Below are 115,343 nucleotides of genomic sequence, written 5' to 3'. Positions count from 1 at the left end.
TCTTTTTCGTTAATGCAGAATCTATAGTGAAGCCAGGACAAGTTGTTACTTGGAGACCTTCAGAAGATGGTGTTGCTGACTTAGATTTACAGCTTTCACGTACTAGTATTGCAGATATGGAAAGAGTAAAACAACATTTAATTACTAACTATGGTTACGATCCTGGTTCTTATAGTGATTATCCTGCTGATGAAACTAACAAAAAACTTCTTGTTCGTGTTGATTGGAATATCAATGATGCTAATAAGTTAAGTGTGCGTTATAACCATACTAAAAACCAAGGATGGAATCCTACAAACGGTAACTCAACAGATGCTGGTTTCCGTAATAGAACAATGGATCGTATTTCACAATACTCTATGGCCTTCTCTAATTCTATTTATTCAATGGATAATATAGTAAATTCATTTTCATTGGATTTAAATAGTAGAATTTCAGATAAGTTCTCAAATCAGTTTCTTGTTACCTATTCAGAAATTCAAGATGCTCGTGGTACCAATTCTTCTCCATTTCCTTTTATAGATATTATGAACGGTGTAACAGGAACAGGAGCGCAGGTTCTTGAACCTTATATATCTGCGGGTTATGAACTGTTTACTTGGAACAATGCTGTTAATAACAACACATTTACTGCCATAGATAATTTAACTTATTATTTAGATAATCATACAATTACGGGTGGGTTAAGTTTTGAACATCAGTTAGCGAACAATTCCTATATGAGAAATGGAACTGGTTATTATCGTTATGCTAGTATTGATGATTTCCTTAACCAAGCGGCTCCAAGAGATTTTGCTTTAACTTATGGTTACGATGGTGAAAAAAATCCGAATGCTGAAGTTGCTTTTAATCAGTTCGGAATTTATCTTCAGGATGAATGGAACATTAATCCTAACTTTAAATTATCTTATGGAATTCGTGCCGATTATTTAAAGTATGAAGACAATTTAATTAGAAACAATGCAATTTATGACCTAGATTTTGGTGGTAGAAACATTGATACTGGAAAATGGCCAGATGCAAATGTTCAAGTATCTCCAAGAGTTGGTTTCACATGGGATGTTAAAGGTGATCAATCAATGAAACTTCGTGGAGGAACAGGTATTTTTTCAGGAAGATTACCATTGGTATTCTTCACAAATATGCCAACCAACTCAGGTATGGTACAAGGAAGTTATGCAGCTACTACCACATATAATTCAGATGGTACAGTAAATGTAGTTAATCCAGCCTTGGCTAGTTTAGCAGGACCAATGATTACAGATGTTGATGAAATGATTGATAGATTGGGCTTGCCAAATACAATTACTCCTGAGGATGGGGTTTTACCACGTGATGTAAATGGTGTAGATCCTAATTTTAAAATGCCACAAGTATGGAAAACTTCTTTGGCTTTTGATTATGAAGTTCCAGTTTCTTTCCCATTATCTGTTACCTTGGAAAGCATATATACTAAAACCATGAATGGTGTGATGCTTAAAAATTATAACTTAGAACAACCAGATGCTACATGGCAACGTTTTTCTGGTGCTGATAACAGATATATTTACCCAGCTAGTGCTGATATTACTTATACTTCAAATAATGCATACGTTTTGTCGAACACTAGTAAAGGTTGGGGATCTATAACTAACATTACTGTTAATGCTGAACCAATAAATGATTTGAAGTTAATGGCAGCTTATACCTATACAGAATCACAAGAAATTTCAGGAATGCCAGGTAGTAATGCTGCTTCAGCATATACAGGGTTAGTTACAGTTAACGGTCCTCATTTACCAGAACTTCAACGTTCTCAATATGTGGTGCCAAGTAAAGTAATGGAAAGAGTAAAACAACATTTAATTACTAACTATGGTTACGATCCTGGTTCTTATAGTGATTATCCTGCTGATGAAACTAACAAAAAACTTCTTGTTCGTGTTGATTGGAATATCAATGATGCTAATAAGTTAAGTGTGCGTTATAACCATACTAAAAACCAAGGATGGAATCCTACAAACGGTAACTCAACAGATGCTGGTTTCCGTAATAGAACAATGGATCGTATTTCACAATACTCTATGGCCTTCTCTAATTCTATTTATTCAATGGATAATATAGTAAATTCATTTTCATTGGATTTAAATAGTAGAATTTCAGATAAGTTCTCAAATCAGTTTCTTGTTACCTATTCAGAAATTCAAGATGCTCGTGGTACCAATTCTTCTCCATTTCCTTTTATAGATATTATGAACGGTGTAACAGGAACAGGAGCGCAGGTTCTTGAACCTTATATATCTGCGGGTTATGAACTGTTTACTTGGAACAATGCTGTTAATAACAACACATTTACTGCCATAGATAATTTAACTTATTATTTAGATAATCATACAATTACGGGTGGGTTAAGTTTTGAACATCAGTTAGCGAACAATTCCTATATGAGAAATGGAACTGGTTATTATCGTTATGCTAGTATTGATGATTTCCTTAACCAAGCGGCTCCAAGAGATTTTGCTTTAACTTATGGTTACGATGGTGAAAAAAATCCGAATGCTGAAGTTGCTTTTAATCAGTTCGGAATTTATCTTCAGGATGAATGGAACATTAATCCTAACTTTAAATTATCTTATGGAATTCGTGCCGATTATTTAAAGTATGAAGACAATTTAATTAGAAACAATGCAATTTATGACCTAGATTTTGGTGGTAGAAACATTGATACTGGAAAATGGCCAGATGCAAATGTTCAAGTATCTCCAAGAGTTGGTTTCACATGGGATGTTAAAGGTGATCAATCAATGAAACTTCGTGGAGGAACAGGTATTTTTTCAGGAAGATTACCATTGGTATTCTTCACAAATATGCCAACCAACTCAGGTATGGTACAAGGAAGTTATGCAGCTACTACCACATATAATTCAGATGGTACAGTAAATGTAGTTAATCCAGCCTTGGCTAGTTTAGCAGGACCAATGATTACAGATGTTGATGAAATGATTGATAGATTGGGCTTGCCAAATACAATTACTCCTGAGGATGGGGTTTTACCACGTGATGTAAATGGTGTAGATCCTAATTTTAAAATGCCACAAGTATGGAAAACTTCTTTGGCTTTTGATTATGAAGTTCCAGTTTCTTTCCCATTATCTGTTACCTTGGAAAGCATATATACTAAAACCATGAATGGTGTGATGCTTAAAAATTATAACTTAGAACAACCAGATGCTACATGGCAACGTTTTTCTGGTGCTGATAACAGATATATTTACCCAGCTAGTGCTGATATTACTTATACTTCAAATAATGCATACGTTTTGTCGAACACTAGTAAAGGTTGGGGATCTATAACTAACATTACTGTTAATGCTGAACCAATAAATGATTTGAAGTTAATGGCAGCTTATACCTATACAGAATCACAAGAAATTTCAGGAATGCCAGGTAGTAATGCTGCTTCAGCATATACAGGGTTAGTTACAGTTAACGGTCCTCATTTACCAGAACTTCAACGTTCTCAATATGTGGTGCCAAGTAAAGTAATTGGATCTGCTTCATATAAAATCCCTTGGTGGAATGATGCAGTTAAATCTTCTACATTTGTTAACTTATTCTATTCTGGTTACTCTCCTAATGGATATAGCTTTACCTATTCAAATGATATGAATGGTGATGGTATTGCAGCCGATTTAATTTACATACCTAAAGAAAGGGGTGATATCAATTTTATCAGTACTGCTGAAGAAGATGCATTCTTTAACTTTATGGAACAAGATAGTTACCTAAAAGCAAATAAAGGTAAATATGCTGAAGCTAATGCAGCACGTAGTCCTTGGGTTCACAGCTTTGATCTTAGATTATTACGTGAGTATTATATTAACGTAGGTGAAACTAAAAATACTTTACAATTTAGTTTGGATTTTATAAATGTAGGTAACATTTTAAATTCAGAGTGGGGTGTTGAAAAAAACAATAACATATCAAACAATGGTAAGGTTTTAAGATATGAGGGTAGAGATGCTAATAATGTTCCTTCTTACTCGTTCGCACCAACTGATGGTGTAAAAACTTATGATTATAACTACTATTTTGGACAAACTTGGAAGCTTCAAGTAGGTGTTAAATATTCTTTCTAAGTCTATTTATTTTATTAATAAAACGAACCGTTACTTTTTAGTAGCGGTTTTTTTATACTTTTAATTATTACATTTGCAATTATAAATTTTAAAACCTTTTTTCATGTACGAAACTATATTAAATCTTCATTCTTATTGGGCATACCTTGTGCTTTTAATTTTAATTATTGCGGTTATAAATGCTTTAGTAAAAGTATTTGGAGATAAAGAATATGAAGCTAAAGATTTTAGAATATCGCTGTTTACCTTAATCGTATCACATATTCAATTATTAATTGGTTTGATATTGTATTTTGTGTCTCCTCGATTTGAATTGTGGGCAGAAATGGGCGGTGAAGTTATGAAAAACGCTATGGCACGTTTGTATTTAGTTGAGCATCCATTAGTTAACATTATAGCAATTGCATTAATTACTATTGGCTATTCAAAACATAAGAAGAAATTAACATCAAAAGCAAAACTAAAACCAATAGCTATTTTTTATAGCCTTGCTTTGGTATTGTTTTTATCAAGAATTCCTTGGAGTACTTGGTTGGCTTAGAAATTAAAATAAAAAAAGAGGCTGTCTAAAAAGTGTTTTTATATTTGTTTTGTCAGGTTGAGCCTGTCGAAACCATTATTAATCGTTAGTAAGTTAAAATATTTCGACAAGCTCAATATGACACAGAACTACACTTTTTAGACAGCTTCTTTTTTTTTTAAATCTTATTAAGATAGTATATTAATTGAGAACCTCTTTTATAATATACACATAAACAGGAAAATGATCGCTAAAACCATTTGTAAAACCTCCATAGCCCCAACTTCGTTTTGGGTAGCCTTTATAAGCACCAGCCTTTTCAATTAAATAATTTTTATTGTATATGCCTGCTTTATAAAATCTGAATGACGAATAATCGTTTTCTAATAAAGGTCTGCTAACCATTATCTGGTCAAATAAACTCCAAGCATCTCTATAAGCCGTTGTGCCCAGTCCGTCTTTAAAATAGTTTTCATACGGGTTGTAAATGCCCTTTAAACCTACTTTATCTTTGTTTCTTTCAGTTTTTAAAACTTTTTTAACGCTTTCATCGGTGGGATTATCATTTAAATCGCCCATAATAAAAATCTTTGCATACGGGTCAATAGACTGAAGCGAATCTACTAAATGCTTACTTAGTTTAGCTGCAGCGACCCGTTTTGGTCTACTTCTAGCTTCACCACCACTTCTAGAGGGCCAGTGGTTTACAATTACGTGAATTAAATCGCCCTCCAATTCACCACTTACCAATAGTTGGTCTCTGGTGTAAACAGGTTTTCCGGTTTGGTCATCAAAAATTTTCAATTCATGTTTACTTGTAGAGATAGGCGTAAATAATTTTTTCTGGTATAACATAGCAACATCAATACCTCTAGCATCAGGCGAGTGGAAATGTATAATGCCATAATCTTTATCTCTTAAAATAGTATCATTTACAATATCTTCTAAAACCTCTCTGTTTTCAACCTCACAAACACCAATAATAGCGGGCGAATTATGGGTGTCATCTTTACCAATATCAGCTAAAACACCTGCCATATTTTTCACTTTTTTCTTATATACATCTTCTCTATTAGTGTTTAATTCCATAATAGGGCTTGCCTCATCAAACTTGGTAGGGTCATCTACGGGGTCAAATAAGTTTTCTAAATTATAGAAAGCTACTGTATGTATTTTATAAACCTTTTTGTTTTGTGAATTCGCTTTTGCAAATAGGCATATTATAAATGCGAAAAAATATAATCTGGCTGTTTTCATAAATAAAATATAATATTTTTTTTATTAAATGTAAATATAATCAATAAATAATGTAAGTTTATGTAATTCAATATGGTAGTATTTAACAACACAGTGTTTATGATTTTAAATTAGGGATGAAAAAGAGATTATTTATTTCTTTATTCGGAATGTTTTCAATTTGTACAGCTATTGCACAACAAACCATTATAAAGGGGAGTGTGAAAGATGCAGTATCTTTTGAACCTGTTTATGAAGTTTTAATTACTATTGAAGAAACAAATCAATCTGCTCTAACAAATGTTGATGGTGTATTTGAATTTAAGTTAAATATCCCTTTGGGTGAACAAATTTTAAGAATTTCTAAAGAAGGGTATATAACCAAAAGGTTTCCTATTGTGGTTAATGAATTTGGTATGGTTGATATTTCTGATATGACTTTAGAAAAAGACCTCACAGAATCTCACGATTTGTTTACCATTATGCTTTCCGATGATGAATTGGATGACGATATTGGCGGTATTGATAATATTTCTGGGATCTTACAAGCGTCGATGGATGTGTTTCAACGTACAGCGGCTTTCGAGTTTAGTTCCTCATTTTTTAGTATGCGTGGGTTAGATTCTGATAATGGTTCCGTTTTAATTAACGGCATCGAAATGAACAAACTGTTTAATGGGCGACCACAATGGAGTCATTGGGGCGGTATGAACGATGTGTTACGCAACCAAGAACTCACCACAGGCTTAGCACCATCCCATTATAATTTTGGAGGTATTTTAGGCACAAATAATATTAGTACTAGAGCATCTTCATACCGAAGTGGTAGCCGCATTACCTATTCGGCATCTAACAGAAGTTATACCAACCGACTCATGGCAAGTTATGCCTCCGGTTTATTAAAGAATAATTGGGCATTTGCTATGTCTTTGGGCAGGCGTTGGGGTAACGAAGGGTATCAAGATGCGACACTTTACGATTCTAATTCTTTTTTTATTTCCGCAGAAAAGAAAATTAATGATAAGCATAGTTTTAATTTTACGGGTATTTATGCACCAAACAGACGTGGAAAATCTTCACCCAACACACAAGAAGTTTACGATTTAAAAGGGATTAAGTATAATGAATATTGGGGATGGCAAGATGGTGAAAAACGAAATTCAAGAATTAAAGAGGTGGAAGAGCCTATTTTTATTTTAAGTCATTATTGGGATATTTCCAAAAAAACGGCGTTAACAAATACGGTGGCTTATCAATTTGGAAAACAAGGAAATAGCAGATTAGATTATAATGGCACCGATTTAGTAAAGGGCTACCCAGAAGGTGGAGGCTCTAACCCAAGTGCTTCTTATTATCAAAAATTACCGAGCTATTTCGAGCGTAATTTTCCAAATGATTTGGGTTTTGCGTATATGGCTCAACAGGAGTTTTTAAGTAACGGGCAAATTAATTGGAACGATTTGTACAGTGCCAATATAAGCAATACAACACAAGGTGGTAATGCTGTTTATGCGTTATATGAAGACCGAGTGGATGATAAACAGATAACGCTTAATTCTACAATCAATTATCAAATAACCAACCGTATCATTTTTAATGCATCCGTCAATTATAAAACCCTTACATCTGAAAACTACGCCAAAATGCTCGATTTATTGGGGGCTAAAGGTTATTTGGATGTAGATGGGTATGCTAATGATTTTGTAAATAACCCGGAAGCCATTCAAAACGATTTATTAAATCCAAATAGAATTGTTGAAGTTGGTGATACGTTTAAATACAACTACAATGTGAATGCCGATGTTATTGGTGGCTATGCACAAACACAATTTAAATATAATAAAGTAGATTTTTATGTTGCGGGAAGTGTTACCAATACCAGTTACCAAAGAGAGGGTGTTTTTGAAAACGGTTCGTTCCCCGGAGCGGAATCTTTAGGAAAAGGAAAAAAGATGCGCTTTCTAGGTTATGGGGCCAAAGCAGGAGCAACATATAAAATTTCTGGAAAGCATGTGTTTGATTTCAATCTTGGATACATTTTAAAAGCGCCATCCATTCAAAATACATATTCAAATTCTAGAGAAAATCATAATATAGTTCCTAATATTTCCGAAGAAAAAATAAGCAGTATCGATGCGAGTTATATTTTTAGGTCATCCATCGTAAGAGCAAAACTTACAGGTTATTACACAAAAATAAAAGATGCTAACGAAATCTCTTTTTTCTTTGCAGATGGTATTGGAGCTATTAATGCATTTTCAGAAAACGGATTTAATGAAACTGCCAATTTTGTACAAGAAATTCTTCAAGGTGTAGAAAATAAGCATATAGGTGCCGAATTAGGATTAGAAGCTCAGGTTACCACTGGTATCAAATTAAAAGCGGCATTGGCAATAGGTCAATTTACTTATAATAATAATCCCGATTTGTATTTATCCTCTGAAGATTTCACAAACGTTTATTTAGGAAAAGCCAATTTAAAAAACTACAAACAGGCAGTGGGCCCGCAAACGGCATTTTCTGTGGGTTTTGAGTATCAAGACCCCGATTATTGGTGGTTTGGTGCTACGGCAAACTTTTTCAGCAACACGTATATTGATATTAGTCCGTTGAACAGAAGTTCTAATTTTAATACGGATGTAGATGGGCAACCTTTTAACGATTATGATGAAACACTTGCCAAAACCCTATTAGAACAAGAACGTTTTGCCGATTATATAGTAGTAAACTTAACCGGAGGTAAATCGTGGCGCATTGGTGGCAAGTATATTGGATTATTTGTAAGTGTGAATAATCTTTTAGATGAAGTGTATAAAACAGGCGGATTTGAACAATCCAGAAACGCTAATTTTAGAGAATTAAGAGACGATAAAGCATTGAACAAACCTGTATTTGGCTCAAAATATTGGTATGGTAGAGGCGCTACCTATTTTGTAAACCTGAACTATAGATTTTAAAATAACGGTATTATGAATAACATATATAAATTTTTAACAAGCGTTTTAATAACCATTAGCTTAGTGGCTTGTGTGCAAGATGACGATTATTCAATTCCAGATATAATCATAAAAGAAATCGAAATACCAGCGAGTAACATCACAACTTTTAAGGCTGTTTTAGAACGTTACGAACAAGCGGTTGCTGGTGGAAATACCACCGTTTTAATTCAGGACGAACAGGATTTATACATTGAAGGCTATGTGATTTCTAGTGATAAAGGCGGTAACTTTTTTGAAGAACTCATTATTCAAAATAAAATAGATAATAGTAATCCTGATAACGACCCGCGTTTAGGACTAAAAATAGAAATAAATGCCAGTAGTCTTTATAATGCTTTTGAAATTGGTAGAAAAGTATATGTAAAATTGAATGGATTGACTATTGGTTTATCAAACGGTGTAATTGCTATTGGCAAAGGCGATTCTAACAGTTTAAAACAAATTCAAGCTTCTGAATATCGCAGTATTATTTTAAGAGGAACAGAAGTAGCAGCGCTAATACCTAAAGTTGCCAACATACAAGATTTAACAGATAAAGATGAAAATACGTTAATACAATTAAATAATATGCAGGTAAATCGCTTTGATTTAGGGTCGACTTATGCTGGTGAAAGTACTGATGAATTTGATGGGTTTCGTATATTGGAAAGTTGCGATTCTAAAGTGTCCATATTGATGCAAACCAGTACGTTTGCCGATTTTAAATCCTTACCTGTTCCGCAAGGAAAAGGTACTATAACGGGCATTTTTGGTAGAGATTATGGCGACGATTTTAATGTTATTATGATTAATAGCTTGTCGGATATTAATTTTGACAATGCTGAACGCTGTGACCCGTTGGAATTGAATTGCGGTTTAGCAACAACATACGGAACCACTAATTTATTTTATGAAGATTTCGAATCGCAATCCAATAATAAATTGGTAGAAGGTAATGGCTGGACCAATTATATAGAGGCTGGAACCGAAGGTTGGGAAGCTTACACCGTAACAACTACAAATGCATCTTTGGGGCGTTCGGCAAGAGTACAAAGTGCTAGCTCTGGAGATGTTAGTAATATAGCATGGTTAATTACTCCAGCCATTAATTTAACAGGAAAAAATGGTGTAACTCTAAGGTTTAAAACTTCAAACAGTTTAGCAGATGGTAGCTTTTTGGAAATACTATATTCTTTAAATTGGGATGGTACGCAAGCTAATATTAAAATGGCTACTTGGGGCGTGCTTTCTGCAGCTTATGTAGTGAAAGACACCGATTCGTTTGTGCCATGGTTCAATTCTGGAAATGTTGATCTAACCTGTGCTACCGGAACCATGTACATTGCTTTTAAATATACAGGAAGCGGACAAGAAGCCTTTGACGGTGTTTATGAGTTAGATGAAGTTAGTATTGATTATATGCCTTAGAAGTTGAAATGTACTTCTTATTTCTTTTTTGCATCAATAAATGTATTGAATAAATAGAAACGAATGAATTACATTTGCAATATGAATGCCTTCGACACCATTTTCTACAATATTTTTACTTTTTTAAAACCCAAATACAAACAAAAATCAAGCAGTATTGCTATTGCTTATATTTCGGTGTTACAATGTGCATTATTATTGCTTTTAGGTGTTTTCTTTGCTAAATTTTTTAATCAAATGAACATGGTTACCATGAGTAAAGAAAAAGCGTGGACGCTTTTCGTTTTTGTTTCAGTATTTGTGTATTTTAAAAATTGGATGCAGTATACAGGAAAAAGGCGCATGATGATAAATGCCAAAATGAACAAAAAGACAACTCCAAAACATAACATTTGGTTGCTTTTATTGCTGCCAATAGGTGTTTTAGTATTGGCTCTTATCCTTTTTCAAGCTGCTTAATCATTTTTGAAAAATAGCATACACAGGAAAGTGGTCGCTATAACCGCCTTGGTACTTTTTACCCATATAAGTTCTAAAAGGACTTCCTTTAAATTTTCCGTTAAAGAGTTTTAAAAAATCTTCATCAAAAATATTAGCAGTTTCAAATTCAAGCTTGTTGGGGGTTTTATCAAAAAAGTTGGTAGAAAATATAATTTGGTCAAATAAATTCCATTGGCGGTTATGCATGGTAGTGCCTCTACTAAAGGAACGCAAGGTATCCATAGGGTTATAAAGATTGGAGACTTCAACTAAATTTTTAATGCTATTGCTGGATGGATCATCATTAAAATCGCCCATAACAATAATTTTAGCATCAGCATTTACTAAACGTAAATTGGCAATAATTTCGGTTACTTTATGTGAAGAAGCCATACGTTTAGGCTCGGTTTCTTTTTCACCTTCACGTCTAGAAGACCAGTGGTTTACAATAACATGTATCGCTTCACCATCCAACAAACCAGAAACCAATAAAATATCTCGGGTATAATCTGGTAAGCCATGTTCATTCACTAGTTGAATTCTAAAAACATCGGAATGGGTTACTTCAAAAGCTGTTGAATCATAAATTAAGGCGACATCAATCCCGCGTTCATCTAAAGAATCGTAATGCACAAAATTGTAGTGGCAGTTTTCTAAATGTTTATAATTTATTAAATCTTGAATGGCTTTGGCATTTTCAACTTCGGCTAAACCAACAAGTGCTGGGTGTTTACCCGTTTCCTTCATTCCAATGCTTGAAATGGCAAAACTCAACTTCCTAAGTTTATTATCGTAGCGCTTAGGCGTCCATTTTTTTACAGAGATTGGTAGAAAATCATTATCGTTAGTGTGCCTATCATCATTATAATCAAATAAATTTTCAAGGTTATAAAATGCAACAGTTTGTAAATCGTGGCGTATAGGTGTTTCTTCAAAAAAGTCAGTCATAAATCAAAATAATGCTTAAAAATATAAAAATTAAAGTGGATGCAATTATGTAACTTTGCATATTACGATTAATTTATGTTAGAAAAGAAAGATATTAGTTTAGAAAAGGCCGTTTTAATAGGTGTTATTACTAAAGAACAAGATGAAGTTAAATCTCAAGAATATTTAGATGAACTTGAGTTTTTAACCTTTACAGCAGGTGGTGAAGTGATAAAACGATTCACCCAAAAAATGGAGCGTCCAGACCCTAAAACCTTTCTTGGATCTGGTAAGATAGAAGATGTTCGTAAATATATTGAAGAAAATGAGATTGGTACCGCTATTTTTGATGATGAATTATCTTCAGCCCAAGAGCGTAATATTAGTAAAATTCTTAATTGTAAAGTATTAGATAGAACCAATTTAATCCTCGATATTTTTGCACAACGTGCTCAAACTAGTTATGCCAGAACGCAGGTAGAATTGGCACAATGCGAATATTTATTGCCACGATTAAGAGGTATGTGGACGCATCTTGAGCGTCAAAAAGGGGGTATTGGTATGCGTGGACCTGGTGAAACTGAAATTGAAACAGATAGACGTATTGTACGTGAAAGAATTTCGTTGTTAAAAGAAAAATTAAAAACGATTGATAAACAAATGTCGGTGCAGCGTGGTAACCGTGGTGCCATGGTTCGTGTGGCATTAGTTGGTTATACGAATGTTGGAAAATCGACGTTAATGAATGTGATAAGTAAAAGCGATGTGTTTGCTGAAAACAAATTGTTTGCCACCTTAGATACCACTGTTAGAAAAGTGGTGATTCAAAATTTACCATTTTTATTAAGCGATACGGTTGGTTTTATAAGAAAGTTGCCTACCCAATTGGTTGAAAGTTTTAAAGGTACGCTCGATGAGGTTCGTGAAGCTGATTTACTGTTGCATGTGGTTGATATTTCACATCCTAATTTTGAAGAACATATCGAGTCTGTAAATAAGATTTTAGGTGAAATAAAAAGCTCGGATAAACCAACTATTATGGTGTTTAATAAAATTGATGCATATAAAGCAGAACCTTTAGATGCAGATGATTTAGAAACGGAACGGAGCTCCAAACATAACACGTTAAGTGAATGGAAAAGCACTTGGATGGGTAAAGTTGGAAAAAATAATGCGTTGTTTATTTCAGCATTGAACAAAGAGAATTTAGAAGATTTTAAAAAACGTGTTTACGATGAGGTTCGCGAAATTCACATCACACGTTTTCCTTATAACAAATTTTTGTACCCCGACTACGAAGATATGAACTAGATAAAACCAAGTATGGCGTTAATAAAAGGATTACTGAAAAATAGATGGATAAAATGGGGACTTATAGGTTTTACTGCCATTTTAGTTTTTTTTATTGGCCTTTATATTAGCATTTATTTAGGGGTTTTTGGAGAAGTGCCAACCAGTACCGAGTTGAGTTCCATTAAACAAGAAGAAGCAACCCAAGTTTTAGATCATGATGGAAAGTTAATAGGTAAATATTATATTTATGATAGGCAGCCTTTACACTTCGAAGATTTTCCAAAGCACCTTATTGACGCCTTAGTTGCCACCGAAGATGTGCGTTTTTTTGAACATGATGGCATTGATAACGTAAGTTTAATGCGCGTTTTTATAAAAAGCATTCTTCTACGCGATAAATCTGCTGGCGGCGGAAGCACCATAACGTTACAACTTGCAAAAAATCTATATGGCCGAAATAATTATCGATTTTTTAGTATGGTCATCAATAAGTTTCGTGAATCCATCATTGCTGAGCGTATAGAGATTATTTATTCCAAAAAAGAGATTCTTACCATGTATCTCAATACCGTTCCTTTTTCCGATAATACTTACGGTATTGAAAGTGCTGCACGTAAATTTTTTAATAAACCAGCATTTGAGCTTACAAAAGATGAAGCTGCCACTTTGGTAGGTTCCTTAAAAGCGAACAATTTTTATAACCCAAGATTAAACCCAGAACGGAGTTTAAATAGGCGTAATGTGGTACTAAATCAAATGGTCAAATATGGTAATATGCCACAAGATTCGGCAGATTTTTACAAAAAAAAACCATTGGGATTGGATTATAAATCCTTTAATCATGATGTAGGAATTGCGCCTTATTTTAGAGAACAGGTAAAAAAAGAATTGGCTATTATCCTAGATTCCATTAAAAACCCAAATGGCGAACCTTATGATTTATATCGTGATGGTTTAATAGTTCACACAACTTTAGATGTGGGCATGCAAGAATTGGCAGAACAAGCCATGAAAGAGCATCTCACTGTTTTACAAAAAGATTTTGAAGCATCTTATGGGAAGTATGCACCTTGGAAAACCAATAAAAAACTTATTGAAAGTGCTTTGAAAAGAACATCTCAATATAAAAAATTTAAGGAAGCAGGTTTATCGTATGAGCAAATTAATGACTCGCTTTCAGTAAAGCGAGATACAGATTTATTTCAATGGAAAGGTGACACTATTCAGAAAATAAGTGTTTTAGATAGCTTACAGCACTATTTAAAGTTTTTAAATACGGGTATGTTGAGTATCGAACCCCAAACAGGTGCTATAAGAACCTATATTGGAGGGATTGATTACCGTTTTTTTAAATACGACCATGTATCACAAAGTGAACGTCAAGTTGGCTCCACTTTTAAACCTTTTGTTTATACGGCTGCTATTGAAAACGGCATGAAACCTTGTACCTATTTTTCCTTAGCGGAAGTAACTTATAGCAATTATGATGATTGGACGCCTTCAAATTCTGGTGGTGAAACGGAAGATCCTTACACCAATTATAATCTTGAAATGGCATTGAGTAATTCAGTAAATACTATTGCAGTAAAGGTGTTGAATGAAGTTGGGATTCCTAAGGTTTTGGAACAAACTAAAAAGTTGGGAATTAAAAAAGAGTTGCCCAATTTACCTTCTATAGCACTAGGTGTTGCCGAAATAAATTTGAAACAACTTACGGGTGCGTATGCCAGTTATGTGAATGATGGTAAACCTGTTAAACCATTTTGCATTACAAAAATAACCGATAGAAACGGTAAGGTTATAGCTTCATTCAAACAAGAAGAATCAGAACCTGCTTATAATGATTATACAAGACAGGTGATGTTGGAAATTATGAAATCGACTGTTAATTCTGGTACAGCTTCCAGATTGAGAACTTCATATGGTTTAACAAATGACATAGCGGGTAAAACAGGAACTACACAAGATAATAAAGATGGTTGGTTTGTAGGCATCACGCCAAATTTAGTAACAGTTACTTGGGTTGGAAATGATAATTCAAGCATTCGTTTTAAAACCACAGGCATGGGGCAAGGGGCTAATTCGGCACTGCCTATTTTTGCGAAATTCTATTCGAAATTAAATAAAGATTCCAATTACAATAACATTACAAAAAGTCATTTTAAACAAGCTTCAGATGAAGTTATTACCGATTTAGATTGTAACGAAGAAACGCGTGATGGGTTTTTTAAAAGACTTTTCACTAGTAAAAAGAAAGAACGAAAATTCAAAGGGAACTCTGATGATTAAAACAAAGAGGCTGTCTGAAAAGTGTAATTCTGTGTCATATTGAGCCTGTCGAAATATTTTAACTTACTGATAATCAATATCAGTTTCGACAAGCTCAACCTGACAAAGTAAATACAATACACTTTTCAGACAGCCTCCTGTATGTATAAAGAAGAAATATTCTTAAAATTTATAACTTAAACCTACAGTATAATATGTTTGTAAATCGTTATCAACATCATCAAAACCTGTAGCAGTTGCTGGAGTTTGGGCTAACGCATAATTTAAAGCTTCTTGTTTGTTGCTTCTTAAGCCAAAATCAAAACCAACACCAATCATTTTCCAAAGTGTGTAGCTAAATGAGTTACTCCAAGTATAATTTGAGTAGTCATTACTTTTATAACTTTGGAACATTGATAAGTTTGTTTTAAAGTTTATTGCACCAATTTGTCTGGTATAGTCTGCAACAATTTTAGCTCCTAAAGACGATTCAAAAACTGTTTCGCCACTACTAAACACAAAGTTGTAGTTTAAAGGGTGAATAACCACTATTAAATTGTCAATAGGTGTCCAAGTAGCACCAACTCCTAAATCTAAATATCCAGGGTCGTTAAAGTTATCTAAAATCGTCGTTCTGTATTCCATTAATGCAGAAGCAGCTAATGTTTTCGTAATGTTTCTTCCGTATAAAGATGAAATATTAAAAACATCCGTAGTTGGTTCAAAACTATCTTTATCAGAAGGGTCATCTTTATCATCTAATTTTACCCAGTTTAAATTTGTATTTAATGAGTTTCTCCAAAAGAATTTTGGTTGTATTAAGTTAGCATGCCCATTAAAAGTAAAACCAATATTTCCTGATGAATTATTTGGAGATCCTTGTGCATACCATTTACTAAAGTTTGATAAACTACCTCCAATAGTACCAAAAGCACCTACTCTCCAACCTGGTAAGGCATCAATTTGTGCTTGTAAAGCTTTTGCTTCTCCTAATAAAGCATTTCCAGCGGCTTGTTTTTCAGCTTTTTGAGCTTCAAGTTCTTCTTTTGTTTGTGCATTTACGGTTGCTATACCAATAAATAATGCCAATAATAAAAGTGTTTTTTTCATTTCTTTTTTTTGTTTATAGAATAGTTGCAAATATAATTAATAATTTGCGTATTATAAGTATTACAGATTAAGACACATGTTTTTTTGAAAAGTCACAAAAATTATTTTTTTTTGAAAAGCGGAACAGATGAGCAAGCTTCTCCATACATAATAGATGTTGCTATAGGCTTTAATTTTGAAGCGAGCATGATATAAGCATTTTGAGGCACCGGTTTTTTTGAACAGCCTTTAATAATAAGTGGCTTATTTGCAAATTCTGAAACATCTAAATTATTTAAAACATCTTGATAGATGGAAGTTTCTAAAGCTTCAAGATTGCCAATAATTGTTTTTTTTGCTACCGATTCCAATTGAATACTTATAAGCATATACGCCCAACCTGGTATAATGGCATCGGTACAGCAAGTTAATGCCACATAAGCATCTTGGTATTGCGACCAATCATGTTCGGCAACTTGGTTTCTAAAATCTTTTTCGCGTAACACGAAGCCTTCAAAAAGCCAATCTTTAATATCAAAAAGCACACGTTGTCCTTTCGGATAGTAATCTTCAAGGTTAATGGTAACCAGTACACTATTCGCAACGCGATTTACAATTTCATCTGCCATAATACAAATTTAAGCAATTTTGTTATTGATACCCTTCCGCTTGCAGCGAAAACAATTCAGAATAGAGTGTTTTGTTTTGCATCAATTCTTTGTGTGTACCTATTTCAAGTACTTTGCCGTGTTCTAAGACTAATATCCGATCGGCTTGTCTTACCGTGCTAAACCGATGTGAAATTATGATGCTAGTTTTACCTTCGGTAAGCCCAATGAATCTTCCAAAAACATCGCTTTCCGCTTTGGCATCAAGCGCTGAGGTTGGTTCGTCTAAAATCATAACTTCCGCATTTTTCATATACGCACGAGCTAAAGCTACTTTTTGCCATTGTCCACCAGAAAGTTCTTGTCCGTTAGAAAATCGTTTTCCTAATTGTTGGTTGTAACCATGTTTTAATTCGGCGATAACAGCATCTGCTAAACTTAACTCGGCAGCAGTTTCAATTTTGGTTTGATTTTCCAATTCATCAATATTCCCAATGGCGATATTTTCTTTTACAGTAAATTCATATCTGAAGAAATCTTGAAAAATAACGCCAAAAAATTCTTGATATTCTGCTTTGTTAAAACGGTTAATGTTAATGCCATCTAGTAAAATATAGCCAGATGTTGGTTCGTAAAAACGTAACAATAATTTGGTTAGGGTTGTTTTTCCAGCGCCATTTTGACCAACAAATGCCATTTTTTCACCTGCTTTTAAGGTGAAATTAATGCCTTTTAAAATTTCATGATCAGAATCTGGATATGAAAAATGCACATTTTTAAACTCAAATCCTTGTTTTATATGCTTCGGAAGCGGTACATCTTCTTTAGTTTTTGAAAGGATGGAAATGTCAATAAAATCAAAATAATCCTTTAAGTATAAAGCACTTTCTGAAATACGTGTGAATCTTGAAAAGAAATCTTGTAAACTTTTGGTTAACCTATTAAAGGAACCTGATAAAAAAGTAAGCTCACCTAAAGTGATAACGCCTGAAAGCACCCGATAAATAATGAAGACGTAAGCACCATAATAGCTTAAAGTACCCAAAACATTAAACACAAAACCCAAAGCGGTACGTTTGATGGCGAGTGTTTTGTTGAGTTCGTAATATTCTTGAGAGAGGTTTTTAAAACGATTCACAATGAAATCGGTTAATCCAAAAAGCTTGATTTCTTTAGCTGTTTTATCGTTGGCACCAATAAAACGCAAGTAATCTAATTCTCTACGTTCCGATGTCCAACTTCGAGCTAGGGAATATTGTTGTTGACTAAAGCGTACTTCGTTTATAAACGACGGAATGATACTTAACACCAAAAGGATGATTAAATAGGGTTCAAAATATATTAAACCAGCGACCAAAGTAGCAATAGAGATAGCCGTTTGTGCTTGTCCTAACACGTTCGACATTAACCCAACACGACCTGTGGTTTGTGTTCTGGCACGTTCTAATTTATCATAAAATTCCGCATCTTCTAATAAACTAATATTAATTTGATTGGTCTTTTTTATGATGGTTACGGAGGTCGCAATATTGTATTCATCACCTAATAAACCGTCGGTAAGTGAAATGGCACGACTTATTAAATCTGAAAGAATTACTAAAGCGAATTCAATACCAACGTAGGTCCATAGTTGTGTATAATCTGTAATTTCTATGGATGTTTGATGAATGATTTCATCAATTATAAGTTTCCCAATCCATAAAATAATAACAGGAAGTAAAGCGCCAATGAGTCTGCAAAAAGTAGATAATAGGAATATTTTTTTATTTACATTCCAAATTTCTTTAAAAAAACGAGGAATGTAAACTAAGGCATTAAAAGACGATTTTAAGTTTGTTTTCTTACCGTCTTTTAATGATGTAGGTGTCCGTTTAGCCATTAAAAATAGTTAATTACAGCATGCCCAATTCTAACTTGGCTTCTTCGCTCATTAAATCTTGTGTCCAAGGTGGATCGAACGTAATTTCAACTTCAGCAGATTTTACAGCGTCTAATGATTTCACTTTTTCTTCAACTTCTAAAGGTAATGTTTCTGCTACTGGGCAGTTTGGTGTTGTTAAGGTCATTAAAATTTTAACGTCGTAATCTTCATTTACAAAAACATCATAAATTAAACCTAATTCGTAGATGTCTACAGGAATTTCTGGATCGTATATGGTTTTTAATACGTTTACTATTTTTTCACCTAATTCGGCGGTATCAATTCTTTCGCTCATTTTTTTTAAGTTTATGGGTTTATGAGGTTATTGGTTTATATGTTTAAGGTCTATAATTTTATGGGTTAAAACGTGATTGAGATGAATAACCTCATAAACTTTAACCTAATAAACTAATAACCTCACAACCCTATTTTAACTGTGTTTGGTATGCAATGGCATACATTTTAAGTTGTTTTATCATACTAACCAAACCATTAGCTCGGGTAGGTGATAAATGTTCTTTTAAGCCAATTTTGTCAATAAAATCCATATCGGCATCAATAATATCTTTTGGATGTTGATTTGAAAAAACACGTATTAAAATGGCAATAATACCTTTGGTGATGATGGCATCACTATCGGCAGTAAATTCTATTTTATCATCTTTCAAATCAGCATGTACCCAAACTTTACTTTGGCAACCTTTTATAATGTTGCTGTCGGTTTTGTATTGGTCGTCAATTAAGGGTAAATCTTTCCCTAAATCAATCATATATTGGTAGCGTTCTTCCCAATCTTCAAACATGGAGAATTCGTCTATTATTTCGTTTTGGATGTCTTTAATACTCACAATGACTAAATTTTATGTAAAAATACAACAAGATATGTTGCTATTCAATGTTTTCTGAAATTGATAGCATTTCTTTAACAAGTTCAGCTATTTCTTGTGGCGGATTTCCATGATCGAAACTTGGCGTTTCATAGGTTTTTCCGTTATAAATTATTTTAAAATTTCCAATGGCTGCACCATCAAAAAATCGTTTTTCAGAAGGTGCTTTTAGGCTTGGAATATTTTCTACATTAATAGGTTTTATGGTTTTTAAAATAGTTTCCCAATCGGTTTTTGGACATGATTTTATAATTGGTGTTTCTCCACTATTGTTTACTACGGAAATACTTTTTTTGGTAATTATAATGTGTTTGAAAGTTCTTCTGGAACGCGCAGAATATTCAAGAGAAATGGCATCTTGATTTATTTTGGATGCTGAGCAACCATTATCAGCTAAAACTAAGGATAATAAAACGATTAAAAACTTCATAAAATTTAGATTGTATTTCTTTTAAAATATTACAAAAAAGAAGCCAAAGTTTTTATGATAGCATCATTTTTGCTTTTTTAACACCAGAAACTAAAACGTCAATTTCTTCTTTGGTGTTATAAAAAGCGAAAGAGGCACGCACTGTTCCTGGAATATTAAAGTAATCCATAATAGGTTGTGCACAGTGATGCCCAGTTCGAACCGCGATTCCTAATTTATCCAAAATAGTACCTACATCATACGGATGAATGCCTTCTAAATTAAAAGAAATTACTGAAGTTTTTTGTTTTGAAGTTCCGTAGATTTTCAAACCTTCAATCTCTAAAAGTTTTTCAGTGGCGTGTTCTAAAAGTTCGTGTTCGTATTTGGAAATGGCGTCGAAACCAATCGCGTTCATATAGTCGATAGCGGCTCCAAAAGCGATACCACCACAAATGTTTGGTGTTCCTGCTTCGAATTTATAAGGTAAATCGGCATAGGTTGTTTTTTCAAAAGTAACTTCGGCAATCATTTCGCCACCACCTTGGTAAGGCGGTAGTTTTTTCAACCAACTTTCTTTACCGTAAAGCATTCCTTCGCCAGTTGGTCCGCACATTTTGTGAGCAGAAGCGACGTAAAAATCAACATCTAAAGCTTGTACATCGGGTTTTATATGTGGGGTAGATTGTGCACCATCAATTAATACGGCAGCACCATATAAATGCGCTTGTTTAATAATATATTCAATGGGGTTTACAGTGCCCAAAGCGTTTGAAACATGATTTACAAAAACGAGTTTGGTGTTTTTTGATAAAAGGGCATCGAATTCTGGTATAACCAATTCGCCATCTTGGTTCATGGGGATTACCTTTAAATTAGCACCTGTACGTTCACAAAGCATTTGCCAAGGCACAATATTGCTATGGTGTTCTAATGCTGAAACAAGAATGTCGTCCCCTTTTTTTAATAAGGTTGAAAATCCGTTGGCAACTAAATTAATACTATGGGTTGTTCCCGAAGTAAAAATGATTTCATGGGCATGTTTTGCATTGAAATGGTTCTGAATTTTTTGTCGTGCCTGTTCGTATTTATCGGTAGCTTCCTGACTTAATGTGTGCACGCCACGATGAATGTTAGCGTTGTAGTTTGAATAATAACCTACAATAACATCGATAACCTGTTGTGGGGTTTGTGATGTGGCTGCATTATCTAGATACACTAAAGGTTTGCCATTTACTTTGCGAGAAAGAATGGGGAAGTCTTTTCGAATGGTTTCTACGTTGAACATGTTATAATTTTAGCTTTTTAGGGTTCTGCCTGCTGTCCCAAATGGTAAGAATAAATAGTTTTTCATTTGATATTTCATAAAAAATGAAATAATCTTTAACAGTTTTTAATCGAATGGTTTTGTTTGAAGTTGGTCTTCCTATTTCTGGGTACTTTAAAATAATTTTAATGGATGCCTCAAAAAGAATATTGAGTTTAATACTATATAATTTTGATTTATTACGGTGATTCCAATATTCAAAAATATCTTTTCTGTCTTGTTGTGCTTTGGCAGACCAAACTATTTCTTTAACCATTTTTGAATGTCTTCGCTCGCTTCCGCATCTGTTAAATACCTTCCGTTTTGAATATCTTCTCTACCTTCAGCAATGGCATTTTGCTGGTCTTCATTAAGTTGATATATATTATTTTCTGAACTTTCTTCTAAATTTAAGAGTAGATTAATATCTTCCAACAAAGCATTGCTTTTTGTAGTTCGAATTTTATCTATCAATTTCTTTTTTAATGTTACAATATCCATTTTGCCAATTTTAACACTAAGATAATCTTTTTTGTTGAATGATGTTACATACTAAATGCCCTAGCCCCGATAGTAGCGGCATCCTTTTTTGCTTTTTTTCAAAGCGAAAAAGATATAGCGGATAGCGGGAATAGCTTCAAAAAAATTAAATTATTGTTCTCATTAAGAGATTCCTTCTTTCGCAGCAATTATAAATCGAAACCAATATTAACACCTAACTTGTGTGCGATAATTTTAGTAATACGCAGTTTAATTTCTGGGATTTTAACCGAACTTAACACGTTGTTACTAAAGGCATACATTAAAAGTGCTTTGGCTTCTTTTTCTGGAATACCGCGCGAACGCATGTAAAACATAGCACTTTCGTCTAACTGACCAATGGTACAGCCGTGAGAACATTTTACATCATCTGCAAAAATTTCGAGTTGTGGTTTGGTATTTATGGTTGCTTTATCGCTTATTAAAATGTTGTTATTAGCTTGAAATGCATTGGTTTTTTGGGCCTCTTTTTCAACAACAATTTTCCCGTTAAAAACCCCGGTGGAGTTTTCTCCAAAAATACCTTTGTAATCTTGATGGCTTTCGCAATTTGGTTCGATATGATGCACCAATGTGTTATGGTCTACATGCTGTTTATCGCCAATAATGGTAATGCCTTTTAGGTTGGATTCGATGCGTTCGCCAGTTTGGTAAAAATTCAAATTGTTACGAACTAACTTTCCGCCAAACGCAAACGTATGTACCGAGGCTACACTTTCTTGCCTTTGTTTTATAAAGGTATTATCTATTAAGGTCGCGTTTTGGTTATCATTTTGAATTTTGTAATAATCAACAATCGCACGTTTATTTGTGAAAATTTCTGTAACACTATTGGTTAAAACGGCATTACTGGTTAAACTTTGGTGACGTTCTATAATTTGGACATGTGAATTCTCATCAACCACAATTAAATTACGCGGTTGCAACATGGTTGCAGCTTCGTTTCCTGTAGAAAAATATAGAATTTGAATTGGTTTTTGAACCAATTTGTTTTTTGGGATATGAATATAAACACCTTCGCAAGAAAATGCTGTATTTAAAGACGTTAAGCTATCTTTTGTGGCAGCTTTATTAAAATAGTTTTCAACAATGATGCGGTATTTTGGTTTTGTTAATGCCGAAGACATTAAACACACGTCAATACCGTCGTGCGTGGTTTGCGAAAGGTGCGAAGAATATTTGCCATCTATAAAGACTACTTTGTAAGTGTCGATATCGTGAATGAAATACTTTTTCACATCATTATATTCTATAGTGTTTTCCTGTTTAGGAAAAACGCTGTAATCGTCTTTTAACACACTGTTTAAAGAAGTGTATTTCCAAGCCTCTTCCTTTTTTGTAGGAAAACCTTTTTCTTCAAATATTTTGATGGCCTCATTTCTAATATTATGAATAAATGTGTCTGTATCGACATCATTTTCAAATGCTAAAAAGGATGCTGTTAATTTTTCTTTTAAATCCATTGTGTTCAGTTTTCAGTTTTCAGTCTCAGTTTTCAGTATTTCTGATTACTGCGACTGTGACTGTTTACTTTGTTTATGCGTTCACTTCTTCCTTAATCCAGTCGTATCCTTTTTCTTCAAGCTCGTGCGCTAATTCTTTTCCACCCGATTTTACAATACGCCCGTTGTAAAGTACGTGTACAAAATCTGGAACAATATAATCTAACAAACGTTGGTAGTGTGTGATTACAATAACCGCGTTGTCTTTGCTTTTAAGTTTGTTAACACCATTTGCAACAATACGAAGGGCGTCAATATCTAAGCCAGAATCGGTTTCATCAAGAATAGCTAATTTAGGTTCTAACATCGCCATTTGGAAAATTTCGTTACGTTTCTTTTCACCACCCGAAAAACCTTCGTTTAATGAACGTGATAAAAACTTTCTATCAATTTCCAATAATTCCGATTTTTCACGGATTAACTTCAGCATATCTTTAGCAGGCATGTCTTCCAAACCTTTAGATTTACGAGTTTCGTTGATAGCCGTCTTCATGAAGTTAGTAACAGAAACACCAGGAATTTCTACAGGATATTGGAATGATAAAAATATACCTTTGTGAGCGCGTTCCTCTGCAGCTAATTCGTCTATGTCTTCATTTTCCAAGAAAATGCTACCTTCAGTAACTTCATACTCTTCTTTCCCTGCAATAACAGAAGCTAATGTGCTTTTTCCAGAACCGTTTGGTCCCATAATAGCATGTACTTCTCCTGCTTTAACTTCTAAATTTATGCCTCTTAAAATGGCTTTATCTTCAACACTTGCGTGTAAATTTTCAATTTTTAACATACTTAATTTTTAAAATTTCAATTTTAAAATTCCAAATCCCAAAAGAGCTACTTTAGTGGAATTTAGTATTTGAATTTTGGTATTTTTTATTTTATCCTACCGAGCCTTCTAAACTAATTTCCAAAAGTTTTTGAGCCTCAACAGCAAACTCCATAGGGAGTTTATTTAATACTTCTTTACTAAATCCGTTTACTATTAATGCAATGGCTTTTTCAGTATCAATACCACGTTGGTTGCAATAGAAAATTTGGTCTTCACCAATTTTACTAGTGGTTGCTTCGTGTTCTATTTTTGCTGTTTTATTTTTAGCTTCAATATATGGAAACGTGTGTGCGCCACATTCATTCCCCATAAGTAAACTATCACATTGCGAGAAGTTACGGGCGTTATCTGCGTTCGGACTGATTTTAACCAGGCCACGGTAACTGTTTTGAGATTTTCCTGCTGAAATTCCTTTTGAAATGATAGTCGATTTGGTGTTTTTACCCAAATGAATCATTTTCGTTCCTGTATCAGCTTGTTGGTGGTTGTTTGTTACTGCGATAGAGTAGAACTCACCAACCGAATTATCACCTTTCAATACACATGATGGGTATTTCCAAGTCACGGCACTCCCTGTTTCCACTTGCGTCCATGAGATTTTAGCGTTCTTTTCGCATAAACCACGTTTGGTTACAAAGTTAAAAACACCACCTTTACCTTCGGCGTTTCCTGGATACCAGTTTTGTACAGTTGAATATTTTATTTCAGCATCGTCTAAAGCTATAAGCTCCACAACGGCGGCGTGCAATTGGTTTTCATCACGACTTGGGGCTGTACAACCTTCTAAATAAGAAACGTAACTGCCTTCATCTGCAATAACTAGTGTTCTTTCAAACTGACCAGTTCCTGCTTGATTAATTCTAAAATAAGTGGAAAGTTCCATGGGGCAACGAACGCCTTTTGGAATGTAGCAAAAACTTCCATCGCTAAAAACAGCCGAGTTTAATGCGGCATAAAAATTGTCTTTTTGAGGAACTATGGTTCCTATATATTTCTTCACAAGCTCTGGATGTTCTCTAATAGCTTCCGAAATACTCATAAAAATAATGCCTTTTTCGCCAAGTGTTTTCTTGAAAGTAGTCGCCACCGAAACCGAATCTACCACAACATCCATAGCTACGTTGGATAGCTTTTTTTGTTCATCTATAGAAATGCCAAGTTTAGCAAATGTTGCTAATAACTCGGGATCAACTTCATCTAAACTGTTGTATTTAGGTTTGCTATTTGGCGCCGAATAGTATGAAATGGCTTGAAAATCTGGTTTTGCATAATGCACATTGGCCCATTCTGGTTCTTCCATTTTTTCCCAAGCGCGAAAGGCTTCTAAGCGCCATTCGGTCATCCATTCTGGTTCTTCTTTTTTAAGAGAAATAGCACGAACAATATCTTCATTTAAACCTATAGGAAATGTATCAGATTCTATATCGGTATAAAATCCGTATTCATATTCTTTGGTTTTAAGCTCTTCCCTTAAATCGTCTTCAGTATATTTATTCATAATTTGCCCCCTAGCCCCCGAAGGGGAACACCTATTAGGGGAAAATAGGATTTTTATATTATTTCCGCCACCACATTAGGGGCTTATTACAGCGAAAAACTTTCTCCACAACCACATGTGCGGTTGGCATTTGGGTTGTTAAACACAAATCCGGTACCGTTTAATCCTCCAGAGTATTCTAAAGTTGTTCCCACTAAATACAGGAAACTTTTTTTGTCTACAATAATTTTAACATCATTATCAACAAATACTTTATCACCATCTAGGTTTTCTTTATCAAACTTTAAATCGTAAGACAGCCCAGAGCAACCACCGCTTTTAACACCTACACGCACAAAATCGGTAGTAGGGTTAAAGCCATCTTCTTGCATAAGTTCGATAACTTTTTTCTTAGCTGTTTCAGAAACTTTTATCATATGTTTTTAATTAAATTTAGACACGTTTTAACTGTTATTCTTATTAAGACGATTTCTAAATAGGTTACAAATATACAATATAAGTCATGGAATTCCATATAACCTAACATTATATTAGCATATAGTTTTATAGGTTTTTCTTATTGATTAAAAAACATGGAGTTTGTTGTGTTTTTTTGATTTTAAGATTAATAATTTAAATTTTTATTAGCTAATGCATTAGTATTTATAAAAATAAGCTTCTTATTTTTGCAGCATGATAGAAGATAAAAATCAGCAACGTACGCCATTAAGTGGATTTGGAGAATTTGGATTGATAGACCATTTAACCAAAAATTTTAAAATTAATCAGAGCTCTACCATCAAAGGAATAGGTGATGATGCCGCTGTTTTAAATTTTGAAAACAAAAAAATTGTAATTACTACCGATTTGTTGGTTGAAGGTGTGCATTTCGATTTGAGTTATATGCCGCTTAAGCATTTGGGCTATAAGGCGGTTGTTGTAAATTTATCGGATGTGTATGCAATGAATGCGAAAGCGACACAAATTACTGTATCAATTGCTGTGTCGAATAGGTTTCCTGTGGAAGCACTTGAAGATATTTATGCTGGTATTGAAACGGCTGCTAAAATATATGATATTGATGTTATTGGTGGCGACACCACATCATCTACCACAGGACTATTAATTTCTATCACTGCCATTGGTGAAGTTGAAGATGAGGTTTACAGAAATGGTGCGAAACCCAAAGATTTATTGGTTGTTACTGGCGATTTAGGCGCTGCTTTTATGGGCTTGCAAGTGCTTGAGCGTGAAAAAGAAGTATATAAAGTAAACCCAAATAGTCAACCAGATTTAGAACCTTATACTTATATAATTGAGCGTCAATTAAAACCCGAAGCACGAAAAGATATTATAAAATTATTGAAGGATTTAGACGTGAAACCGACTTCGATGATTGATATTAGCGATGGTTTATCGTCTGAAATTATTCATTTGTGCAAACAAAGTAATGTAGGTTGCGATTTGTATGAGGACAAAATTCCGTTAGATCCGCAAGTTATTTCAACCTGTGAAGAATTCAATATTGATAGTACCACCGTTGCTTTGAATGGTGGTGAAGATTACGAATTGTTATTTACGATTTCGCAAAGCGATTTTCCTAAAATACAAGCAAACCCTAATTTTAGTGTTATTGGTTATATGAAGGAAGCAAATGAAGGGATGCACTTAGTTACAAGAGCCGATTCTAAAATACCAATTAAGGCTCAAGGTTGGAAAAACTTTAATGACTAAATACCAACAAATCACTTTTAAATTTTTTACGATTGGTTTTAGATACCCGCTTTTGGTGTATATGCTCTAAAACATCATTAATTTCCTTGTATTTAGGCGTTAATTCGGTTAAGTGGCCGCTGCCGTTTGTGGTTAGTTGTTTGCTGCAATTTTTACATGCGTATTCTTTAACATGATTTGTAACATTACGAGTTACTTTATAATCATGCCCGAATACCAGACAATGGATGTTTTTCATTTATATATTTTAATTAGCTACTATAGGGACCATTAAATTATAAAAAATGAATTGAAGATTTTAATAGCAGGCTAATAAATCGACGAAACGAGTCTTTTTTCCTTTGAACGTTCCATTCTTGAATTATGAATGCGTTCTAAAATATCATTGATTTCTTTGAATTTTGGAGTTAATTCTATTAAGCTTCCATTGCTGTTTGTAGTTAATTGTTTTTTACAATGTGAACAAGTATACTCCTTTACGTGGTAGGTAACTTTTTTAGATACTTGATAATCATGCCCAAAAATATTACAGTACATTTTTGGCATGAAAGCGTGTTTGGTTGTAGATTTTTTCATGGGTTGAATTATTAGTGCAATAAAAATAAATAAAAAAACCAAATAAATCGTCAAAATGTCAAATATTTTCGATGAAATGCATTATTTCGATTAAAAAATCATCCTGATTTTCAATATGACTCATATGTCCGTCTGGAAATTCCACTTTTTTAACATCCGTGTTTTTTGCTTGTGCTATAAGTGTTTTGTAATCTAAAGCAGGATCCTTTTTGCTAATAATCATCATTTTTTTGAAAGTAGGTGATTGAAGTAGGTGTTGTCTATCCTTTCTAATTTTCATGCCTTCTAATGCAGCAACAATACCTTGTAGAGGGGTTTTTAAAGCTTCATTAACAACATCCTTTATTTTATCAGCAAAAACAATTCTATTTTTTGGTCGGAATAAATTGTTCACTGCAATCCTAACAAACGTTTTATAATTCTGTTTTACGGCTATAATAGCACGGTCTCTGTTCCGTTTTTTTTCTTCAGTATCTGGTAAGGAGGTTGAGTTCATTAAGCACAACCCTTTTAAATTTTTTGGATTTTTTTCCGCGAAAGCGAGTGCCACATAACCACCCATAGAATGACCAATAAGTGTAGATTTTGTAATTTTTAATTGGTTTAAAACTGCTTCAACTACTTCGGCCATAAGTTCCATGGTGTGAATGTAGCCCAAACATTCGGTTTTGCCATGCCCTAATAAATCAATACAGATCACTCTGTTTTTTTTTGTAAGTTCTGGAATAAAAGCCTGCCACATGGTTGAGTTTTCTAAAAATCCATGTAAAAAAACCACGGGGTTTCCTTGGCCTTCATCCGTATAAAAAACGGTAATGCCTTTGTGTTGTAGTGTCATTTTTTTTAAAATCTATTACAAAGATATAATGGGGTCATGAATAAAACCAATGAACCTTTAAGTAAATGAACTTTTTAAAAAATACGCAATCGTTATAGTAACAATTATTACATTTCAATTGAAATATTTGATAGAAATTTGAACAGAAATTATATCAAAATGAAAAACATTATAGTAATAGGCGGTCTGTCTGCAGGCCCATCGGCAGCAGCAAAAGCAAGACGTGAAAATGAACAAGCCAATATCCTCTTGTTCGAAAAAGGCGCCCACATTAGTTATGCAACTTGTGGTATGCCATATGCATTTTCGGGTGTTATTGAAAGTAGGGAAAAGTTAATGGTTGTAAAACCAGAACTACTTACCAATCGTTTCAATATAGATGTGCATTTGAATGAGGAAATTGTAAAAATAGATACGCAAAATAAAATGGTGTATTCAAACATAAAAAGTTATGAATACGACACCTTGATTTTTGCAACTGGAGCAAGCTCCATTGTCCCTCCTATAGAAAATATAAAATTAGCAACTAATTGGTCTACATGCCGTTCTATGGTCGATTTTGATAAGATCATAAATGAAGGATTAACAGGTGCATCAAAAAATATAGCTGTTATTGGAGCCGGATTAATTGGTGTTGAGGTTGCTGAAAACCTAAAGGAAGCAGGAAAAAAAGTGACTTTAATTGAAGGTTCAACGCATGTGCTGAATATGTGGCAGAAAAAATTCGGAAATTTTGCTGGAAATGTTTTAAAAGCAGATGGTATAAATGTGCTAACCGAAACTTTAGTAAGTAAATTTGATATTGATGAAAACGGAAAAATACAAGCCATCATAACAAAAGATGGCAGAAGTATCCCAACCGATTTTGTAATATTAAGCGTTGGTATTAAACCAAATACTAGTTTGTTGTTAGCAGAAGGAGCTGAATCTATTTGTAATGGAGCCTTAAAAGTGAACGAATTTATGGAAACATCTATTAAAGATGTTTATGCTGCGGGCGATAATGTTTCCATTAAAAATTTACAAACTAATGAATATGATTATTTTCCTTTAGGAACACACTCTAATAAAGCAGGTAGGGCAGCAGGAGCTAATGCCGTAGGAAGAAGTATTGAATTTAAAGGGGCTTATAAAACGGCCATTGTAAAGGTATTTGACTATACTTTAGCGAGAACAGGCATGAATGCCACTGCTTTAACACAAAAAGGCATTCCTTTTGAAACTGTTTTAACTGTAGCAGGTTCAACTCCAAGCTATTATCCAGATCAAAAAGATTTAATTACAGAAATTTATTATGATCCAAAAACCGAAGAAATTTATGGTGCGGAACTTTTTGGTGAAGTTGGTGTTGATAAACGTATAGACGTTTTAAGTACAGCTATTTATGCTAAATTGAAAATGAGCGATTTAGCACAATTGGACTTGGCTTACGCACCGCCATTTTCGCCAGCAAAAGACCCTGTGGTTGTTACTAGTTATGTAACCGAGAATATTTTAAATGATAGAAGTGAACAAATTTCTGTTGAAGCATTAGAAACTTTAATCAATTTAAGCTCTAAAGATGATTATTTGTTGCTAGATGCAAGAACTTTAGAAGAGTTTGAAAAAGGTACTATTCCGGGTGCTGTAAATTTCCCGTTAGATTCTTTAAGAAACCATATAGATTTTATAAAAAGCCAAGATAAAAAAGTGATTGTTTTTTGCCAAAAAGGATTACGAGGTTATTTAGCAGAATTAATTTTAAGAAATAACAATATTACCAATGTTTTAAACCTTGCTGGTGGGTTTAAAATTTGGCAAATGTATAGTGACCAAATTGAAATACCAGAACAAACAGTACTTAGTTAACCCCATTTTTTTTCAAATATCAAGCTTTCACCTTCTTAATGGCGGTGAAAGCTTTATCTACAAATTCATCTTCTACCAGAATAGTAAATTCGTTGGTTGTAGAAATTACTTCATAAAGTACAATGCCTTCCCAAGCTAAACGCTTAAAAAATTGATAATATAACCCAGCAATTTTCGAGTTGTCTTGCGGTAAATTTACACTAATGGCCGATAAACCATCTTGCGTTGCAATAAAGGTTTCATTTTTTAAATTTTCTTCAATAAATTCCTTTAAACTGCTGGAAATAATGAGATTACTTTCATGAATACCGCGTGTAAATGTGTAAAATAACTTAGATTCTTGATTAATACGATTCAATATTTTTACATGATTTTCTATAATCGTCTCAGAATTTTTAATAGTGAAATCTGTTAAGTTCGAGCGCACCGTAATATCACCTAAATTCTGCATAAATTTTTTCATTTTTACAGAATTTGATAGTGCTGGTGGTGGGTTGTAACGTCTTAAAGCCATCATAATAGCTCCTGGTTTCACCTCTTTTTTTAGCATTTTGCTTATAGGCTCGGTAAGTTCTATAGCTAAGGCACTAAAGTTTATAATGTTTCTTGAAAGTGCTTCCTCTAAGTAAGGTTGAGTAATTAAAATGTCTTCTACACAGTTAGATACCGTTTTCATGTGTTAATTATTTAACAATATGTGCAAAAATAAACATATTTTTTAATAAATATCTTTTTTAGGCTCAGGAGTTATAGTTTAGCACCCTGAATTGATGTAAATGAATCAATTAGGTGAAAATTAAGTTTGTAAAAGTATGAAAGTATTAAAATTCGGTGGAACCTCTGTAGGATCGGTTGAAAATATATGTAACGTTAAAAACATTATTAACGATGGCGAAAAAAAAGTGGTTGTTTTATCAGCCATGTCTGGTACAACCAATCAGTTAGTTGCCATTTCAAAACATATTTTAGATAATAAGGCTAATGAAGCTATTGATATAGTTAATAATCTTCATACGGCTTATTTTAATGTAATAGACCAATTGCTTACTAATACTTCTTTAAATAAAGAAGTGAAAGCTTACGTTTCTAGTATTTTTAATTTATTAGTGGAATGTACTGCGAAGCCTTATTCCATCACATTAGAAAACCAAATAGTTGCTCAAGGCGAATTGCTTTCAACTTATATGGTGAATGCGTATTTAAATCAAGAAGGTGTTAGTTCTGCATTGTTGCCTGCATTAAGTTTTATGCGTATTGATGCTGCGAAAGATCCGGATATCAATTATATAAAAGAGCATTTTAAATCGGCTTATAATAAAGCTGAAGATTCTCAAATATACATTACTCAAGGGTTTATTTGTTTAGACCATACAGGCGACATATCAAACCTTCAACGTGGTGGAAGCGATTATACAGCAACTATTATTGGTGCTGCTATACATGCAGAAGAGGTTCAAATTTGGACTGATATTGATGGGATGCATAACAACGACCCACGTTATGTTGAAAACACCAGACCTATTTCAAATTTATCATTTGAAGAGGCTGCGGAATTAGCATACTTTGGCGCCAAAATATTACACCCACAAACTGTAACGCCTGTTAGGTCTCTCAATATTCCGGTACGATTGAAAAACACCATGAATCCTGAAGCTTATGGCACTTTAATAAACGACGACCATTCTGAAATTGGTGTGAAAGCCATGGCTGCAAAAGATGGAATTACTGCCATTAAAATAAAGTCTGGCAGAATGCTTCAAGCACATGGTTTTTTAAGAAAAGTGTTTGAAATTTTTGAAATATATGAAACGTCTATAGATATGATTACAACATCGGAAGTTGCTGTATCATTAACTATTGATGATAATAAAAACTTAAATAAAATTTTAGCTGAATTAGAAAAATTCGCAACCATAGAGGTTGATAAAGACCAAAGTATTATTTGTTTGGTTGGGCATTCGGTGGTGAATCATCAAGAAACCTACAAGTTGTTTCAAATATTACAAGATGTAAAAATTAGAATGATTTCCTATGGAGGAAGCAATAATAATATTTCCCTTTTGGTGGATACCAAAAATAAAATAAATACGCTGCAAAAACTAAACAATTATTTATTTGAATTAGTCACTCTGTAAATTGCAAAAATTAGTGTTGTTAGCAGCAAAAAAAGGGTCGTTTTTCAACGACCCTTTTTAATTTTTATGAATTCATAAGTTCTTCAATTTCTTCAACTTCAATAGGGATATTTTTCATTAAATTAAAAGGTTCTCCCGTTTTTTGAATCACGACATCATCCTCAATTCTAATACCAAAACCTTCATCAGGAATATAAATTCCTGGTTCTACGGTAAATACCATATTGGCTTGCATAGGTTCGGTCAGTATGCCATAATCATGTGTATCTAATCCCATGTGGTGACTTGTTCCGTGCATAAAATATTTTTTGTAAGCAGGCCAATCGGGATCTTCTTTTTGAACATCAGCCTTATCAAGTAGGCCTAACCCTAATAATTCCGAAGTCATTATTTTTCCAACTTCCACATGGTAATCTGCCCAAAGAGTTCCTGGGGTTAATAATTTTGTAGCTTCATTTTTCACCCTTAAAACCGCATTATAAACGGCTTTTTGTCTGTCTGAGTACGTTCCAGAAACAGGAATGGTTCTGCTTAAATCGCTCGCATAATTGGCATATTCTGCGGCAGTGTCAAATAAAATTAAATCGCCTGCTTTACATTGTTTGTTGTTTTCAATATAATGCAAAACGTTTGCATTGTTACCAGAGGCTATAATAGGGGTATATGCAAAACCTTTGGAGCGATTTCTTAAAAATTCATGCATTAATTCTGCTTCAATTTCATATTCCCAAACGCCTGGTTTTACAAAGTTTAAAACACGACGAAATCCTTTTTCGGTAATGTTACAGGCTTGTTGTATTAAGTCAATTTCAATGGGGTTTTTTACAGAACGAAGGCGTTGTAAAATAGGAGCGCTTTTTGCAACATTATGTGCTGGATATTTTGCCAAAAGCCATTTTGTGTAGCGATCTTCCCGTGTTTCAGTTTCAACATTGGCACGGTAATGTTCGTTGGTGTTTATGTAAACAGTATCGCATTGCGTCATTAGTTCGAACATGATTTTTTCCATGTCTTGAAGCCAATATACAGTTTTGATACCACTGGTTTCAAACGCTTTTTCTTTGGTGAGTTTCTCGCCTTCCCAAACAGCAATGTGGGCGTTGGTTTCTTTTAAGAATAAAATTTCACGGTGTTTTTCTTTAGGGCAATCTGGGAATAATACCAAAATGCTTTCTTCTTGGTCAACACCACTTAAATAAAAAATATCGCGATGCTGCTGAAATGGGATGGTGCTATCGGCACTTATGGGGTAAATATCGTTCGAATTAAAAACAGCCAAACTACTAGGTTTCATTTTAGTAGTAAATTTTTTTCTGTTATTAATGAATAGCGACGAATCGATTAATGAATATTTCATGGGTTTGTTTTTAAATTATTTTTTGTAACTTTATGAAAATCAACCGTTTTTATTTGAATAGTTTTGTAGATATAACATAATGTTATTTTAATATTAAGAATGTTATGGGTAACAAAGCTACGCAAATCGTATGTAATAATTAGGTATATTTGACATTATACCAAGACTAAACCATTTTAAAAACTAAGATATTATGAAAAAAAATACCATGCAAATACTAGTAGTCTTGTTGCTATTCGTATTAAGTTTAACCAGCTTAAACGCACAAGATCTACTAAGAGAAGCCTCATTGGAGAGGCAGATTGATAATTCTAGTTTAATTGTTGAAGGTAAAGTTATTTCTAAAAAATCTTTTTGGGATGCAGAAAACAAACATATCTACACCGCTAATACTATCCAGGTTTATAAAGTTTTTAAGGGAGAACCGCTGGCAACTATAGAGGTTATAACTCTAGGGGGAACTGTAGGTTTGAAGGCTGAAATTGTAAGTCCAAGTTTAAAATTAAAAAACGGAGATTTAGGAATATTTACGTTGTATAATAATAACAGAGTGACAATGAAATCATCTGAAAAATCATCACTAAAACAATTCATGCCCTATGGGTCTTCTCAAGGGTTTTACAAGTATAATTTATATGATAATGTGGCTGTTAATCCATTTAACGTAAAGCAAGGAATCACTTCATCATTTTATAATGAAGTGATGACTTATACAAAATCTAGCTATGTTGAGTTGGCAGATTTTGATGTGCAATCAGCCCATTTAAAGTCAACACAAAATAAAGCGGCACTTGCTCCGGGTTCAATTACTTTTACACCAACAACTGGAACAGCGGGTACAAAGCAGGTGTTAACTATTAACGGTAGTGGTTTTGGTGCAACTAAAGGGAAGGTTTCTTTTCGTAATTCGGATGATGGAGGCGCTACTTTTATAGATGCTTTAAGTACACAAATACTAACTTGGGCAGATACACAAATTACAGTTGAAATACCATCGGAAGCTGGTACTGGTACTATTATGGTAACAGATGCTGGCTCTTCAAGTGCTGTATCTTCTTCTGTCTTGACAATTGCTTATGCCGAAATAAATGTGGTACAAGAAGGTGGTAATATTGCTTATCAAACTCAACATATCAACGCCAATGGTTCGGGAGGGTATACCTGGCAAATGTTTACAGATTTCAACAATAATGTTAATGCTAAAGCTGCTTTTTTAAGGGCTTTTGAGAGTTGGCGTTGTACAACGGGAATTAATTGGACAATAGGTGCAACAACTGATAAAGATGAATACGTTAGAGATGGTACCAATGTGATTCGATTTGATAATGGGAATGAATTAGCAACTGATGAATTAGGAAGATGTGTTTATTATTTTAGCGGATGTGATACCGGAACCACTATAAATTGGTATGTTGAGGAGTTTGATATTGTTTTTGATGATGCAACAAATTGGAATTATAGTATAGCCGTGAACTCAACGGGAATTACTCAATATGATTTTGAAAGTAATGCGCTTCACGAATTAGGTCATGGACATCAATTAGGGCACGTAATCGATACAAATGATGTCATGAATTATGCTATTTCAAACTCTGAAGAACAACGCGCATTAGGAGCAAGCAACATAACAGCTGCAAATGCTATAGAAGCGAGAAGTACATCGATAAACCCGTGTCCAGCTCAGGGCACATCGGTTATGACGAATCATCCGTGTTATTTAAGTGTTGAAGAGGAAGAATTAAAGGCAGCAATCAATATGTATCCCAATCCAACAAGTGGTCAGTTCAGCATAAAAAACACTTCGCTTGTTAATTTAGAGAAGTTAGTTGTTTACGATGTTAGCGGAAGGCTTATTTCAAAAGTGGATTTGTTGAACGCTTCGAGAACAAATACCATAAATTTGAATGGAGCAGCACGAGGTGTGTACTTTGTTTCTATTTATTCTGATAAAGCTATGATTACCAAAAAAATAATATTAGAATAAATTGTTTTAAAAATAAATTTAGAAAAGGTGTTTCTGAAAAAAAACACCTTTTTGTTTTTGTTAAATTTCTTTAAAACCATTCTAAATAACAAAAACATGACATATGTTAGTTGATTAAAACTTTAACCTATGTTATCTTTGCACACAAATAAATAAATACATAATAATGAGCGGATTTTTTAAATCTTCAATTGGAAGAAAAGTAGCTATGGCGCTTTCAGCTTTTTTTCTCATGTTTTTCTTAATTATACATTTAGCAGTAAATATCACATCACTATTTAGTGCCGATGTATTTAATGAAATGTCCCATTTTATGGGAACCAATCCTTTGGTACAATTTGCATTGCAACCTGTTTTAATTTTTGGTGTTGTATTTCACTTTATTATGGGATTTGTTTTAGAACTGAGAAATAAAAAAGCAAAAGGTGTTGCCTATGCAAAAAATAATGGTGCTGCAAATTCTACTTGGATGAGTAGAAATATGGTTTACAGCGGATTAGTGATTTTAGCATTCTTAGTGTTGCACTTTATAGACTTCTGGTTTCCAGAACTAAATTACAAGTACATCGCTGTGAACCCTGAAGATCCAACACGCTATTTCCATGAATTGCAGGAAAAGTTTATTCCGGTATGGCGAGTGGCAGCTTATGTGATAGCCTTCATTTTATTAGGTTTACACTTAGCCCACGGGTTTGCTTCTTCATTCCAATCTTTAGGTGCATCAACCATAAGACAGAAAACATTACAAACTTTTGGTAAAGCTTATTCCATTATAATTCCATTAGGGTTTATAGTTATAGCACTTTACCATCATTTCAGTCACCATTAATCTTAGATATATGGCATTAGATTCAAAAGTACCACACGGTCCAATTCAAAATAAATGGACAGATTATAAAAATCATATAGATTTAGTAAATCCAGCAAACAAGCGTCATATTGATGTTATTGTTGTAGGAACAGGTTTAGCAGGAGGTTCTGCAGCTGCAACGTTGGCAGAGTTAGGCTATAATGTTAAAGCTTTTGCTTACCAAGATTCACCACGTCGAGCGCATTCTATTGCGGCTCAAGGTGGTATTAATGCAGCAAAAAACTATATGGGCGATGGTGATTCAACTTACCGCTTATTCTATGATACAGTAAAAGGAGGCGATTACCGCTCTCGTGAAGCTAACGTGTATCGTTTAGCAGAGGTTTCTGCAAATATTATCGACCAATGTGTGGCTCAAGGTGTTCCTTTTGCTCGCGATTATGGCGGATTGTTAGATAACCGTTCGTTTGGTGGTGTATTGGTTTCAAGAACTTTTTACGCTAAAGGCCAAACGGGGCAACAATTACTTTTAGGATGTTATTCTGCAATGAACCGTCAAATTGCTCGTGGTAAAATTGAAATGTTCAACCGCCACGAAATGCTTGATGTTGTTAAAATTGATGGTAAAGCAAGAGGTATTATCGCTCGTAATTTAATTACTGGTGAAATTGAACGTCATTCGGCACATGCGGTTGTAATTGCAACTGGAGGTTACGGTAACGTTTATTTCCTTTCTACAAATGCGATGGGAAGTAACGCCACTGCAGCATGGAAAATTCATAAAAAAGGGGCTTATTTTGCAAACCCTTGTTTCACTCAAATTCATCCAACGTGTATTCCGCGTTCTGGCGATTATCAGTCTAAATTAACGTTGATGTCTGAATCGTTGCGTAATGACGGACGTATATGGGTGCCTGCAAAAATTGAAGACGCTAAAGCGATTCAACAACGTAAATTAAAACCAACAGAAATAGCAGAAGAAGACAGAGATTATTTCTTAGAACGTCGTTACCCTGCATTCGGTAATTTAGTACCTCGTGATGTAGCATCGAGAGCAGCTAAGGAACGTTGCGATGCCGGTTTTGGTGTAAACGCAACAGGTGAAGCTGTTTATTTAGATTTTGCTGCTGCTATTGACCGTTACGGAAAAACGCAAGCTAAGATTCAAAATATAACGAATCCTTCAAAAGAAAAAATATACGAATTAGGGCAAGCTATTGTTGAAGAAAAATACGGAAACTTATTCCAAATGTATGAGAAAATCGTAGATGAGAATCCATACAAAACACCTATGATGATTTACCCTGCAACACATTACACTATGGGTGGTATTTGGGTAGATTATAACTTAATGACTACGGTTGATGGGTTATATTGTATAGGTGAAGCCAATTTCTCTGACCACGGTGCTAACAGACTTGGAGCTTCGGCGTTAATGCAAGGTTTGGCCGATGGTTATTTTGTATTGCCTTATACTATTGGAGATTATTTATCAAAGGATATTCGTACGGGAAAAATACCTACCAATACTCCAGAGTTTGATGAAGCCGAAAAAGAAGTTACAGATAGAATTAATTTTTTCTTAAATAATAAAGGGACAAAATCTGTTGATTATTTCCATAAAAAACTTGGAAAAGTTATGTGGGATAAAGTAGGAATGGCACGTAATGCAAAAGGACTTACAGAAGCTATGGCTGAAATTAAAGCCATTCGCGAGGAGTTTTGGAAAGAAGTAAAAGTACCAGGTTCAGGAAATGAAATGAATCCTGAATTGGAAAAAGCAGGTCGTGTAGCAGACTTTTTAGAGCTAGGTGAATTATTCGCTAAAGATGCCTTAGTAAGAGAAGAATCTTGTGGAGGTCACTTTAGAGAAGAATCAGCTGAAACAGATGGTCCTCAAAAAGGAGAAGCAAAACGTAACGATAAAGACTTTGCTTTTGTTTCTGCTTGGGAATATAAAGGAGAGCCTGCAGATGCCGTTTTACATAAAGAACAATTAGAATTTAAAGATATTGAACTTAAACAACGTTCATACAAATAAGATAGACACTATGAATTTAACACTTAAAATTTGGAGACAGAAAGACTCAAAATCAAAGGGTCAAATGGTCGATTATAAAGTAACTGAGATTTCAGAACATATGTCTTTTCTTGAAATGATGGATGTTTTGAATGAACAATTAGTTAATTCTGGCGAAGAACCTGTAGCCTTCGATCACGACTGTCGTGAAGGTATTTGTGGTATGTGCTCTATGTACATAAACGGTGAAGCTCATGGACCAGATAGAGGCGTAACAACATGTCAATTGCACATGCGTATGTTTAAAGATGGCGATACCATTACTATTGAACCGTTTAGAGCAGCAGCATTTCCTGTAATTAAAGATTTAGTTGTAGATAGAATGGCTTTCGAGCGTATTCAACAAGCTGGAGGTTACATTTCTGTTAACACATCTGGAAATACACAAGATGCAAATTCAATTCCAATTTCTAAGCATGCTGCCGATGAAGCTATGGATGCAGCAACTTGTATAGGTTGCGGTGCCTGTGTTGCTACATGTAAAAACTCTTCTGCTATGTTATTTGTTGGTGCTAAAGTGTCACAATTTGCTTTACTGCCTCAAGGACAAGTTGAAGCTGCAGACCGTGTGCGTAACATGGTAGCTCAAATGGATTTAGAAGGTTTTGGAAACTGTACGAATACAGGGGCTTGCGAAATAGAATGTCCTAAAGGCATTTCTTTAGAAAACATAGCCCGTATGAATAGAGAGTTAATGAAATCGACAGTGTCATAACAACTTCCTTTCATCGATATTTAATAAAACCCAAGCATTAGCTTGGGTTTTTTGTTTAGATTTACTTAACCTAACCAAATTATTTTGTTTGATGAAGCCCCTAAAAATTATCTACATAAGCTTTCTTTGCTTATTTTCGACTTTATGTTTTTCACAGTCAACTGTTCAGGATAAGGCAGATACGAAGTTTTTATTTGATGAAAATTTGTTACTTCAACATATAAAAACATTATCGTCTGATGCTTTTGAAGGAAGAAGAACAGGAATGGAAGGTGCTATTAAAGCTGAAAAGTACATTGTTAATCAGTTTAAATTACATAATGTTTTGCCATTGGGTAAGGATTTTGAACAAACTTTTTCCTTTACTTCAGAAGGAAAAAAATATAATGGCACCAATGTTTTAGGCTTCATTAAAGGTTCATTATATCCAGAAAAATATATTGTAATTAGTGCTCATTACGACCACGAAGGCATTAAGAAAGGTAAAATTTATAATGGAGCCGATGATAACGCTTCGGGTATTAGTGCCTTATTTAGTTTTACTGAATACTTTAAAAGTAATCCACCTAAGCACTCGGTTATTTTAGCTGCTTTTGATGCGGAAGAATTAGGACTTAAGGGTTCTGAATATTATGTAAATAATACCATTATTCCACTAAAACAAATCATGGTAAACCTTAATATGGATATGATTAGTAGAAGTGATAAGAATGAACTGTTTGCTGTTGGAACGGTGTATAATAAAACGCTTGAGACTGTAGTTTCTGGTCATGAATATTCTAAAAAGATAAAATTTTTAAAAGGACATGATGAAGGTAATTGGAAAGAAAATTGGACTGAAGCTTCAGACCATGCTAGTTTTCATAATAAAAATATTCCTTTTTTATATTTTGGTGTTGATGACCATAAGGATTACCACGAACCAACCGATGACTACGAAAACATACAACCAGAATTTTATATAGAAGCTGTTAAAGTGATCATCAGCGTTTTCGAAAAAATAGATGTGATACAGCTTTAACAGCTTGATTTAAAGTTATTCGCCTCCTTCGTTAAGTAGTATAAAACCACCTTTTATTAAAATGTCCTTATTTTTTAATGCATCGGCATTTAAAATGGTAGCATAATTTTCATTTTGTGCTCCTAAATCGAGTTTTATTTTTTTAAAGTGGAAAGTGTTGTTTTCTTTTTTAGCTATAATTAAAGCATAAAAACTATCCTCTAGTTCTAAAATAGCCTCTTTTGGTAAGGCGAAACTTGTTGCCGAATTGGTAATAATATGGGCTTCTACAAACATGCCTACTATAAAATTAGTTTGTTCTTCATTAATAATGTGGGCATGGACTTTTACACTTCTATTGATTTCATCTATGGTGGTGCCAACTAAATGTACTTCGGCTTCAAAGGTTTCGTTGGATGCTTCAGGTATTTTAAAGCGAATTTTTTGCCCTTTATTCACTTTCAAAATATCTTTTTCAAAAACCGATAATTCTAAATGAATATGATTGGTATCCACAATTTCCAAAATAACATCTGCAGGAGATACATACGTACCATTACTTACATTCACCTTTGTTACAAAACCATCTATAGTTGCATATAAATTAACGGTTGAGGTAATTTTACCTTGTTCAACCGAAGCTGCACTTATATTCATCATACTCAATTTTTTTCGCAAACCATTGTATTGCGCCAAACTGCTTTTATAAGTGCCTTCAGCTTTTAAATAGTTTTTTTCTGAAGTGATTTTTTCATCAAAAAGTGTCTTTTGACGGTTGTATTCAGACTTTAAATAATTAAGTTGCTCAGAAACTTCTAAATACTGCTGTTGAATTTCAACAAACTCAGGGTTTTCAAGTGTTACTAAAAGTTGCCCTTTTCTTACTTTGTCGCCAATTAATAAAGGTGTTTTGGTAATATAACCACCCATAAAAGCACTTACTGATGCTTTATTATGTGGTGGCACATCAATCATGCCACTGGTTTTAATTTCTTCGTTAAAAACCTGTTCTTCTAAGGTTCCTAGTTGCATGTTTTCACTCGTAAATTGAGACTGGGTTATTTCAATGTCATTGGAATTTACGGCTTCTTCAACAACCGATTCTTTGTTTTTTTCTGAATTTCCACAAGCCACTAAAGCAAGAGAAAACGCTAGGATATATATATGTTTCATTTTTTTAAATTTATAATAGTAAATAGTTAATAGCTATAATGGTTTCGTTGTAAGCTTTTATATGGTCTAAGTAACTTAGCTCAATATCTTTGGCAGTTTCAATGCTTTGTATGTATTGAAAAAAATCAATTTCTCCTTCTTTAAAAGTGCGTTCGGCTGTTTTTATTATTTCTTCTGAAAGCTTTTGCCCTTCATTCTCATAATAATTAATTGACTCGTTGTATTGTTGAAGCTTGGCTAATAGCGATTGGTGTTCTGAAACTAGTTTGACTTTGTAATCCTGTTTTTCAGAATCTGCAATGTCTTCAGCAATTTTTGAAGCTTTTATTTTCGAAGCATTTCCGCTAAAGAATAATGGGATTTTAACTCCGAATTGATAACCTTTTACATTTCCGTTTAAAGTTGAATTTGTACCTTGAAAATATTCCACACTCAAATCTGGCAAAAGTGATTGTTTTTCTTGTTGATTCAAAGCTTTATATAATGCTTTGGAATCTTCATAATATAAAAGACCGGCATGGTTTTCAAGAGAAATGGTTTGCAATTCGAGTTTTTTCAAAGGTTCGTTTCCTATAAATAAACTATCAATTTGCACCAATTTTTTTAATTGTGCCAAAGCAACAATTACTTCTTGATTAGATTGTTTGTAACTCGTTTCTAACTGTTTACGTTTTGATTTTGCACTAATCATTTCCAAATAATTGGTTTCGCCCAATTCAAAACGGCGTTCGGCAGCACTTGCAAAATTTTGGAATAAACTGTCTAAATATTTGTAAGTCTGCTCCTTGTTTTTTGCATAATTCAAACGATAATATGCCAATGTTACATCGCGCTTTAAGCTTTCTAAACGTATAGCATATTCCGATTTTTGAAGGTTATATTTTGCTTTGTTCACTTTCTTTTCAGCAAAATAAACGGTCGGGAATTTAAAGTCTTGGGAAACGCCATAAACCTTTAACGGCAAACCATTGATAGCTAAATTGTTTTCGTCGTATTGATAATAAACGGAGGTTTTATCAAAAGTAAACGCACTTCCAATGAATGCTTTTGTTTCATCTGTTTTTAATGATGATGCTTTTAAATGTGCATTGTTTTCAATAGCTAGGTTAATAGTTTCTTCAACAGTTAAAGGTTTTTGTTGTGCGTTTATGTTTAACGATATTAAAATCAAAACTATCGGCACTATTGTTTTTTTGTTCATTTTAATTTCCTTTTTTTCTTCAAACCAAGCATATAAAACTGGTAAAACAATAAGCGTTAAAACCGTTGCGGTAACCAAGCCACCAATAACGACGGTTGCTAGTGGGCGTTGTACTTCGGCTCCTGCATTTGTTGAAATGGCCATAGGTAAAAACCCTAATGCGGCGGCGGCGGCGGTTAATAAAACAGGACGTAAACGTTCGGTTGTGCCTCTTTTTATAAGTTCTTCAATGTTTTTAACACCTTCTTCTTTTAATTCTTTAAAATGTTCGATTAAAACAATACCATTCAATACAGCAATACCAAAAAGTGCAATAAAACCAACACCTGCTGAAATACTAAACGGCATACCACGCATCCAAAGCAATAACACACCACCAACTGCCGAAAGCGGTATGGCAGAATATACCATGGCGGCTTCTCTTATGGAACCAAAGGCAAAATGCAGCAGAATAAAAATAAGCACTAGTGCAATGGGAACGGCTATCATTAATCGGGCTTTGGCACTTTGCAGGTTTTCAAATTGACCACCATACGTAATGCTGTAACCTACGGGAAGTTTTACTTTGGTTTCAATAATGTGTCTCACATCATCTACAACCGATTGTAAATCTCTATTTCTTACGTTTATGCCAACCACAATGCGTCGTTTGGTGTCGTCTCTTGAAATTTTTGCAGGTCCTGTGGTGTATTTTATTTCTGCCAATTCGCTTAATGGAATTTTCACACCGTTTGGCGTGTCAACATATAAATTTTGTAGGTTTTCAATATTCGTACGGTGTTCGCTATCTAAACGCGCTACCATATCAAAACGTTTTTCGCCTTCAAAAACAGTTCCGACATTTTGACCCGCAAAACCCATAGAAATCAATGCGTTGATGTCTGAAATATTCAAACCATAGCGTGCAATTTTAGTTCGGTTATAGGTAACACTCATTTGTGGCAAACCTTCTACTTTTTCAATAATAATATCTGATGCGCCTTCCACATTTTGTATAAGCGATTTAATTTCATTGGCTTTATTCGCTAAAACCGACAAATCTTCACCGAAAATTTTAATGGCAACATCGGCTCTTACGCCTGTAATAAGTTCGTTAAAGCGCATTTCAATAGGTTGCGTAAATTCTATTTCCATACCAGGAATAATAGAAAGTGCTTCTTTAAATTTATCGGCGAGTTCATCTTTGCTTTCCGCAGAAACCCATTCGCTTTTGGGTTTTAGTTTGATGATAACGTCACTTTCTTCCATACTCATTGGGTCTGTTGGTACTTCTGCAGCACCAATTCTACTTACAACTTGGTCAACCTCTGGGAAATTATCTAACAGTGTTTTTTCAATTTTGGTAGTAATTTCAATGGTTTTGCCAAGTGAAGTTCCTGTTTTTAAAACGGGTTGAATTACAAAATCGCCTTCATCCAAAGTCGGTACAAATTCACCACCCATTGTGCTAAAAAGTCCAATACTACCTGCTAATAACAAACCTGCAAGCGAAATCACAATTTTTTTATTTTTCAAAGCCCAATGAATAGAAGGTGCATAAAGTTTGGTTAGGAATTTCATCAACTTAACAGAAATGTTTTTATCACTTTGTTTATCAGGTTTTAAAAACATAGATGAAATTACAGGAACATAGGTTAAGCAAAAAATCATGGCACCAATTAAAGCAAAACTGAAGGTTAATGCCATAGGTTTAAACATTTTGCCTTCCACACCACTTAATGATAAAATAGGAATGAAAACAATAAGAATAATAAGCTGACCAAATATGGCTGAATTCATCATTTTTGAAGCACTTTTCAGCGTGATGTTATCAATAGATGCTTGTTGGTTTTCAGGCGTAAGGGCTTGAATTTTGGCACTTTTGGACGTAATTTGAAAGGCAATGAATTCGACAATAATTACGGCGCCGTCAATAATAATCCCGAAATCGATAGCGCCCAAACTCATTAAATTGGCATCAATACCAAAAACGTTCATTAAGGAAATAGCAAATAATAAACACAGCGGAATAACAGAGGCAACGACCAAGCCAGAACGCAAATTTCCTAACAGTAAAACCACGACAAAAATTACGATAAGTGAGCCTAAAATTAAATTTTCGGCAACGGTAAATGTTGTTTTCCCAATAAGTTCGCTACGTTCTAAAAAACCATTAATATAAACCCCTTCTGGTAAAGAACTTTGGATGGAAGCAACGCGTGCTTTTACGGCATCGATTACTTCTTTCGAGTTGCCGTCCTTTAACATCATGATTTGTCCAAGTACTTTTTCGCCTTCGCCATTTCCTGTTATGGCTCCAAAACGGGTAGCACTTCCAAAACCTACCTTAGCAACATCTTTTATGTAAATGGGTAAACCTTCATTTTTTAGAACGATGTTTTCAATGTCTTCAAGTGAAGTCACTAAGCCTTCACCGCGAATAAAAAAAGCTTTGTTGGTTTTTTCAATGTAACCACCACCAGCAATACTGTTATTTTTTTCTAATGCATTAAATATTTCAATATAGGAAATATTCATAGCTTTTAATTTTTCTGGATTTATGGCAACTTCATATTGTTTTAAATAGCCACCCCAGGTATTAACTTCTACAACTCCTGGAATTCCAGAAAGCTGGCGTTTTACTATCCAGTCTTGGATGGTGCGTAATTCGGTGGCTGAATAACGGTTTTTAAATTCGGGTTTTACATCTAAAATGTATTGGTAAATTTCACCCAAACCAGTAGTTATAGGTCCCATTTCGGGCGCACCGAAACCTTCAGGGATCTTTTCGGTAGCCGATTTTATTTTTTCAGCAATGAGTTGTCGAGGTAAATAAGTGCCAAGTTTATCTTCAAAAACAATAGTAACCACCGATAATCCAAATTTTGAAACTGAACGAATTTCTTCAACTCCAGGCAAGTTTGCCATTTCCAATTCCACAGGATAGGTGATAAATTGTTCAACATCTTGAGTGGATAAATTTCTTGATGTAGTGATAACTTGTACTTGGTTATTGGTAATATCTGGTACAGCACCAATAGGAATTTGAGTTAACGAATAAATTCCAAAGCCAACCACAGTAGCTATAAAAAGTAGAATAACTAGCTTGTTTTTTAAGCTGAATTTGATTATGTTTTCTAGCATAATTCATTTTAATTAAATTAATAAATGCTATTCAAAATGGTGTTTTTTGAATAGTTTTAAAAAGGATATTGAAATGGAATTAAGCTATTTTTGGAGGTTGAAAAACATTAGGCTTTTCAAAAGAAGAATAAGGTTCTTTGTAAAAAAAGTTAAGAGTAATTTCCGTGAATATTTGTGAATAAACGGTGTGTTTTATTGGTGTAATTAGTGTGAAAGAGGTATTTATATGGGAACACATGTGGTGATTACCTTTAAAAGGTAATTCCTCATGCCCTGTATGTTTATCTTGATGAGAAGCCATTTTTTCACCGTAATGTTCAGAGATAAATTCAAAAAAATCATCTCCATACACTTCTTTATGATATTTGGCATGTTCTAATAATACATTCAATTTTGAAAGGTCCTCAAAACCAATATTAGAACTTTGAACTAATAACAAACTAGAAAATAATATGGCAAATAGTTTACTCATAACGAGTGCTAAATTAGTGAAAAATAGATGCAATTATGTAATAAAAGTTACAAGTGCTTTAAAAATAAGCTTTTAACTGTACCGTTCCAGTATGAATGGTTTTACTTGTTTCGGTTTTTCGGCCGAAGTAACTTAGGTTTAAATCTAAAAAGTCGGTTAGTTTTTTTTGTGCTAACAAACTCCATGTAAAGTTTTTTCCTGGTTGTAATCCTTCAAGCATTTGGTAGGAAACGGGTGTGTTGGCACTACCACTAAAGTTGTTGGCAAAAAAGTTAAACTCACCTATTACAGAACTTTTTTGGTTAGATGTAAGCGTAAACGAGGTGCCATATTTTTGTTGTTTCAAAGTTTCAAAACTACCAATGGTGTTTTCTTTATTGGCATATTGGTAGAAGATGTCAAACCTTGAATTATCATTAAATAGATAGGATAATTTTGGGTTGAAGCGGGTTTCATCAAAATTATAATTTTTGGTTACGAAATTTTCACTTAGGCTTTCATTGTTATCAAAATCAGATTGTAATGTAATCAACCAACTTTCGGCTATTTTATGATTAAAATTAAATTGATGACTTTTTAAACTATTTTCAATAAAACCAATGGATAAAATGCTACGGGTTTTGTTTGAAAGGTAGGTGTAAGATGTGGTGTAATGTTGTTTTCCACGATTGAAAAACAACACATTCCTAAAATTTAATTGAAGTGCTAATTGGTTTTCTTCGCTACCTTCAAACGGATTCAAATTAAAACTACCACCTTCACGTTTTAGCTTTCTATCCACCAAATAACTGGTTTGATTGTAAAAATGCGACCAGAATTTTTTGGTTTTATTTTCACTAACCGACCATTGAGCTGGGTTAAACGTCAATGTTTGGCTCAACCTATTCTGATGCGTTTTTATATACACTTGGTTTGGTAACAGCACCCGAATGTACTTTCCTTGGTCTTGAAATTGTGCAATTTCAAACTCTTCCAATTCTTGAATCCCGTTTTCATTATAATCAATCCACGTGTAAGTCCCTTGTCCTGGTTCTACTTCTACATACGTAAAATCTTGTTGTGGTAAGGAGCCTGAATTGGTTTCAAAAAGTGTATTCCATTGAATAATTTGTTTAAAAAACTTCTGGTTGAATTGTAATCTGGAGTTCAGTGACTGTTCATCATCAATATCCTCATCCTCATTTTTCAAAGTTCTGTAATTAGCGTAAAGTGCTAAAGTGGTGTTGGTGTTTTGAATGAGTCTCGTATCTAAATAAAACGTGTTCGATGTATTTACTTTTTGTAATTGATTATTTCTAATACTATCATTTACTCGGTTTTTATAACCTATTTCAGTAAAAATATTCGTGCTATCTCCAACGCCATAAAACACTTCGTAGGATTTGAATTTCTGACTTAAAGCTGTCAATTCCTGAGTTGTTATATCTTTTTGTTCATTGTCTTCAATCGCTAATTTGGTACCCAACCAACTTTTTTTCATACTATAGGTTATTTGGTTTGAAGACCGTAAAAACGTAGAGTTATTTGTGCTTGATGATGCATTTAAAAAACTTGAATACGAGGCAATTCTAAAGTTTTTCAACATTAAATACGTATTGAAAACATGCCGATTGCCATTAAAATTTTCAGAATATCCTAAATGTTCAAATTGATAAGTGGCGTTTCCTTTTTCGGGATGATTTAAGTTAAATCCAGACGTAAATAAAGTTTGGTTTCCCAAATCGATATTTAAATTTGTGGAATTATCATCGTTTAAATTCCAATCTCTATTGAATTCGGCGTTAAATAAACGTTCAATAGTTTTGAAGTTTTTTTGGATAAAATCGCCATCGGCAAACACATTCAAATTCCATAAACTATCATTCTTAATAAGGGCTTGAGATAGTTTTAATTTGCCTGCAAAACCATCGTTATTGGCATCATCTAAACTTGAAAAAAGATTCAAATCGTTTTTACTACCTGCAACTTCAAAACCAACAGACGTTTTTTCAGAAGGATTATAATTTCCGTTTACCACCGCTATTTGTAGTTTTGTTGGCGCAATTAATTGAATAATAGGGGCATAGTTACCTTGTAAAACACCAGCATATTCATAAATATTATTAATAGCATTGGTGCTTTGTAAAACGTAATCGCCTTGGTTGGCACCCACTTGTGAAAACGTTACACGATACAGCGTTTCATCTGGATTGTTAGAAAACACAAAAGCTTCAACGCCATCAATCAATTCCTTTTTGTATAAAATTCGGTTGTCGTTTTGAGCTTCTTCAACTTCTGAAGGTGATGCCATTAGCGTACTGTCATCACCGGCATTGGAAAGTATTTGTACTTGTGTTTCCGATAAGTTTTGTTGCAATGGTTGATTTTTAGCATCATTTTCAGAATAAACAGATACTCCAATATTCAATTTTTTACTTTTGAATCTGCCACCGGCATAAGCCACCAAACGCGAATAATTGCGTTCGCTATATTGATAATCGACAATAATCCGCATTTCAGAAGTTATAGGAAACGTAGAATTGAAAATAATTTCGCCTGCATTATAATCGATAATATAATCTTTGTCTTCACCGCGTTGTGCTACAATACCATTTACATAAACGGTTTCGCTACCCGATACAATAAGCACAAACAATTCGCCATTTTGTCCTTGTAATTTATAAGGGCCTTGGTTGCCTTCTTGCGCCGTAAACGTACTTCGGGTAAATTGACCACGCACCAAAGCGCCTGCTGCAAAAAGGTTAGTTTCAGCATCTTCATCACCTAATTTTGCATTTATGGATAAACCTTGAACACGTTTTGAAAAGTTAGCAAAATAGGAATGTGTATTTTGTAAATCGATATCACCTGCACGGATGTTCCATTTGTCGCTAAATAATTCAATAAAAACTTGATCGAATTCATCCAAACGTTGGCTATAACCACTTTCTTGTAGCGGAATATTGGCGTCTTGAATGGAAGCTCGAAGCGACACCTTTTCACTTAGTTTGCCAGAAATTTGAAGGTCTAATTCGCTATTTAAAACGGAATTTTGATTATTTCCAACGGTAACACCACGCGAAATACTTCCTGAGGTTGTTAATCCATCAAAAGGAATATAATTTTTGGTATCGTTGGGTTGTGAAAGTTGATACAGTTTTTGAAGATTGTCATTGTTTTCAACCACAATGTTCTCATCTAATTGCTGATAGGTCTTCGTTAAAAAATCAGGAAATTTTAAATAATTTATGATGATAGAATCGGTTTCAACAGGCTTTATGAATTTTAAAATTCCTTTGCCAAAATCAACTTTATAAAAAGAGGCATCAATAACCGAATCATTTTTAGTTTTAATAGAGAAGTAATTGGGATTAATACTCACACTATCTATCATAATAGTATCGTTTATAGCAACTTTTTTAGTTCTATAGTTTGAATTTTGAGACATGGCACAAAATCCCATAAAAAAGATAAAAAGGCAGGTTATAAACTTCATTAGATACTTAAACTGCAAATAGTTTAAAATATTTTGTTAATAGTTTTTGTTAAATGTGATGTAAAATAATAGTGTAAAAGTAACGCATTATTTATTTTAGCTGAAATTCTAATTTTATTTCATGAAGATTATCTCATACAACGTAAACGGCATTCGCGCAGCTCTAAATAAAGGCTTTATAGATTGGTTAAAAAGTGCCAATCCAGATGTAATTTGTTTGCAAGAAATTAAGGCATTAAAAGAACAATTAGATTTAGATATTTTTGCTGAAGCAGGTTACAAGTATAATTATTGGTTTAGCGCCCAAAAAAAAGGGTATAGTGGTGTTGCCATTTTAAGTAAAATAGAACCAAATCATGTAGAATATGGTACAGGGATTGCTTCCATGGATTTTGAAGGCAGAAACCTTAGAGCCGATTTTGATGGTGTTTCCGTAATGAGTTTGTATTTACCATCAGGAACAAACGATGCTAGGCTAGACCATAAATTCGAGTACATGGATCTCTTTCAAGATTATATTTCAAACCTTAAAAAGGATATCCCTAATTTAGTTATTTGTGGAGATTACAACATTTGTCATGAAGAAATTGATATTCATAACCCAAAAGGATTGAGTAATACTTCCGGTTTTTTGCCTGCCGAACGTAAGTGGATAGGTGCTTTTATTACTAATGGGTTTACAGATTCATTCCGTCATTTAAATAAAGAACCACATCAATATACATGGTGGAGTTACCGCGCCAATTCTAGAGCCAATAACAAAGGTTGGCGATTAGATTATGCCATGGTTTCTAACGCCATACAAGAAAAGATAAAAAGAGCCGTTATACTATCGGATGCCGTACACAGCGACCACTGTCCTATATTATTAGAAATAGAAAATTAAACCCATAATTATAACCAAACCCAAAAAGAAATTAAAAATGAAAAAAAGAATTTCCTTAATCGTCTTAACATTAGTCCTCGTATCTTCATGCGTTTCCCCTAAAATATACAAAGATTTAGAAAATAAATACGCTAATTTAAAACAAGCCAATAGAAAACTTTCAGATGAAAATGAAGACTTGCTTTTCGATAAAACAAAAGCTGAAAATGAGTTGAAAGAACTTAGAGCAGATTATTCTGAAACATTGGCACAACGTAATAAACTACAAAGTGATTACGATGCTACAAAAGCAAATTTGGATGCACTTAAATCGTCTTACGATGCTTTAGAGAAAAACAGTTCAGCCTCAATAAGTGCCAATTCAGAAAAAAACAGAGAATTATTAGCACAGTTGGAAGCTAAAGAACAAGCTTTGGCAGACGAAAACCAACGTTTAGAAAATCTTAAAAAACAATTACAAGATCGTTCAAACCGTGTAGCAGAATTGGAGAAAGTTATTTCAGCTAAAGATGCAGCAATGACTGCCTTAAAAGATGCTATTTCTAAAGCTTTAACCGATTTTGAAGGCAAAGGCTTAACCGTAGAACAGCGTGATGGAAAAGTATATGTGTCTATGGAAAATAAATTGCTTTTTAGCTCAGGAAGTTGGGCAGTGGGTGTAGAAGGGCGTAGAGCCGTACAACAATTAGGCGCTGTTTTAGCCAAAAACCCAGACATCGCTATTTTAATAGAAGGACATACCGATAATGTGCCATACCAAGGCAGCGGACAAATAGTTGGTAACTGGGACTTATCAACCAAACGTGCCACAGCTATCGTGAATATTTTACGAGAAAATGCATCTATAAACGCAGAAAATTTAACGGCTGCAGGTCGTGGTGAGTTTGCCCCAATTGCTACCAATGAAACACAAGAAGGCAAAGCAAAAAACAGACGTATCGAAGTTATTTTAACACCAAAGTTAGATGAACTTTCAAAATTGTTAAACGATAATTAAAATTTGGGCGTTACCATAAGGGTCACGCTTGGAGTTTATCCTGAGCGTAGACGAAGGGCTGTATCTTTTTAAAACGTCATTGAGAAAGAGGAACGATTGAAGCAATCTGTAAATTTATAGTTTTCACTAAGCTTTTTACACAAATGTTTTAAAAAGGATGCCGCTTCTATCCCTAACAAAAAAAACCTTAACACAGTTTTAAACCTTTCAGTTCATTTGTAACTGAAAGGTTTTTTTATCTTTATCAATTCATCTAAAATCTAATAGAACTGTCTAGAAATGTAAATATCTAAGCAGTTTAATAATCTTAAAATGAAATACACCACCATACCAAAAACCGATATAAAAGTTAGTAAAATATGTTTGGGCACGATGACTTGGGGTAACCAAAATACAGAAGCAGAAGGCCATCAACAATTAGATTATGCCATAGAACAAGGCGTTAATTTTATAGATACCGCCGAAATGTATCCCGTGCCAGCAAGTCCAGAAACCCAAGGTAAAACCAGTAAGATTATTGGTTCGTGGTTAAAAAAAACGGATAATCGTGATAAAGTTGTTTTGGCAAGTAAAATAATAGGTCGTTCTAGTGATTACTCAGCACATATAAGAACAACGGGCTTAAGTGGAAACTCAATCTCGGAAGCTATAAATGCTGAATTAAAACGACTGCAAACGGATTATATCGATTTATACCAAATACATTGGCCAGAGCGGGAAACCAACACGTTTGGAACGCGCGATTATAAGCACGATCCTAATGATGCTTGGAACGATAATTTTAACGAAGTCCTTCATGCTTTAGATGGTCAAATTAAAGAAGGTAAAATTCGTCAAGTTGGTATTTCCAATGAAAAAGCTTGGGGAGCCATGCGTTATTTGGAAGAATCTAAAAACCATAGTTTACCCAGAATGAAAACGATTCAGAATGCCTATTCATTAATTAATAGGGGTTTTGAAGGTGATATGGCAGAAATATCAATGCGTGAACATTTAGGGCTGTTAGCCTATTCTCCCATGGCATTCGGGGTGCTTTCTGGTAAATACATAAAAGGAAATGCCGATGCTAATGCTCGATTAAATTTGTTTTCAAGGTTTGTGCGTTACAGTAGCGAAGCATCAACCGAGGCCACAAAACGTTATTTGAAAATAGCAGAAGATAATAATATGACTTTAGCACAAATGAGTTTAGCATTTGTAACCCAACAACCCTTTTTAACCAGTACTATTATTGGTGCTACAAGTTTGGAACAGTTAAAAGAAAATATAGGAAGCATTGCAATTACTTTAAGTGATGAAGTGTTAGAACAAATTAATGAAGTACATGCTTTAATACCAAATCCAGCAACTTAAAATTATTAAATTTAAAAAAAACGATCGGCCAGAAATAATTTATGTTTTTTATTACTCATGGTGCGTATGTTATTAAAAAAGAATAATTTGAATGTTTTTTATAGATATATTTAAATAAAGTTAAAACTATGATTAAAGCTAGGGTTAAAGTCATTATTGGGAATATGCTTGTTTTTTTTCAACCAATTAAGGCTAAAAGGTTGGTAGAAAAAGGGTTAACCATTCCAGAAAAGCTGACTTTTAAAGAACGATTAATGCGTGATGCAATCATGAAAAAGGCAGTAGAAAATAAAAATTTTGATGCCTTATCAGAATTTCATAAAAATTATTGGATAGAGAAGGGAGAGGGGTATTTCTCGTACACAACTAATATTCTAGAAAACTTTTTTAAGCCCAAATGTTCTTTTTTGATAGATATGCTTCAAGAAAAATTGAAAAATGAATCGATAAATTATCATACCTTAGTTGAAATTGGTACAGGAAATGGGCAAGTGCTGGAATATTTAAGTTCAAGATTAATTGAAATAGATAATTTTGTTGGTATCGATTTAAGTATTGCTCAAATAGAAAGGAATAAAATTGATTTTGAAAAGAATTCTAAATTAGAATTTTTAGCCATTGATGGTTTTGATTGGTTAAAGAAAAATGGTACTAGTGGAATGATAATTGTTACTTCAAGAGGCGTTTTAGAATATTTTACAGAGTCAAAATTGCAAGAATTATTTGATTTTTTAAATGAATTAGGTCATGTGATTTTTATAGCCATCGAGCCTACAGCAATCGGTCATGATTTTTCTAAACAGCCTCACTCATATCCTTTTGGTTTTGAAAGTTCTTTTTCTCATAATTACATAAGATTGTTCGAGAATTCAGGATTTACTATATGGCATCATTCAAAAATAGCATATTCCGCAGAATTCAATTTTAACTTTATTGGGGCAGAAAATTAATTGGCGCTACAAGTTTGGAACAGTTAAAAGAAAATATAGGAAGCATTGCAATTACTTTAAGTGATGAGGTGTTAGAACAAATTAGTGCAGTGCATAATCTAATTCCTAATCCATCAATTTAATTTCCTGCTTTTTATTTTAACCTTTAGTTTTTTTGTGCTTCTTGTAACTTATAAAAATCGTATAGTTTTTTATTATATGGGTAGTCCCAGCATCCCATTCTATGATAAAGGTCTCCACCAAAGCCTTTTTTGTAGACATGAATGCCGTGTAGTGGATGGGCTCGATTTAAGTTTGGTGCAGACCCAAACATATCATATTCTGTACAACCCCATGCTTTTGCCATGCGTATAGATTCCCATTGCAGCGCATAACTCGCCATAGAGTTTTTTTTAGAAGATTTAGATGCACCATATAAATAGGTGCCTCTTTTTTTTGATAAAACTAAAAACATGGAAGAAAGGAACTTGTCATCAATATCGGCCATTAACATCTTAACGGTTACGCCATTTTTGTTATTATCCTGGTTTTTTAAAATGGTAGAAAAAAACTCCTGATTTTGTAAAGGCATACCATGCCTAATGGCTGTGTCAAGATATAGTTTGTACCATGAATCTATATGTTCAATACCATATTCACGAACTCTAATACCTTTTTTATTCGCTTTTCTCACATTGTATCTCGTATTATATCTCATGTTATAAAGCAAGTCTTGTTCTTCCAAAGTTAAATCAAGGAAAAAAGTGTTTTTGGGAAGGTTATCTTGTACACTCTTATGTAAGTTCCAATTGGTTGTGCCAAAATTGACTCTAAATTCTTGAGTTTGATTAGGCGGTGGCCCAATCCAATTACCAGAATTATCGAAATATTCTTTTTCAGTTGCCCATTGGTTTTCCCAAATTAAATCATAGCGTATAAAGATGCAATTGGGAGGTAAGTGTGGCTTAATGGATTCAGATAGTTGTTCTAAAAACAAACCTTGGTTCTCAAATGTAGGTACTAATTTTGGACCATATGGGACGTAAGCAATGCAGGTATCATTGCTTATGTATTTAATGAGTATTAACAAGTCTTCAACTTCTTTTTCCAAAGAACTAGCATTGCTTATTAATAGGTTTTTAGAAATAGTCAATTCAAAACCTTGAGGAATAAACCCTTGCTCGCTTTTTACACGTCCCCAAAAAGGTGTTTGTGGTAATATATTTGTTGTTTTAAATTCTTCAATATCTTTTCGCTCTAACTCACAAATCATTTTTTTTGCGGCAAAGCTAAGAAATCATATACTTAATTTAAAATCATCTGTAATTTGATTCCCTTTTTTGTTTAAAAAGAGGTGCTTCAAATACGTTTTTTTATGAAATTTATAACAACTTTAATTTATTTCATTTGTAACATTAAAATTATATGTAAATTGATCCAATAAAATTTAAAAAATAGTTTTAAATATGAAATGGAAAGGTAGAAGACAAAGTGATAATGTTGATGATCGTAGAGGTAAAAGTGGGACAGGACAAGGCATAGGCGGATTTAATAATCCTACATTATTAGCGCCATTGGTAAAACTCCTTTTTTCTAAAGTAGGCTTATTAATAGTGGGAGGTTTCATAGTGGTATCTTTGGTAATGGGTAAAAATCCTCTATCCTTAATTACACAACTTTTAAGTGGCGGAGCAACGCAAACAGAATCATCTACACCTTACCAAGCGACTGCTAAAGATCAAGAATTGGCCGAATTTAGTGCTACTATATTAGCAAATACTGAAGATGTTTGGAACAAGTTATTACCAAATTATCGAGAACCAGAGTTGGTGCTTTTTACAGGCTCCGTATCATCTGCATGTGGATCTGCTTCTAGTGCTACAGGGCCGTTTTATTGTCCTGGTGATGAGAAATTATATATAGATTTAAGCTTTTTTGACGAAATGGAGCGTAGGTTAAATGCGCCTGGAGATTTTGCTCAAGCATATGTTATAGCCCATGAAGTAGGGCATCATATCCAGAAAATTACCGGAATTTCAGATAAAATGAACCGATTAAGAGGGCAACTTAGTGAAACGGAATACAACAAATACTCCGTAAGAGTAGAGCTTCAAGCCGATTTTTTAGCAGGTGTTTGGGCACATCATTCGCAAGAAATGACGCAGATGATGGAAACCGGCGACTTAGAAGAAGCTATGAATGCCGCCAACGCCATTGGCGATGACAGGTTGCAAAAACAATCGAGTGGCAGGGTCGTTCCAGATTCGTTTACACATGGCACATCTGCACAGCGTATGCGATGGTTTAAAAAGGGATTTGATACGGGCGATCTATCGCAAGGCGATACGTTTAGTGCTACTTCGTTGTAGCAATTGTTTTTTGAAATATTTATGTTTTTTTCTGTTTTGTAATCCGCTACCGCTAAGTTGAATTTGCAGAGCTATTAAGTTTCATTAAATTTAATGTGTTGTTGTGTAGTTAAATATCAAACAAAATAGTTTTTTCATACAGATTGATAATCAAACTATCTTATCTTTAGTCTATAAAAATCAATGATATGAAAGACAAACTGCTTTTCTTTTTAAGAAAAATTTATCGCCTAACAGATAAAATTGCTTTTTATCCTACGCTCTTAGCTGTTTTAGGTTTAGTTTTTACTTATGTGTTAATTTATCTGGAAGAAAACGGAATTTCCAAATATCTTCTTGATACATTTCCCTCATTAGTAATAAACAATACTGAAACCGCTAGAAGCCTTCTTACAACTTTTGTTGGCGGACTTATTTCTATTATGGTTTTCAGCTTTTCAATGGTAATGATATTGCTCAATCAAGCCTCTAGTAATTTTTCGCCCCGATTGTTGCCCGGTTTAATTAGCAATAGAAGGCATCAAATAATTTTGGGACTATACATTGCTTCCATACTTTATTGTACGTTCATTTTGGTTTACATAGAACCTAATGGAGACAAATATCAATTACCCGGTTTCGCAGTGCTGTTTGCTATTATATTCATGGTTGTTTGTCTTGGAGCTTTCATTTATTTTATTCATTCCATTTCTCAGGGAATTCAAATTAATAACATAATGGATAAGATTTTTAATATTTCGAAGCAGAGAATGTTGTATTTAATTGAGAACGAAAAGTACAATGAAGGTGATTTTCCCAACTCCAGCAATTGGGATGAATATGAATCGAAACAGTCGGGATATTTGCAGAATGTTTCAGTAAAAAACATTGCAAATATAGCCAAAGACAATAAGGTGAAAATTGATGTGGCTGTTGTAAAAGGTTTGTTTATTTCTGAAAAAAATACCCTTTTTAAAAGTGAAAAAGAATTGGAAGACGAAGTAATTGATAGTATTACCGAGCATTTTGATTTTTCTAAAAGTGAATTTGTTGATGATAATTATGTGCTTGCTTTTAAACAAATTACAGAAGTGGCCGTTAAAGCCATGTCACCAGGTATTAACGATCCCGGAACCGCTTTAAATGCCATAGATTATTTATCTCAATTGTTTGCTATACGTATTCAAAAAAAGGATAAAAGTTTTATATATATTGATGATGTTGCCTATGTGAGTATGGCGACTGTTAATTTTAAAACATTGATTTTTCAGGTAATGGCAGAATTGAGAACTTACTGTAAACACGATGTTGTAATTGTAGAAAAACTGCTAATAATGCTTTTTCATTTAAAAAAGATTGTGGGTAAGGAAAATGTAAACTATCGAAATATTATAGATGAAGAAATAGCTAATTTAATTTTGGACGCCGAAGATGTTATTACTAACGAACGCGATTTAAGCTATATTAAGTCTATTGCTTAAATTGAAACTAGCATTAATACAACGCATGTGATACTTTTAGTGCTACTTCATTATAGTTGTTAATTCCTAAAACATTTAGATTTAATCTGTTTTGTCATGCACTACCGCTAAGCTCTGCTTAGTGGCGGTATGAGATAAAACAAGATTTATTGAATAATAAAAAATAAATCATTCAAAATATTGAAATGAAAATTATAGAATTTTTCAAGGATTTTTGGTTAGATTTTTTTGCAGCCTATTATAAAAGGCTTAAAAAAAATGCTGCATATGAAACGCCAATAAGTATTGTATTGCATTTATCATTTACCCAAGCAGTTAATTTTAACACAGTAATTGTAATTGTTTTACATCTATTTACTTCAATAAAACTTAATTTTATAATTCTATTTTTACCCATAGTTTTATTGTGTCTAATTAATTTTTATTATTTCTATCATAAATTAAATAAAAAACAGAGGAAAGCTATACTTAACAAAGAGCCAAAATATAAAATTATTCTATATGATTTATATGATGTATTTTCTACAATTTTATTTATGTTATCACTTTATGTTTTTTCAAAAGGATAATAACCCCTCTCTAGAATATGTTTTTTAAAGGCGATAGCTGTCTCGTTCTAAAAAAAGTTCACATATTTTATATTAATCGCTAGATTTACAAAGTAAGTCGAAAAAGTTAATTTAATTCTATAATTTGTGGCTAGTGCTACACTCGCAATAGCGATTGCAGCGGCATCCTTTTTAAAAAATGAAATGCATGAAGTTTAATTTTGAAATAGAAATTGGCAGATTGCTTCGTCGTGCCTCCTCGCAATGACGTTTTTAAAAAGATATAGCGGAAAGCGCGGTGCTTTAGCAATTGCCCAAAAATATTTTAAAAACAAAAAGCCTCACTAAACAAATAGTAAGGCTTTTTAGAATTATTTAATTTGATTACCATCTTTATCGAAAAAATGATATTCTAAATACGTGTAAGCATCTCTTGGTAAAATTTTAACCCATTTTTTGTGTTCAAAAAACCATTTTGAACGTGTTGATGGAAAACCTTTTGTTAAGAAGGCTGCTATAAAAGGATGTGTGTTTAAGGTCAGCTTTTTATAGTCTTTTTTTAATAGTTGTTCTAGGTCGTGTGTTATTTTAGACACAATACCTATAGGTGCTTCTACCTCAGAGCCGTTATTAATATCATCAGGATTTTCTTCCTTAGTTTTAATATTCATTTCTGGGCGAACGCGTTGTCTAGTAATTTGTATCAAACCAAATTTACTTGGAGGCAATATTTTGTGTTTTGCTCTGTCGTCCTTCATTTCATCGCGAAGGTGGTTAAAGAGTTTTTGCCTGTTTTCGGCACTCGTCATGTCAATAAAATCAACTACTATGATGCCTCCCATGTCGCGTAAACGCAATTGGCGAGCCATTTCGGTAGCCGCTATTAAATTAACTTCTAGTGCTGTGTCCTCTTGGTTGTTTGCTTTGTTGGAGCGGTTACCGCTGTTCACGTCTATAACGTGCAAAGCTTCGGTGTGTTCTATAATAAGATACGCACCTTTTGCCATAGAAACGGTTTTACCAAAGGAGGTTTTAATTTGTCTTTCTATCCCAAATTTTTCAAATATGGGGACGTTTGATTGATACAATTTAACTATTGATTCTTTGTTTGGTGCAATTTCTTGCACATAATCTTTAATTTGAATGTAAAGCGCTTCATCATCAACGTGAATAGCAGTAAAGGTATCATTGAATATATCTCGTAAAATGGACGAGGCTTTATTCATTTCTCCTAATACTTTACTTGGATGATGTGCTTTGTGTAGCTTTTTGCACATTGCGGTCCAACGACCTAACAAATTTTGCAAATCTTTATCTAGTTCGGCTACTTTTTTGCCTTGTGCTACGGTGCGTACAATAATGCCAAACCCAGGCGGCGTTATGCTTTTTACCAATCGTTTTAAGCGGTCTTTTTCTTCTTTGTCTTCTATTTTTTGAGAAATAGAAATACGGTTAGAAAAAGGTACTAAAACAATATATCTACCAGCAATAGAAAGCTCGGAGCTTATTCTAGGGCCTTTGGTTGATATGGGTTCTTTTACTATTTGTACCAATAGCGATTGATTTGATTTTAAGACATCGGCAACTTTGCCGTCTTTATCAATATCTTTTTCAAATGGGAAATTTTTTAAAGTAAAATCTTTTAGTTTACCTGTGCTTACACTTTTTGTGAATTTTAAAAGAGAAGGTAGTTTAGGTCCTAAATCATGATAATGCAAAAATGCATCTTTCTCATAGCCTACATTAACAAATGCAGCATTTAGTCCAGGAACAGCTTTTCGTATTTTGGCTATAAACACATCACCAACCGAAAAATTGTTTCCATCTTCATCTTTCTGTAATTCAATAAGTTTTCCATCTTTTAATAAGGCAAAATCAACGTGCTCGGAACCAGATCGAATGATCAATTCTTTATCCATTAAGTTAATTTTTATCCATACTTTTTAGTTTGAAGTTTCAAAGTTTCAAAGTTTTAAGGTTTTAAAGTTTCAAGGTTTCAAAGTTTCAAGGTTTTAGGTTTTTACTAAAAAACCATCAACCAAAAACCCAAAACCATCAACCAAAAACCACTAACCCAAAACCATCAACCAAAAACCAAACGGTACAGATGGATTAAACAATATTTTTCACAGGATTTTTTAATATCCGTGGAGTTTATAAAACGCAAAAAGCGTCTAAAAATTTAATAAACTCATTTCAAAGAACGTTTTAATAAGACCCTTTCAGAGTTTGAGAGGGTTTTAACCGAAAAAAGTAGTTTATATAACTACTTTTTAAGGCTTACTTTTTCTTTTTGTGACGGTTAGCACGTGCACGTTTTTTTCTTTTGTGCGTTGCTACCTTATGTCTCTTACGTTTTTTACCACTTGGCATAAATAGTGTGTTTTTTTGATTAATAATTTATTTTAATACTGAAAACTTGTTCCAGCCAATGCATTTTTATTTAACGTCTACATTTGTTTTAACGCCTTCAACAAAAACTTTTGCTGGCTTAAATGCAGGTATGTTATGAGATGGTATTTTAATGGTAGTGTTTTTTGAAATGTTTCTACCAGTTTTTTCAGCTCTTGTTTTAATAATAAAGCTACCAAAACCTCTTAAGTAAACATTATCACCACTTTCTAAAGAAGATTTTACTTCTTCCATAAATGTTTCAACAGTTGCTTGAACATCTCCTTTTTCAATTCCTAATTTATCAGAAATTTTTGCTACTATATCAGCCTTAGTCATTTTAATATATTTTTTTAAGTTACTATAAATTTTAAAAGGGATGCAAATATAGGAATTTAAAATTCAATATTTCAAACCTAATTCATTAAAATTTAAGATTATAAACGTTTATTTTTGTTCGCAGCATTTATTTAATTAATGATATTCTCAAAAACTCTAAATAACTGGTATTCAAATAACAAAAGGGAGCTTCCGTGGAGGCAAACAAAAGACCCTTATTACATTTGGTTATCAGAAATTATTTTACAGCAAACACAAGTGGCTCAAGGTTTGCCATATTACACCAAATTTACAGATGAATTTCCGTCAGTTTTTCATTTAGCGAACGCTGAAGAAAGCCAGGTATTAAAATTATGGCAAGGGTTGGGGTATTATTCAAGAGCCAGAAATTTGCACGCTACCGCCAAATATATTGCCAATGAATTAAATGGGGTTTTCCCAAACACATATAAAGACTTATTAAAACTGAAAGGTATTGGCGATTATACCGCAAGTGCCATCGCCTCCATTTGTTTTAATAGGGTAGAAGCGGTTGTAGATGGAAATGTGTACAGAGTGTTGTCGCGTTATTTTGGCATTGATACTCCTATTAACTCATCCAAAGGGATGAAGGAGTTTAAACAATTAGCCCAAACATTGATTGATAAAAATAATCCAGCAGATTATAATCAAGCCATTATGGAGTTTGGCGCTACACAATGCAAACCGCAAAGCCCCAATTGCTCTATCTGCCCATTTAATAGTGGTTGTATTGCTTTTAGTGAAAACAGAATGGGCGAATTGCCTGTTAAAATAAAATCCGCGAAAGCGAAAAAAAAGCACTTTAATTTTTTAGTTTTTATTGATAATGAAGAAAACACCATTCTTGAAAAACGAGAAGGTAAGGGTATATGGCAGAATTTATATCAGTTTCCTTTAATTGAAACAACAAAAAATTTAGAGTTTAATGATTTTGAAACAATTGTAAAAAAGCATCCTTTATTACATGAAACGTCGTTTGAATGGTCGCTTTATAATGAAGATGCTATTGTACATAAATTATCGCATCAACATTTATATACTAAATTTTGGATTGTGAAAGTGAATGCTATCTTGCCTGAAAGTATTCCTAAAGAAGAAATTCATACATATGCGGTACCTATATTAATTGGTAATTTTATTGAAAGTTTTAATTTTATTTAGTTTAATGATAGCAATCAATTTTTTTATTAATTTTAAAAAAACGGAAAGCAAGTATTTAAAATGCAAAGCAATTCAGTAATTTTGCTGTCCTGTAAATATTATAATTATGTCTGGAACGTTAAATAAAGTGATGCTAATTGGGCATTTGGGTGATGAAGTAAAAATGCATTATTTTGAAGGTGGTGGCTGTATTGGTAGATTTCCTTTGGCAACAAATGAAACCTATACTAGTAAGCAAACCAACGAACGTGTTACCAACACCGAATGGCATAACATTGTGGTTAGAAATAAAGCTGCCGAAATTTGCGAAAAGTATTTAAGCAAAGGTGATAAAGTTTATGTTGAAGGCAGATTGAAAACCAGAAAATGGCAGGATGAAAGTGGTGCTGAACGTTATTCTACAGAAATTCAATGTACAGATTTCACCTTTTTATCTACTAAAAAAGAAAGTGAAAGTAATGCATCAAGCGCCGCATCAAAACCAGCTCAAAAACCTGTTGCTAAACAACCACAAGCACCACAACCTATTGAGGAAGAAGAAGACGATTTACCATTTTAATAATAGATGTCTCTCTGTAACGAGATATTTTGTATAACTAAAACCATATTACTTGGACCCTGACCCCACGAGTTTTAAAAGTTTAATGATTGCAATTGATTTTTCAATTGTTTTAGGCGTTGTATTATTGTTTTTGCTTTTGTTTTGTTCTGCACTTGTTTCTGGTGCCGAAGTAGCTCTTTTTTCGCTTTCTAGAACCGATATAGAAAAAGGATTGGAAGCAAAATCGAAACGGATTCAAATAATAACAAATTTACTAGATCGCCCTAAAAAGTTATTAGCCACCATATTAGTAGCCAATAACTTTATTAATATTGGTATTGTTATTCTCTTTGCTTATTTATCCAGCGATTTGTTTTCAGGCATTTCATCTCCTGTAATAAAATTTGTAATTGAAGTTGTTGTTGTTACTTCCTTAATTTTGTTGTTTGGTGAAATTCTTCCTAAAATTTATGCCAGCCGTAATAATTTAAAGTTCGCCACCTTTATGGCATATCCACTAAAAGTTTTAGACGTGCTATTATCACCATTAAGTTTACCCATGCGTAGCGTAACTATTGGTATTCATAATAAATTAGGAAAGCAGAAATCGAATTTAAGCATCGACCAATTGTCACAAGCTTTAGAACTAACAAGTGAAGAAGATACGACAAAGGAAGAACATAAAATATTGCAAGGCATCGTGTCTTTTGGTAATACAGATACCAAACAAGTAATGCGCCCCAGAATTGACATTTTCGCACTGAATATAGAGCAGAAATATGTCGATATTATGCCAGAAATAGTGAAAAATGGTTATTCGCGTATTCCTGTGTATAAAGATAATATAGACACCATAAAAGGGATTCTGTATGTGAAAGATTTATTACCCTATATTGATAGAAAACAGTTTGATTGGACGACCTTGATTCGGGAGCCTTTTTTTGTTCCGGAAAATAAAAAGTTGGACGATTTAATGGCCGAATTTCAAGAGATGAAAGTACATTTAGCCGTAGTGGTTGATGAATATGGTGGTACATCGGGGCTTATTTCGTTAGAAGATATTATAGAGGAAATTGTTGGAGATATTAGTGATGAGTTTGATGATGACGATTTAACCTATTCAAAACTAGATGATAATAATTATGTTTTTGAAGGCAAAACAGCCTTAAAAGACTTTTATAAAATTATTAAAGTTGAAGATGTAACCGTTTTTGAAGATAATAAAGGAGAAGCTGAAACTATTGCTGGTTTTGTTTTGGAAACTTCAGGTAGCTTTCCAAAGCTAAACAGTAAAATAAATTTTAAAAATTACGTTTTTAAAATTGAAGCTTTAGACAAAAAACGGATAAAGCTTGTAAAATTCACAATAACTTAAATGAAGCATAATCTTTACTTATTGGTCGTAATCATGGTGTGTTTTTCATGTGGACAAGACTATATTCCAAAACCTAAAGCCTATTTAAGGTTGGATTACCCGAAAGCACAGTATAGAAAAATGAATTTAGAAGTGCCTTTTTACTTTGAAACCAATAGCTTAGCATCTGATATTAAGTATAAAAAGTTAAGAGCTGCCAAAGAGAGTTATGGTATTAATATAGAATATCCATCACTTAAAGGCACCATATTTTTAACCTATAAAGCTATAGATGGTGATTCCATAACTTTAATGGAATATCTTAAAGATGCACAAAAATTTACCTTAGAGCATACTATTAAAGCAGATGAAATCCCTGTGTTTCCTTATGAAAATAATGAAAGGAAAGTATATGGTGTTTTTTCCGAAGTAAAAGGAAATGTAGCATCGCCAGCACAATTTTATGTAACCGATAGTATTAAGCATTTTTTGGTAGGATCACTTTATTTTTACGCCAAACCTAATTACGATTCTATTTTGCCAGCTGCAAATTACCTGCAAAAGGATATGATTCAAATAATGGAATCGCTTCACTGGAAATAAAAAAGCTTCTCAATTTTTAAAATTGAGAAGCTTTCTAAATATTATTCTTTTATATTATGCTTTTGCTTTTGTAGCACAACAAGTTTTTTTAGTAACGGTTGATGCGGTTTTTGCACTACAAGCTTCTTGGCAAGCTGCTTTTTCTGCATCCGTTTTGCCTTCGCAACCTGTTTTGTCACATGCTTCCATACAACTTGTTTTGCTAGAGCTGCCGGCCTTCATGTTAGTAACTTTATACGTGTCAGAAACTTTGGTAACAGTTTGTTCTAATAAAGCAGGGTTTACTTTAGCTTCATCATATTCAACCATAGCCAATTTTTTATCAAAATCTACAGAGGCAGATTTAACACCATCCATTTTTGCTATTTTTTTCTCAATAGTTTTAGCACAACCCATAGCACAAGTCATCCCTTCAATAGTGAATTCTGCTTTGGCATAGGTTGCATTCGGATTCATGGTTTTAGAAGTTTCGGTGGCCACTTCAACAGTTTTAACCTCTGGTTTGGTTTCGTTTTTACAACTCATGGCAAATAGAGCTATTGCCGCAACCATCATTATATTTCTTATTGATTTCATCATTTCAAATATTAAAATTCAAGCAAACTTACAAAATAAACAGGTTTATTAATGATAAATCTATATTAAAAACGAGTTAAAATTATTTTTTCACCAAAATTTTTACGAAATTTAAAAACATAAATCATTTTAAAAGGGAATAAGTCTATAAAAACGTATAGATCATTTTAGGATGAATTTATAAATCGAATATCATTTTCTTAAATAAAATTAAATTTTAAAACATGAAAAAAATATCACTTTCCATTAGGTTCGGACTTGTTACAAGTGCTGTATTAATTGCTTATTTTTTAATTTTAGCATTATTAGATAAGAATACAAACCCAGTATTTAGCTTTTTCAATGCAGTTATAACTGCTTTCGGAATTTACGAAGCAATTAGGTTAAGTAAGCTTGAAAGTCCAGATGCGTTTTCCTATGGAGAAGGTTTTAAAATAGGACTTATTACAGGCTTTGTAGCTACTATACTTTTTACTGCTTTTTTCTTGTTTTATGCCACCGAGTTTAACTCTGGTTTTTTGCCTGAATTACTTAAAGAAATGCATGGTGGTTTAGGTGCCGATGTTGGTATGATTACATTTGTAGTAGCCATTATGGGACTAGCAACTACGCTGGTTTCAACCCTTGCGGTTATGCAGCTTTTTAAAAACAGTAAAAAACTTGCCTAAAAAAAATAAAACGTTTGTAAATTAATTAATTAGCAGTATATTTGCACCCGCCTTCCGTAGAGGTAGGTGTATTTTAATAAAATTAATTAATAAAACGTTACGCTATGTACGCAATTGTAGAGATAGCAGGGCAACAATTTAAAGTTGTTAAAGACCAAAAGGTTTTTGTACACCGTTTACAAACAGAAGAAGGAAAGCAAGTAGCTTTTGATAATGTTCTTCTTATTGGTGATGGTGACAATATAACTGTAGGCGCCCCAGCTATAGACGGAGCTCAAGTAGGAGCAAAAGTCTTAAAGCACCTTAAAGGTGATAAAGTTATAGTTTTCAAAAAGAAAAGACGTAAAGGTTACCGTAAGAAAAATGGTCACCGTCAATCTTTAACAGAAATTGTAATTGAAAGTATTGCTGCTTCTGGAGCTAAAAAAGCTACAAAAGTGGAAGCTAAAAAAGCTGAACCAGCTAAAGCAGAGAAAAAAGTTGAAGTTGCTGCTCCAAAAGCAGAAGCGAAACCAGCTGCTAAAAAAGCAACGGCTAAAGCGGATGATTTGAAAAAAGTTGAAGGTATTGGACCAAAAATTGCTGAAACATTAAATGCTGCAGGAATTACAACTTTTGCTGAATTAGCAAAATCAACTCCAGAAAAAATTGCTGAAATCATTTCTGATGTTCGTGGAAATCACGTACCAGATACATGGCCAGAACAAGCTAAATTAGCCGCTGATGGTAAGTGGGATGAATTAGCAAAATGGCAAGACGAATTAAATGGCGGTAAAGCTGAATAACTAACCGTTAAAGTTTAACAATATAAAACCTTAAGACAATGGCTCATAAAAAAGGAGTAGGTAGTTCTAAGAATGGTAGAGAATCAGAATCAAAACGTTTAGGCGTTAAGATTTTTGGTGGTCAAGCTGCTATTGCTGGAAACATTATCGTAAGACAAAGAGGAAATACACACCACCCAGGTGAGAATGTGTACTCTTCTAAAGATCATACATTACACGCATACGTAGATGGCGTTGTAAAATTCACAAAGAAAAAAGATAACAAATCTTATGTTTCTATAGAGCCTTTTGAGGTTTAAGAAATAATTTTCTTTTTAAATACAAGCCCTTTCTGGAAACAGAAAGGGTTTTTTTATTGACTTTGTTGGAATAATTTACTAACTTAGAGTGTTGCATTTAGAGCGCACATATTGTTTCACTAAAAATTATTGTTTATGCTTCCACCATTTAGATCTGAAATTAGAAATTCTCCATCGCAGCAAACCATTAAAATATATTTGAGTGATGAATCTTTAGATGGTAAAATTAAAAACCATTTAGAGCATTTTACTGAAATAGAATCTATCGAAATAAGCGATACTGTAGAGCAAAATCGTGCTGATGAAAACTTAACCATTTTTTTAAATGATTCGGTTGATATTAATAGAATGAAATCGGCTATAGATTCCAGTTTATGGTGGTATTTTGAAAAAGACATGGTAGATGAATGATTATAAGTAATTCTTAAAATAGGTTTCTTTCAAATGCGGTTTGTGAATTGATTCCTTATTTTATTTGATACAACCTCTTATAAATTCAATTTTCTTCTAAATGTAAACGTGCTTAATTTATTGAGATTAATAGGTGCGTGATTCCTTATTTTATTTGATTTTTTAGGGTTTAATACCCCCGAGGCTTGCCTAGTCTTCATTTATGGAATTTGGAATTTTCTTTTTTTTTGGAATTTAATACCTCATAGGCTTGCCTTGAGGTAGTTTATTCTTTCTTAAAATGTTCATACAACATCCTATCATGTCTCATAAATTTCAGTAAGAAATTCAATTATAAATCCTAAAAAATTTTCGTCTTAGCTTCAAGCTTTTTATCTTTGGAATTACTAAAAATCTATTATGAAATTCCTTAAAATTTTCGCGTTTTTTATCGTAATTCAAATGTCGGCACAACAAGGTGGTATGTGGATACCGTCGTTATTACAAGGCATGAATGAAGACGAAATGCAAAGCCTTGGCAGTAAACTATCAGCAAACGATATTTATGATGTTAATAAATCAAGTTTAAAAGATGCTATAGGGCATTTCAACGGTGGCTGTACAAGCGAAGTTATTTCACCCAAAGGCCTCATATTAACGAATCATCATTGTGGATTTAGTCAAATACAATCTCATTCCTCTTTAGAAAACGATTACTTAAAAAATGGGTTTTGGGCTATGAATTTAGCTGAAGAATTACCAAATAAAGGACTATATGTGGAATTTATTGTCCGTATTGAAGATGTAACACAGCAGGTTTTAGAGGGCGTTACCGATGCTATGAACGATAAAGATAAGCAATCTAAAATAGGTGCAAATAGTGGTAATGTAGAAAGAGCAGCGAAAAAAGAAGATTGGCAAAACACTAAAATAAAAGCGTTTTATAAGGGAAATCAATATTTTCTTTTTGTAACCGAACGGTATGAAGATATTCGTTTAGTTGGTGCGCCTCCAACAAGTATAGGTAAATTTGGAAGCGATACCGATAATTGGGTGTGGCCAAGGCATACGGGCGATTTTTCGATATTTAGAATTTATGCAGATAAAAATAACCGTCCTGCAACCTTTTCAAAAGATAATGTGCCTTTTAAGCCAAAGCATTTTCTACCCATAGCCATAGATGGTATTAGTGAAGACGATTTTACCATGGTTTTTGGTTTCCCAGGAACAACTGATGAATATTTGCCTGCCGTTGCCGTGGCGCAAACTGTAGAAAAAATTAATCCGAAAGCAATCGCCATGCGTGAAGCCGCTTTAAAAGTTATTGATGCGAATATGAAGTCTAGTGATGAAATTCGTATTCAATACGCTTCAAAACAAGCAAGAATTGCCAATGCTTGGAAAAAATGGATAGGAGAAAATTTAGGTATTAAAAAAAGTGGAGCCATTGCTAAAAAACAAGCTTTTGAAGTGGAATTCACAAACGCGCTTAAAACAAAAAATTTGTTGGAAACTTATGGGCATTTATTACCAGAATTAGAGCGTTTATACAATCAAATAGAAGAAACTGCCGTAAAGCGTCGTGCTTTTATTGAGGCATTTACAACAACGAGCGAGCTTATGCAGCTCATGTTTAGGTTGACTCAAGTTGAGAATGCAGCTATGAGTAGCGAAGCAGATTTTGAACGTGTAAGAGCCAGTGTTTTAAATAGTATGGATGGTATTTATAAAAACCTGAATTTAGCTGTCGATGAAGGCGTTTATCTCGCTGTGATGCCATTATATACGAATGATGTTGATGCTTCAATTTATGAAAAAACAGCATTCAGAAACTTTGAAACTGGGAAAGCACTTATAGAAGGGAACTCCAAAGAGGTTATTGAAAAATTAAATAACGATGCGGCGTATCAATATGCAAAAGTATTGGTAATGAATTTTTATTCTGAAATAGAATCTGTATTCAGGGAAATTAATCCTCAAATAAACGCTTTAGAGCAGCAATACATGAAAGCTTTAATGGAGGTGTTACCAAATCAACGTTATTTTCCTGATGCCAATAGTACATTGCGTGTAACCTATGGTAAAGTAAAAGGTTATGAACCAAGAGATGCCGTGTATTATGAGCCATTTACCTATTTGGATGGTGTTATGGAAAAATATGTGCCCGGAGATTATGAATTTGATGTGCCACAAAAATTACAGGAGCTGTATGCCAAAAAAGATTATGGTTTGTATGCCGATAAAACAGGAAAATTACCGGTATGTTTTATAGCTACCAACCACACTACTGGCGGAAATTCGGGGAGTCCAGCTATTGATGCCCATGGTAATTTAGTTGGTTTAAATTTTGATAGAGTTTGGGAAGGTACGATGAGCGATATCTATTACGACCCCGAAATTTGCCGAAATATTATGGTGGATTTGCGCTATGTGTTGTTCATTATTGATAAATATGCAGGAGCCAAACATTTAATAAAAGAAATGACCTTGGTGCATAATAAAGGAAAGAAATAGGGTTTTTCCAGTTTAATAATTGATATCGTGCATATCGATATGAACCAGAATATCATTGATGCAACGGTTTAAATCGGTTTTAATTTCTTGGGTCCAAAACCTGAAAATGGTATAATCCATATTTTCAAGTTGTTGGTTTACCTCTTTATCACGTTGCATGTTTCGCTCAATTTTTGGGATCCAAAAGTTGCGGTTGGCTTTGAGCGTTACTTTTCTTTCGTCCCAATTATATCCGTGCCAAAATTCACCATCTATAAATATGGCTAATTTGTATTTTTGAATGGAAACATCTGGTTTTCCGGGAAGTTTTTTGTTGTTAATTCTATAACGAATACCTTTTTTCCAAAGAGTTTTTCTGAAAAGCATTTCGGGTTTGGTGTTTGTGCCACGAATTTTGCTCATTATTTTCGAGCGTTTTTTTGTGGTATAAAAACCAGAAGCTTCATTGAAACGTGGGACTTTTATTTTTTCTTCGTTGTAATCCATAAACTGTTATGAATATAATGAAAATTGGAATGGTAACAAACCGTGGTTGGTGGTGCAATAGCGATTGTAGCGACATCCTTTTTAAAAAACAAAATGGGCTAAAAACTTGGTTAGAAATAAAAATCAGCAGATTGCCACGTCGTTCCTCCTCGCAATGACGTTTTAAAAAGATATAGCGGAAAGCGCGGTGCTTTAGCAATTGCCCAAAATAATGATAGGGTTGAGTTGCTTGTGTGATTTCTCACTTTGTTCGAAATGACAAAATCCCAAACATGAATTGCTTGGGATTTGTGTATTTGTTTCATTGAAAGAGATTGCTTCGTCGCAAACTCCTCGCAATAACGTTTTAGTATCTGTAATATTCTGGTTTAAAAGGACCTTGTACCGCAACACCAATATAATCTGCTTGGTCTTTTCGAAGTTCGGTAAGTTCTACACCAATTTTAGCTAAATGCAGTAGTGCTACTTTTTCATCAAGATGTTTAGGTAACATATACACGTCGTTTTCGTAAGCGTCGCTATTGGTCCAAAGTTCTAATTGTGCAAGAGTTTGGTTTGTAAACGAGTTACTCATTACAAAACTTGGGTGGCCGGTGGCGCAACCTAGGTTTACTAAACGACCTTCGGCAAGTATGATAATGTCTTTTCCGTTTACGGTGTATTTGTCAACTTGAGGTTTGATGGTGTTTTTGGTATGACCGTGGTTCTTTTTTAACCAAGCCATATCAATTTCATTATCAAAATGCCCAATGTTACAAATGATGGTTTTGTCTTTTACAGCTTCAAAATGTTCGCCACGTACAATATCTTTGTTTCCTGTTGTAGTGATAATGATGTCTGCATTTGGAGCTACGGTTTCCAGTTTTTTAACTTCAAAACCATCCATAGCAGCTTGTAGTGCGCAAATAGGATCAATCTCGGTAACGGTTACAATACTTCCAGCGCCCTTAAAAGAGGCAGCGGTACCTTTACCAACATCGCCATAGCCACAAACTACGACACGTTTTCCAGCAAGCATGATGTCGGTTGCACGACGAATGGCATCTACAGCAGATTCTTTACAGCCGTATTTGTTATCGAATTTCGATTTTGTAACCGAATCGTTAACGTTAATAGCAGGCATTGGTAAAGTTCCTTTTTTAACGCGTTCGTAAAGTCTGTGAACACCGGTTGTGGTTTCTTCACTTAATCCTTTAATGCCAGAAACCAATTCTGGAAAACGGTCTAACACCATATTGGTTAAATCGCCACCATCATCAAGAATCATGTTTAAAGGTTTTCTGTCTTCACCAAAGAAAAGGGTTTGCTCGATACACCAATCGAATTCTTCTTCGGTCATGTCTTTCCATGCATACACCGATGTTCCTGCAGCAGCAATAGCAGCAGCAGCTTGATCTTGTGTTGAGAAAATGTTACAAGAACTCCAGGTTACTTCGGCTCCTAAAGCTTGTAAGGTTTCAATTAGTACTGCAGTTTGTATGGTCATGTGCAAACATCCTGCAATTCTAGCACCTTTAAGTGGTTGTGAATTTCCGTATTCTTCACGTAAACTCATCAATCCTGGCATTTCTGCTTCGGCTAATTCTATTTCTTTTCGTCCCCAATCTGCAAGTGATATATCTTTTACTTTGTTGGCTACGTAAGGAACTGTTTTTGTACTCATATCAACTTTTTATTTTTCTTAGTTTTTTTAAAATGAAAACATCTTTGGAATCGTATTTAAAATGGTTAAATTGCTCTCCAAAAATGTTTAACCTGCTTAAAGCAGTGCAAAGATAACTAATAACTTTTAGAATATTAAATGCCTCTTTATAAAACCATTAATTCAAATTCACAAACTGTTGTTAAAATCTGGAAGATTACAGAATCTTTTGATGATTTAATGCAAGCCGTAAACTTAAAACCAAAAAGTTTAAAGCGTGTTTTGGGTATGAAGAGCGAATTGCACCAACGTGGGTTTTTAAGTGTTAGGAAACTTTTAAAAGAATTTGGATATGAAGATATCGATTTGCATTATGATGAAAATGGCAAACCTTATTTAAAAGACGGTAAGCATATTTCAATTACGCATTCCTTTAATTTTTCAGCAGTGATTGTTAGTGACGTTATAATTGGAATAGATATTGAAAAACAGCGAGAGAAAATAAGCATTATTGCACACAAATTTATTGATTATGAATTTGATTATTTAGATGAAAACGCATCAAATTATATTAATAAATTAACTATCATTTGGTGTATTAAAGAATCCTTATATAAACTATTTGCAACCCCAGGATTGAGTTTTAAACAGCATTGTTTGGTAATTCCAATGTCTGATAATCAACAAGAAACCATCGCTTGGATTGATTATGAAGATAAAAAACAAAGGTGCTATATCCAGTTTTTAGAATTTGAAGGGTTTACCTGTGCTTACGCCATTACTTAAATGAGAGGTATTTATAAAAATATTGAAGCGTCTATTTTAAACGCCGAAAAATTGTTAGCAGTTTTAATAGATCCAGATAAATTTGATATTAAACATATTGTTGGCTTTATTGAGAAATTGAATCAATCTATAGCAACACATATTTTTGTTGGAGGCAGTACGGTAAAAGAAAATGTTACAGATTTTTTAGTTTCAGAAATAAAAAAATATACCGAACTTCCAGTTGTGTTATTCCCAGGAGATGTTACTCAAATTACAAATAAAGCCGATGGATTATTGTTTTTAAGTTTAATTTCAGGAAGAAATCCCGAATATTTAATAGGACAGCATGTCGCATCCATTTCAAAACTAAAAAATACAAATTTAGAGGTTATTCCAACAGGTTATATATTGATAGAAAATGGCAAGGAAACAGCGGTACAGCGAGTTACAGAAACACAACCCATGCCAAAAAACAATATTCAAAATATTATAGATACCGCAAAAGCTGGTGAATTTTTGGGCATGAAACTCATTTATTTAGAAGCAGGAAGCGGTGCCAAATACGCTGTTACAACTGAAATTATTAGTTTAGTAAAACAAGAGCTGCAAATCCCATTAATTGTTGGGGGTGGCATTAGAACGAAAAAACAATTGGATAAAGCGTACAAAGCCGGAGCAGATTTGGTTGTTGTTGGAACTGCTTTTGAGGAAGATGAATCGTTTTTTGAAGAATTAAAAAAATAAATAGAACCATGAAAATATCAGTAGATTTAACTTTATCACCATTGCAAAACGATTACGAAATGCATGTGATTAATTTTATTAAAGCATTACGAAATTCAGAATTTACGGTTTTGGAAAATCCCTTAAGCACTCAGATTTTTGGAGATTTCGATACCTTGATGCCTTTTTTAAACAAACAAATTAAAGAATCATTTGAAAATCAAGATATTTGTGTTCTAACTATGAAGCTTGTAAAAACCGACAGAAGCGCTTATGAGCCACATTTTTGATTTCTTTTTAGAAGCATATCATAATGCGCCAACATATCAAATTGTATTAGAAGCGATTGCTTTTGTGTTCGGTATTTTAAGTGTGTGGTATGCCAAAAACGAAAATATTTTAGTATACCCAACAGGCATTATCTGTACGGTAATAACGGTTTATTTGCTATATATTAATCAGTACTTTGGAGATATGATGATGAATTTTTATTATTCCATTATGAGTATTTATGGATGGTGGAATTGGTCTAGAAAAAAAGGAAATAAACCCATGGTACCCATTTCCAGAACATCCTTTAAAGAAAAACAAATCGGCTTTTTTCTATTTTTATTAACGATGTTAGTTACCTATTTGGTTTACAAAGGGTTTAATTACACATTACAAATACCTAATTATATTGATATTGTAACTTCTGGAATTTTCTTTACGGCCATGTGGTATATGGCTATTAAGAAACTCGAAAACTGGACACTCTGGATTATTGGGGATGTAATAACCATTCCACTTTATGGTTATAGGGGTTTGGGTATGTTATCGCTACAATATTTAATCTTTACTATATTAGCAATTCAAGGCTACATCGAATGGAAGAAAAGTATAAACAACAACCGTCAAACTGTATAAAAGTGGTTCTGTTTGGACCAGAATCTACAGGGAAAACCACATTGTCTAGGCAATTGGCTAGACATTATAATTCAGTTTGGGTACCAGAATATGCAAGAGAGTATCTTCAAAATAAATGGAACAACGAGCGTAAAACCTGCGAACCGCACGATTTGTTGCCTATTGCTAGAGGTCAAATTAAATTAGAGAATCAATTAGCTAAAAAAACAGATACCGTTTTAATTTGCGATACAGATTTATTGGAGACAAAAGTGTACTCCGAAGCCTATTATTTAAGCTATTGCGACCCCATTCTTGAAAAATATGCCATACAAAACACCTACGATTTATATTTTTTAACTTATATTGACACCCCTTGGGAAGCCGATGATTTAAGGGATAAACCTGAGGAAAGAGAAGCTATGTTCAAAGCTTTTGAAAATGCATTAGTTCAAAATAATAGACCCTTTGTTTTATTAAAGGGAAATATAAAAGAGCGTTTAGAAACCGCAATAAAACACATTGATAAACTACTAAAAAAGGATTAAAAATGTTTACAGATCAAGATATTCAGCAAATAGACAATCACGGTCTAACTATTAAAAAAGTTAATGCTCAAATCGACCTTATAAAATCAGGTATGATTTATTCAAATTTGTTAGAAGCAGCAACCATTGGTAACGGTATTTTAAAAAAAGACAAACAGCAACAACAAGATTGTATCGATTTTTTTGAAAATAAGCGCGATCAAATTTCTGTTATAAAGTTTGTGCCAGCATCTGGAGCAGCTACGCGCATGTTTAAATTCTTGTTTCAGTTTTTAAATGAATATGATGAAACTAAAGAATCTATTGAAGCTTATTCAGAAAAAAATAAACTCATGCTAGAGTTTTTGAACGGGTTGGAAAAACTTCCTTTTTATGATGTTGTTAGAACAAAAATCAATGAAACCGTTCCAAATTTTGATAGTTTATCTTTAGCGAAACAAAGTGTTTTGTTTGTGAAAACTTTGTTAGATGAAAATCAATTAAACTATAGTTTTTATCCAAAAGGCTTGTTACCTTTTCATAAATATGAAAACCAAGTAGCAACAGCATTTCGAGAGCATTTGCTAGAAGCTACATTATATGCCTTATCCAATAGTACGGCGAATTTGCATTTTACAATCTCAGAAGCACATAAAAACATGTTTGAAAATGAATTGAAACGTGTTAAAGGTGAACTTGAAAAAGAAATGAACACGAAGTTTAATGTATCGTTTTCATTTCAAAATAAATCTACCGATACGATTGCAATTACTTCAAAAGATGAATTTTTTCGAACAGAAGACGGTAAATTAGTATTCAGGCCATCTGGACATGGTGCACTTATTGAAAATCTAAACACGCTTGATTACGATTTAATTTTCATAAAAAACATCGATAATATTGTTGTTTTAGAGCAGAATATTGAAGTTTCAGATTATAAAAAAATGCTTGCAGGGGTCTTGTTGCAAATTCAACGTCAGGCTTTTAAATATTTAAATAATTTAGAAGATGATGAAATATCTGAAGATGAGGTAAATAACATTGAATTATTTGTGATTAACCGAATGAATGTAGAGTTGGCTGAAGCTTATAAAGATTATACTTTAGAAGAAAAAAGAACCTATTTATATAGTAAACTTAACAGACCTATACGTGTTTGTGGTATGGTTAAAAATGAAGGTGAACCAGGTGGGGGTCCGTTTTGGGTAAAAGATGCCGATGGTGTTGTTTCACTACAAATAGTTGAATTTGCACAAATTGATATTGAAATTCAATCGCAAAAAGAAATCGTAGATACGGCAACTCATTTTAATCCAACCGATTTGGTTTGTGGTGTAAAAAATTATAAAGGTGAAAAATTCGATTTAAGTAAATATGTCGATCCAAAAGCGGCTTTCATAACCATGAAATCACAAAATGGTGTAGACATAAAAGCGTTAGAACTTCCAGGTTTATGGAATGGAAGTATGGCAGATTGGAATTCTATTTTTGTTGAAATTCCCGTGTCAACCTTCAATCCCGTAAAAACGGTAAATGACTTGTTAAAACCGGCACACCAAGTATAATAATAATGTTTGATAAAGATGCTTTGTTGCAAGAATTGACTTTTAAAGCTATTAGAAGTTCGGGTGCTGGTGGACAACATGTAAACAAAGTAGCTTCAAAGGTAGAATTGGTTTTTGATTTAGCAACAACTTCCGTTTTTAATGATGAATTAAAAGAACGCCTCTTAAATAAACTTAAAAATAGGTTAACCAAAGAAGGCGTTTTAATGCTGCAATGTGATGAAAGTAGAAGCCAGCACAAAAACAAAAAACTCGTTATCAAACGTTTTTTAGAACTTATTAAAAACGGGTTAGTCATTCCAAAGAAAAGAATTCCAACAAAAATTCCCAGGGCTGTCATTAAAAAACGCTTAAAAAGCAAGCGTAATCTGTCTGATAAAAAGGCCAATAGGAAAAAACCAGACATCGATTAAAAATAATTATCAATTGTGAATTGTCAATTATCAATTCTTTTTATATTTGTAGCGTTCTCGTAAAGGGGTGCTCGATTGATTGATGATTGACGATTAACGATTTAAGATTGATGAATAAAACATTCAAAAATCAAAAATCGTAAATCAAAAATTGTAAGTCCATTTGGCTGAGATCATACCCAATGAACCTAGAACAGGTAATGCTGTTTAGGGAATAAATTGAATTAACTCTGTATTACGAACGTGGTAATGCTTTACAAAATTCAATAAAAACAATAATTATAAACCATAAAGAATAATTACCTCTTTTTATTCGATTATTAAATTCATAATCGAAATGAAATCTACTTTTCTTATTCTTTCTCCAAAAAATCACCATTATTATTTGAGGAGATTCAGTTTTGACTTTCAAAATAAAGCTAACAAAACTAAAAACAGTATTCTTTTTTTAGCACTACTTGCGCTATCAGTTAGTGCAAATGCGCAAAACAATCAAATTCAGCAAGATTCAACAAAAGTTGAAAAATTACAAGAGGTTTTGTTATCAGCAACTAGAGCAAAAGACAAAACGCCTGTAGCATTTTCAAACATTACCAAAAAAGAACTAGAAACCACCAACCTTGGGCAAGATTTGCCCATATTATTGGACCAATTACCATCGGTTGTAACAACCAGTGATGCTGGTGCAGGTGTAGGTTATACAGGTATTCGGGTTCGTGGTACTGATGCTACGAGGGTAAATGTAACCATAAACGGTATTCCTTATAACGACTCAGAAAGCCAGGGAACATTTTGGGTAAATATGCCAGATTTTGTAAGTTCGGTTGAAGATATTCAGTTGCAACGTGGTGTTGGAACCAGTACCAATGGGTCTAGTGCCTTTGGAGCAAGTTTAAACATCATGACCTTAAAGCCCTCAAAAGTAGGCTATGCAACAACCACGAACGCCGTGGGATCTTATGGTACCAGAAAACATAACATTAGTTTGGGTTCTGGTTTAAATAATAACTTTTATGCAGAAACTCGTGTCTCAAAAATTATGAGTGATGGGTATATTGATAGAGCATCATCTGATTTGTCATCCTATTATGTAGAAGGTGGTTTTTTAAATGAAAAAACGTCTGTAAAAGCGATTGTTTTTGGCGGAAAAGAGCAAACCTATCAATCGTGGTATGGCACACCTGAAGCAGTTGTAAATGGTGATAAAGATGGTATTCAAGCATTTATTGATAGAAATTATTCTTCGCAGGAAGAAGCAGATAGTATGTTGAATTCTGGACGTACCTATAATTATTACACCTATGATAATGAGGTTGATAACTATGAGCAAACCCATTATCAATTACATTTTACCCATCAATTTGATGCTAATTTTTCGGCAAATATCTCTGGAAATTATACACGAGGGAAGGGCTATTTTGAGCAATATAAAGATGATGAAGAAGTAGGCGATTATTTCCCAGGTAGTTTGGACGCTAGTGAAGAAGGCGACGTTATTAGAAGACGCTGGTTGGATAATAATTTTTATGCAGTTGTAACAGCATTTAACTACAAACTGAAAAATTTAAATCTATATTTAGGTGGTGGTTTTAATAAATATGACGGCGACCATTTTGGTGAGTTAATTTGGGATTCATTTCCCATTTCTGTGCCTATTAGAACCAATTATTATACAAGCTTAGGAGAGAAAACAGATTATAATACCTACTTAAAAGCAGAATACACCATTAACTCAAAATGGTTTGCTTTTGCCGATGTGCAATACCGTTTGGTTGATTACAAATCAAACGGGTTAAGCTCTGATTTGGTGCCTATTGATGTGAAAAAAACTTATGATTTTTTCAACCCTAAAGCAGGTGTAACGTTTTCAATAGATAATTATAATGCCATTTACGGTTCGGTAGCCGTAGCAAATAGAGAACCAAATCGCGACGATTTAACTAAAAACCCAGCATTACCAAATCCAGAACGTTTGTTGGATTATGAATTTGGGTATAAACTGAAAACGCCAAAATATTATGCGACTGCCAATGTGTATTACATGGATTATAAAGACCAATTGGTTTTAACGGGCGATTTAGATAATGTGGGCGATCCCATTCGAATGAATGTAGCAGAAAGCTATAGAGCTGGTATAGAATTGCAAGCAGGTTTTAAATTTTCTGAGCAATTACGATTGGATGCAAATGCGACCTTCAGCAAAAATAAAATTAATTCATTTGATTATGTGGTTTATGACACACAATACGACCCAAATACATACGATACAGTTTCTTATGAGGCGGTTATAACGTCATTTGAAGATTCTGATATTTCGTTTTCACCTAGTGTAATTGCAGGTGGTACCTTAGTTTATTCACCTGTAAAAAACTTGAATTTAGGATTTATATCTAAATATGTAGGGGAACAATTTTTGGATAATACTTCGAATAAAAACAAAAGTATGGAAGCCTATTTTGTAAATAACTTAAGCGCTTCATATAAAATAAAACCAACTTGGATTAAAGAAATTGCATTCAACTTATTGGTAAACAATATATTTAATTCTGAATATGTGTCCAACGGCTATACATATAGCTATTATTACAGGCCTCAAGGCAGTACTGATGATGCGATTACTGAAAATTTCTACTATCCACAAGCAAAAACTAATTTCCTTTTAGGAATGACTTTGAAGTTTTAATCTTTCAGTCCAAAAAAAATTACTTAAAAGTGGCTGTCTGAAAAGTGTATCGTATTTACTTTGTCAGGTTGAGCTTGTCGAAACTGATATTGATTATCAGTAAGTTAAAATATTTCGACAGGCTCAATATAACACAGAATTACACTTTTCAGACAGCCTCTTTTTTTTTTAGTAATTTGAAATTAAAAGATTGTTTCCTGATTTATCAATGCGATAGTTTTTTAAACCACAAACCAAAGTTGAGCCGTTAAGAGGCTGTCCGTTAATTAAACTATAGGTATTTCCGTCGCCACAACTACAAGTGGCTTCCAGTCCAGATATTTCAAGATGGCAACCACTGCTAGGGGCATGGTTAGGGTCGCTAGCATCCCATGCCAAATAATTTGTTACTGCATTGGTTACAATAATACCCCCATTCCCAAAATTAGGAATGTAAATAGACTGTGTATCAAATTGGAGTTGGCTATACTGCGGAAGACTTAAATTAATAGACGTATTAACATTTATATCCAGTAAAAATTTGCAGTTTTCATTTTCAGTATTTCCGCTACAAGCAACTAAAAAGGTGAAACAAAAAATATATTTCAATGATTTCATATGCATTTTTTAAATAATTTTCAATTTACAACATTAAGCAAAATCAGCTAAATTGTTTGTGTATTTCCTCATAACATTTTTATAATTATTTAAAGTTAAAGGGCAAGTACTTTTTATAGAATTCATAAATTTGTAACTAAAATTTTGTACTTTTGTTATTCGATCTCGTGATAAACGAGATTTTTTTATGCTGAACTCCTTTACCGAGCATTGTCGAAGTAGGTTTTCAGCATTTTATTATTAATAAAACGATGAAGTTATGAGTAAAGTATCGTACTATACACCAGAAGGGTTAAAAAAATTAAGAGACGAATTAAAGCAATTAAAAGATGTGGAACGTGTAAAAGCATCTAAAGCCATTGCAGAAGCAAGAGATAAAGGCGATTTAAGTGAAAATGCCGAATACGATGCCGCCAAAGAAGCACAGGGCATGTTGGAAATGCGTATCGCTAAATTGGAAGATGCTTTGGCAGGCGCACGTATTATTGACGAGTCGCAGTTAGATAATTCAAAAATATTGGTGTTATCTAAAGTGAAAATTAAAAACCAAACCAATGGTATCGTAATGAATTATACATTGGTTGCCGATGGTGAAGCAGATTTGGCTTCAGGAAAAATTTCGGTGAATTCACCTATTGGAAAAGGATTGTTGGGAAAATCGGTTGGCGATGTTGCCGAAATACAAGTACCAAATGGCGTCATGAAATTTGATATTATAGAAATTTCAAGATAATCCATTCCTACGCAGACAGAATCTTGTTAAATCTTGTTTCAATTTCGTTTGAAATAAATTTCAAAAAAAAATATATAAAAGATTCCTGATTTATTTAATTAGGAATCTTTTATATTTACAATTATTCACATGAACTCTCAACAATATGGCTTCAATTTTCACTAAAATAGTTAACGGAGAAATTCCTTGTTATAAAATTGCAGAAACGGACGATTTTTTTGCTTTTTTGGATGTAAACCCAAATGCGAAAGGACACACTTTATGTATTCCTAAAAAAGAAATTGATAAAATTTTTGATTTAGATGAAGCTTCTTATACGGGTTTAATGCAGTTTTCAAGACGTATTGCCATCGCTATTGAAAAAGCCATACCATGTAAACGTGTAGGTGTTACGGTTATTGGTTTGGAAGTGCCACATGCCCATGTGCATTTAATTCCTTTACATTCTATGGATGATGCGCGTTTTATTCAAAAAACTAAACTAACTCCAGAGGAATTTCAAGAAGTAGCAAATAGCATTAAAGCGCAACTATAATTGGCTATAAACCAAAACAGCCACCATACAAATAGCTAATATTACGCCCGAAAGAATAGCTAACCAAGTGGCTCTTTTTAAGTGCGTAGAAGGCTTTAACAGCTTAAAAGCTTTTTTGTGATATTCAAAAACACGTTCAATATCATCTGTCCAATTTACAGGATAAATAGTGCTTTTGCAGTTACCACATGCCATATCGTATTTTATTTCAGAAGTAACTTTTTTATAAAAATTGGTTTCTACAATTTTTTGGCTACAGGTTAATTCTAACCCATCGTTGTTATAGCAAATGGGGCAATTATTATTCAAATCTACTTTTTTTATAAATACAAAATGTTCGGTCATAATTTATAGTTTATGCACGTTTAAGTGTAATTTGAAAGGTGGTGCCTTTATTTTTTTCAGACTGTAAAACTTTTATTTTACCATCATGAAAATCTTCTATAATACGTTTGGTAAGCGATAAGCCCAATCCCCAACCACGCTTTTTAGTTGTAAATCCAGGTTCGAATATTTTATTAAAATCTTTTTTATAAATCCCTTTACCTGTATCGGTTACCATAACCATAATGGTGTTTTCTAATTGAGAAATTTCTACCGAAAGTTTTCCGCGACCCTTCATGGCATCAATAGCGTTTTTTACTAAATTTTCAATACACCAACTGTATAGTTGTTTGTTTAAATTTACTAAAATTTTTTCGTCGGGAATAATAATATCAAATTCTATTAGGTTTGAAGAGCGTGCTTTTAAATAATCATAGGAATCGATAGTTTCTTTAACAATGTCCGCTACTTCTAAAGTAGGGATAGATCCTATTTTACTAAAACGTTCTGTGATGGTTTGTAGCCTATCAATATCTTTTTCAATTTCAACAATATATTCTGGATTTGTATTTTCAGATTTTAAAATTTCAGCCCAACCAATTAAGGAAGATAAAGGCGTACCAATTTGGTGTGCTGTTTCTTTCGCCATTCCAGACCATAACTTGTTTTGGGTGGCGTTTTTATTGCTTCGGTAAAAGAAGAAAATAACCGCGCCAAATAAGAAAACGATGAGTAATAAAGCAAGCGGATAGTATTTTAGTTTGTTTAATAATTCGGAATTTCCATAATAAATAGTGCCAACAATACTATCATCTAATTTAACAGGAATGGGTCTGTTTTCTTCTTTAAACCTTAGTATTAATTTTTTTAGGTATAAAGAGTCGGAAATTTTTTCCTCATTTATATTGTTGTAACTACTCAAACTACCATCTTCGTTAATAACAAGCATAGGGGTGGTTTTGTTACTGCTAAGTATTTTAAGCGTTAAATCTAAATTGGCGTTGGTTTCAGAATTTATTAAATCGGTTTGTGCAAACGACCAATTTTCCATCTTAGTACGCTCTTCTTCTTTAAAATGCTGGAAAAACTCATAAGTTTTCCATAAAATAAGTGAAACAATAGCAAACGATGCTATGATGATGACCCAACGTAAGGTGTTGCTGTATTTTGTAAAAATCATTCTAAAATTTATAACTGGTAATATAATGCAAATCTGTTAATATTATTGTTCAAGTTGTTAGTAAAATGGTTTTTTGTTGTACTTTAGTTTAGTTACTTTTGTTGAAATTAAAAATGCTTAATGCTTTCAATAGATCCAAAAAGCTTATCAACCAGTGAATTACATGGCTATTTGTTAAGCACTGTAGCACCAAGGCCTATCGCTTTTGCTAGTACTGTTAATGCAGATGGACGTGCTAATGTATCGCCATTTAGTTTTTTTAATGTGTTTAGTTCGAATCCGCCCATATTAGTTTTTTCACCATCACGTCGTGTAAAAGATAATACGGTTAAACACACGCTTAAGAACGTTATGGCAACAAAAGAGGTTGTTATAAATGTGGTGAGTTTTGATATGGTTTATCAAACATCGTTAAGTAGCACCGAATATCCCGAAGGGGTTAATGAGTTTGAAAAAGCAGGTTTCACTATGTTGAAGTCTGATATTGTGAAACCATTTCGTGTTGCGGAATCACCTATACAAATGGAGTGTAAAGTGAACGATATTATTGAGCTGGGAACAGAAGGTGGTGCAGGAAGTTTGATTATTTGTGAAGTAGTAAAATTTCATATAGACGAAGATGTTCTTGATGAAGACGGTTCTATAAACCAGAAAAAATTAGATTTGGTAGCCAGAGCAGGTGGTAATTATTATACACGAGCGAAAAAAGGTTTTTTTGAGATACCAAAACCATTAGCCGCGTTAGGTATTGGGGTTGATAATTTTCCAGAAGCTATTAAAAATAGCATGGTATTAACAGGAAACGATTTGGGCATGTTAGGCAATGTTGAAAATTTGCCTAAAGAAGCCGATGTTAGCGCTTTTATTAAGGATTTAAGTGAACGCTATCCTAATATAAAAATAGCGACACACCGGCAAAAACATAAACTGGCACGCAATTATTTAAGTTTTGGTGACGTGGAGAGTGCTTGGAAAATATTGTTATCTTAATTTAAAGATATTAAAGAGAAGTAAGTAAATAATAAGTATAAAAATAGATTAAATGGAAGTTCAAGGAAGAATTAAAATGGTAGGAGAAACTCAAACTTTTGGAGGTAATGGGTTTAGAAAAAGAGAAGTTGTAGTAACTACTGAAGAGCAATACCCACAACACATTATGGTGGAATTTGTACAAGATAAATGTGATTTACTTAATAGCTACAAGGAAGGGCAACAAGTAAAAATAAGCATTAATTTACGCGGTAGAGAATGGGTAAACCCACAAGGAGAAACGAAGTATTTCAATTCTATTCAAGGTTGGAGAATTGAAGCATTACAAGCAGCAAGTGCCGGTGGGAATGTGCCGCCAGTAGCACCAGCAGATGCTTTTGAACCTGCAGGCGATTTAAACGAAGACGATCACGACGATTTACCGTTTTAATTAAAACGTTTTGTCACCCTGAGCGTAGTTGAAGGGTTTTATATAAACCAACCTCAATGTTTAACTTAACGTTGAGGTTTTTTACTTTTACGTCTTGCGAAGGAAGCATGACTGAAGTAATCTATTTATCATTTCTTATAAGCATAATTAATATTTTTAAATGCAATTCCTAACTCAAAACATAAAATTCCCAAACGTAAACGAAGCTACTTCAGATGGTTTATTGGCAATTGGTGGCGATTTATCTGTCGAGCGTTTAATTTACGCATATAAACAGGGTATTTTTCCTTGGTATAATGAAGGTGACCCTATTTTATGGTGGTCACCAAATCCGCGTTTTGTACTATTTCCAAAAAAGTTGAAAATTTCAAAAAGCATGAAACAGGTATTAAGAAATAAGGATTATGTGGTAACCAAAAACAAAGATTTTAAAGGAGTTATTACCGAATGTTCTAAAATAAAGCGAGAGGGTCAAGCAGATACTTGGATAACAAATAAAATGATTGAGGCTTATGTAAACCTTCATAATTTAGGCTTTGCAACCTCTGTTGAGGTTTGGGAAAATAACGAATTGGTTGGTGGTTTTTATGGGGTAGATTTAGGTAACGGCGTATTTTGTGGAGAAAGTATGTTTGCCAAAGTAAGTAATGCCAGTAAAATAGCATTCATTACATTTATTCAAAATACAGACTATAAGCTTATAGATTGCCAAGTTTATACCAATCATTTGGAAAGTTTGGGTGCCGAGGAAATTCCTAGACATACTTTTATTGAATATTTAAATGTACCTTAATGCAGCGTAATCAATTTTAAATTATGGAGGCAAAAACAATTGACGAAGTTATAATGTTTTTGGAAGACATCATCCAAACATCAATAAAAGAAGAAAGCACTTTAGGGTATTTTGCTGCTTTATATCAAAAAGTAACCATCGCAGTAAAGGATAAATTGTATCAAAATTATTTTGATGACGATGTACGCATGGAACAATTGGACGTCATTTTTGCAAACCGATTTTTATTGGCATATTCAAATTATAAAGAAGGTAAAACAAATACAAAATCTTGGGAAGTTGCTTTCAATTTAGCCGAAAACAACAATTTAATAGTGCTTCAACATTTAATACTTGGTATGAATGCGCACATAAATTTAGATTTAGGAATTGCCGCGACCCAAGTATCAAATCCTTTGGAAATGCATAATTTGGAGTCGGATTTCAATAAGATTAACGAGTTGCTGGCGTCGTTGGTTGATGAGATTAAGAGCGACTTATCCTTAGTGTGGCGTCCCTTAGTTTGGGTTTTAGAACGGGTGAAGAAGGTCGATAATTTTGTAATAAACTTTAGCATGGGTTTAGCTAGAGATGGTGCTTGGAAATTTGCAAACGAATTGGTTTTGGAAACAGAAATAATAAACCAAGAACACGTTATTTTATTACGAGACGGAAAAATAGCTGCTTTATCAGAACAAATATTGTGTAAAGGTGCTTTAGAGAAGTTTGTATTTAAAATTATCAGGTTTACTGAATCGAGCAGTATTTCTAAAAATATTTATTTTTTGAAGAAAAAGTGATTAAGAAAATTATAGTATTCATCTCTTTCAAACCTCCCCATACCTAAAACACGCAACCTCATGGTCATTCACCATGCCCGTAGCTTGCATATGCGCATACATAACAGTGCTACCCACAAATTTAAAACCACGCTTTTTTAAGTCTTTACTTAAAGCGTCGCTAATAGCAGTTGTTGGCGGTGCTTCTTTGTAGTTTTTAACATTGTTTTTTATAGGTTTTCCATCAACAAAACTCCAAATATAGTTGCTGAAACTTCCAAATTCTTCTTGAATTTTCATGAATAATTGGGCGTTGGTAACCGTAGCATTAATTTTAAGTTTGTTGCGAATAATACCAGCATCTTGTATAAGCGCATCTATTTTATCTTGGTTGTAATGGGCTATTTTCTTATAATCAAAAGCATCAAAAGCGGCTCTAAAATTTTCGCGTTTACGCAAAACGGTAATCCAACTTAAACCTGCTTGAAAAGTTTCTAAAATTAAAAATTCAAAAATGGTGGCATCATCATAAACTGGAACGCCCCATTCTTGGTCATGATAGGCTTCATACAAAGCGTCTCCAACGCACCAACCACATCTATGTTTTTTTTGCATTATGCTTTATTTGTAAGGTTTAGAGTAAAAGTATGACAATTATCATCTAATATAAAGTAACTAGCCATTAATTTTGTTTCAATTCTTTTTAAAGCAACCGGCATGAAATCAATAGTATCCAAAAGTTTAAAAAACGGAATGACTTACCTAGCTTATAGAACATTGGTTAAGCAATTATCTGAACAAAATTCTACTACAGGAAACGAAAAAACTGAGGATTTAGCAACTTTCACCAAGCTAAATGATAAGCGTATGAACCGTTGGGATAAAACCTTGAAAGTCTCAGATGCAGCACAAAAAAAAATTAACGAATTTGAAACCAAAGTCACTTGGTTGGTTATTACAGAAAGTTGGTGCGGTGATGCTGCGCATGTATTGCCTGTTTTAAATAAGATTGCGGAATTAAACAGCTATATTGATTTAAAAATTGTGTTGCGGGACGAGAATTTAGAGCTCATGGATGCATTTTTAACCAATGGAAGCCTTTCGGTACCTAAATTAATTATGGTTGAGAACGAAACTGGAAATGTTGTAAATACATATGGACCAAGACCAAGTGAAGCAACAAGTCTTGTAAATCGTTACAAAGCAAAGTACGGAGTTTTAACACCCGATTTTAAAGAAGATTTACAACATTGGTACAACAATAACAAAGGACAAAATATTATTGATGATGTCACCGATATGCTTTACGAATTACAATCTAATTTTTGCCAATAAAGCTAAAGGTAATAGATCCTAATTGTGATTTTTTTGAGGCATCTGCACTAAAACGTGAACTTTTAGCATACTCTAAGGCATGTTGAACCAAACAGTCGTTTTTAGTAGAAGATGAATTATTAAAATAGGCATCTGTAACATTGCCATTGGCATTAACCGTAATGTTAATTACTATTTTTCCATCTACTTCGCACAAATATACAGGTATGGGGATGAAAACTTTATTTCTATCTACCAGCGAAAAACTAACCGTACTCTTCGTGTTAACACCTGTGTTTTTTTGCTGTTTCAATAAATCGTTTACTTTGCTGTAAGACGATAACTCTTCTTTGTTTACAGCGGGTTTTATTGGTTTGTTTTCACCTAAACTGTTAGATTCATCACCTTCACCATCGTTTTCTTCACTCGATTGTGGTACATAATCCTCTGGTGGTGCAATTTGTTTGTATGCCTGGGCAAAGTGTTTGCTTCTGTCGGTTTCGTTAAAAGCACTGTTGGTTTCGGCTTTGCTATTGTTTAATTTTTCTAAAGCCTCCATTATTTTCTTATCTTCTTCGGTAAGTTCTTTTTCGGGCACTAACTCGTAATAGCTTTCAGCAATGGCTTCGTCGTGGTTTTTAATGCTTAAATTGAAAACAGACAGTACAACCGTTCCTGAAATTAGGAAGGTAAGAAGTAGGGATTTATGTTGATTTGTTAGGCGCAAGTAATTTAATTTATTTAATTACATAACTATATACGGCAAATTAACGCAAAAAGTTTAAAATAACATGAATTCTAAGAAAATAGATACACTCGATAAGCCTTCAAGGTTTTTATAACCAAAACGTTTTCTGGTGAAATCAAGCCCAATTAGAAACGCATTGTTCACATCAACGGCTTCAATACCTAATCCTAATTTATACATATTTCCTTTTTCAAACGATTTTCCCATCCCTAAAAGTGTTCCGTAGCCACCACGAACAAATAAGCTAGTATCATCAAATAAAATGTTATGCTGAAGGTTTAAGTAAGTAGGAAAAAAATGAAGGCCTTGTTCCGAGTGCCAATTGTATTCGAAATTTAACCCAACCATGGTACGCTGGTCCAACTTATATCCAATAGTATTGTTTATAAAAAAGGCGCTTGGTTCAATTAGGATACTTGAATCTTCATCATCAAAGGCAACATAATCTTCATTAATAGTTAATGTAGTAGCTAGCGAAATTTTATAAAAAATACCATGTGTTTTTTCTTTTTTTATTTGTGAAAATGATGTGGATGAGACAGAAAAAACGATGCAGAATACCATGTAAATTTGCTTCATATACTTAGGTGTTAGAAGAAAATGATATCAATAATTATTCCGAAGGAAGATTCTTAATGAAAGATTCAATTGATTCTGCATTTTTCACATCAAAATCACCAATTTTTGTACGTTTTAATGCTGAAAGATGTGCGCCCGATTGCAAAGCCTTCCCAAAATCGTTAGCCAAAGAACGTATGTAAGTGCCTTTACTACAAACTACTCGAAAATGAACTTGTATTGATCCTGTATTGAGCGCAGTCGAAGTATCAATGCTTGTAATTTCAAATTCTGAAATATGTACCGTTCTTGGTTTAATTTCTACGGCTTCACCAGCTCGGGCAAATTCATAAAGGCGTTTTCCATCTTTTTTTATGGCTGAAAATACAGGTGGAAACTGTTGAATCTCACCGGTGAATTGTTTTGTGGTTTCTTGTATTAATTCTGAAGTAATATGTGCGGTTGGAAAGGTTTCATTAATTTCAGTTTCCAAATCAAATGAAGGTGTGGTACTTCCTAAAACAATAGTGCCCGTGTATTCCTTTATTTGCGCTTGAAACGTGTCAATTTGTTTCGTCATTTTCCCTGTACAAAGCACTAATAATCCTGTCGCCAATGGATCTAAAGTGCCAGCATGACCAACCTTTATTTTTTTAATGTTGAAGGCTTGACGTATTTCCCAACGCAGTTTGTTTACCACTTGAAACGACGTCCAATGCAAAGGTTTATCTATTAAAAGAACTTGACCGGAAAGATAATCTTCAACTGTTAGCATTAAACAACAGTTAATTCATAAATGAAAAAATGAATAAGTAATAATGCCATACCAAGTATAATACGATAGTATCCAAATATTTTAAATCCTTTTTTACTTAAATAATCAATAAACGATTTTATAGCTATTAATGCCACAATAAAAGCTAAAACATTACCAATAATGAGGTAATTTATTTGATCGCTACTCAATACGAAACCTGCTTTATAATAATCGTATAGTTTTTTTGCCGTAGCACCAAACATGGTTGGAACAGCAAGAAAAAATGAAAATTCGGCAGCTGTTTTTCTGTTTAATTTTTGTGTCATACCACCAACAATACTGGCACCACTACGTGAAGTTCCAGGAATCATGGCAAGGCATTGAAAAAAGCCAATTTTTAAGGCGGTGGCATAACTTATTTTGGTGTGAGCTTCTGGTTGTGCTTCGTCGTAAACTTCGTTAGCTTTAAACCAATCGTCTACTTTTAATAAAATAAATCCACCTAAAATTAAAGTGATGGCTACAACCACAGGGCTTTCCAACAACTCGTCAATAACATCATTTAAAAGTAAGCCTAAAACAACAGCAGGGATAAAAGCAACTAGTAATTTAAAATAAAAATCTAGACTTTGAAAAAAACGTTTCCAGTATAAGATTACCACAGATAGAATGGCTCCAAGTTGAATAACTATGGTGAATAATTTTGTAAAATCGTCTGAAGCTATCTTCATAAACGACGATGCAATAATCATGTGTCCAGTAGATGAAACAGGAAGGTATTCTGTAATGCCTTCTATGACGGCTAAAATAATGGCTTCAATATAATTCATTTGGCAAATGTATTAAAATTGTAAATTAAAATGATTTGTATTGATTAAAGTTTAGTTGAATAAACCATCATAATATCATTAATTTAGTAGAAAGTTAATTTCTTATCAATTAAGTTTACCAATGAAAATTGTAATTGCGCCCGATAAATTTAAAAATTCGTTAACAGCATTGGAGTTTTGCAATGCCGTTGAAGAAGGTATTAAATCTATAATTTCAGACGCTGAAATTGTAAAATTACCTTTGGCCGATGGAGGAGATGGTACCATAGAAGTTGTGAATTATTACCTAAAAGGAAGCCGTGTTGATATTATAGTAAACAATCCATTTTTTCAACCTGTAAAGGCAAATTATTTATATTCGGAAACTTCAAAAATAGCGTTTATAGAAATGGCTGAAGCTTCAGGTATAAAACTACTTAAACCGGAGAAGTTAGACTGTAAAAACGCCACCACATTTGGCACGGGAGAAATGATCAAAGATGCGATTGAAAAAGGAGCTACAAAAATTATGTTAGGCATTGGAGGAAGTGCCACTAATGATTGCGGTATTGGTATGGCAACTGCCTTAGGATATCGTTTTTTAGATAAAAACAATAAAGTTATAACACCAATTGGCGCTAATTTATCTCGAATTGTTTCAATTGATGTAAGTGAGATTTATCGAAAATTAAATGAGGTGTCTTTCGACATAGCCTGCGATGTTACCAATCCTTTGTTCGGAAAAAATGGAGCAGCATACGTTTACGCACCGCAAAAAGGCGCTAGGGAAGCGGATGTAAAATTACTGGACCAAGGGCTTCAGGATTTTGCAAAAATCATCGAAGCGGTTTATAAAATAGATGTGCAATCTATAAAAGGTGGCGGTGCTGCTGGTGGCATGGGAATAGCTTCAAAAGTATTTTTAAATGGTGTTTTAAAGCCAGGGATTCAGCTTGTTAAAGATTTGGCTCTATTTGATTCTAAACTTGATAAGGTTGATTGGATAATTACGGGTGAAGGTAAATTGGATGTACAAACCTTTTCGGGAAAAACTATTCAGGGTGTGATGACTTCCGCGAAAGCGAAACAATTAAAGGTAGCGGCGTTTTGTGGCATTATAGATTTAGAGGAAAGCGATATTGAAAAATTCGGAATTAATTACGCCGATGCTGTTATAAATCATTCTAAAAACTTGGAGGAGGCCATGCAAAATGGACTCCACTATGTTAAAGAAATGGCCAAAGAATTTGCTAAAAGTTTATTGTGAAATCTTTTGTATTTCCAGCCTAACTGGGAATGACACCGATTACTTTTTGACCGGATTTAATAAGATAGCATAAATTTCAATACCGAAACCTAAAAGCACTAGCATGGGCGCCAAACGAATACGTCTCCAGCTAAATATTTCTTCGTTGAAAACATTTGGGTCGTCAGTTCCACCACCAGACATTAAAATAAAACCTAGGGCAATGAAAGCTAAACCTATAAACATGAATTTATAGTTTTTCTTTCCGAATATGAAAACAGCTTTATTGGCTTCTTTTTGTTTTTGTTCTCCCATGATTTACTTCTGTAGAATAATTTAGTGCAAAATAACAGATTTATTTAAAACAATAGTGTTAATGGAACTGTAATTTATAATTTCAAAACCCAATGCCTAATAATACAAAGCATCGGTTTTTAAATTCAAGAAACGTTGGGTGGCAATATGGGTACTTATCCAGGTTATAATAATGCCTAATGCAAATATGACGGCAAAAAGTAATACAACCAAAATAGGGGTATTCATTAAGCCTAATTCTGGAAATGTTTTGTTAATGTAATACAGTACAATGGCCATGCCTATTAAAGCGATAACCGCACCAATAATGCCTAAACGCACGCTTTTCCAAACAAATGGGCGACGAATAAACTGCTTAGTAGCGCCCACCATTTGCATGGTTTTTATGGTAAATCTTTTGGAATAAACAGCTAACCTAATGGAGCTATTAATTAATAAAACGGCTATTAAAGTGAAGATGCCACTGATTACTAACACCCAAAAAGTTATTTTTTTAACGTTTTCGTTCATTAGGTTTACAAGGTCGTTATCGTATGTTACTTCGTCAACAAATGTTTTTGAAGTAGCTTCTTCCGAAATCAATTCAAGGTGCTCAGAAGTTACAAAATCGGCTTTCAAGTGTACGTCAATGGAGTTTTGCAACGGGTTGTAGCCCACAAAATCCATAAAATCTTCACCGTTTTCTTCTTTTAAAAATTCGGCAGCTTTTTCTTTTGAAACGTATTCAATCGATTTTACGTAATCTGCCATGGCCAAACTTTTTTCGAGCTGTTTAATCTCAACTTCTTTGGCGGTTTCTTTTAAATATATGGTAACCACCACTTGTTCTTTAAAGTGGTCGGATACTTTTTTGGCATTTAAAACTAACATACCTAATAAACCTAACAAAAATAAAACCAATGCAATACTCAAAACCACCGAAAAGTATGAGGAAATTAGGCGGCGTTTTTGATCTCTTTCAAAAGATGAACTCATAAAAATAGTGGATTAATGCTGCAAAAATACTAAAGTATAATCAATCTCAATTTATTAAACTAAATAATATCGAAAATGTTGTTGCAAGACTTAATATTTTAAATGTTTAGGTTATAGCAGTTTTAGGTTTTTTGCTAATTAAGTAAACACCAACAATAACCATAAAACAGCTAATTATTTTAAAAATATTGATGTCTGCACTGTATGTTTTATTGTTGAATAGTAACGTTAGTAATATAACAATAATAAAACTTATGGCAGGTTGTGTATAGGTATAACTACCAGCAACCGATGGAGAAACCTGTTTAAGCGCATAGATATTGAAAAGAAATGTAAAAAATGTGGTAAATACAATAACAAAGCCAATAACGAGGTATGTGTTTAAATTAAAAGCTTCGTAATTCGTGTTGTAAATAACATCTTTTAGTCCAAATGGAATTATAAACAGTAACCCGAATAAAAACACCCAACTGATGATGGTTATAAAATGATATTTGTTCATTAAAGGTTTTACGACCACTTGATACAACGAAAAGAAGCAAACATTAAGAAAAACCAATAGATTCCCAATAAATGAACTGTTTCCATGCGTAACTTGCCCGTACCAGATTAAGCTTATAGCTCCAATGGCACCAATACTAAGGCCTAATAGTTTATAATTGGTAATTTTTTCTTTTAAAATAATGGCGCTAAATACAAAAACAACGGCAGGAGCCGAAGTCATAATAATCGATGTGTCTATGGGAGATGTTAAGCTTAAACCATGAAAAAAAGTAAGTTGATTGCATGAAGCTCCCAACAAACCACAAAGTATAAGTCTGAAAAAATCTTTTTTTTCAACCTTTTCTTTAATAAAAAATTTAACGCACCAAAACAGAATTCCTGCTCCTAAAACTCTAAAAAAAACGAGCGGTGTTGCATTTATTTTTTCGGGCATAATCCCTTTGGCTACAAAATGATTGATGCTATAAATTAAATTAGCACTAAATAAGGCAAGATGGGCTTTGTAATTGGATTTAATCAAGAATTTGAGTGTGTTTTTAATTGCTTACTCAAAAATAGGCTAATATTTTATAATCGGTTTTAGAAATTCATTTTTTGTGGATTAACTGTCTATATTTCTATTTAAACCTTAAATTTGCGCTTTCAAATTCGTCATTCCGAGCGAAGCGTGGGAATCTGTTTAATTATAGTTTCATATTAAATGATGGCCACAGTCGTGCCTCTTTCGCAATGACGTTAATATTTATAATAAAAAGGATGACGTACGATTTCAATAAAATCGAAAAAAAGTGGCAAGACTATTGGGCAAAAAACCAAACGTTTAAAGCTGAAAATAAATCAGAAAAACCTAAATTTTATGTATTGGATATGTTTCCGTACCCCAGTGGTGCGGGCTTACATGTTGGGCATCCGTTGGGTTATATCGCTTCTGATATTTATGCGCGTTACAAACGCCATCAAGGTTTTAATGTGTTGCATCCACAAGGGTATGATTCTTTCGGGTTGCCGGCTGAACAATATGCCATTCAAACAGGTCAACATCCTGCGGTAACGACTGCTGAAAATATAAAAACCTATAGACGGCAATTAGACCAAATAGGTTTTTCGTTCGATTGGTCTCGTGAAGTTAGAACGTCCGACCCCAGTTATTACAAATGGACGCAGTGGATTTTCATTCAACTATTCAATTCGTGGTATAATAACGACTCCAATAAAGCTGAAGACATTTCTACTTTAGAAAAACTGTTTGCCTCGGAAGGAAATTCAAAAGTAAATGCGGTTTGCGATGCTGATATCATGTCATTTTCTGCGGAAGATTGGAATGCTTTTGATTCCAAAAAACAACAACAAATATTATTACAATACAGATTAACCTATTTAGCTGAAACTGAAGTGAACTGGTGTCCTGCATTAGGAACGGTTTTAGCGAACGATGAAATAGTAAATGGTGTTTCCGAACGTGGAGGGCATCCGGTTATCCGAAAAAAAATGACCCAATGGAGTATGCGCATTTCTGCATATGCAGAACGTTTACTTCAAGGCTTAGATAAAATAGATTGGACCGATTCTTTAAAAGAAAGTCAGCGTAACTGGATTGGAAAATCGGTTGGAGCAAGTGTAGTATTCCCCATCCTATCCTTCCCCGGAGGGGAAGAGAAAGCAGGTTCGCAGAATCGTGCGGGTTATATGACGGGTGGGAATAATTCTCATTTGTTGCTTGAACGTGCAAGAGATATGCGTGCCAAACCTACTCTAGCAGAGGCGGCACTTTGGGAACAACTTAGAAATAAAAATTTGGATTCCAAATTTAGACAACAGCATTTAATCGGTGATTTTATTGTTGATTTTGTGTGTCTTTCTAAAAAATTAATTGTAGAAGTTGATGGTAAAATTCATGAATCTCAGCTTGAAGAAGATGCAAAACGTACGGAGATTTTAGAAAATGATTATTATAAAGTCGTTCGTTTTACAAATGAAGAAGTTTTAGGAAACATAGAAAATGTTTTAGAAAAAATTCAAAATGAATTAGCACACAGAGAATGCCATAAGAGTGATTCTCGTAAGAGTGAGCAAATTCCCCCTTCGGGGGTTAGGGGGATCAAAGTCTTCACAACACGTCCGGACACGATTTTCGGTGTATCATTTATGACGCTTGCTCCAGAACACGAACTAGTATCACAAATAACAACCCCAGCACAAAAAGGAGACGTTGAAGCCTACATTCTGGCAACTGCAAAACGTAGCGAACGCGATAGAATGGCCGATGTAAAAACCATTTCGGGTGCATTTACAGGTGCCTATGCAGAGCATCCGTTCACAAAACAACCCATTCCGGTTTGGATTGGCGATTACGTTTTGGCAGGTTACGGAACAGGGGCGGTGATGTCCGTGCCATGTGGCGACCAACGTGATTATGATTTTGCAAAACATTTCAACATCCCAATTCCAAATATTTTTAGCCCCTTAACCCCCAAAGGGGGAACTGAGGACTCTTTAAACCTTATAGAAACTGAGGCTTTTACTGAAAAGGCTGGTTTTGTTTTGAAAAATTCGGATTTTTTAAATGGTTTAGATTATAAAGAAGCCACAAAAAAAGCCATTCAAGAACTAGAAAAACTAGGTCAAGGCGAAGGAAAAACCAATTACCGTTTGCGCGATGCAGTTTTTAGTCGCCAACGTTATTGGGGCGAGCCATTCCCAGTGTATTATGATGAGACTGGTATGCCGCAGATGATAGATAAAAAATTTCTGCCTATAGAATTGCCTGAAGTTGAAAAATATTTACCAACAGAAACGGGTGAACCACCATTAGGAAACGCCAAAGAATGGCATTGGTTGCAGTATGGTGATGATGCTAAGATAGTATCAAAAGAAGCGTTTGAGAGTTCCTCCCCTTCGGGGAGGTTAGGTGGGGCTTTAGAGTTAAACACTATGCCAGGGTGGGCAGGAAGTTCGTGGTATTTTAACCGTTACATGGATCCGGGTAATACCGAAGCATTTGCGAGCAAAGAAGCTTTGGATTATTGGAAAGATGTCGATTTATACATTGGCGGAAGCGAGCACGCCACAGGGCATTTATTGTATTCTCGTTTTTGGCAAAAATTCTTGTTCGATAAAGGTGTGGTACCTGTTGACGAATATGCTAAAAAGTTGATTAACCAAGGAATGATTTTGGGGACTAGTGCTTTTGTTTATAGGTTTTCTTGGATGGTTATGTCGAACCCTGACAAAGGTTTTGATATTTTGGATCCTAAGATGCCGTATTTTTTCATAACAAAATCTAAATATGAAAAAATTAAGGAAGGTAATGCTGAAGAAACTAAAAAGACTAAAGACTTTTTCTTGAATACTTTAAATGAAATTTTTCCTGATTCTGAAATTAGTTTGGGAGGAGAAATATCAATGCAGTTAAACCCAACGCATGTTGATGTTTCTTTTGTAAACTCTTCAGATGAATTAAATATTGAACAATTCAAAAATTGGCGAGAATATTATTCTAACGCAAAATTCATTAGTGAAGATGATGGAACATTCAAAGTAAAACGCGAAGTCGAAAAAATGTCCAAATCCAAATACAACGTCGTCAATCCAGACCAAATTTGTATTGATTATGGCGCCGATAGTTTACGTTTATACGAAATGTTTTTAGGGCCTTTAGAACAATACAAACCTTGGAATACCGCAGGTATTACAGGTGTTCACAATTTTCTGAAAAAATTATGGAAGTTATATCACCAAGGAGAAAACGGAGCTTTTTACGTAACGAGTTCCTCCCCTTCGGGGAGGTTAGGTGGGGCCGTTTCCCCTCCTTCGGAGGGGTTAGGGGAGGCCTTAAAAACCCTCCATAAAACCATTAAAAAAGTGCAAGAAGATATCGAGAATTTCTCATTCAATACTTCGGTATCAACTTTTATGATTGCGGTAAATGAATTGACGGCTCAAAAATGCACGTCTAAAGACATTTTAGAACCTTTATTGGTTTTATTATCGCCGTACGCACCACATATTGCTGAAGAATTATGGAGCCAATTAGGGCATAACGAATCGATTTCAACAGCAGCTTTCCCAATTTTTGATGCGAGTCATTTAGTAGAAAGCAGCAAAAACTACCCGATTTCTTTCAACGGAAAAATGCGTTTCACGCTAGAATTACCTATGGATTTTGATGCAAAACAAATTGAAGAAGCGGTGATGGCTAACGAAAAAACCCAAGAGCAATTGGCGGGAAGAACTCCTAAAAAAGTGATTATTGTTCCTGGGAAAATTGTTAATATTGTAGGATAACAAACATTATAAGGAACTGTTTTTGGTGAAAGTTTTACAGATGTGGGAGGTAAAGCATATACATCGGGAGATGATTTATCTGTAAATATAACGAACGAAACTGCAGATTGTAGTTCGACTATTTTCGATTACGATTTATATGTTTCTACATACGTTACTCCAGAGGTGGGTACTTATAATAATGTAAATGTTATTTTTCATTCAGGAGATGAAACGCCTTATAATTATTTGAGTGGCACCGTAGAAGTAACTGCGATAAGTGATACTGAAATTACAGTTAAAATTTTAGCAGAGTCTTCTTCGGAAAAAACTGTAGAGGGTGTTTTTACAGTTCCAATTTGTGATTAAGTTATACCAAGAGGCTGTCTAAAAAGTGTTTTTGTATTTGCTTTGTCAGGTTGAGCTTGTCGAAACCAATATTGATCATGAATAAGTTGAAATATTTCGACAAGCTCAATATGACACAGAATTACACTTTTTAAACAGCTTTTAATTTTAGATTGAATACTGCTTTTGGCGGATAAACCCGCGTTAGGGATTGAGGTATTGTTGAAGCTCTTTTTGTGTTGTTGCACCTATGCAACACAAAAAAGCGACTACCGAAAGCCCGACCCTTGTGGTAACGCCCGACCCTTGTTATTAAAAACAGAAATGAATTATATTGAAATTATTGGTTTTGTTGCTGCAATTTTAACTACTTCAGCGTTCTTGCCTCAAGTTTACAAAACATGGAAAACCAAAGATGTTTCTGGGTTGTCGCTACCTATGTTGGTTATATTTTTTGTTGGTATTATAGCGTGGTTGGTGTATGGTTTTTATAAAAATAGTCCGTCCATGATTATGGCAAATTCCATCACATTAATATCTGCTTTTTTACTTATCTATTTCAAATTGAAATACAGCAAAAAATAGTTGGGTAAAAAATGAATTGATGATTTTTGTCATTTTTTTTGTATCGAAATAAAGCTTAATATTTTCCCTAAAAATAGCCAAATATTATTGTTTTTTCAGTGATACCAACTTTTCGGCTAAAATAATTTATAAAATTTAAAATATATTTGATTATTCTCAATCAAATATTTTAATTTAGCATAACGTTTTCAGACTAACTTAAAATAACAAATTATGAAAATTGGTGTTCCGATAGAAATTAAAAATAATGAAAATAGAGTAGGTATGACGCCTTCAGGAGTGTTCGAACTTACTAAAAGAAATCATGAAGTTTACGTGCAAAAAAATGCGGGTTTTAACAGTGGTTTTTTAGATGAAGATTATGTAGGCGCCGGTGCTACCATTCTTGAAACTATTGAGGAGGTTTACGGTATTGCTGAAATGATTGTAAAGGTGAAAGAACCTATTGAGCCTGAATATTCTTTAATAAAACCAGATCAGGTCGTTTTCACATATTTTCATTTTGCTTCCAGCGAACCGCTTACGCATGCCATGATTAAAAGTAAGGCCATTTGTATTGCTTATGAAACGGTTGAAGAAGCGGATGGTACATTGCCATTATTAATCCCTATGAGTGAAGTTGCAGGTAGAATGTCTGTACAACAAGGTGCAAAATACCTAGAAAAACCTATTATGGGTCGTGGTATTTTATTGGGCGGTGTTCCGGGAGTACCACCAGCGAAAGTGCTTATTTTAGGTGCTGGAGTTGTGGGGTATCAAGCTGCAAAAATGGCTGCTGGTTTAGGAGCAAGTGTGCATATTTTGGATATTAATATGAAAGCATTACGCTATGTGAGCGATTCCATGCCAAATAACGTAGTGAGTGAGTTTTCTAGCGAATATAACATTAGAAAGCATATTGTAGATTCCGATTTAATTATTGGTGGTGTTCTTATAAAGGGTGCAAAAGCTCCAAAATTAATTACACGAGATATGCTTAAAGATATGCGTCCAGGAACCGTCATGGTTGACGTAGCTGTAGACCAAGGCGGTTGTTTTGAAACTACCAGACCAACAACACATCAAGATCCTACTTATATTATTGATGAAGTGGTACATTACAGTGTTGCAAATATGCCAGGTGCTGTACCTTATACATCTACCATGGCGTTAACTAATGTTACATTACCATATGTTATAAAGTTAGCAAATCAAGGTTGGGAAGCAGCTTGCGAAAACACACCGTCTTTGGCTAAAGGATTGAATATTGTAAAAGGCGATATCGTTTATAAAGAAATAGCAGAAGCATTCGATTTAGAGTTTGCTGAAACATTGTAAGCTTTAAGCTTACAATGTTTTTTTGCCAACAATTATTGTGGATAAGCCCATAGTGTTAAAAATGGATTTATCTATAATTTTTATAACAGGCACAAGTGTATTGTAAAGCTTCATTTGCTCTTTAGGAATTGTTTTTTTATTTAAAATTTTTCCGCTAATGTACCATCCAAATATGCCAATAAAATTGAAATATTGTTTGTGTATTAATTCGAAATTAGATTTTGAGAACACATTGGTAAGTGAAGCTTTATTATATCTTCTGTAGTGACCGAGTTCCCCATCAAATTGGTTAAAAAGACTTTGATAAGAAGGAACAAGTATTATAGCATTTCCGTTTTCGGTAAGAAGTTTGTGGCAATTTTGTATGGCAAGTTCATCTTCATATATATGTTCTACCACATTAAGAGCAAATACGGTATCGTATTTTTGTAAATGTTTTGCGTATTTTTTATCGAAATCAGGGTCGGTTAAATCGATTATTTCTGCTCCTAAAAAATTTTGAAACGCATTGAATTTCTTTTCTAATTCTAAGCAATAACTAGCTCTAATATCACTTAAAAAAATATCATAATTATCTTTTATAAAGAAGTTTGAAATATTGCCTATACCGCTTCCAATTTCTAATATCTGTCCTTTGCAGAAAGGTTTAATTGTTTGGTACATCCATTGGTTAAACTTGTCTGCTTTAGAAATGATATCAAGCGTAATGGCTCCTGATACGTCTTCTTCTTCAAACTTTATTTTTTCTGTCATCTTTTAAAGATATTATATTTTAATATGCAGTAAATGGCACGTACACCGTCTTTCCAGCCTATTTTTTTGCCCTCTTCGTAGGTTCTTCCATAGTAGGAAATGCCTACTTCATAAATTCTAATATTCTTGATTTTTGAGATTTTGGCTGTAACTTCTGGTTCAAAACCAAAGCGTTTTTCTTTTAAAACCAAAGGTTTAATAATTTCTTTTTTAAAGAGTTTGTAGCAAGTTTCCATATCTGTAATATTTATTCCTGTAAATAAATTTGAAATAAACGTTAAGAATTTGTTTCCTATGGTGTGAAAAAAGAAAAGAACTCGGTGAGGTTTTCCTCCTACAAAACGAGAGCCGTAAACCACATCGGCAAAACCAGCCAACATGGGTTCTAATAGAAGATTATATTCGTTTGGGTTGTATTCGATGTCGGCATCTTGAATGATTATAAAATCGCCATGAGCTTCCAAAATACCTGTATGTATAGCGGTTCCTTTGCCTTTATTTTGTTCGTGGTTTAATACTTTTAATGGTATTTCAGGATTTTTCACTTGAAAATTGTTAATGCATGCTAATGTATTGTCGCTTGAATAATCATTAACAATAATAATTTCTTTCTCTAAATCTTCAATAAGCTTTACTTGTTTTATTTTTTCAAGAATCAATTCAATGGTGTTCTGTTCATTGAAAGCAGGCATTATTATGGATAACTTTTTGTTCACAAGCGCATATTTAAAATTTAACAATTATAAATTAAATAGTAAGGTTTGATTTGTTATGGTTTTTAAAACTTTTGAAATGAATTAAAAGTCCTAAAGATGCAAACATACAATAAAGTGGGAGTAGTGGGACTAAAAAACGGGATGCCGCTAATGGCCCTGTTAGAAAAGTGATATAAATAATTATAAAAAAAGCAAACCATAAAACCGGGGGAGCAATTTTGTAATTAGTAATCCAAAATCTACAAAAACCGTATAATTTCAGTAAATTAAAAATTAGAATTATAGGTAAAAGCAATATAATTATGAATGGCTGTTTTTTGAAGTAATTGAAAGCTCCAGTAACACCATTACTATTAATGTGAGCCAAAAACCCTACTTCATTTTTATTGCTAAAATTAAAGAAATTATACAAATCGAATCTGCCCGGATCTATAAACATTCTAAGACTACCTTTAAGATGAAACCAAGCATAGCTGAATAAATCTTTTTTGATATACTGTGTTGATAGCAATTTTATAGCCTGTTGTTTTTCTTTATAAGAATCTAATTGAGCTATTTCTTTATTTATTTTTTCATTTATTTTCAATGCGTAATCTTCATTGTACTTATTGGTCTGAAAATACAATAAATTGTAGTTTTTTAAAGCTAAATTCTGGATACTGGAAAATTCAAAATGCCCTGTTCTTTCCTTGTTCCAAGACATATACATTACTAAAGCAATAATAGGAACTAAACTAAAAAAAGACGCTTTCGATATGTGTTTAGAAAGCCATAAACAAATAAAAACATTAGGAATAACAAACAAATAAAATACAGGTTTGGTTAAAAATAATAATATAATTATTAATTGAAATCCAAATAACCACCACAAAGATTTTTTAGCTAAAGTGTTTTGAAAAGAATAACATAAAACAATAACTAAAAATTGTAAAAGTATTTCGCTCATTAAATAATTTGCGTAAATAAACTGGCTTATGGATACAGCAATTAAAATTAAGAATATTTTATTTTTGGTAGTATTATTAAAATGTTTGTTAAAGATTCTAATAGTTAATAAAATGCTTATTATAGAGAGTATATTTTGTGCCAATAGCACTAATACTTTAGATTGGGTGAAAAAAGAAAAAACAAGTACAAAAAGTCCATAAACAGGAGGTCTTTTTGTGAAATTTTCAAATACAATGGGTTCATTTAAGTTAGCACAATAGAAAGCAAAGTGATTTTTTATATTCTCAGCTAAGTAGCAATAATCGTAAGAATCCTGAAGAAAATAATTGCCAATAAAAATCTTTGAAACAAAAAAACCAACGTGTATAATTATTAAAAAAATTAATACGGAGCGGCTATTTTTTAAAATCTTCATTTTTTTATAAAATTCAAATGTATTAAATATTCTTTTAAATAACTGACATAATATCATATGTGCTAATTTGGCGTTATTTTTGCTATATTTAGTTTCAGAATTATAAAAATTTAAAAAAAAATGATTGGATATTATATATTATTAGGAGCCATTGCGCTTGTAAGCTGGTTGGTGAGTAGCACTTTAAAGCGAAAGTTTGAAAAATACTCTAAAGTACAACTGAGAAATGGCATGAGTGGTGCCGAAATTGCTGAAAAAATGTTAGCAGACCACGGTATTACCGATGTTGAGGTTATTTCAACACCAGGTCAATTAACAGACCATTACAACCCAAAAAACAAAACAGTAAATTTAAGTGAATCGGTTTATAATCAACGCAACGCAGCAGCAGCAGCGGTTGCTGCACACGAATGCGGGCATGCCGTTCAACATGCACAAGTTTACGAGTGGTTAAAAATGCGTTCAGCTTTAGTGCCAATTGTTAGTGTAACTTCTGGTATGTCACAATGGGTAGTTCTTGGTGGACTTATGTTAGGTGCAGCGGCAGGTGTTGGTATGGGCTATTGGGTAGCTGTTGCTGGTTTGGTAATGATGGGGTTTGCAACATTATTCAGTTTTATAACATTGCCTGTTGAATATGATGCAAGTAATCGTGCCTTAGCTTGGTTAAAAAACAAAAATATGGTATCGCAACAAGAATATGCAGGTTCTGAAGATGCACTTAAATGGGCAGCCAGAACCTATTTAGTGGCAGCTATAGGTGCTTTGGCATCCTTAGTATATTGGGCACTTCAAGTATTTGGAGGTTCTAGAGATTAATATAGATTAAATACATTTAAGAACCGAATTCTTAACTTTTATGTGGGAATTCGGTTCTTTTTTATATCTTTATTTTACAAATCTTAACCAAATAATTATTTATGGAAAATTTAGTTGAAAACAAATTGATGGTCAGTCAACTTTCAGAAGTTGATAAAGTAGCTTTTTACAAAAAAACCTATTCGCATGTGGCGGGTGGTGTTTTGGTATTTATTCTGTTTGAATATTTATTACTTCAAAGTGATGCTATTGTGAATTTTGCGTTGTCTATGACGCAAGGGTGGCGTTGGCTAATTATGCTAGGTGGTTTTATGTTTATAACCAATTATGCTGAAAGAATGACATTAAAAACTCCCGACAAAAACAAACAATATTTAGCTTACGGTATTTATATTCTTGCTGAAGCCTTTATTTTTGTGCCGCTTATTTACATTGCTGCTTTTTACATGGATTCGGGTCCGGAAATTTTAAACCAAGCTGCTATAGTGACTTTAGCTTTGTTTACAGGGTTGTCGGCTATTGTTTTTGTAACCAAAAAAGATTTTTCCTTTTTAAAAGCAGGCTTAACTGTTGGCTTTTTTATCGCTTTAGGTTTAATTTTAGCGGGAACATTATTCGGTTTTAACTTAGGGTTGTGGTTCTCGGTAGCAATGTGTGTTTTAGCTGCTGGGTCTATTTTATATCAAACATCAAATTTGGTAAATAAATATTCAGACGATCAATATATACCAGCAGCATTGGGCTTATTTGCGTCTTTAATGCTACTTTTTTGGTATGTACTTAGTATTTTTATGTCAAGAGACTAAAACTTCATTAAAATATAAAAATAAAAGCTCTGAGGTTTTTCAGGGCTTTTTTGTTTATTTACTTTTCAATTCAAATTAAAATGAAAAATCCGTTAGCATATTACGAAAAGCACTTAGAAATCTACAACCAAGAAGTAAAGGCGTTATATAAAAAAATGACTGCTTTAAGCCTCTACCGCTCGTTGGTGTTTGTTTTTACAGGTTTTGGTATTTATACTTTCTTCGGCAATTGGCAGTTAGCCGTTTTTATCGGGATTTTAGGAATTGCTATTTTTTTATATTTACTATCAAAGTATAACGATATTAAAGCAAAAAGGAGGTTTAATGAAGCTTTGGTTGTTATAAATGAAGATGAAATCGAAATTGCTTCAGGAAATTTTCATCACAGAGATGCTGGTTTACAATTCCAAGACCCCAACCATTTTTATAGTTTAGATATCGATTTGTTCGGTCGTGGGTCGTTTTTTCAATTCATTAATAGAACAACAATAAACGAAGGAACTCAAAAGCTCTCTGAAGCTTTAAAAGCCAATCAAATTAATGATATTGTTTCACGTCAAGATGCTATTAAAGAATTAAGTTCAAAACCACAATGGCGTCAACATTATTCCGCAACCTCCAGTTTGGTATCCATTGAAACCCCTGCTAAACAAATTATAAATTGGTTACACAATTACAAGCCCTTTTTACCTAGAATTTTTAAATGGTTGCCTTTAGCATTTTCGTTGGGGTCTATAACTGTAATCGTATTAGGTGTTTTTAATATAATAAACGCCGTATTTATTGGCTCTTGGTTGGTTTTAGGCTTAGGTATTTCAGGTCTTTACTTAAAGAAAATAAATGAGTTGGCATCAAATACCGACAAGGTTAAAGATACGTTTCGCCAATATGCATCACTTTTGAAACTGATTGAAAATGAATCGTTTTCATCAGATATTTTAAAACAAAAACAAGAACAAATTCAGCAGGAAGAAAAAAAAGCTTCCGATATTTTCAAAGAGCTTTCAAAGGCGATGGATGCTCTAGATAACCGAATTAATTTAATATCGCTTGTCTTAGGAAATGGGTATTTTCTATTAGATATTAAAAATAGTTTTCTTGTTGAACAGTGGATTAAAGAACATGCTAATAAAGTAGCAGATTGGTTTGAAGTGGTATCGTTTTTCGATGCTTATAATTCCTTAGGAAATTTTGCGTTTAATCACCCCGAGTTTGTATTCCCAATTATTGAAACAGATAGTTCTGTAATAAAAGCGGAAAGCTTAGGACATCCGTTGTTAAATAAAAATAAGCGTATAGATAGCGATTTAACCATAGAAAATGAACAATTTTTTATAGTTACGGGTGCAAATATGGCGGGAAAAAGTACTTTTTTAAGAACGGTTTCCTTGCATATTGTGATGGCAAATGTAGGCTTGCCCGTTTGTGCAAAATCGAGCAATTATTCACCAGTAAAATTGATAACAAGCATGCGTACCACCGATTCGTTAACCGATGATAGTTCGTATTTCTTTTCAGAATTAACCCGTTTAAAATACATTGTGGATGCCATTGAAAAAGAACCCTATTTTATTGTTTTAGATGAAATTTTAAAAGGGACGAATAGCACCGATAAAGCCATTGGTTCCCGAAAATTTGTCGAAAAATTAGTCGCTTCAAATGCAACGGGTATCATCGCAACCCACGATTTAAGTTTATGTGACATTGAAAAGGATCTGGAAGATGTGAAAAACTATTATTTTGACGCTGAAATTATTAACGATGAGCTTTATTTTGATTACAAATTGAAACAAGGTATTTGTAAAAACATGAACGCTTCCTTTTTATTGAAAAAAATGAATATTGTATAGATTAAAAAGTACCAACACCCAAAGACCATGCAACACCAATCTAAACTTCCAAACGTTGGGACTACCATTTTTTCGATAATGAGTGCCCTGGCATCCAAACATAATGCTATCAATTTATCGCAGGGTTTTCCTAATTTTAAAAGTGACCAAAAATTAATCGATTTGGTAAGTAAAGCGATGAATTCGGGGTATAACCATTATGCGCCCATGCAAGGGAATTTAGAACTTCGCAAAGCTATTGCTAAAAAATTTGAATCACTTTACAATACGAGCTATCATCTAGAAAATGAAATTACCGTAACTGCAGGCGCCACTCAGGCTATTTTCACCATTATTTCAACCTTTATAAAGTTGGGTGATGAGGTTATTATTTTTAAACCAGCGTATGATAGTTATGAGCCCAATGTTGAATTAAATGGCGGTAAAGTAATCCCCATTCAATTGCAGTCTTCCAATAATTTTAAAGTAAATTGGAATGAAGTGAAGGAGAAAATTAATAGTCAAACCAAAATGATTATTATCAATACGCCTCATAATCCAACGGGAACTATTTTTTCAAAAGAAGATATGCTTCAGTTGGAAAATCTAACCCAAAACACTAATATTATAGTTTTGAGCGATGAGGTTTACGAGCATATGATTTACGATGGTGAAAAACACCAAAGCGCATGCTTGTTTCCCGATTTAAAATCTAGAAGTTTTGTAGTGGCATCCTTCTGTAAAACCTTTCATAATACGGGTTGGCGTATTGGTTATTGTTGCGCACCAAAGGAACTTATGCAGGAATTTTTAAAAGTGCATCAGTTTAATGTGTTTTGTATTCATCACCCCACTCAAAAAGGTGTTGCAGACTATATGCGAGAGCCAAAACATTATTTAGAATTATCAGATTTTTATGAAGAAAAACGAAATTTATTCTTAAATTTATTAAAGGATTCTAGGTTTAAATTTACACCAGCAAAAGGCACTTATTTTCAAGTGTTAGATTATTCTGAAATCACTCAAGAATATGATGTGGATTTTGCAAAAAGACTTACTGTAGAATCTGGTATTGCTTCAATCCCGTTATCGGTTTTCAATACTAATGATATAGATAATAAGGTGTTGCGATTTTGTTTTGCTAAAACAGATGAAACATTAGAAAAAGCAGCAAATATATTAAACCGTATTTAAGTGACTTTTTAAGTAAAAATTAGTCTAATAAGTATATATAACAATTTAAAATTTTTAAAAATGAGATTATTAGCAGTATTACTTTTTTTAGGTTTCGCCATCAGCCTTCAAGCACAAGAAGTTGATTTCAATGGCGCTACTTATAAAATAAAAGGAAAAGTCATTTTACAAGAAGGCGCAGATGTAACAACAGCACTATCTGCTGAAGATCAAGCAGGTATTTGGGATGCCTTTAACAAACAAAAAGCTTTAGATAAAGAAAGAGCATCAGCAGAAAAAGCTATAAAAAAGGCTGAAAAAGAACAAAAAAAGGCTGAAAAAGAGCAAAAGAAAGCTGAGAAAGCTCAAAAAAAGGCTGAAAAAGAATTAAAAGCAAAACAAAAAGCACAATCTAAGTTTGAAGATGCTAAAGAAGATTATAAAGATGGTTTAGCAAAATACGAGAAATTAAAAGAGAAAGGAAAGCTTTCTCCTAACGATGAAGCTAAATGGCTTAAAAAAATAGAAGGTTTAAAAGAGGATATTGATAAAGCCAAAAAGAAACTTTAGTTATTAAAATTAATATGCAAGATCAACTTAATATCGCTTTAATACAATCGGATTTGGTTTGGGAAAACCCGAAACAGAATCGAAAAAATTTTTCAGAAAAAATTAAAAGTATTGCAAAAGCAGTTGATGTTATTGTATTGCCAGAAATGTTTTCAACAGGTTTTACTATGAACGTTGAAGCTGTTGCTGAAACTATGGATGGTAAAACAGTAACTTGGATGCAAAAAAAAGCTTTAAAAACAGGGGCTGCCATTGTTGGCAGCCTTATTATTTTAGAGAAGGATAAGTATTATAATAGGTTGCTTTTTGTAGAACCATCGGGTGTTATAACAGTTTACGATAAGCGGCACACGTTTACCTTAGCTGGTGAGGATAAAGTATATGCAGCAGGAAATGAAAAAGTAATAATATCCTATAAAGATTGGAAAATTTGCCCTTTAGTTTGTTATGATTTGCGTTTTCCTGTTTGGGCAAGAAATATAGAAGATTACGATGTATTGCTGTATGTTGCCAATTGGCCAAAATCTAGGATCATAGCTTGGGATGCCTTATTAAAAGCGCGCTCTATTGAAAACATGTGCTATACTATTGGCTTGAATAGAGTAGGGTTAGACGATGCTCAAAATGAATATTCAGGTAACTCGGCAGTTTATGATGTTTTAGGTAATGCCATAACACATATAAAGCCTAATAGAGAACAGGTTGAAATAGTTGTTTTAGAACGCAACCATATCAATTATTACCGTAATAAACTTAAGTTTTTACACGATAAAGACGTGTTTAGTCTGAAGTAAATTCCAAAGTTTCTGGGTAGCCCCAATCGGCACGTACTTCTATTTCTTTAAAATGACTCACTTTTTCTGGCTGAGTTTTGTTCAGATAACTACCAGTATCGTACTTGCCATTACCATTCGCATCATGTATCACTCTAATAAAATAGGTGGCAGGTTGTAAATTCATAAAATCTACAGTTTCTGGTTTTGAAGTATATCTTTCAGCTTTCACCTCACCTTTTTCGGTAGTTAGTTGAATGATTAAGGGGTAGTTTGCATTTACTAATGTAAAACGTGCAAAACCAAAATCGGATGCTTTTCTGGTACTTAAAGAATATTTTAAAGTATCGTTTTTATTATCAAAAAAATCGGTAAAAGCTTCTGGTAATACCATCATATTATATTTGTTTTCTTCAGTTTTTTTAAAGTTGAAGAGGTAGGTGTTATTTATCGAATCAAACTCTGTAGTAAAATCAACTTTGGAAGAGTCTTTGTCAATAAGATTCACTTTAGAAGCATCAAAGCGAGTGAAAGGAATACTCCCGGAAATTTTAAAAGGTTGCTCTATGCCAATAGTCCCCGAAGGATTTCCTGCAATGGTTAACGAGTCTTTCTTCTGCTTTCTGATTTTTACCGTGAAATCTTTATCAAAATTAGGATGAGAGATATTTAAAAGCAATGAATCTGCTTCCAACTTAGGCTTATACCAATAATAAAGGGTGTCTGTTTTTGCGTCTTTGGTAATGCGGGTATTAAAATCTTCAGGAATTTCAGATTTAACATTCACCTTCATATTATGGTAATCCCCTTCATAGCCAATTCCTATTTTTTGAGTTGCTGCTATTTGTGGTCGGTTAGCTTTAAAATCCAGATCTTCTTTAAACAATTTAAGGGTGTAAGTAGTATCAGTCGGTACGGTAATAAAGCTTTTATAAAACGCAATTTCATCCGTTTTTTGCTGAAATTTATTATCGCCGTTACCATCCTTTAAAGCCATAAGCATATATTTTCCAGCTTTAATATTATCAATAGAAAATGTTGTAACACTATCCAGTGTATTGGTAATGTATTTAGGTGTTTTTTTGTATATAATAGAATCTGTAAAAGTGGAATCTACTTCATAAAGTGCCACATTTACAAATGTTTCAGGTTGTGTTTTTAAAGCATCAACAATATTTCCCTTTACACTTAAAGAATCTATATAACTTCCTGTTGAAAATACATATCTGTAATACGGGTAGGGGTTTCCTTCGTTATTATCCGTAATACTATTCCCAAAATTAAACGCATAGGTTGTGTTGGGTTGTAACGTATCAAAAATTTTAATGGTAATGTATTTACTAGCCCCCCCAAGCGGTGTTATTTCGGGTTGGGTAGTCATTGGTGGCGAAATAATAAGTTGTTTACTTATATCTTTAATTTTAATGTATTCATCAAAATAAATTTTAATAACCTTACCGTCAAAATTGGTACTGTAATTTTTTGGAAGTTCATCTACAATTTTAGGTGGCGTAATATCTTTAGGGCCACCTTCGGGCGTTCCTCTATTAGCGCAGTTCACAAAAACAAGGCCTAAAAAAATCAATAAAATAAAACTTGAAAGGGTTTTGTTCATCACCAATTTTAAATTTTGTACAAACCTACATAATTTTAAAGATATAACGGTTAACTCTTTAGGCTATTGCTATGGTAGCAACACTTATTTTTATATTTTTTGCATGGTTCAATACACTTATGCAAGCTTCCAAAGTAGCACCTGTAGTAATCAAATCATCCACCAATAGCACGTGTTTGTTCTCTATAAGTTCATGGTTTTTTATGGCGAATAATTCATCGGTATTGTTCCAACGCGCTAACCTGTTTTTAATGGTTTGCGATTGGGTGTTGGTTACTTTTATAAGCACATCATCTATATAATCGGCTTCCAAAGCCTTGGCAATTTGTTGGCCGAATTTAGTAACCTGATTATAACCACGCTTTTTAAGTTTGTTTTTGTGTAACGGTACAGGTATCACCACGTCAACAGATTTGTAATTCTCTAATTCTTTTAATTCGCCACCAAGCCAATTTCCTAAAGAATATCCAATAGTTTCATACCCTTTGTACTTTAAACCGTGAACAAGTTGTTGCACCAATCCTTTCTTTTCAAACCTAAAAAGGGCGGTGCCATTTATAATTTCAGCACGTCCATAAAGCACTTTTTTAACCGTATCATCATTATCAAAATGAAAATTGGTGACGGGTAAATCATGTCTGCAATTCACACAAATAGTATCCTCATTATCATGCAATAAGTTAAGGCAAGCATAACATACTTTTGGAAATAATAAATCAATTACAGGTTTAAGCATAAGAATAATTTTTATTTGGGCGTTACCTTTATCCTGAAACAAGTTCAGGAACCAGGTCGGGCTTTCAGCTATATCTTTTGTTTTTTTGTCATTCCTATAAAGGCAGGAATCTACAACATAAATATAGCCAGCCAAAGCGTATTTTTTTGTGTAAAAAACAAAAGGATGCCGCCTCAATCCCTAACGCATTTAAAAATAAGCAAATTCGCATTTAATTTTTACTAAAGAACGCATTTAGTTTGGTGCGGTTTTTTATTTTTGCACCATGGCAAATAACGACGATCAATTTAAAAAGGTAATCTCTCACGCAAAGGAGTATGGTTACGTGTTTCAAAGTAGTGAAATCTACGATGGATTAAGTGCAGTTTACGACTACGCACAAAACGGTGCAGAACTAAAGAAAAACATTCGTGACTACTGGTGGAAGGCCATGGTACAAATGAACGATAATATTGTTGGTATCGATTCTGCAATTTTTATGCATCCCACCATTTGGAAAGCATCAGGGCACGTTGATGCATTTAACGACCCGTTAATTGATAATAAAGATTCTAAAAAACGCTACAGAGCCGATGTTTTAATTGAAGATTATTGCGCTAAAATTGAAGCAAAAATTGATAAAGAAGTTGAAAAAGCAGCAAAACGCTTTGGTGATGCTTTTAATAAAAAAGAATTTGTTACAACCAATATGCGTGTTGTAGAGTATCAAGAAAAAATAAATACGACGCTTTCGCGTATGGCAAAATCTTTGGAAAATGAAGATTTAGCGGATGTAAAACTTTTAATTGAAGAGTTAGAAATTGCCGATCCATTAACAGGTTCTAGAAACTGGACCGATGTAAAGCAATTCAATTTAATGTTCGGTACTAAATTAGGTGCGTCTGCCGAAAATGCGATGGATTTATACCTGCGTCCAGAAACAGCGCAAGGTATTTTTGTAAACTTTTTAAATGTTCAAAAAACAAGCCGATTAAAAATTCCTTTCGGAATTGCACAAACCGGTAAAGCCTTTAGAAATGAAATTGTGGCAAGACAATTTATTTTTAGAATGCGTGAGTTCGAACAAATGGAAATGCAATTTTTTATTAAACCAGGCACACAAAAAGAATGGTTTGATACATGGAAAGAAACCAGAATGAAATGGCATTTAAGTTTGGGTATGGGAGCTGATAATTACCGTTTTCACGACCATGAAAAATTAGCGCACTATGCTGATGCCGCTACTGATATTGAATTTAAATTCCCATTCGGATTTAAAGAATTAGAAGGGATTCACTCTAGAACCGATTTCGATTTAAGTCAGCACGAAAAATTCTCTGGTAAAAAATTACAGTATTTTGACCATGAAGAGAATGCAAGCTACACACCATATGTATTGGAAACATCTATTGGTTTAGATCGTATGTTTTTAGCCGTATTTTCAAATTCTTTAGTAGAAGAAGAATTGGAAAACAATACCACACGTACCGTTTTAAAATTACCAGCGGTATTAGCTCCTATAAAAGCAGCAGTGTTACCTTTAATTAAAAGAGATGGTTTGCCAGAAATCGCTAAACAAATTGTGGACGATCTAAAATGGGATTTCAATGTGGATTATGATGAAAAAGATGCGGTGGGACGCCGTTACAGAAGACAAGATGCCAACGGTACACCATTTTGTATCACTGTAGATCATGATACTTTAGAAAACAATACCGTTACCATTCGTCATAGAGATTCTATGGAACAAGAACGAGTTAAAATTGAAGATTTAAGAAACATTATCAAGCAAGCGGTTGATGTACGTACTTGGTTAATGAAAATGTAAAATTCCTGCGAAAGCAGGAATCTCATAAAAACCAAAGAGGCTGTCTGAAAAGTGTAATTCTGTGTCATATTGAGCCTGTCGAAATATTTTAACTTACTGATAATCAATATCGGTTTCGACAAGCTCAACCTGACAAAGTAAATATAATACACTTTTCAGACAGCCTCTTTATTGTTAAATACTAATCTGTCTATCAATTTGCTGATCTAAAGAAATGAGTGATTCCGTTCGTAAAACGCCATTAATGGTTTGGATATCATTATTTAGTAATTGCATTAAATGTGCATTATCGAGGGATAGAAGTTTTATAAAAATGTTATAATTCCCTGTGGTGTAATGGCATTCCAAAACTTCGGGAATACGTTTTAACGCTCTTACTACATCGTCATTATCAATGGCTTTGTCTAAGTAAATACCAACAAATGCCAATGTGGAGTAGCCCAATACTTTTGAGTTTATTATAAATTTAGAACCATCAAGAAGTTTTGATTTTTCCAATTTTTTTAACCGTTGATGAATCGCTGCTCCAGAAATGCCAACATTTCGAGCAATTTCCAAAATAGGTGTTCTAGCGTCTGTAGTTAAAGCGCGAAGTATTTTTTTGTCAATACCATCTATGGTAATGGTTTTTGTTTTTTGTTTCATTTGTATAACTTTACAAAAAGGATAAACCTTATTGGGTTTCCTATGGGGCTAAATTCTTTAGTATGTTTATAGCGTTATCATTATTTGGGTTTAGCTCAATTGATATCTTATAATTTTCAATTGCAGCTTGTTTATTTCCAAGTTTTAAAAGGCATTCTGCGTAACTATCATAAGTATTGAATGCGTTTGGATATAATTTAATATTAAGTTGGAAAATTTTTAATGCATCTTCATCTTTTTCTTCTTGCAATAGTGCGTAACCAAAACTATTTAAACCTTTTTCTGAAATGTCGTATTTTGGATCGTTTTTATATTCACTTTCAACAATTTCAATAATTTCCTCAATTGATTTGCTGCTTATTAATTCAATCAATTTAATTCGATTCATCGCTTTGACTCTTTCTTTTTGTTCTTCTAAAGTGGGAACTCCATATTTTAATCTTTCTGAATCAGAAATTTTTGTTGTATCTATTTCTGCCGATTCCCAAGGTTCTTCTGCTCCTTTTCTTAGGTATTGAGTTCCGTAAATTTGAGGTTTATCTATGCTGAGTAAATGTCTATCAATCGCCGCTGCTAAAAGCCATTTGTTTGCAGTTGAGTCTAAATCTACAGATTTTTTCATTAATTCTACTGCCATGCGATAGTGGGTTGAATCTAACCCGTGTTGGAAAATCATTGCAGCATTTTTATAATCTAATGATGTGCGGACTTTATCTGAATCTAATAATTGAATGGTTCTAATCCTTCTTAAACTATCATTTTTTCCTAATAGATCCCAATCTACATCATCGTAATTTCCGCTTCTGTCTAATTGGTCTTTTTTGTATATTTCAATTAATTCCAGGTTATCGTTAAAAGTTTCTGTTGAATTGAGTGTTTGTTTTTTAGTTTTACAGGAGATGGTAATTGTAAGGATTGAAATAATGGTTATTAGCTTGGATTTTTTCATTTGTATCTTCCTTATAAATTTAGAACATAAATGTAGTAATTTAGTTTCAAATTAAAATACACATAAAGGATTACATGTGAATTTTGTTTTAAATAAATTCAATCATAAATATTTTGCATTGGTAGTAGATTTTCTTGAACCAAAAATCAAAATATTTTCGCAAAACAACATTTGTTAAGTAGTTTTGTAACAGTTAATTTAATAAATACTTCATATGAACAAAACAATATTGATTACAGCTTCTATTTTAGGAATTACGGCCATTATTTTAGGTGCGTTTGGGGCCCATGGTTTAAAACCATTAATTTCGATAGAAGCACAACAAACTTTTGAAACGGGTGTGCGTTACCAAATGTATCATGCTATTTTTCTTTTGTTTGTAGGGAGTACTGTGCATATTAGGCTTAAATTCAAAAAACAAATTTATTATTTCACCTTAATTGGTGTTTTGCTGTTTTCTGGTTCTATTTATGGCTTAGCTACAAATGCCCTAACC

The 115,343-nt window shown here is 33.5% G+C and carries 107 protein-coding genes (2 of these 107 running past the window's edge); 59 read left to right on the top strand and 48 right to left on the bottom strand.

What is annotated here, in order from left to right; all coding sequences use genetic code 11:
* On the top strand, positions 1-4,118 hold the 3' portion of the coding sequence (locus EV196_RS20090) for a carboxypeptidase regulatory-like domain-containing protein (protein ID WP_243652153.1). 862 nt of this gene lie to the left of the window's left edge; only the last 4,118 of its 4,980 coding nucleotides appear in the window; its start codon lies beyond the left edge, outside the window; it ends in the stop codon at positions 4,116-4,118.
* A 103-nt stretch (positions 4,119-4,221) separates the two neighbouring features.
* Entirely contained in the window at positions 4,222-4,659 is a 438-nt protein-coding gene (locus EV196_RS01585; protein WP_132214207.1) for a hypothetical protein, read from the top strand.
* Positions 4,660-4,839: 180 nt separating this feature from the next.
* Here EV196_RS01585 and EV196_RS01580 read toward each other — a convergent pair whose 3' ends face one another.
* A complete protein-coding gene (locus EV196_RS01580) occupies positions 4,840-5,895 on the bottom strand; it encodes an endonuclease/exonuclease/phosphatase family protein (RefSeq protein WP_132214205.1) in 1,056 nt (351 codons plus the stop codon).
* Between the two features lie 116 nt (positions 5,896-6,011).
* On the opposite strand from EV196_RS01580, the gene EV196_RS01575 reads away from it, so the two are divergent.
* The 3 genes from EV196_RS01575 to EV196_RS01565 all read left to right on the top strand — a co-directional run bounded on the left by EV196_RS01575 (position 6,012) and on the right by EV196_RS01565 (position 10,739).
* Positions 6,012-8,831, top strand: coding sequence for a carboxypeptidase-like regulatory domain-containing protein (locus tag EV196_RS01575; RefSeq protein ID WP_132214203.1), 2,820 nt, complete (start codon positions 6,012-6,014; stop codon positions 8,829-8,831).
* 12 nt (positions 8,832-8,843) lie between these two features.
* Positions 8,844-10,280, top strand: a complete 1,437-nt coding sequence (locus EV196_RS01570) for a DUF5689 domain-containing protein (protein WP_132214201.1) — start codon at positions 8,844-8,846, stop codon at positions 10,278-10,280.
* Positions 10,281-10,343: 63 nt separating this feature from the next.
* Positions 10,344-10,739: a hypothetical protein gene (locus tag EV196_RS01565; protein ID WP_243652152.1), complete on the top strand. Its 396-nt coding sequence runs from the start codon at positions 10,344-10,346 to the stop codon at positions 10,737-10,739.
* Here EV196_RS01565 and EV196_RS01560 read toward each other — a convergent pair whose 3' ends face one another.
* A complete protein-coding gene (locus EV196_RS01560; RefSeq protein ID WP_132214199.1) occupies positions 10,740-11,708 on the bottom strand; it encodes an endonuclease/exonuclease/phosphatase family protein in 969 nt (322 codons plus the stop codon).
* Positions 11,709-11,783: 75 nt separating this feature from the next.
* Between EV196_RS01560 and hflX the strand changes: the two genes are divergently transcribed.
* Together hflX and EV196_RS01550 are read left to right on the top strand one after the other, a co-directional pair.
* Positions 11,784-12,998 carry a GTPase HflX gene (gene hflX / locus EV196_RS01555; RefSeq protein WP_132214197.1) on the top strand — a complete coding sequence of 405 codons (1,215 nt, stop codon included), beginning with the start codon at positions 11,784-11,786 and terminating at the stop codon, positions 12,996-12,998.
* Positions 12,999-13,010: 12 nt separating this feature from the next.
* On the top strand, positions 13,011-15,269 hold the full coding sequence (locus tag EV196_RS01550; RefSeq protein ID WP_132214195.1) for a transglycosylase domain-containing protein: 2,259 nt from the start codon (positions 13,011-13,013) through the stop codon (positions 15,267-15,269).
* A 162-nt stretch (positions 15,270-15,431) separates the two neighbouring features.
* Here the strand turns inward: EV196_RS01550 and EV196_RS01545 are convergent, their stop codons facing one another.
* From EV196_RS01545 to EV196_RS01485, 13 genes are all read right to left on the bottom strand, one after another.
* Positions 15,432-16,358, bottom strand: coding sequence for a DUF3078 domain-containing protein (locus EV196_RS01545; protein WP_132214193.1), 927 nt, complete (start codon positions 16,356-16,358; stop codon positions 15,432-15,434).
* Between the two features lie 101 nt (positions 16,359-16,459).
* Entirely contained in the window at positions 16,460-16,966 is a 507-nt protein-coding gene (locus tag EV196_RS01540) for a DUF2480 family protein (protein ID WP_132214191.1), read from the bottom strand.
* 22 nt (positions 16,967-16,988) lie between these two features.
* A complete protein-coding gene (locus EV196_RS01535) occupies positions 16,989-18,824 on the bottom strand; it encodes an ABC transporter ATP-binding protein (protein WP_132214189.1) in 1,836 nt (611 codons plus the stop codon).
* A 13-nt stretch (positions 18,825-18,837) separates the two neighbouring features.
* Positions 18,838-19,161: an SUF system Fe-S cluster assembly protein gene (locus EV196_RS01530; RefSeq protein ID WP_132214187.1), complete on the bottom strand. Its 324-nt coding sequence runs from the start codon at positions 19,159-19,161 to the stop codon at positions 18,838-18,840.
* Positions 19,162-19,291: 130 nt separating this feature from the next.
* Complete coding sequence (locus EV196_RS01525) at positions 19,292-19,714, bottom strand: SufE family protein (RefSeq protein WP_132214185.1); 423 nt, start codon at positions 19,712-19,714, stop codon at positions 19,292-19,294.
* A gap of 40 nt (positions 19,715-19,754) precedes the next feature.
* The gene (locus EV196_RS01520) at positions 19,755-20,183 is read right to left on the bottom strand and encodes a hypothetical protein (RefSeq protein ID WP_132214183.1); all 429 of its coding nucleotides are present in this window, start codon (positions 20,181-20,183) and stop codon (positions 19,755-19,757) included.
* A 52-nt stretch (positions 20,184-20,235) separates the two neighbouring features.
* Positions 20,236-21,450 carry an aminotransferase class V-fold PLP-dependent enzyme gene (locus EV196_RS01515; RefSeq protein ID WP_132214181.1) on the bottom strand — a complete coding sequence of 405 codons (1,215 nt, stop codon included), beginning with the start codon at positions 21,448-21,450 and terminating at the stop codon, positions 20,236-20,238.
* 1 nt (position 21,451) lies between these two features.
* On the bottom strand, positions 21,452-21,745 hold the full coding sequence (locus EV196_RS01510; RefSeq protein ID WP_132214179.1) for a type II toxin-antitoxin system RelE/ParE family toxin: 294 nt from the start codon (positions 21,743-21,745) through the stop codon (positions 21,452-21,454).
* Positions 21,730-21,969 carry a hypothetical protein gene (locus EV196_RS01505; protein WP_132214177.1) on the bottom strand — a complete coding sequence of 80 codons (240 nt, stop codon included), beginning with the start codon at positions 21,967-21,969 and terminating at the stop codon, positions 21,730-21,732. The genes EV196_RS01510 and EV196_RS01505 overlap by 16 nt, the downstream gene beginning before the upstream one ends.
* 188 nt (positions 21,970-22,157) lie before the next feature.
* Positions 22,158-23,471 (bottom strand): Fe-S cluster assembly protein SufD, encoded by a 1,314-nt coding sequence (sufD, locus tag EV196_RS01500; protein WP_132214175.1) that lies wholly within the window; start codon positions 23,469-23,471, stop codon positions 22,158-22,160.
* A gap of 73 nt (positions 23,472-23,544) precedes the next feature.
* Positions 23,545-24,297: a Fe-S cluster assembly ATPase SufC gene (gene sufC, locus EV196_RS01495; protein WP_132214173.1), complete on the bottom strand. Its 753-nt coding sequence runs from the start codon at positions 24,295-24,297 to the stop codon at positions 23,545-23,547.
* Between the two features lie 91 nt (positions 24,298-24,388).
* Positions 24,389-25,837: a Fe-S cluster assembly protein SufB gene (gene sufB, locus EV196_RS01490; protein ID WP_132214171.1), complete on the bottom strand. Its 1,449-nt coding sequence runs from the start codon at positions 25,835-25,837 to the stop codon at positions 24,389-24,391.
* 86 nt (positions 25,838-25,923) lie between these two features.
* Positions 25,924-26,253, bottom strand: coding sequence for a HesB/IscA family protein (locus EV196_RS01485; protein WP_132214169.1), 330 nt, complete (start codon positions 26,251-26,253; stop codon positions 25,924-25,926).
* Between the two features lie 256 nt (positions 26,254-26,509).
* Here EV196_RS01485 and thiL point away from each other — a divergent pair, with 256 nt between their 5' ends.
* Positions 26,510-27,550 carry a thiamine-phosphate kinase gene (gene thiL, locus EV196_RS01480; RefSeq protein WP_132214167.1) on the top strand — a complete coding sequence of 347 codons (1,041 nt, stop codon included), beginning with the start codon at positions 26,510-26,512 and terminating at the stop codon, positions 27,548-27,550.
* Here the strand turns inward: thiL and EV196_RS01475 are convergent.
* The 3 genes from EV196_RS01475 to EV196_RS01465 all read right to left on the bottom strand — a co-directional run bounded on the left by EV196_RS01475 (position 27,540) and on the right by EV196_RS01465 (position 28,964).
* On the bottom strand, positions 27,540-27,788 hold the full coding sequence (locus EV196_RS01475; protein ID WP_132214165.1) for a hypothetical protein: 249 nt from the start codon (positions 27,786-27,788) through the stop codon (positions 27,540-27,542). The genes thiL and EV196_RS01475 overlap by 11 nt on opposite strands.
* 71 nt (positions 27,789-27,859) lie before the next feature.
* The gene (locus EV196_RS01470) at positions 27,860-28,126 is read right to left on the bottom strand and encodes a hypothetical protein (RefSeq protein ID WP_132214163.1); all 267 of its coding nucleotides are present in this window, start codon (positions 28,124-28,126) and stop codon (positions 27,860-27,862) included.
* A gap of 58 nt (positions 28,127-28,184) precedes the next feature.
* A complete protein-coding gene (locus EV196_RS01465; RefSeq protein ID WP_132214161.1) occupies positions 28,185-28,964 on the bottom strand; it encodes an alpha/beta fold hydrolase in 780 nt (259 codons plus the stop codon).
* Between the two features lie 159 nt (positions 28,965-29,123).
* Here EV196_RS01465 and EV196_RS01460 point away from each other — a divergent pair, with 159 nt between their 5' ends.
* Positions 29,124-30,812 (top strand): FAD-dependent oxidoreductase, encoded by a 1,689-nt coding sequence (locus EV196_RS01460; RefSeq protein WP_132214159.1) that lies wholly within the window; start codon positions 29,124-29,126, stop codon positions 30,810-30,812.
* A 19-nt stretch (positions 30,813-30,831) separates the two neighbouring features.
* Here the strand turns inward: EV196_RS01460 and EV196_RS01455 are convergent, their stop codons facing one another.
* The gene (locus tag EV196_RS01455; RefSeq protein WP_132214157.1) at positions 30,832-31,488 is read right to left on the bottom strand and encodes a hypothetical protein; all 657 of its coding nucleotides are present in this window, start codon (positions 31,486-31,488) and stop codon (positions 30,832-30,834) included.
* A gap of 136 nt (positions 31,489-31,624) precedes the next feature.
* Here EV196_RS01455 and EV196_RS01450 point away from each other — a divergent pair, with 136 nt between their 5' ends.
* The gene (locus tag EV196_RS01450) at positions 31,625-32,947 is read left to right on the top strand and encodes an aspartate kinase (RefSeq protein WP_132214155.1); all 1,323 of its coding nucleotides are present in this window, start codon (positions 31,625-31,627) and stop codon (positions 32,945-32,947) included.
* Between the two features lie 64 nt (positions 32,948-33,011).
* On the opposite strand, the gene EV196_RS01445 is transcribed toward EV196_RS01450, so the two are convergent.
* Complete coding sequence (locus EV196_RS01445) at positions 33,012-34,304, bottom strand: aminopeptidase P family protein (protein ID WP_132214153.1); 1,293 nt, start codon at positions 34,302-34,304, stop codon at positions 33,012-33,014.
* 193 nt (positions 34,305-34,497) lie between these two features.
* Here EV196_RS01445 and EV196_RS01440 point away from each other — a divergent pair, with 193 nt between their 5' ends.
* The 5 genes from EV196_RS01440 to EV196_RS01420 all read left to right on the top strand — a co-directional run bounded on the left by EV196_RS01440 (position 34,498) and on the right by EV196_RS01420 (position 40,915).
* Positions 34,498-36,288 (top strand): T9SS type A sorting domain-containing protein, encoded by a 1,791-nt coding sequence (locus tag EV196_RS01440; RefSeq protein WP_132214151.1) that lies wholly within the window; start codon positions 34,498-34,500, stop codon positions 36,286-36,288.
* Positions 36,289-36,454: 166 nt separating this feature from the next.
* Positions 36,455-37,117, top strand: a complete 663-nt coding sequence (locus EV196_RS01435; protein ID WP_132214149.1) for a succinate dehydrogenase cytochrome b subunit — start codon at positions 36,455-36,457, stop codon at positions 37,115-37,117.
* Positions 37,118-37,127: 10 nt separating this feature from the next.
* Positions 37,128-39,140: a fumarate reductase/succinate dehydrogenase flavoprotein subunit gene (locus EV196_RS01430; RefSeq protein ID WP_132214147.1), complete on the top strand. Its 2,013-nt coding sequence runs from the start codon at positions 37,128-37,130 to the stop codon at positions 39,138-39,140.
* A gap of 10 nt (positions 39,141-39,150) precedes the next feature.
* A complete protein-coding gene (locus EV196_RS01425; protein ID WP_132214145.1) occupies positions 39,151-39,894 on the top strand; it encodes a succinate dehydrogenase/fumarate reductase iron-sulfur subunit in 744 nt (247 codons plus the stop codon).
* 91 nt (positions 39,895-39,985) lie between these two features.
* Complete coding sequence (locus EV196_RS01420) at positions 39,986-40,915, top strand: M28 family peptidase (RefSeq protein ID WP_132214143.1); 930 nt, start codon at positions 39,986-39,988, stop codon at positions 40,913-40,915.
* Between the two features lie 15 nt (positions 40,916-40,930).
* On the opposite strand, the gene EV196_RS01415 is transcribed toward EV196_RS01420, so the two are convergent.
* The 4 genes from EV196_RS01415 to EV196_RS01400 all read right to left on the bottom strand — a co-directional run bounded on the left by EV196_RS01415 (position 40,931) and on the right by EV196_RS01400 (position 50,338).
* Positions 40,931-42,067, bottom strand: coding sequence for an efflux RND transporter periplasmic adaptor subunit (locus EV196_RS01415; RefSeq protein ID WP_132214141.1), 1,137 nt, complete (start codon positions 42,065-42,067; stop codon positions 40,931-40,933).
* A 10-nt stretch (positions 42,068-42,077) separates the two neighbouring features.
* Entirely contained in the window at positions 42,078-46,391 is a 4,314-nt protein-coding gene (locus EV196_RS01410) for a CusA/CzcA family heavy metal efflux RND transporter (RefSeq protein ID WP_132214139.1), read from the bottom strand.
* Between the two features lie 79 nt (positions 46,392-46,470).
* Positions 46,471-46,863: a hypothetical protein gene (locus EV196_RS01405; RefSeq protein WP_132214137.1), complete on the bottom strand. Its 393-nt coding sequence runs from the start codon at positions 46,861-46,863 to the stop codon at positions 46,471-46,473.
* Between the two features lie 58 nt (positions 46,864-46,921).
* Complete coding sequence (locus EV196_RS01400) at positions 46,922-50,338, bottom strand: hypothetical protein (RefSeq protein ID WP_132214135.1); 3,417 nt, start codon at positions 50,336-50,338, stop codon at positions 46,922-46,924.
* 121 nt (positions 50,339-50,459) lie between these two features.
* Here EV196_RS01400 and EV196_RS01395 point away from each other — a divergent pair, with 121 nt between their 5' ends.
* The 4 genes from EV196_RS01395 to EV196_RS20275 all read left to right on the top strand — a co-directional run bounded on the left by EV196_RS01395 (position 50,460) and on the right by EV196_RS20275 (position 54,524).
* Positions 50,460-51,224, top strand: coding sequence for an exodeoxyribonuclease III (locus EV196_RS01395; RefSeq protein WP_132214133.1), 765 nt, complete (start codon positions 50,460-50,462; stop codon positions 51,222-51,224).
* Positions 51,225-51,261: 37 nt separating this feature from the next.
* Positions 51,262-52,221 (top strand): OmpA/MotB family protein, encoded by a 960-nt coding sequence (locus tag EV196_RS01390; protein WP_132214131.1) that lies wholly within the window; start codon positions 51,262-51,264, stop codon positions 52,219-52,221.
* Positions 52,222-52,533: 312 nt separating this feature from the next.
* A complete protein-coding gene (locus tag EV196_RS01385; protein WP_132214129.1) occupies positions 52,534-53,574 on the top strand; it encodes an NADP(H)-dependent aldo-keto reductase in 1,041 nt (346 codons plus the stop codon).
* A gap of 128 nt (positions 53,575-53,702) precedes the next feature.
* The gene (locus EV196_RS20275) at positions 53,703-54,524 is read left to right on the top strand and encodes a class I SAM-dependent methyltransferase (RefSeq protein WP_132214127.1); all 822 of its coding nucleotides are present in this window, start codon (positions 53,703-53,705) and stop codon (positions 54,522-54,524) included.
* 145 nt (positions 54,525-54,669) lie between these two features.
* Here the strand turns inward: EV196_RS20275 and EV196_RS01375 are convergent, their stop codons facing one another.
* Positions 54,670-55,776, bottom strand: coding sequence for a lipid II:glycine glycyltransferase FemX (locus EV196_RS01375; RefSeq protein ID WP_132214125.1), 1,107 nt, complete (start codon positions 55,774-55,776; stop codon positions 54,670-54,672).
* Positions 55,777-55,969: 193 nt separating this feature from the next.
* Here EV196_RS01375 and ypfJ point away from each other — a divergent pair, with 193 nt between their 5' ends.
* The 3 genes from ypfJ (at position 55,970) to EV196_RS01360 (ending at position 58,901) form a co-directional block, all read left to right on the top strand.
* Positions 55,970-56,872: a KPN_02809 family neutral zinc metallopeptidase gene (ypfJ, locus tag EV196_RS01370; RefSeq protein WP_132214123.1), complete on the top strand. Its 903-nt coding sequence runs from the start codon at positions 55,970-55,972 to the stop codon at positions 56,870-56,872.
* 188 nt (positions 56,873-57,060) lie between these two features.
* Positions 57,061-58,332 carry a DUF2254 domain-containing protein gene (locus tag EV196_RS01365; protein ID WP_132214121.1) on the top strand — a complete coding sequence of 424 codons (1,272 nt, stop codon included), beginning with the start codon at positions 57,061-57,063 and terminating at the stop codon, positions 58,330-58,332.
* Between the two features lie 185 nt (positions 58,333-58,517).
* Positions 58,518-58,901: a hypothetical protein gene (locus EV196_RS01360; RefSeq protein ID WP_132214119.1), complete on the top strand. Its 384-nt coding sequence runs from the start codon at positions 58,518-58,520 to the stop codon at positions 58,899-58,901.
* A gap of 350 nt (positions 58,902-59,251) precedes the next feature.
* Here the strand turns inward: EV196_RS01360 and EV196_RS01355 are convergent, their stop codons facing one another.
* Both EV196_RS01355 and EV196_RS01350 read right to left on the bottom strand, forming a co-directional pair.
* Positions 59,252-60,799: an Rne/Rng family ribonuclease gene (locus EV196_RS01355; protein ID WP_132214117.1), complete on the bottom strand. Its 1,548-nt coding sequence runs from the start codon at positions 60,797-60,799 to the stop codon at positions 59,252-59,254.
* A 520-nt stretch (positions 60,800-61,319) separates the two neighbouring features.
* A complete protein-coding gene (locus tag EV196_RS01350; protein ID WP_262711322.1) occupies positions 61,320-61,640 on the bottom strand; it encodes an HU family DNA-binding protein in 321 nt (106 codons plus the stop codon).
* Positions 61,641-61,748: 108 nt separating this feature from the next.
* Between EV196_RS01350 and mutY the strand changes: the two genes are divergently transcribed.
* The 4 genes from mutY to gldD all read left to right on the top strand — a co-directional run bounded on the left by mutY (position 61,749) and on the right by gldD (position 65,290).
* The gene (gene mutY / locus EV196_RS01345) at positions 61,749-62,792 is read left to right on the top strand and encodes an A/G-specific adenine glycosylase (protein ID WP_132214115.1); all 1,044 of its coding nucleotides are present in this window, start codon (positions 61,749-61,751) and stop codon (positions 62,790-62,792) included.
* A gap of 106 nt (positions 62,793-62,898) precedes the next feature.
* Positions 62,899-63,351 (top strand): single-stranded DNA-binding protein, encoded by a 453-nt coding sequence (locus tag EV196_RS01340; RefSeq protein WP_132214113.1) that lies wholly within the window; start codon positions 62,899-62,901, stop codon positions 63,349-63,351.
* A gap of 52 nt (positions 63,352-63,403) precedes the next feature.
* Positions 63,404-64,708 carry a gliding motility-associated protein GldE gene (locus EV196_RS01335; RefSeq protein ID WP_132214111.1) on the top strand — a complete coding sequence of 435 codons (1,305 nt, stop codon included), beginning with the start codon at positions 63,404-63,406 and terminating at the stop codon, positions 64,706-64,708.
* On the top strand, positions 64,709-65,290 hold the full coding sequence (gene gldD, locus EV196_RS01330) for a gliding motility lipoprotein GldD (protein ID WP_132214109.1): 582 nt from the start codon (positions 64,709-64,711) through the stop codon (positions 65,288-65,290).
* 54 nt (positions 65,291-65,344) lie between these two features.
* Here the strand turns inward: gldD and EV196_RS01325 are convergent, their stop codons facing one another.
* Positions 65,345-65,869, bottom strand: coding sequence for a heavy-metal-associated domain-containing protein (locus EV196_RS01325; protein WP_243652151.1), 525 nt, complete (start codon positions 65,867-65,869; stop codon positions 65,345-65,347).
* Positions 65,870-66,090: 221 nt separating this feature from the next.
* Here EV196_RS01325 and EV196_RS01320 point away from each other — a divergent pair, with 221 nt between their 5' ends.
* The 5 genes from EV196_RS01320 (at position 66,091) to EV196_RS01300 (ending at position 70,522) form a co-directional block, all read left to right on the top strand.
* On the top strand, positions 66,091-66,534 hold the full coding sequence (locus tag EV196_RS01320; RefSeq protein ID WP_132214107.1) for a DUF4199 domain-containing protein: 444 nt from the start codon (positions 66,091-66,093) through the stop codon (positions 66,532-66,534).
* 104 nt (positions 66,535-66,638) lie between these two features.
* Entirely contained in the window at positions 66,639-67,319 is a 681-nt protein-coding gene (gene rplU, locus EV196_RS01315; RefSeq protein WP_132214105.1) for a 50S ribosomal protein L21, read from the top strand.
* 38 nt (positions 67,320-67,357) lie between these two features.
* A complete protein-coding gene (gene rpmA / locus EV196_RS01310) occupies positions 67,358-67,618 on the top strand; it encodes a 50S ribosomal protein L27 (RefSeq protein ID WP_106660099.1) in 261 nt (86 codons plus the stop codon).
* 135 nt (positions 67,619-67,753) lie between these two features.
* Positions 67,754-68,029: a hypothetical protein gene (locus tag EV196_RS01305; RefSeq protein WP_132214103.1), complete on the top strand. Its 276-nt coding sequence runs from the start codon at positions 67,754-67,756 to the stop codon at positions 68,027-68,029.
* A 399-nt stretch (positions 68,030-68,428) separates the two neighbouring features.
* Positions 68,429-70,522, top strand: a complete 2,094-nt coding sequence (locus EV196_RS01300) for a S46 family peptidase (protein ID WP_132214101.1) — start codon at positions 68,429-68,431, stop codon at positions 70,520-70,522.
* Positions 70,523-70,534: 12 nt separating this feature from the next.
* Here the strand turns inward: EV196_RS01300 and EV196_RS01295 are convergent, their stop codons facing one another.
* Positions 70,535-71,008 carry a very short patch repair endonuclease gene (locus EV196_RS01295; RefSeq protein ID WP_132214099.1) on the bottom strand — a complete coding sequence of 158 codons (474 nt, stop codon included), beginning with the start codon at positions 71,006-71,008 and terminating at the stop codon, positions 70,535-70,537.
* Between the two features lie 346 nt (positions 71,009-71,354).
* Positions 71,355-72,671, bottom strand: a complete 1,317-nt coding sequence (gene ahcY, locus EV196_RS01290) for an adenosylhomocysteinase (RefSeq protein WP_132214097.1) — start codon at positions 72,669-72,671, stop codon at positions 71,355-71,357.
* A 138-nt stretch (positions 72,672-72,809) separates the two neighbouring features.
* Between ahcY and EV196_RS01285 the strand changes: the two genes are divergently transcribed.
* The 8 genes from EV196_RS01285 to EV196_RS01250 all read left to right on the top strand — a co-directional run bounded on the left by EV196_RS01285 (position 72,810) and on the right by EV196_RS01250 (position 80,214).
* Positions 72,810-73,436 (top strand): 4'-phosphopantetheinyl transferase family protein, encoded by a 627-nt coding sequence (locus EV196_RS01285; RefSeq protein WP_132214095.1) that lies wholly within the window; start codon positions 72,810-72,812, stop codon positions 73,434-73,436.
* Positions 73,437-74,162, top strand: a complete 726-nt coding sequence (locus tag EV196_RS01280) for a geranylgeranylglyceryl/heptaprenylglyceryl phosphate synthase (protein ID WP_132214093.1) — start codon at positions 73,437-73,439, stop codon at positions 74,160-74,162.
* An 8-nt stretch (positions 74,163-74,170) separates the two neighbouring features.
* Positions 74,171-74,431 (top strand): hypothetical protein, encoded by a 261-nt coding sequence (locus tag EV196_RS01275; protein ID WP_132214091.1) that lies wholly within the window; start codon positions 74,171-74,173, stop codon positions 74,429-74,431.
* Positions 74,415-75,047 carry a nicotinamide riboside transporter PnuC gene (gene pnuC, locus EV196_RS01270; RefSeq protein WP_207902798.1) on the top strand — a complete coding sequence of 211 codons (633 nt, stop codon included), beginning with the start codon at positions 74,415-74,417 and terminating at the stop codon, positions 75,045-75,047. The genes EV196_RS01275 and pnuC overlap by 17 nt, the downstream gene beginning before the upstream one ends.
* Positions 75,008-75,574: an AAA family ATPase gene (locus tag EV196_RS01265; RefSeq protein ID WP_132214089.1), complete on the top strand. Its 567-nt coding sequence runs from the start codon at positions 75,008-75,010 to the stop codon at positions 75,572-75,574. Before pnuC ends, EV196_RS01265 begins: the two co-directional genes overlap by 40 nt.
* Positions 75,575-75,576: 2 nt before the next feature.
* Positions 75,577-77,118 carry a DUF4301 family protein gene (locus tag EV196_RS01260; protein ID WP_132214087.1) on the top strand — a complete coding sequence of 514 codons (1,542 nt, stop codon included), beginning with the start codon at positions 75,577-75,579 and terminating at the stop codon, positions 77,116-77,118.
* 5 nt (positions 77,119-77,123) lie between these two features.
* Positions 77,124-77,531, top strand: a complete 408-nt coding sequence (arfB, locus tag EV196_RS01255; protein WP_132214085.1) for an alternative ribosome rescue aminoacyl-tRNA hydrolase ArfB — start codon at positions 77,124-77,126, stop codon at positions 77,529-77,531.
* Between the two features lie 337 nt (positions 77,532-77,868).
* Positions 77,869-80,214: a TonB-dependent receptor gene (locus EV196_RS01250; protein WP_132214083.1), complete on the top strand. Its 2,346-nt coding sequence runs from the start codon at positions 77,869-77,871 to the stop codon at positions 80,212-80,214.
* A gap of 168 nt (positions 80,215-80,382) precedes the next feature.
* On the opposite strand, the gene EV196_RS01245 is transcribed toward EV196_RS01250, so the two are convergent.
* Positions 80,383-80,811, bottom strand: a complete 429-nt coding sequence (locus EV196_RS01245) for a hypothetical protein (protein WP_132214081.1) — start codon at positions 80,809-80,811, stop codon at positions 80,383-80,385.
* 259 nt (positions 80,812-81,070) lie between these two features.
* On the opposite strand from EV196_RS01245, the gene greA reads away from it, so the two are divergent.
* Positions 81,071-81,544: a transcription elongation factor GreA gene (greA, locus tag EV196_RS01240; RefSeq protein WP_132214079.1), complete on the top strand. Its 474-nt coding sequence runs from the start codon at positions 81,071-81,073 to the stop codon at positions 81,542-81,544.
* Between the two features lie 145 nt (positions 81,545-81,689).
* Positions 81,690-82,079, top strand: coding sequence for an HIT family protein (locus EV196_RS01235; protein ID WP_132214077.1), 390 nt, complete (start codon positions 81,690-81,692; stop codon positions 82,077-82,079).
* Here the strand turns inward: EV196_RS01235 and EV196_RS01230 are convergent.
* Both EV196_RS01230 and EV196_RS01225 read right to left on the bottom strand, forming a co-directional pair.
* Complete coding sequence (locus EV196_RS01230; RefSeq protein ID WP_132214075.1) at positions 82,074-82,424, bottom strand: hypothetical protein; 351 nt, start codon at positions 82,422-82,424, stop codon at positions 82,074-82,076. The genes EV196_RS01235 and EV196_RS01230 overlap by 6 nt on opposite strands.
* A 10-nt stretch (positions 82,425-82,434) precedes the next feature.
* Positions 82,435-83,583 carry a sensor histidine kinase gene (locus EV196_RS01225; RefSeq protein WP_132214073.1) on the bottom strand — a complete coding sequence of 383 codons (1,149 nt, stop codon included), beginning with the start codon at positions 83,581-83,583 and terminating at the stop codon, positions 82,435-82,437.
* A gap of 120 nt (positions 83,584-83,703) precedes the next feature.
* Here EV196_RS01225 and EV196_RS01220 point away from each other — a divergent pair, with 120 nt between their 5' ends.
* From EV196_RS01220 to EV196_RS01205, 4 genes are all read left to right on the top strand, one after another.
* The gene (locus tag EV196_RS01220; protein WP_132214071.1) at positions 83,704-84,573 is read left to right on the top strand and encodes a flavin reductase family protein; all 870 of its coding nucleotides are present in this window, start codon (positions 83,704-83,706) and stop codon (positions 84,571-84,573) included.
* A 52-nt stretch (positions 84,574-84,625) separates the two neighbouring features.
* A complete protein-coding gene (locus tag EV196_RS01215) occupies positions 84,626-85,003 on the top strand; it encodes a DUF3127 domain-containing protein (RefSeq protein ID WP_132214069.1) in 378 nt (125 codons plus the stop codon).
* A 160-nt stretch (positions 85,004-85,163) separates the two neighbouring features.
* Positions 85,164-85,796: a leucyl/phenylalanyl-tRNA--protein transferase gene (aat, locus tag EV196_RS01210; protein WP_132214067.1), complete on the top strand. Its 633-nt coding sequence runs from the start codon at positions 85,164-85,166 to the stop codon at positions 85,794-85,796.
* 23 nt (positions 85,797-85,819) lie between these two features.
* A complete protein-coding gene (locus EV196_RS01205) occupies positions 85,820-86,575 on the top strand; it encodes a DUF5995 family protein (protein ID WP_132214065.1) in 756 nt (251 codons plus the stop codon).
* A gap of 27 nt (positions 86,576-86,602) precedes the next feature.
* Here the strand turns inward: EV196_RS01205 and EV196_RS01200 are convergent, their stop codons facing one another.
* A complete protein-coding gene (locus EV196_RS01200) occupies positions 86,603-87,169 on the bottom strand; it encodes a DNA-3-methyladenine glycosylase I (protein ID WP_132214063.1) in 567 nt (188 codons plus the stop codon).
* Positions 87,170-87,271: 102 nt separating this feature from the next.
* On the opposite strand from EV196_RS01200, the gene EV196_RS01195 reads away from it, so the two are divergent.
* Entirely contained in the window at positions 87,272-87,889 is a 618-nt protein-coding gene (locus EV196_RS01195) for a thioredoxin family protein (RefSeq protein ID WP_132214061.1), read from the top strand.
* Here the strand turns inward: EV196_RS01195 and EV196_RS01190 are convergent.
* From EV196_RS01190 to EV196_RS01175, 4 genes are read right to left on the bottom strand one after another with little or no spacing between them, the layout of a single operon-like run.
* Positions 87,873-88,595, bottom strand: coding sequence for a hypothetical protein (locus tag EV196_RS01190; RefSeq protein ID WP_243652150.1), 723 nt, complete (start codon positions 88,593-88,595; stop codon positions 87,873-87,875). The genes EV196_RS01195 and EV196_RS01190 overlap by 17 nt on opposite strands.
* 54 nt (positions 88,596-88,649) lie before the next feature.
* Positions 88,650-89,195 (bottom strand): hypothetical protein, encoded by a 546-nt coding sequence (locus tag EV196_RS01185; protein ID WP_132214059.1) that lies wholly within the window; start codon positions 89,193-89,195, stop codon positions 88,650-88,652.
* A 34-nt stretch (positions 89,196-89,229) separates the two neighbouring features.
* Complete coding sequence (gene truB / locus EV196_RS01180; protein WP_132214057.1) at positions 89,230-89,949, bottom strand: tRNA pseudouridine(55) synthase TruB; 720 nt, start codon at positions 89,947-89,949, stop codon at positions 89,230-89,232.
* Positions 89,949-90,761, bottom strand: coding sequence for an undecaprenyl-diphosphate phosphatase (locus EV196_RS01175; protein ID WP_132214055.1), 813 nt, complete (start codon positions 90,759-90,761; stop codon positions 89,949-89,951). The genes truB and EV196_RS01175 overlap by 1 nt, the downstream gene beginning before the upstream one ends.
* A gap of 121 nt (positions 90,762-90,882) precedes the next feature.
* On the opposite strand from EV196_RS01175, the gene EV196_RS01170 reads away from it, so the two are divergent.
* Positions 90,883-92,007: a glycerate kinase gene (locus EV196_RS01170; protein WP_132214053.1), complete on the top strand. Its 1,125-nt coding sequence runs from the start codon at positions 90,883-90,885 to the stop codon at positions 92,005-92,007.
* A 39-nt stretch (positions 92,008-92,046) separates the two neighbouring features.
* Here the strand turns inward: EV196_RS01170 and EV196_RS01165 are convergent, their stop codons facing one another.
* The 3 genes from EV196_RS01165 to EV196_RS01155 all read right to left on the bottom strand — a co-directional run bounded on the left by EV196_RS01165 (position 92,047) and on the right by EV196_RS01155 (position 94,300).
* Positions 92,047-92,301 (bottom strand): DUF3098 domain-containing protein, encoded by a 255-nt coding sequence (locus EV196_RS01165; RefSeq protein ID WP_132214051.1) that lies wholly within the window; start codon positions 92,299-92,301, stop codon positions 92,047-92,049.
* A gap of 96 nt (positions 92,302-92,397) precedes the next feature.
* A complete protein-coding gene (locus EV196_RS01160) occupies positions 92,398-93,276 on the bottom strand; it encodes a cell division protein FtsX (RefSeq protein ID WP_132214049.1) in 879 nt (292 codons plus the stop codon).
* A gap of 106 nt (positions 93,277-93,382) precedes the next feature.
* Positions 93,383-94,300, bottom strand: a complete 918-nt coding sequence (locus EV196_RS01155) for a DMT family transporter (RefSeq protein ID WP_132214047.1) — start codon at positions 94,298-94,300, stop codon at positions 93,383-93,385.
* A gap of 236 nt (positions 94,301-94,536) precedes the next feature.
* Here EV196_RS01155 and EV196_RS01150 point away from each other — a divergent pair, with 236 nt between their 5' ends.
* From EV196_RS01150 to ald, 4 genes are all read left to right on the top strand, one after another.
* Positions 94,537-98,064, top strand: a complete 3,528-nt coding sequence (locus tag EV196_RS01150) for a leucine--tRNA ligase (protein ID WP_132214045.1) — start codon at positions 94,537-94,539, stop codon at positions 98,062-98,064.
* 42 nt (positions 98,065-98,106) lie between these two features.
* A complete protein-coding gene (locus EV196_RS01145) occupies positions 98,107-98,412 on the top strand; it encodes a hypothetical protein (protein ID WP_132214043.1) in 306 nt (101 codons plus the stop codon).
* A 303-nt stretch (positions 98,413-98,715) separates the two neighbouring features.
* On the top strand, positions 98,716-98,976 hold the full coding sequence (locus EV196_RS01140) for a SemiSWEET family sugar transporter (RefSeq protein WP_132214041.1): 261 nt from the start codon (positions 98,716-98,718) through the stop codon (positions 98,974-98,976).
* 213 nt (positions 98,977-99,189) lie between these two features.
* A complete protein-coding gene (gene ald / locus EV196_RS01135; RefSeq protein WP_132214039.1) occupies positions 99,190-100,293 on the top strand; it encodes an alanine dehydrogenase in 1,104 nt (367 codons plus the stop codon).
* A 9-nt stretch (positions 100,294-100,302) separates the two neighbouring features.
* Here ald and EV196_RS01130 read toward each other — a convergent pair whose 3' ends face one another.
* The 3 genes from EV196_RS01130 to EV196_RS01120 are packed head-to-tail and all read right to left on the bottom strand — an operon-like array spanning position 100,303 to position 103,125.
* On the bottom strand, positions 100,303-101,046 hold the full coding sequence (locus EV196_RS01130; RefSeq protein ID WP_132214037.1) for a class I SAM-dependent methyltransferase: 744 nt from the start codon (positions 101,044-101,046) through the stop codon (positions 100,303-100,305).
* Entirely contained in the window at positions 101,043-101,762 is a 720-nt protein-coding gene (locus tag EV196_RS01125; RefSeq protein WP_243652149.1) for a glycosyltransferase family 2 protein, read from the bottom strand. Before EV196_RS01125 ends, EV196_RS01130 begins: the two co-directional genes overlap by 4 nt.
* A gap of 31 nt (positions 101,763-101,793) precedes the next feature.
* Positions 101,794-103,125, bottom strand: coding sequence for a glycosyltransferase family protein (locus EV196_RS01120; protein WP_165876077.1), 1,332 nt, complete (start codon positions 103,123-103,125; stop codon positions 101,794-101,796).
* A 120-nt stretch (positions 103,126-103,245) separates the two neighbouring features.
* Here EV196_RS01120 and EV196_RS01115 point away from each other — a divergent pair, with 120 nt between their 5' ends.
* The 6 genes from EV196_RS01115 to EV196_RS01090 all read left to right on the top strand — a co-directional run bounded on the left by EV196_RS01115 (position 103,246) and on the right by EV196_RS01090 (position 109,116).
* Complete coding sequence (locus EV196_RS01115) at positions 103,246-103,944, top strand: zinc metallopeptidase (RefSeq protein WP_132214033.1); 699 nt, start codon at positions 103,246-103,248, stop codon at positions 103,942-103,944.
* Between the two features lie 101 nt (positions 103,945-104,045).
* Entirely contained in the window at positions 104,046-104,750 is a 705-nt protein-coding gene (locus EV196_RS01110; RefSeq protein ID WP_132214031.1) for a Bax inhibitor-1/YccA family protein, read from the top strand.
* A gap of 80 nt (positions 104,751-104,830) precedes the next feature.
* Complete coding sequence (locus EV196_RS01105) at positions 104,831-106,600, top strand: MutS-related protein (RefSeq protein WP_132214029.1); 1,770 nt, start codon at positions 104,831-104,833, stop codon at positions 106,598-106,600.
* Positions 106,601-106,627: 27 nt separating this feature from the next.
* A complete protein-coding gene (locus EV196_RS01100; protein WP_132214027.1) occupies positions 106,628-107,773 on the top strand; it encodes a methionine aminotransferase in 1,146 nt (381 codons plus the stop codon).
* Positions 107,774-107,833: 60 nt separating this feature from the next.
* Positions 107,834-108,322, top strand: a complete 489-nt coding sequence (locus EV196_RS01095) for a hypothetical protein (RefSeq protein WP_132214025.1) — start codon at positions 107,834-107,836, stop codon at positions 108,320-108,322.
* A gap of 14 nt (positions 108,323-108,336) precedes the next feature.
* Complete coding sequence (locus tag EV196_RS01090; protein ID WP_132214023.1) at positions 108,337-109,116, top strand: amidohydrolase; 780 nt, start codon at positions 108,337-108,339, stop codon at positions 109,114-109,116.
* Here EV196_RS01090 and EV196_RS01085 read toward each other — a convergent pair.
* Both EV196_RS01085 and EV196_RS01080 read right to left on the bottom strand, forming a co-directional pair.
* Complete coding sequence (locus EV196_RS01085) at positions 109,103-110,710, bottom strand: Ig-like domain-containing protein (protein WP_132214021.1); 1,608 nt, start codon at positions 110,708-110,710, stop codon at positions 109,103-109,105. The genes EV196_RS01090 and EV196_RS01085 overlap by 14 nt on opposite strands.
* 58 nt (positions 110,711-110,768) lie before the next feature.
* Positions 110,769-111,446, bottom strand: coding sequence for a ComF family protein (locus EV196_RS01080; RefSeq protein WP_132214019.1), 678 nt, complete (start codon positions 111,444-111,446; stop codon positions 110,769-110,771).
* A gap of 265 nt (positions 111,447-111,711) precedes the next feature.
* Between EV196_RS01080 and EV196_RS01075 the strand changes: the two genes are divergently transcribed.
* A complete protein-coding gene (locus tag EV196_RS01075) occupies positions 111,712-113,253 on the top strand; it encodes a glycine--tRNA ligase (protein WP_132214017.1) in 1,542 nt (513 codons plus the stop codon).
* A 174-nt stretch (positions 113,254-113,427) separates the two neighbouring features.
* Here EV196_RS01075 and EV196_RS01070 read toward each other — a convergent pair whose 3' ends face one another.
* Together EV196_RS01070 and EV196_RS01065 are read right to left on the bottom strand one after the other, a co-directional pair.
* A complete protein-coding gene (locus tag EV196_RS01070; RefSeq protein ID WP_132214015.1) occupies positions 113,428-113,898 on the bottom strand; it encodes an Lrp/AsnC ligand binding domain-containing protein in 471 nt (156 codons plus the stop codon).
* 40 nt (positions 113,899-113,938) lie between these two features.
* Positions 113,939-114,847: a tetratricopeptide repeat protein gene (locus tag EV196_RS01065; RefSeq protein WP_132214013.1), complete on the bottom strand. Its 909-nt coding sequence runs from the start codon at positions 114,845-114,847 to the stop codon at positions 113,939-113,941.
* 214 nt (positions 114,848-115,061) lie between these two features.
* Between EV196_RS01065 and EV196_RS01060 the strand changes: the two genes are divergently transcribed.
* A protein-coding gene (locus EV196_RS01060) for a DUF423 domain-containing protein (RefSeq protein ID WP_132214011.1) crosses the window boundary here: on the top strand, positions 115,062-115,343 show its 5' portion. It continues 105 nt past the right edge of the window; the window shows 282 of its 387 coding nt (coding positions 1-282); the start codon lies at positions 115,062-115,064; its stop codon lies off the right edge, out of view.

Source organism: Mariniflexile fucanivorans (genome assembly GCF_004341235.1).
Classification (GTDB): Bacteria; Bacteroidota; Bacteroidia; order Flavobacteriales; family Flavobacteriaceae; genus Mariniflexile; species Mariniflexile fucanivorans.
This window is presented reverse-complemented; position numbering and strand designations above follow the sequence as displayed.

What these genes read in the sequence shown, in the direction of transcription:
- EV196_RS01540 (WP_132214191.1), bottom strand. Translation starts at nt 16,966, where the DNA reads ATGGCAGATGAAATTGTAAATCGCGTTGCGAATAGTGTACTGGTTACC.
- mutY (WP_132214115.1), top strand. Translation starts at nt 61,749, where the DNA reads ATGATATTCTCAAAAACTCTAAATAACTGGTATTCAAATAACAAAAGG.
- EV196_RS01505 (WP_132214177.1), bottom strand. Translation starts at nt 21,969, where the DNA reads ATGGATATTGTAACATTAAAAAAGAAATTGATAGATAAAATTCGAACT.
- ahcY (WP_132214097.1), bottom strand. Translation starts at nt 72,671, where the DNA reads ATGAGTACAAAAACAGTTCCTTACGTAGCCAACAAAGTAAAAGATATA.
- EV196_RS01160 (WP_132214049.1), bottom strand. Translation starts at nt 93,276, where the DNA reads ATGAGTTCATCTTTTGAAAGAGATCAAAAACGCCGCCTAATTTCCTCA.
- EV196_RS01205 (WP_132214065.1), top strand. Translation starts at nt 85,820, where the DNA reads ATGGAGGCAAAAACAATTGACGAAGTTATAATGTTTTTGGAAGACATC.
- EV196_RS01435 (WP_132214149.1), top strand. Translation starts at nt 36,455, where the DNA reads ATGAGCGGATTTTTTAAATCTTCAATTGGAAGAAAAGTAGCTATGGCG.
- EV196_RS01285 (WP_132214095.1), top strand. Translation starts at nt 72,810, where the DNA reads ATGCCTCTTTATAAAACCATTAATTCAAATTCACAAACTGTTGTTAAA.
- EV196_RS01185 (WP_132214059.1), bottom strand. Translation starts at nt 89,195, where the DNA reads ATGAAGCAAATTTACATGGTATTCTGCATCGTTTTTTCTGTCTCATCC.
- EV196_RS01275 (WP_132214091.1), top strand. Translation starts at nt 74,171, where the DNA reads ATGAAAATATCAGTAGATTTAACTTTATCACCATTGCAAAACGATTAC.
- EV196_RS01375 (WP_132214125.1), bottom strand. Translation starts at nt 55,776, where the DNA reads ATGATTTGTGAGTTAGAGCGAAAAGATATTGAAGAATTTAAAACAACA.
- hflX (WP_132214197.1), top strand. Translation starts at nt 11,784, where the DNA reads ATGTTAGAAAAGAAAGATATTAGTTTAGAAAAGGCCGTTTTAATAGGT.
- EV196_RS01550 (WP_132214195.1), top strand. Translation starts at nt 13,011, where the DNA reads ATGGCGTTAATAAAAGGATTACTGAAAAATAGATGGATAAAATGGGGA.
- EV196_RS01090 (WP_132214023.1), top strand. Translation starts at nt 108,337, where the DNA reads ATGCAAGATCAACTTAATATCGCTTTAATACAATCGGATTTGGTTTGG.
- greA (WP_132214079.1), top strand. Translation starts at nt 81,071, where the DNA reads ATGAGTAAAGTATCGTACTATACACCAGAAGGGTTAAAAAAATTAAGA.
- EV196_RS01565 (WP_243652152.1), top strand. Translation starts at nt 10,344, where the DNA reads ATGAATTACATTTGCAATATGAATGCCTTCGACACCATTTTCTACAAT.
- EV196_RS01415 (WP_132214141.1), bottom strand. Translation starts at nt 42,067, where the DNA reads ATGAAACATATATATATCCTAGCGTTTTCTCTTGCTTTAGTGGCTTGT.
- EV196_RS01100 (WP_132214027.1), top strand. Translation starts at nt 106,628, where the DNA reads ATGCAACACCAATCTAAACTTCCAAACGTTGGGACTACCATTTTTTCG.
- gldD (WP_132214109.1), top strand. Translation starts at nt 64,709, where the DNA reads ATGAAGCATAATCTTTACTTATTGGTCGTAATCATGGTGTGTTTTTCA.
- EV196_RS01520 (WP_132214183.1), bottom strand. Translation starts at nt 20,183, where the DNA reads ATGAAGTTTTTAATCGTTTTATTATCCTTAGTTTTAGCTGATAATGGT.
- sufB (WP_132214171.1), bottom strand. Translation starts at nt 25,837, where the DNA reads ATGAATAAATATACTGAAGACGATTTAAGGGAAGAGCTTAAAACCAAA.
- EV196_RS01430 (WP_132214147.1), top strand. Translation starts at nt 37,128, where the DNA reads ATGGCATTAGATTCAAAAGTACCACACGGTCCAATTCAAAATAAATGG.
- EV196_RS01165 (WP_132214051.1), bottom strand. Translation starts at nt 92,301, where the DNA reads ATGGGAGAACAAAAACAAAAAGAAGCCAATAAAGCTGTTTTCATATTC.
- EV196_RS01200 (WP_132214063.1), bottom strand. Translation starts at nt 87,169, where the DNA reads ATGCAAAAAAAACATAGATGTGGTTGGTGCGTTGGAGACGCTTTGTAT.
- thiL (WP_132214167.1), top strand. Translation starts at nt 26,510, where the DNA reads ATGATAGAAGATAAAAATCAGCAACGTACGCCATTAAGTGGATTTGGA.
- EV196_RS01400 (WP_132214135.1), bottom strand. Translation starts at nt 50,338, where the DNA reads ATGAAGTTTATAACCTGCCTTTTTATCTTTTTTATGGGATTTTGTGCC.
- EV196_RS01170 (WP_132214053.1), top strand. Translation starts at nt 90,883, where the DNA reads ATGAAAATTGTAATTGCGCCCGATAAATTTAAAAATTCGTTAACAGCA.
- EV196_RS01195 (WP_132214061.1), top strand. Translation starts at nt 87,272, where the DNA reads ATGAAATCAATAGTATCCAAAAGTTTAAAAAACGGAATGACTTACCTA.
- EV196_RS01325 (WP_243652151.1), bottom strand. Translation starts at nt 65,869, where the DNA reads ATGATGAAATCAATAAGAAATATAATGATGGTTGCGGCAATAGCTCTA.
- EV196_RS01515 (WP_132214181.1), bottom strand. Translation starts at nt 21,450, where the DNA reads ATGTTCAACGTAGAAACCATTCGAAAAGACTTCCCCATTCTTTCTCGC.
- EV196_RS01395 (WP_132214133.1), top strand. Translation starts at nt 50,460, where the DNA reads ATGAAGATTATCTCATACAACGTAAACGGCATTCGCGCAGCTCTAAAT.
- EV196_RS01445 (WP_132214153.1), bottom strand. Translation starts at nt 34,304, where the DNA reads ATGAAATATTCATTAATCGATTCGTCGCTATTCATTAATAACAGAAAA.
- EV196_RS01570 (WP_132214201.1), top strand. Translation starts at nt 8,844, where the DNA reads ATGAATAACATATATAAATTTTTAACAAGCGTTTTAATAACCATTAGC.
- EV196_RS01575 (WP_132214203.1), top strand. Translation starts at nt 6,012, where the DNA reads ATGAAAAAGAGATTATTTATTTCTTTATTCGGAATGTTTTCAATTTGT.
- EV196_RS01405 (WP_132214137.1), bottom strand. Translation starts at nt 46,863, where the DNA reads ATGAGTAAACTATTTGCCATATTATTTTCTAGTTTGTTATTAGTTCAA.
- EV196_RS01280 (WP_132214093.1), top strand. Translation starts at nt 73,437, where the DNA reads ATGAGAGGTATTTATAAAAATATTGAAGCGTCTATTTTAAACGCCGAA.
- EV196_RS01245 (WP_132214081.1), bottom strand. Translation starts at nt 80,811, where the DNA reads ATGAAATCATTGAAATATATTTTTTGTTTCACCTTTTTAGTTGCTTGT.
- EV196_RS01105 (WP_132214029.1), top strand. Translation starts at nt 104,831, where the DNA reads ATGAAAAATCCGTTAGCATATTACGAAAAGCACTTAGAAATCTACAAC.
- EV196_RS01300 (WP_132214101.1), top strand. Translation starts at nt 68,429, where the DNA reads ATGAAATTCCTTAAAATTTTCGCGTTTTTTATCGTAATTCAAATGTCG.
- sufD (WP_132214175.1), bottom strand. Translation starts at nt 23,471, where the DNA reads ATGGATTTAAAAGAAAAATTAACAGCATCCTTTTTAGCATTTGAAAAT.
- ypfJ (WP_132214123.1), top strand. Translation starts at nt 55,970, where the DNA reads ATGAAATGGAAAGGTAGAAGACAAAGTGATAATGTTGATGATCGTAGA.
- EV196_RS01535 (WP_132214189.1), bottom strand. Translation starts at nt 18,824, where the DNA reads ATGGCTAAACGGACACCTACATCATTAAAAGACGGTAAGAAAACAAAC.
- EV196_RS01470 (WP_132214163.1), bottom strand. Translation starts at nt 28,126, where the DNA reads ATGAAAAAATCTACAACCAAACACGCTTTCATGCCAAAAATGTACTGT.
- rplU (WP_132214105.1), top strand. Translation starts at nt 66,639, where the DNA reads ATGTACGCAATTGTAGAGATAGCAGGGCAACAATTTAAAGTTGTTAAA.
- EV196_RS01140 (WP_132214041.1), top strand. Translation starts at nt 98,716, where the DNA reads ATGAATTATATTGAAATTATTGGTTTTGTTGCTGCAATTTTAACTACT.
- EV196_RS01295 (WP_132214099.1), bottom strand. Translation starts at nt 71,008, where the DNA reads ATGGATTACAACGAAGAAAAAATAAAAGTCCCACGTTTCAATGAAGCT.
- EV196_RS01220 (WP_132214071.1), top strand. Translation starts at nt 83,704, where the DNA reads ATGCTTTCAATAGATCCAAAAAGCTTATCAACCAGTGAATTACATGGC.
- EV196_RS01175 (WP_132214055.1), bottom strand. Translation starts at nt 90,761, where the DNA reads ATGAATTATATTGAAGCCATTATTTTAGCCGTCATAGAAGGCATTACA.
- sufC (WP_132214173.1), bottom strand. Translation starts at nt 24,297, where the DNA reads ATGTTAAAAATTGAAAATTTACACGCAAGTGTTGAAGATAAAGCCATT.
- EV196_RS01260 (WP_132214087.1), top strand. Translation starts at nt 75,577, where the DNA reads ATGTTTACAGATCAAGATATTCAGCAAATAGACAATCACGGTCTAACT.
- EV196_RS01340 (WP_132214113.1), top strand. Translation starts at nt 62,899, where the DNA reads ATGTCTGGAACGTTAAATAAAGTGATGCTAATTGGGCATTTGGGTGAT.
- EV196_RS01225 (WP_132214073.1), bottom strand. Translation starts at nt 83,583, where the DNA reads ATGATTTTTACAAAATACAGCAACACCTTACGTTGGGTCATCATCATA.
- EV196_RS01455 (WP_132214157.1), bottom strand. Translation starts at nt 31,488, where the DNA reads ATGAAAACGGTATCTAACTGTGTAGAAGACATTTTAATTACTCAACCT.
- EV196_RS01215 (WP_132214069.1), top strand. Translation starts at nt 84,626, where the DNA reads ATGGAAGTTCAAGGAAGAATTAAAATGGTAGGAGAAACTCAAACTTTT.
- EV196_RS01070 (WP_132214015.1), bottom strand. Translation starts at nt 113,898, where the DNA reads ATGAAACAAAAAACAAAAACCATTACCATAGATGGTATTGACAAAAAA.
- EV196_RS01585 (WP_132214207.1), top strand. Translation starts at nt 4,222, where the DNA reads ATGTACGAAACTATATTAAATCTTCATTCTTATTGGGCATACCTTGTG.
- rpmA (WP_106660099.1), top strand. Translation starts at nt 67,358, where the DNA reads ATGGCTCATAAAAAAGGAGTAGGTAGTTCTAAGAATGGTAGAGAATCA.
- EV196_RS01355 (WP_132214117.1), bottom strand. Translation starts at nt 60,799, where the DNA reads ATGGATAAAGAATTGATCATTCGATCTGGTTCCGAGCACGTTGATTTT.
- EV196_RS01410 (WP_132214139.1), bottom strand. Translation starts at nt 46,391, where the DNA reads ATGCTAGAAAACATAATCAAATTCAGCTTAAAAAACAAGCTAGTTATT.
- arfB (WP_132214085.1), top strand. Translation starts at nt 77,124, where the DNA reads ATGTTTGATAAAGATGCTTTGTTGCAAGAATTGACTTTTAAAGCTATT.
- EV196_RS01560 (WP_132214199.1), bottom strand. Translation starts at nt 11,708, where the DNA reads ATGACTGACTTTTTTGAAGAAACACCTATACGCCACGATTTACAAACT.
- EV196_RS01460 (WP_132214159.1), top strand. Translation starts at nt 29,124, where the DNA reads ATGAAAAACATTATAGTAATAGGCGGTCTGTCTGCAGGCCCATCGGCA.
- EV196_RS01230 (WP_132214075.1), bottom strand. Translation starts at nt 82,424, where the DNA reads ATGACCGAACATTTTGTATTTATAAAAAAAGTAGATTTGAATAATAAT.
- EV196_RS01305 (WP_132214103.1), top strand. Translation starts at nt 67,754, where the DNA reads ATGCTTCCACCATTTAGATCTGAAATTAGAAATTCTCCATCGCAGCAA.
- EV196_RS01095 (WP_132214025.1), top strand. Translation starts at nt 107,834, where the DNA reads ATGAGATTATTAGCAGTATTACTTTTTTTAGGTTTCGCCATCAGCCTT.
- EV196_RS01130 (WP_132214037.1), bottom strand. Translation starts at nt 101,046, where the DNA reads ATGACAGAAAAAATAAAGTTTGAAGAAGAAGACGTATCAGGAGCCATT.
- EV196_RS01390 (WP_132214131.1), top strand. Translation starts at nt 51,262, where the DNA reads ATGAAAAAAAGAATTTCCTTAATCGTCTTAACATTAGTCCTCGTATCT.
- EV196_RS01440 (WP_132214151.1), top strand. Translation starts at nt 34,498, where the DNA reads ATGAAAAAAAATACCATGCAAATACTAGTAGTCTTGTTGCTATTCGTA.
- pnuC (WP_207902798.1), top strand. Translation starts at nt 74,415, where the DNA reads ATGAGCCACATTTTTGATTTCTTTTTAGAAGCATATCATAATGCGCCA.
- truB (WP_132214057.1), bottom strand. Translation starts at nt 89,949, where the DNA reads ATGCTAACAGTTGAAGATTATCTTTCCGGTCAAGTTCTTTTAATAGAT.
- EV196_RS01085 (WP_132214021.1), bottom strand. Translation starts at nt 110,710, where the DNA reads ATGAACAAAACCCTTTCAAGTTTTATTTTATTGATTTTTTTAGGCCTT.
- EV196_RS01065 (WP_132214013.1), bottom strand. Translation starts at nt 114,847, where the DNA reads ATGAAAAAATCCAAGCTAATAACCATTATTTCAATCCTTACAATTACC.
- EV196_RS01420 (WP_132214143.1), top strand. Translation starts at nt 39,986, where the DNA reads ATGAAGCCCCTAAAAATTATCTACATAAGCTTTCTTTGCTTATTTTCG.
- EV196_RS01115 (WP_132214033.1), top strand. Translation starts at nt 103,246, where the DNA reads ATGATTGGATATTATATATTATTAGGAGCCATTGCGCTTGTAAGCTGG.
- EV196_RS01485 (WP_132214169.1), bottom strand. Translation starts at nt 26,253, where the DNA reads ATGATAAAAGTTTCTGAAACAGCTAAGAAAAAAGTTATCGAACTTATG.
- EV196_RS01320 (WP_132214107.1), top strand. Translation starts at nt 66,091, where the DNA reads ATGAAAAAAATATCACTTTCCATTAGGTTCGGACTTGTTACAAGTGCT.
- EV196_RS01250 (WP_132214083.1), top strand. Translation starts at nt 77,869, where the DNA reads ATGAAATCTACTTTTCTTATTCTTTCTCCAAAAAATCACCATTATTAT.
- EV196_RS01545 (WP_132214193.1), bottom strand. Translation starts at nt 16,358, where the DNA reads ATGAAAAAAACACTTTTATTATTGGCATTATTTATTGGTATAGCAACC.
- EV196_RS01365 (WP_132214121.1), top strand. Translation starts at nt 57,061, where the DNA reads ATGAAAGACAAACTGCTTTTCTTTTTAAGAAAAATTTATCGCCTAACA.
- EV196_RS01530 (WP_132214187.1), bottom strand. Translation starts at nt 19,161, where the DNA reads ATGAGCGAAAGAATTGATACCGCCGAATTAGGTGAAAAAATAGTAAAC.
- EV196_RS20275 (WP_132214127.1), top strand. Translation starts at nt 53,703, where the DNA reads ATGATTAAAGCTAGGGTTAAAGTCATTATTGGGAATATGCTTGTTTTT.
- EV196_RS01235 (WP_132214077.1), top strand. Translation starts at nt 81,690, where the DNA reads ATGGCTTCAATTTTCACTAAAATAGTTAACGGAGAAATTCCTTGTTAT.
- EV196_RS01425 (WP_132214145.1), top strand. Translation starts at nt 39,151, where the DNA reads ATGAATTTAACACTTAAAATTTGGAGACAGAAAGACTCAAAATCAAAG.
- EV196_RS01360 (WP_132214119.1), top strand. Translation starts at nt 58,518, where the DNA reads ATGAAAATTATAGAATTTTTCAAGGATTTTTGGTTAGATTTTTTTGCA.
- EV196_RS01450 (WP_132214155.1), top strand. Translation starts at nt 31,625, where the DNA reads ATGAAAGTATTAAAATTCGGTGGAACCTCTGTAGGATCGGTTGAAAAT.
- aat (WP_132214067.1), top strand. Translation starts at nt 85,164, where the DNA reads ATGCAATTCCTAACTCAAAACATAAAATTCCCAAACGTAAACGAAGCT.
- EV196_RS01075 (WP_132214017.1), top strand. Translation starts at nt 111,712, where the DNA reads ATGGCAAATAACGACGATCAATTTAAAAAGGTAATCTCTCACGCAAAG.
- EV196_RS01475 (WP_132214165.1), bottom strand. Translation starts at nt 27,788, where the DNA reads ATGAAAAACATCCATTGTCTGGTATTCGGGCATGATTATAAAGTAACT.
- EV196_RS01120 (WP_165876077.1), bottom strand. Translation starts at nt 103,125, where the DNA reads ATGAAGATTTTAAAAAATAGCCGCTCCGTATTAATTTTTTTAATAATT.
- EV196_RS01265 (WP_132214089.1), top strand. Translation starts at nt 75,008, where the DNA reads ATGGAAGAAAAGTATAAACAACAACCGTCAAACTGTATAAAAGTGGTT.
- EV196_RS01110 (WP_132214031.1), top strand. Translation starts at nt 104,046, where the DNA reads ATGGAAAATTTAGTTGAAAACAAATTGATGGTCAGTCAACTTTCAGAA.
- EV196_RS01465 (WP_132214161.1), bottom strand. Translation starts at nt 28,964, where the DNA reads ATGACACTACAACACAAAGGCATTACCGTTTTTTATACGGATGAAGGC.
- EV196_RS01580 (WP_132214205.1), bottom strand. Translation starts at nt 5,895, where the DNA reads ATGAAAACAGCCAGATTATATTTTTTCGCATTTATAATATGCCTATTT.
- EV196_RS01510 (WP_132214179.1), bottom strand. Translation starts at nt 21,745, where the DNA reads ATGGTTAAAGAAATAGTTTGGTCTGCCAAAGCACAACAAGACAGAAAA.
- EV196_RS01150 (WP_132214045.1), top strand. Translation starts at nt 94,537, where the DNA reads ATGACGTACGATTTCAATAAAATCGAAAAAAAGTGGCAAGACTATTGG.
- ald (WP_132214039.1), top strand. Translation starts at nt 99,190, where the DNA reads ATGAAAATTGGTGTTCCGATAGAAATTAAAAATAATGAAAATAGAGTA.
- EV196_RS01385 (WP_132214129.1), top strand. Translation starts at nt 52,534, where the DNA reads ATGAAATACACCACCATACCAAAAACCGATATAAAAGTTAGTAAAATA.
- EV196_RS01080 (WP_132214019.1), bottom strand. Translation starts at nt 111,446, where the DNA reads ATGCTTAAACCTGTAATTGATTTATTATTTCCAAAAGTATGTTATGCT.